Origin of the sequence: Entomohabitans teleogrylli (assembly GCF_001484765.1) — a bacterium.
Classification (GTDB): domain Bacteria; phylum Pseudomonadota; class Gammaproteobacteria; order Enterobacterales; family Enterobacteriaceae; genus Entomohabitans; species Entomohabitans teleogrylli.
Window position 1 is genome coordinate 171,874 of the sequence record NZ_LLXO01000007.1, and the last position, 115,343, is coordinate 287,216.

100 protein-coding genes (2 of these 100 only partly in view) are annotated in these 115,343 nt (G+C 56.1%); 60 read left to right on the forward strand and 40 right to left on the reverse strand.

Annotation, left to right across the window (positions count from 1 at the left end; translation table 11 throughout):
• The 8 genes from AQ981_RS13460 to mutT all read left to right on the forward strand — a co-directional run.
• Nucleotides 1-647: the 3' portion of a D-alanine--D-alanine ligase gene (locus tag AQ981_RS13460; RefSeq protein ID WP_058912253.1), read on the forward strand. It extends 268 nt beyond the left edge of the window; 647 of the gene's 915 nt are visible here — the last part of the coding sequence; its start codon lies off the left edge, out of view; it ends in the stop codon at nucleotides 645-647.
• Between the two features lies 1 nt (nucleotide 648).
• On the forward strand, nucleotides 649-1,479 hold the full coding sequence (gene ftsQ, locus AQ981_RS13465) for a cell division protein FtsQ (RefSeq protein ID WP_058912254.1): 831 nt from the start codon (nucleotides 649-651) through the stop codon (nucleotides 1,477-1,479).
• Nucleotides 1,476-2,732 (forward strand): cell division protein FtsA, encoded by a 1,257-nt coding sequence (gene ftsA / locus AQ981_RS13470; RefSeq protein WP_058912255.1) that lies wholly within the window; start codon nucleotides 1,476-1,478, stop codon nucleotides 2,730-2,732. The genes ftsQ and ftsA overlap by 4 nt, the downstream gene beginning before the upstream one ends.
• 189 nt (nucleotides 2,733-2,921) lie before the next feature.
• Nucleotides 2,922-4,073 carry a cell division protein FtsZ gene (gene ftsZ, locus AQ981_RS13475; protein ID WP_058912256.1) on the forward strand — a complete coding sequence of 384 codons (1,152 nt, stop codon included), beginning with the start codon at nucleotides 2,922-2,924 and terminating at the stop codon, nucleotides 4,071-4,073.
• Between the two features lie 101 nt (nucleotides 4,074-4,174).
• Entirely contained in the window at nucleotides 4,175-5,092 is a 918-nt protein-coding gene (lpxC, locus tag AQ981_RS13480; protein WP_058912257.1) for a UDP-3-O-acyl-N-acetylglucosamine deacetylase, read from the forward strand.
• 252 nt (nucleotides 5,093-5,344) lie between these two features.
• Nucleotides 5,345-5,854 (forward strand): secA translation cis-regulator SecM, encoded by a 510-nt coding sequence (gene secM, locus AQ981_RS13485; protein WP_058912258.1) that lies wholly within the window; start codon nucleotides 5,345-5,347, stop codon nucleotides 5,852-5,854.
• A 60-nt stretch (nucleotides 5,855-5,914) separates the two neighbouring features.
• Nucleotides 5,915-8,620: a preprotein translocase subunit SecA gene (secA, locus tag AQ981_RS13490; protein ID WP_058912259.1), complete on the forward strand. Its 2,706-nt coding sequence runs from the start codon at nucleotides 5,915-5,917 to the stop codon at nucleotides 8,618-8,620.
• 152 nt (nucleotides 8,621-8,772) lie between these two features.
• Nucleotides 8,773-9,168, forward strand: a complete 396-nt coding sequence (mutT, locus tag AQ981_RS13495) for an 8-oxo-dGTP diphosphatase MutT (protein ID WP_058912260.1) — start codon at nucleotides 8,773-8,775, stop codon at nucleotides 9,166-9,168.
• Nucleotides 9,169-9,192: 24 nt separating this feature from the next.
• Here mutT and yacG read toward each other — a convergent pair whose 3' ends face one another.
• From yacG to coaE, 3 genes are read right to left on the reverse strand one after another with little or no spacing between them, the layout of a single operon-like run.
• Nucleotides 9,193-9,387: a DNA gyrase inhibitor YacG gene (gene yacG, locus AQ981_RS13500; RefSeq protein ID WP_058912261.1), complete on the reverse strand. Its 195-nt coding sequence runs from the start codon at nucleotides 9,385-9,387 to the stop codon at nucleotides 9,193-9,195.
• A 9-nt stretch (nucleotides 9,388-9,396) separates the two neighbouring features.
• Entirely contained in the window at nucleotides 9,397-10,140 is a 744-nt protein-coding gene (gene zapD / locus AQ981_RS13505; protein WP_058912262.1) for a cell division protein ZapD, read from the reverse strand.
• Nucleotides 10,140-10,760: a dephospho-CoA kinase gene (gene coaE / locus AQ981_RS13510; RefSeq protein WP_058912263.1), complete on the reverse strand. Its 621-nt coding sequence runs from the start codon at nucleotides 10,758-10,760 to the stop codon at nucleotides 10,140-10,142. The genes zapD and coaE overlap by 1 nt, the downstream gene beginning before the upstream one ends.
• 272 nt (nucleotides 10,761-11,032) lie before the next feature.
• On the opposite strand from coaE, the gene AQ981_RS13515 reads away from it, so the two are divergent.
• Nucleotides 11,033-12,076, forward strand: a complete 1,044-nt coding sequence (locus AQ981_RS13515) for a GMP reductase (protein ID WP_058912264.1) — start codon at nucleotides 11,033-11,035, stop codon at nucleotides 12,074-12,076.
• 42 nt (nucleotides 12,077-12,118) lie between these two features.
• Here AQ981_RS13515 and hofC read toward each other — a convergent pair whose 3' ends face one another.
• The 4 genes from hofC to nadC all read right to left on the reverse strand — a co-directional run bounded on the left by hofC (nucleotide 12,119) and on the right by nadC (nucleotide 16,246).
• The gene (gene hofC, locus AQ981_RS13520; protein ID WP_058912265.1) at nucleotides 12,119-13,318 is read right to left on the reverse strand and encodes a protein transport protein HofC; all 1,200 of its coding nucleotides are present in this window, start codon (nucleotides 13,316-13,318) and stop codon (nucleotides 12,119-12,121) included.
• Nucleotides 13,319-13,358: 40 nt separating this feature from the next.
• Nucleotides 13,359-14,732: a type II secretion system protein GspE gene (gspE, locus tag AQ981_RS13525; protein WP_058912266.1), complete on the reverse strand. Its 1,374-nt coding sequence runs from the start codon at nucleotides 14,730-14,732 to the stop codon at nucleotides 13,359-13,361.
• A 9-nt stretch (nucleotides 14,733-14,741) separates the two neighbouring features.
• Nucleotides 14,742-15,176: a prepilin peptidase-dependent pilin gene (gene ppdD, locus AQ981_RS13530; RefSeq protein WP_058912267.1), complete on the reverse strand. Its 435-nt coding sequence runs from the start codon at nucleotides 15,174-15,176 to the stop codon at nucleotides 14,742-14,744.
• A gap of 179 nt (nucleotides 15,177-15,355) precedes the next feature.
• Nucleotides 15,356-16,246 (reverse strand): carboxylating nicotinate-nucleotide diphosphorylase, encoded by an 891-nt coding sequence (nadC, locus tag AQ981_RS13535; RefSeq protein WP_058912378.1) that lies wholly within the window; start codon nucleotides 16,244-16,246, stop codon nucleotides 15,356-15,358.
• 87 nt (nucleotides 16,247-16,333) lie between these two features.
• On the opposite strand from nadC, the gene ampD reads away from it, so the two are divergent.
• Nucleotides 16,334-16,897, forward strand: coding sequence for a 1,6-anhydro-N-acetylmuramyl-L-alanine amidase AmpD (gene ampD / locus AQ981_RS13540; RefSeq protein WP_058912268.1), 564 nt, complete (start codon nucleotides 16,334-16,336; stop codon nucleotides 16,895-16,897).
• Nucleotides 16,894-17,748 carry a beta-lactamase regulator AmpE gene (gene ampE / locus AQ981_RS13545; RefSeq protein ID WP_058912269.1) on the forward strand — a complete coding sequence of 285 codons (855 nt, stop codon included), beginning with the start codon at nucleotides 16,894-16,896 and terminating at the stop codon, nucleotides 17,746-17,748. Before ampD ends, ampE begins: the two co-directional genes overlap by 4 nt.
• Before the next feature lie 15 nt (nucleotides 17,749-17,763).
• On the opposite strand, the gene AQ981_RS13550 is transcribed toward ampE, so the two are convergent.
• The 3 genes from AQ981_RS13550 to aroP form a co-directional block, all read right to left on the reverse strand.
• Nucleotides 17,764-18,717 (reverse strand): glycoside hydrolase family 43 protein, encoded by a 954-nt coding sequence (locus tag AQ981_RS13550; RefSeq protein ID WP_058912270.1) that lies wholly within the window; start codon nucleotides 18,715-18,717, stop codon nucleotides 17,764-17,766.
• A 10-nt stretch (nucleotides 18,718-18,727) separates the two neighbouring features.
• Nucleotides 18,728-20,128, reverse strand: coding sequence for a glycoside-pentoside-hexuronide (GPH):cation symporter (locus tag AQ981_RS13555; protein WP_058912271.1), 1,401 nt, complete (start codon nucleotides 20,126-20,128; stop codon nucleotides 18,728-18,730).
• Nucleotides 20,129-20,291: 163 nt separating this feature from the next.
• Complete coding sequence (gene aroP / locus AQ981_RS13560; RefSeq protein WP_058912272.1) at nucleotides 20,292-21,662, reverse strand: aromatic amino acid transporter AroP; 1,371 nt, start codon at nucleotides 21,660-21,662, stop codon at nucleotides 20,292-20,294.
• 538 nt (nucleotides 21,663-22,200) lie between these two features.
• Here aroP and pdhR point away from each other — a divergent pair.
• The 5 genes from pdhR (at nucleotide 22,201) to caiF (ending at nucleotide 30,121) form a co-directional block, all read left to right on the forward strand.
• On the forward strand, nucleotides 22,201-22,965 hold the full coding sequence (gene pdhR, locus AQ981_RS13565; protein WP_058912273.1) for a pyruvate dehydrogenase complex transcriptional repressor PdhR: 765 nt from the start codon (nucleotides 22,201-22,203) through the stop codon (nucleotides 22,963-22,965).
• Nucleotides 22,966-23,144: 179 nt separating this feature from the next.
• On the forward strand, nucleotides 23,145-25,808 hold the full coding sequence (aceE, locus tag AQ981_RS13570) for a pyruvate dehydrogenase (acetyl-transferring), homodimeric type (protein ID WP_058912274.1): 2,664 nt from the start codon (nucleotides 23,145-23,147) through the stop codon (nucleotides 25,806-25,808).
• A 14-nt stretch (nucleotides 25,809-25,822) separates the two neighbouring features.
• Nucleotides 25,823-27,700: a pyruvate dehydrogenase complex dihydrolipoyllysine-residue acetyltransferase gene (gene aceF / locus AQ981_RS13575; protein ID WP_058912275.1), complete on the forward strand. Its 1,878-nt coding sequence runs from the start codon at nucleotides 25,823-25,825 to the stop codon at nucleotides 27,698-27,700.
• Between the two features lie 323 nt (nucleotides 27,701-28,023).
• A complete protein-coding gene (gene lpdA, locus AQ981_RS13580) occupies nucleotides 28,024-29,448 on the forward strand; it encodes a dihydrolipoyl dehydrogenase (protein WP_058912379.1) in 1,425 nt (474 codons plus the stop codon).
• A gap of 277 nt (nucleotides 29,449-29,725) precedes the next feature.
• Nucleotides 29,726-30,121: a carnitine metabolism transcriptional regulator CaiF gene (gene caiF / locus AQ981_RS13585; protein WP_058912380.1), complete on the forward strand. Its 396-nt coding sequence runs from the start codon at nucleotides 29,726-29,728 to the stop codon at nucleotides 30,119-30,121.
• A gap of 134 nt (nucleotides 30,122-30,255) precedes the next feature.
• Here the strand turns inward: caiF and caiE are convergent, their stop codons facing one another.
• From caiE to caiT, 6 genes are all read right to left on the reverse strand, one after another.
• The gene (gene caiE, locus AQ981_RS13590) at nucleotides 30,256-30,864 is read right to left on the reverse strand and encodes a carnitine operon protein CaiE (protein ID WP_058912276.1); all 609 of its coding nucleotides are present in this window, start codon (nucleotides 30,862-30,864) and stop codon (nucleotides 30,256-30,258) included.
• Between the two features lie 51 nt (nucleotides 30,865-30,915).
• Entirely contained in the window at nucleotides 30,916-31,701 is a 786-nt protein-coding gene (gene caiD, locus AQ981_RS13595) for a crotonobetainyl-CoA hydratase (protein WP_058912277.1), read from the reverse strand.
• A gap of 91 nt (nucleotides 31,702-31,792) precedes the next feature.
• Nucleotides 31,793-33,346, reverse strand: coding sequence for a crotonobetaine/carnitine-CoA ligase (caiC, locus tag AQ981_RS13600; protein WP_058912278.1), 1,554 nt, complete (start codon nucleotides 33,344-33,346; stop codon nucleotides 31,793-31,795).
• A 71-nt stretch (nucleotides 33,347-33,417) separates the two neighbouring features.
• Nucleotides 33,418-34,638, reverse strand: coding sequence for an L-carnitine CoA-transferase (gene caiB, locus AQ981_RS13605; protein ID WP_058912279.1), 1,221 nt, complete (start codon nucleotides 34,636-34,638; stop codon nucleotides 33,418-33,420).
• Between the two features lie 73 nt (nucleotides 34,639-34,711).
• On the reverse strand, nucleotides 34,712-35,854 hold the full coding sequence (gene caiA / locus AQ981_RS13610) for a crotonobetainyl-CoA dehydrogenase (protein WP_058912280.1): 1,143 nt from the start codon (nucleotides 35,852-35,854) through the stop codon (nucleotides 34,712-34,714).
• Between the two features lie 40 nt (nucleotides 35,855-35,894).
• Nucleotides 35,895-37,409, reverse strand: a complete 1,515-nt coding sequence (caiT, locus tag AQ981_RS13615) for an L-carnitine/gamma-butyrobetaine antiporter (RefSeq protein WP_058912281.1) — start codon at nucleotides 37,407-37,409, stop codon at nucleotides 35,895-35,897.
• A 511-nt stretch (nucleotides 37,410-37,920) separates the two neighbouring features.
• On the opposite strand from caiT, the gene AQ981_RS13620 reads away from it, so the two are divergent.
• The 11 genes from AQ981_RS13620 (at nucleotide 37,921) to AQ981_RS13670 (ending at nucleotide 50,381) form a co-directional block, all read left to right on the forward strand.
• A complete protein-coding gene (locus AQ981_RS13620; RefSeq protein WP_058912282.1) occupies nucleotides 37,921-38,694 on the forward strand; it encodes an electron transfer flavoprotein FixA in 774 nt (257 codons plus the stop codon).
• A 15-nt stretch (nucleotides 38,695-38,709) separates the two neighbouring features.
• Nucleotides 38,710-39,651, forward strand: a complete 942-nt coding sequence (locus tag AQ981_RS13625) for an FAD-binding protein (protein ID WP_058912283.1) — start codon at nucleotides 38,710-38,712, stop codon at nucleotides 39,649-39,651.
• 57 nt (nucleotides 39,652-39,708) lie between these two features.
• Nucleotides 39,709-40,995 carry an FAD-dependent oxidoreductase FixC gene (gene fixC, locus AQ981_RS13630; protein WP_058912284.1) on the forward strand — a complete coding sequence of 429 codons (1,287 nt, stop codon included), beginning with the start codon at nucleotides 39,709-39,711 and terminating at the stop codon, nucleotides 40,993-40,995.
• Entirely contained in the window at nucleotides 40,992-41,279 is a 288-nt protein-coding gene (gene fixX / locus AQ981_RS13635; protein WP_058912285.1) for a ferredoxin-like protein FixX, read from the forward strand. Before fixC ends, fixX begins: the two co-directional genes overlap by 4 nt.
• Before the next feature lie 68 nt (nucleotides 41,280-41,347).
• Entirely contained in the window at nucleotides 41,348-42,673 is a 1,326-nt protein-coding gene (locus AQ981_RS13640) for an MFS transporter (RefSeq protein WP_058912286.1), read from the forward strand.
• Nucleotides 42,674-42,990: 317 nt separating this feature from the next.
• Nucleotides 42,991-45,588, forward strand: coding sequence for a bifunctional aconitate hydratase 2/2-methylisocitrate dehydratase (gene acnB, locus AQ981_RS13645; RefSeq protein ID WP_121500661.1), 2,598 nt, complete (start codon nucleotides 42,991-42,993; stop codon nucleotides 45,586-45,588).
• 165 nt (nucleotides 45,589-45,753) lie between these two features.
• A complete protein-coding gene (yacL, locus tag AQ981_RS13650; protein WP_058912381.1) occupies nucleotides 45,754-46,116 on the forward strand; it encodes a protein YacL in 363 nt (120 codons plus the stop codon).
• Nucleotides 46,117-46,409: 293 nt separating this feature from the next.
• Nucleotides 46,410-47,363, forward strand: coding sequence for a 2-keto-3-deoxygluconate permease 1 (locus tag AQ981_RS13655; protein WP_058912288.1), 954 nt, complete (start codon nucleotides 46,410-46,412; stop codon nucleotides 47,361-47,363).
• A complete protein-coding gene (gene dtnK / locus AQ981_RS13660; RefSeq protein WP_058912289.1) occupies nucleotides 47,360-48,631 on the forward strand; it encodes a D-threonate kinase in 1,272 nt (423 codons plus the stop codon). Before AQ981_RS13655 ends, dtnK begins: the two co-directional genes overlap by 4 nt.
• Nucleotides 48,621-49,604, forward strand: coding sequence for a D-threonate 4-phosphate dehydrogenase (locus AQ981_RS13665; RefSeq protein ID WP_121500662.1), 984 nt, complete (start codon nucleotides 48,621-48,623; stop codon nucleotides 49,602-49,604). The genes dtnK and AQ981_RS13665 overlap by 11 nt, the downstream gene beginning before the upstream one ends.
• Nucleotides 49,605-49,613: 9 nt before the next feature.
• Nucleotides 49,614-50,381: a DeoR/GlpR family DNA-binding transcription regulator gene (locus tag AQ981_RS13670; RefSeq protein WP_058912290.1), complete on the forward strand. Its 768-nt coding sequence runs from the start codon at nucleotides 49,614-49,616 to the stop codon at nucleotides 50,379-50,381.
• A 32-nt stretch (nucleotides 50,382-50,413) separates the two neighbouring features.
• Here the strand turns inward: AQ981_RS13670 and speD are convergent, their stop codons facing one another.
• The 4 genes from speD to AQ981_RS13690 form a co-directional block, all read right to left on the reverse strand.
• Entirely contained in the window at nucleotides 50,414-51,208 is a 795-nt protein-coding gene (gene speD, locus AQ981_RS13675; RefSeq protein WP_058912291.1) for an adenosylmethionine decarboxylase, read from the reverse strand.
• Between the two features lie 14 nt (nucleotides 51,209-51,222).
• Nucleotides 51,223-52,089, reverse strand: coding sequence for a polyamine aminopropyltransferase (speE, locus tag AQ981_RS13680; protein WP_058912292.1), 867 nt, complete (start codon nucleotides 52,087-52,089; stop codon nucleotides 51,223-51,225).
• Nucleotides 52,090-52,196: 107 nt separating this feature from the next.
• A complete protein-coding gene (locus AQ981_RS13685; protein ID WP_058912383.1) occupies nucleotides 52,197-52,544 on the reverse strand; it encodes a YacC family pilotin-like protein in 348 nt (115 codons plus the stop codon).
• Nucleotides 52,545-52,664: 120 nt separating this feature from the next.
• Nucleotides 52,665-52,994, reverse strand: a complete 330-nt coding sequence (locus AQ981_RS13690) for a hypothetical protein (RefSeq protein WP_058912293.1) — start codon at nucleotides 52,992-52,994, stop codon at nucleotides 52,665-52,667.
• A 400-nt stretch (nucleotides 52,995-53,394) separates the two neighbouring features.
• Between AQ981_RS13690 and cueO the strand changes: the two genes are divergently transcribed.
• The 3 genes from cueO (at nucleotide 53,395) to AQ981_RS13705 (ending at nucleotide 56,071) form a co-directional block, all read left to right on the forward strand.
• Complete coding sequence (cueO, locus tag AQ981_RS13695; RefSeq protein WP_058912294.1) at nucleotides 53,395-54,984, forward strand: multicopper oxidase CueO; 1,590 nt, start codon at nucleotides 53,395-53,397, stop codon at nucleotides 54,982-54,984.
• A 474-nt stretch (nucleotides 54,985-55,458) separates the two neighbouring features.
• The gene (locus AQ981_RS13700) at nucleotides 55,459-55,677 is read left to right on the forward strand and encodes a hypothetical protein (RefSeq protein ID WP_058912295.1); all 219 of its coding nucleotides are present in this window, start codon (nucleotides 55,459-55,461) and stop codon (nucleotides 55,675-55,677) included.
• A 52-nt stretch (nucleotides 55,678-55,729) separates the two neighbouring features.
• A complete protein-coding gene (locus tag AQ981_RS13705) occupies nucleotides 55,730-56,071 on the forward strand; it encodes a hypothetical protein (RefSeq protein WP_058912296.1) in 342 nt (113 codons plus the stop codon).
• A 100-nt stretch (nucleotides 56,072-56,171) separates the two neighbouring features.
• On the opposite strand, the gene AQ981_RS13710 is transcribed toward AQ981_RS13705, so the two are convergent.
• A complete protein-coding gene (locus tag AQ981_RS13710; RefSeq protein ID WP_058912297.1) occupies nucleotides 56,172-58,565 on the reverse strand; it encodes a glucose/quinate/shikimate family membrane-bound PQQ-dependent dehydrogenase in 2,394 nt (797 codons plus the stop codon).
• A 197-nt stretch (nucleotides 58,566-58,762) separates the two neighbouring features.
• Here AQ981_RS13710 and hpt point away from each other — a divergent pair, with 197 nt between their 5' ends.
• Nucleotides 58,763-59,299: a hypoxanthine phosphoribosyltransferase gene (gene hpt / locus AQ981_RS13715; protein ID WP_058912298.1), complete on the forward strand. Its 537-nt coding sequence runs from the start codon at nucleotides 58,763-58,765 to the stop codon at nucleotides 59,297-59,299.
• An 88-nt stretch (nucleotides 59,300-59,387) separates the two neighbouring features.
• Here the strand turns inward: hpt and AQ981_RS13720 are convergent, their stop codons facing one another.
• Complete coding sequence (locus AQ981_RS13720; protein ID WP_058912299.1) at nucleotides 59,388-60,293, reverse strand: carbamate kinase; 906 nt, start codon at nucleotides 60,291-60,293, stop codon at nucleotides 59,388-59,390.
• 327 nt (nucleotides 60,294-60,620) lie between these two features.
• Between AQ981_RS13720 and AQ981_RS13725 the strand changes: the two genes are divergently transcribed.
• The 5 genes from AQ981_RS13725 to allS are packed head-to-tail and all read left to right on the forward strand — an operon-like array spanning nucleotide 60,621 to nucleotide 66,605.
• The gene (locus AQ981_RS13725) at nucleotides 60,621-61,847 is read left to right on the forward strand and encodes an MFS transporter (protein WP_058912300.1); all 1,227 of its coding nucleotides are present in this window, start codon (nucleotides 60,621-60,623) and stop codon (nucleotides 61,845-61,847) included.
• A gap of 17 nt (nucleotides 61,848-61,864) precedes the next feature.
• A complete protein-coding gene (locus AQ981_RS13730) occupies nucleotides 61,865-63,532 on the forward strand; it encodes an acyl-CoA synthetase FdrA (RefSeq protein ID WP_058912301.1) in 1,668 nt (555 codons plus the stop codon).
• A 17-nt stretch (nucleotides 63,533-63,549) separates the two neighbouring features.
• Nucleotides 63,550-64,812 (forward strand): YlbE family protein, encoded by a 1,263-nt coding sequence (locus AQ981_RS13735; protein ID WP_058912302.1) that lies wholly within the window; start codon nucleotides 63,550-63,552, stop codon nucleotides 64,810-64,812.
• Nucleotides 64,813-64,849: 37 nt separating this feature from the next.
• The gene (locus AQ981_RS13740) at nucleotides 64,850-65,647 is read left to right on the forward strand and encodes an oxamate carbamoyltransferase subunit AllH family protein (protein ID WP_058912303.1); all 798 of its coding nucleotides are present in this window, start codon (nucleotides 64,850-64,852) and stop codon (nucleotides 65,645-65,647) included.
• A gap of 13 nt (nucleotides 65,648-65,660) precedes the next feature.
• Nucleotides 65,661-66,605, forward strand: a complete 945-nt coding sequence (gene allS / locus AQ981_RS13745; protein ID WP_058912304.1) for an HTH-type transcriptional activator AllS — start codon at nucleotides 65,661-65,663, stop codon at nucleotides 66,603-66,605.
• Between the two features lie 29 nt (nucleotides 66,606-66,634).
• On the opposite strand, the gene can is transcribed toward allS, so the two are convergent.
• The gene (can, locus tag AQ981_RS13750) at nucleotides 66,635-67,297 is read right to left on the reverse strand and encodes a carbonate dehydratase (RefSeq protein ID WP_058912305.1); all 663 of its coding nucleotides are present in this window, start codon (nucleotides 67,295-67,297) and stop codon (nucleotides 66,635-66,637) included.
• A 109-nt stretch (nucleotides 67,298-67,406) separates the two neighbouring features.
• On the opposite strand from can, the gene AQ981_RS13755 reads away from it, so the two are divergent.
• From AQ981_RS13755 to AQ981_RS13770, 4 genes are all read left to right on the forward strand, one after another.
• Nucleotides 67,407-68,333 (forward strand): ABC transporter ATP-binding protein, encoded by a 927-nt coding sequence (locus AQ981_RS13755; protein WP_058912306.1) that lies wholly within the window; start codon nucleotides 67,407-67,409, stop codon nucleotides 68,331-68,333.
• Nucleotides 68,330-69,100, forward strand: a complete 771-nt coding sequence (locus tag AQ981_RS13760; RefSeq protein WP_058912307.1) for an ABC transporter permease — start codon at nucleotides 68,330-68,332, stop codon at nucleotides 69,098-69,100. The genes AQ981_RS13755 and AQ981_RS13760 overlap by 4 nt, the downstream gene beginning before the upstream one ends.
• Before the next feature lie 165 nt (nucleotides 69,101-69,265).
• The gene (locus AQ981_RS13765; RefSeq protein WP_058912308.1) at nucleotides 69,266-69,697 is read left to right on the forward strand and encodes a PTS sugar transporter subunit IIA; all 432 of its coding nucleotides are present in this window, start codon (nucleotides 69,266-69,268) and stop codon (nucleotides 69,695-69,697) included.
• A gap of 76 nt (nucleotides 69,698-69,773) precedes the next feature.
• Complete coding sequence (locus tag AQ981_RS13770; RefSeq protein WP_058912309.1) at nucleotides 69,774-71,009, forward strand: polysaccharide deacetylase family protein; 1,236 nt, start codon at nucleotides 69,774-69,776, stop codon at nucleotides 71,007-71,009.
• Between the two features lie 73 nt (nucleotides 71,010-71,082).
• Here the strand turns inward: AQ981_RS13770 and panD are convergent, their stop codons facing one another.
• The 9 genes from panD to thpR all read right to left on the reverse strand — a co-directional run bounded on the left by panD (nucleotide 71,083) and on the right by thpR (nucleotide 78,219).
• Nucleotides 71,083-71,463 carry an aspartate 1-decarboxylase gene (gene panD, locus AQ981_RS13775; protein WP_058912310.1) on the reverse strand — a complete coding sequence of 127 codons (381 nt, stop codon included), beginning with the start codon at nucleotides 71,461-71,463 and terminating at the stop codon, nucleotides 71,083-71,085.
• 96 nt (nucleotides 71,464-71,559) lie between these two features.
• Entirely contained in the window at nucleotides 71,560-72,414 is an 855-nt protein-coding gene (gene panC, locus AQ981_RS13780; RefSeq protein ID WP_058912311.1) for a pantoate--beta-alanine ligase, read from the reverse strand.
• Nucleotides 72,415-72,427: 13 nt separating this feature from the next.
• Nucleotides 72,428-73,222, reverse strand: a complete 795-nt coding sequence (gene panB / locus AQ981_RS13785; protein ID WP_058912312.1) for a 3-methyl-2-oxobutanoate hydroxymethyltransferase — start codon at nucleotides 73,220-73,222, stop codon at nucleotides 72,428-72,430.
• A 157-nt stretch (nucleotides 73,223-73,379) separates the two neighbouring features.
• The gene (gene folK / locus AQ981_RS13790; protein ID WP_058912313.1) at nucleotides 73,380-73,859 is read right to left on the reverse strand and encodes a 2-amino-4-hydroxy-6-hydroxymethyldihydropteridine diphosphokinase; all 480 of its coding nucleotides are present in this window, start codon (nucleotides 73,857-73,859) and stop codon (nucleotides 73,380-73,382) included.
• Nucleotides 73,856-75,253 carry a polynucleotide adenylyltransferase PcnB gene (pcnB, locus tag AQ981_RS13795; RefSeq protein WP_071608902.1) on the reverse strand — a complete coding sequence of 466 codons (1,398 nt, stop codon included), beginning with the start codon at nucleotides 75,251-75,253 and terminating at the stop codon, nucleotides 73,856-73,858. Before pcnB ends, folK begins: the two co-directional genes overlap by 4 nt.
• Before the next feature lie 58 nt (nucleotides 75,254-75,311).
• On the reverse strand, nucleotides 75,312-76,208 hold the full coding sequence (gene gluQRS, locus AQ981_RS13800; protein WP_058912315.1) for a tRNA glutamyl-Q(34) synthetase GluQRS: 897 nt from the start codon (nucleotides 76,206-76,208) through the stop codon (nucleotides 75,312-75,314).
• A gap of 135 nt (nucleotides 76,209-76,343) precedes the next feature.
• Nucleotides 76,344-76,799 (reverse strand): RNA polymerase-binding protein DksA, encoded by a 456-nt coding sequence (dksA, locus tag AQ981_RS13805; RefSeq protein ID WP_058912316.1) that lies wholly within the window; start codon nucleotides 76,797-76,799, stop codon nucleotides 76,344-76,346.
• A gap of 178 nt (nucleotides 76,800-76,977) precedes the next feature.
• Nucleotides 76,978-77,682, reverse strand: a complete 705-nt coding sequence (gene sfsA / locus AQ981_RS13810) for a DNA/RNA nuclease SfsA (protein ID WP_058912317.1) — start codon at nucleotides 77,680-77,682, stop codon at nucleotides 76,978-76,980.
• Between the two features lie 9 nt (nucleotides 77,683-77,691).
• Nucleotides 77,692-78,219 (reverse strand): RNA 2',3'-cyclic phosphodiesterase, encoded by a 528-nt coding sequence (gene thpR / locus AQ981_RS13815; protein ID WP_058912318.1) that lies wholly within the window; start codon nucleotides 78,217-78,219, stop codon nucleotides 77,692-77,694.
• Nucleotides 78,220-78,292: 73 nt separating this feature from the next.
• On the opposite strand from thpR, the gene hrpB reads away from it, so the two are divergent.
• The 6 genes from hrpB to fhuB all read left to right on the forward strand — a co-directional run bounded on the left by hrpB (nucleotide 78,293) and on the right by fhuB (nucleotide 89,640).
• Nucleotides 78,293-80,725 (forward strand): ATP-dependent helicase HrpB, encoded by a 2,433-nt coding sequence (gene hrpB / locus AQ981_RS13820; RefSeq protein WP_058912384.1) that lies wholly within the window; start codon nucleotides 78,293-78,295, stop codon nucleotides 80,723-80,725.
• 115 nt (nucleotides 80,726-80,840) lie between these two features.
• On the forward strand, nucleotides 80,841-83,342 hold the full coding sequence (gene mrcB / locus AQ981_RS13825; protein WP_058912319.1) for a bifunctional glycosyl transferase/transpeptidase: 2,502 nt from the start codon (nucleotides 80,841-80,843) through the stop codon (nucleotides 83,340-83,342).
• Between the two features lie 381 nt (nucleotides 83,343-83,723).
• Complete coding sequence (gene fhuA / locus AQ981_RS13830) at nucleotides 83,724-85,904, forward strand: ferrichrome porin FhuA (protein ID WP_058912320.1); 2,181 nt, start codon at nucleotides 83,724-83,726, stop codon at nucleotides 85,902-85,904.
• 60 nt (nucleotides 85,905-85,964) lie between these two features.
• Nucleotides 85,965-86,762, forward strand: coding sequence for a Fe3+-hydroxamate ABC transporter ATP-binding protein FhuC (gene fhuC, locus AQ981_RS13835; RefSeq protein ID WP_058912321.1), 798 nt, complete (start codon nucleotides 85,965-85,967; stop codon nucleotides 86,760-86,762).
• Nucleotides 86,762-87,658, forward strand: coding sequence for a Fe(3+)-hydroxamate ABC transporter substrate-binding protein FhuD (fhuD, locus tag AQ981_RS13840; RefSeq protein ID WP_058912322.1), 897 nt, complete (start codon nucleotides 86,762-86,764; stop codon nucleotides 87,656-87,658). The genes fhuC and fhuD overlap by 1 nt, the downstream gene beginning before the upstream one ends.
• The gene (gene fhuB, locus AQ981_RS13845) at nucleotides 87,655-89,640 is read left to right on the forward strand and encodes a Fe(3+)-hydroxamate ABC transporter permease FhuB (protein ID WP_058912323.1); all 1,986 of its coding nucleotides are present in this window, start codon (nucleotides 87,655-87,657) and stop codon (nucleotides 89,638-89,640) included. Before fhuD ends, fhuB begins: the two co-directional genes overlap by 4 nt.
• Nucleotides 89,641-89,680: 40 nt before the next feature.
• Here the strand turns inward: fhuB and hemL are convergent, their stop codons facing one another.
• Complete coding sequence (hemL, locus tag AQ981_RS13850; protein ID WP_058912324.1) at nucleotides 89,681-90,961, reverse strand: glutamate-1-semialdehyde 2,1-aminomutase; 1,281 nt, start codon at nucleotides 90,959-90,961, stop codon at nucleotides 89,681-89,683.
• Between the two features lie 196 nt (nucleotides 90,962-91,157).
• Between hemL and clcA the strand changes: the two genes are divergently transcribed.
• Nucleotides 91,158-92,567, forward strand: coding sequence for a H(+)/Cl(-) exchange transporter ClcA (clcA, locus tag AQ981_RS13855; protein ID WP_058912385.1), 1,410 nt, complete (start codon nucleotides 91,158-91,160; stop codon nucleotides 92,565-92,567).
• 130 nt (nucleotides 92,568-92,697) lie between these two features.
• A complete protein-coding gene (gene erpA / locus AQ981_RS13860) occupies nucleotides 92,698-93,042 on the forward strand; it encodes an iron-sulfur cluster insertion protein ErpA (protein ID WP_058912325.1) in 345 nt (114 codons plus the stop codon).
• A 54-nt stretch (nucleotides 93,043-93,096) separates the two neighbouring features.
• Here erpA and AQ981_RS13865 read toward each other — a convergent pair whose 3' ends face one another.
• The 3 genes from AQ981_RS13865 to mtnN are packed head-to-tail and all read right to left on the reverse strand — an operon-like array spanning nucleotide 93,097 to nucleotide 95,232.
• Nucleotides 93,097-93,720, reverse strand: a complete 624-nt coding sequence (locus tag AQ981_RS13865; RefSeq protein WP_058912326.1) for a TRIC cation channel family protein — start codon at nucleotides 93,718-93,720, stop codon at nucleotides 93,097-93,099.
• Nucleotides 93,721-93,737: 17 nt separating this feature from the next.
• Nucleotides 93,738-94,541, reverse strand: coding sequence for a vitamin B12 ABC transporter substrate-binding protein BtuF (gene btuF / locus AQ981_RS13870; protein WP_058912327.1), 804 nt, complete (start codon nucleotides 94,539-94,541; stop codon nucleotides 93,738-93,740).
• On the reverse strand, nucleotides 94,531-95,232 hold the full coding sequence (mtnN, locus tag AQ981_RS13875) for a 5'-methylthioadenosine/S-adenosylhomocysteine nucleosidase (RefSeq protein WP_058912328.1): 702 nt from the start codon (nucleotides 95,230-95,232) through the stop codon (nucleotides 94,531-94,533). The genes btuF and mtnN overlap by 11 nt, the downstream gene beginning before the upstream one ends.
• Nucleotides 95,233-95,449: 217 nt before the next feature.
• Between mtnN and dgt the strand changes: the two genes are divergently transcribed.
• The 3 genes from dgt (at nucleotide 95,450) to AQ981_RS13890 (ending at nucleotide 99,846) form a co-directional block, all read left to right on the forward strand.
• On the forward strand, nucleotides 95,450-96,964 hold the full coding sequence (gene dgt, locus AQ981_RS13880; RefSeq protein ID WP_058912329.1) for a dGTPase: 1,515 nt from the start codon (nucleotides 95,450-95,452) through the stop codon (nucleotides 96,962-96,964).
• 143 nt (nucleotides 96,965-97,107) lie between these two features.
• Nucleotides 97,108-98,532 (forward strand): serine endoprotease DegP, encoded by a 1,425-nt coding sequence (gene degP / locus AQ981_RS13885; RefSeq protein ID WP_058912330.1) that lies wholly within the window; start codon nucleotides 97,108-97,110, stop codon nucleotides 98,530-98,532.
• Between the two features lie 156 nt (nucleotides 98,533-98,688).
• Nucleotides 98,689-99,846, forward strand: a complete 1,158-nt coding sequence (locus AQ981_RS13890) for a CdaR family transcriptional regulator (protein ID WP_058912331.1) — start codon at nucleotides 98,689-98,691, stop codon at nucleotides 99,844-99,846.
• A 74-nt stretch (nucleotides 99,847-99,920) separates the two neighbouring features.
• Here AQ981_RS13890 and AQ981_RS13895 read toward each other — a convergent pair whose 3' ends face one another.
• The 4 genes from AQ981_RS13895 to map form a co-directional block, all read right to left on the reverse strand.
• Nucleotides 99,921-100,307, reverse strand: coding sequence for a DUF3461 family protein (locus tag AQ981_RS13895; RefSeq protein WP_058912332.1), 387 nt, complete (start codon nucleotides 100,305-100,307; stop codon nucleotides 99,921-99,923).
• Nucleotides 100,308-100,422: 115 nt separating this feature from the next.
• Nucleotides 100,423-101,247 carry a 2,3,4,5-tetrahydropyridine-2,6-dicarboxylate N-succinyltransferase gene (dapD, locus tag AQ981_RS13900; RefSeq protein ID WP_058912333.1) on the reverse strand — a complete coding sequence of 275 codons (825 nt, stop codon included), beginning with the start codon at nucleotides 101,245-101,247 and terminating at the stop codon, nucleotides 100,423-100,425.
• 42 nt (nucleotides 101,248-101,289) lie between these two features.
• On the reverse strand, nucleotides 101,290-103,965 hold the full coding sequence (gene glnD, locus AQ981_RS13905) for a bifunctional uridylyltransferase/uridylyl-removing protein GlnD (protein WP_058912334.1): 2,676 nt from the start codon (nucleotides 103,963-103,965) through the stop codon (nucleotides 101,290-101,292).
• Between the two features lie 205 nt (nucleotides 103,966-104,170).
• The gene (map, locus tag AQ981_RS13910; protein ID WP_058912335.1) at nucleotides 104,171-104,965 is read right to left on the reverse strand and encodes a type I methionyl aminopeptidase; all 795 of its coding nucleotides are present in this window, start codon (nucleotides 104,963-104,965) and stop codon (nucleotides 104,171-104,173) included.
• A 307-nt stretch (nucleotides 104,966-105,272) separates the two neighbouring features.
• Between map and rpsB the strand changes: the two genes are divergently transcribed.
• The 9 genes from rpsB to bamA form a co-directional block, all read left to right on the forward strand.
• Nucleotides 105,273-105,998 carry a 30S ribosomal protein S2 gene (rpsB, locus tag AQ981_RS13915; protein WP_058912336.1) on the forward strand — a complete coding sequence of 242 codons (726 nt, stop codon included), beginning with the start codon at nucleotides 105,273-105,275 and terminating at the stop codon, nucleotides 105,996-105,998.
• Nucleotides 105,999-106,357: 359 nt separating this feature from the next.
• The gene (gene tsf, locus AQ981_RS13920) at nucleotides 106,358-107,209 is read left to right on the forward strand and encodes a translation elongation factor Ts (protein WP_058912337.1); all 852 of its coding nucleotides are present in this window, start codon (nucleotides 106,358-106,360) and stop codon (nucleotides 107,207-107,209) included.
• A gap of 247 nt (nucleotides 107,210-107,456) precedes the next feature.
• Entirely contained in the window at nucleotides 107,457-108,182 is a 726-nt protein-coding gene (gene pyrH / locus AQ981_RS13925; protein ID WP_058912338.1) for a UMP kinase, read from the forward strand.
• Nucleotides 108,183-108,393: 211 nt separating this feature from the next.
• Complete coding sequence (gene frr, locus AQ981_RS13930; protein ID WP_058912339.1) at nucleotides 108,394-108,951, forward strand: ribosome recycling factor; 558 nt, start codon at nucleotides 108,394-108,396, stop codon at nucleotides 108,949-108,951.
• Nucleotides 108,952-109,079: 128 nt separating this feature from the next.
• Nucleotides 109,080-110,270: a 1-deoxy-D-xylulose-5-phosphate reductoisomerase gene (gene ispC / locus AQ981_RS13935; RefSeq protein ID WP_058912340.1), complete on the forward strand. Its 1,191-nt coding sequence runs from the start codon at nucleotides 109,080-109,082 to the stop codon at nucleotides 110,268-110,270.
• A 172-nt stretch (nucleotides 110,271-110,442) separates the two neighbouring features.
• Nucleotides 110,443-111,201, forward strand: a complete 759-nt coding sequence (gene ispU / locus AQ981_RS13940) for a (2E,6E)-farnesyl-diphosphate-specific ditrans,polycis-undecaprenyl-diphosphate synthase (protein WP_058912341.1) — start codon at nucleotides 110,443-110,445, stop codon at nucleotides 111,199-111,201.
• A 12-nt stretch (nucleotides 111,202-111,213) separates the two neighbouring features.
• Nucleotides 111,214-112,071, forward strand: a complete 858-nt coding sequence (cdsA, locus tag AQ981_RS13945) for a phosphatidate cytidylyltransferase (RefSeq protein WP_058912342.1) — start codon at nucleotides 111,214-111,216, stop codon at nucleotides 112,069-112,071.
• A gap of 11 nt (nucleotides 112,072-112,082) precedes the next feature.
• Nucleotides 112,083-113,435 carry a sigma E protease regulator RseP gene (gene rseP / locus AQ981_RS13950; RefSeq protein ID WP_058912343.1) on the forward strand — a complete coding sequence of 451 codons (1,353 nt, stop codon included), beginning with the start codon at nucleotides 112,083-112,085 and terminating at the stop codon, nucleotides 113,433-113,435.
• A gap of 33 nt (nucleotides 113,436-113,468) precedes the next feature.
• A protein-coding gene (gene bamA, locus AQ981_RS13955) for an outer membrane protein assembly factor BamA (protein WP_058912344.1) crosses the window boundary here: on the forward strand, nucleotides 113,469-115,343 show its 5' portion. It continues 543 nt past the right edge of the window; only the first 1,875 of its 2,418 coding nucleotides appear in the window; its start codon is at nucleotides 113,469-113,471; the stop codon falls past the right edge of the window.

A 115,343-nucleotide genomic window follows, 5' to 3' on the forward strand; every position in this document is an offset into this window, starting at 1 on the left:
CTTCCGCGATCACGATGGACAAGCTGCGCACCAAACTGCTCTGGCAGGGCGCAGGTTTGCCTGTCGCCCCCTGGGTGACGCTGCGGCGCAGCGATATGCCGCTGCCGGCGGCAATGGGCGAGCGGGTCGCCGCGCTGGGGATGCCGGTGATTGTTAAGCCGAGCCGTGAGGGATCGAGCGTTGGCATGTCGAAGGTCGACGATCTTGCCGCTCTGCCTGCCGCCCTTGAGCTGGCGTTTCGTCACGATGATGAAGTCCTGGTGGAAAAATGGCTCAGCGGCCCGGAATTTACCGTCGCGCTGTTGGGCGACGAGATCCTGCCGTCGATCCGCATTCAGCCTGCGGGGATCTTCTATGACTACGAGGCGAAATATCTCTCTGATGAGACACAGTATTTTTGCCCTTCCGGTCTGGAGGCTGAACGGGAGCAGGCTCTGAATGAACTGGTGCGCCAGGCGTGGCAGGTACTGGATTGTCGCGGCTGGGGACGGGTGGATGTGATGCTCGATGCCGACGGGCAGTTTTATCTACTGGAGGTGAACACTTCGCCGGGAATGACCAGCCATAGCCTGGTGCCGATGGCGGCCCGTCAGGCGGGGATGAGCTTTTCACAACTGGTAGTACGGATTCTGGAGCTGGCGAACTGATATGTCGCAGGCGGCACTGAATACACGGACGCGTCAGGACGAGGAACGCATCTCCCGGCGCAGTAACGGAACGCGCCTGGCCGGCATGCTGTTTCTGCTGATGGTGCTCCTGACCGTGTTTGTCAGCGGCTGGATGGTGGTGGGTTGGATGGAAGATGCGCAGCGCCTTCCACTATCGAAACTGGTGGTGACCGGGGAGCGTCATTACACGCGTAATGACGATATTCGCCAGGCGATAATGGCTCTGGGGCCACCGGGGACCTTTATGACCCAGGATGTGAACATCATCCAGCAGCAAATTGAGCGCCTGCCGTGGATCAAGCAGGCGAGTGTCAGAAAACAGTGGCCGGACGAATTGAAGATTCATCTGGTTGAATATGTCCCGGTGGCGCGCTGGAATGATCAGCACATGATGGACGCCGAGGGCAATTCGTTCAGCGCGCCGGCGGATCGGACCAGCAGGCAGATTCTGCCGCTACTTTCCGGTCCGGAAGGTAGCGAAAGCGAAGTGTTACAAGGTTTTCGCTCCATGAAGGATGTGCTGGCGAAGGACAAATTTACGCTGAAAGAGGCAGCGATGACCGCCCGGCGCTCCTGGGTGTTGACCCTGAATGACGATATCAGGCTTAACCTTGGGCGCGGCGATACGTTAAAGCGGCTGAATCGCTTTGTAGAACTGTGGCCGGTTCTGCAAAAGCAGGCGCAAACCGACAATAAACGGGTCAGCTACGTCGATTTACGCTATGACTCGGGGGCAGCGGTTGGCTGGGCTCCCCTCCCTGTCGAAGCAGTTAATCAGCAACAGAATCAGGCACAGGCAGAACAACAATGATCAAGGCGACGGACAGAAAACTGGTAGTTGGACTAGAGATTGGCACCGCCAAGGTAGCCGCTTTAGTAGGGGAAATTCTGCCCGACGGTATGGTGAATATCATTGGCGTCGGCAGCTGCCCGTCCCGCGGTATGGATAAAGGCGGAGTGAACGATCTGGAGTCGGTGGTGAAGTGCGTACAGCGCGCCATCGACCAGGCCGAACTGATGGCGGACTGCCAGATTTCGTCAGTCTATCTGGCGCTGTCGGGTAAGCATATCAGCTGTCAGAATGAAATCGGTATGGTGCCTATCTCTGAGGAGGAGGTCACTCAGGAAGATGTTGAAAACGTGGTGCATACCGCCAAGTCGGTACGCGTTCGCGATGAGCATCGCGTTTTGCACGTTATTCCGCAGGAATATGCCATTGATTACCAGGAAGGTATAAAAAATCCGGTAGGTCTGTCAGGTGTACGTATGCAGGCCAAGGTGCATTTGATCACCTGCCACAACGATATGGCAAAAAATATTGTCAAAGCGGTGGAACGTTGCGGTCTGAAGGTTGACCAACTTATTTTCGCCGGACTGGCATCCAGCTATTCGGTACTCACTGAAGACGAACGTGAACTGGGCGTCTGTGTCGTGGACATCGGCGGTGGTACTATGGATATTGCGGTATATACTGGCGGCGCCCTGCGCCACACCAAAGTTATCCCCTACGCCGGGAACGTGGTGACCAGCGATATCGCTTACGCGTTTGGTACGCCGCCCAGCGATGCCGAAGCCATTAAAGTGCGTCACGGTTGCGCGCTGGGATCGCTGGTGGGAAAAGATGAGAGTGTGGAGGTGCCGAGCGTCGGCGGGCGTCCTCCGCGCAGCCTGCAGCGTCAGACACTGGCGGAAGTGATTGAGCCGCGCTACACCGAGTTGCTCAATCTGGTGAATGAAGAAATTTTGCAGTTGCAGGAACAACTGCGTCAGCAGGGGGTGAAGCACCACCTGGCGGCCGGGATCGTGTTGACCGGCGGCGCGGCGCAAATCGAAGGTCTGGCGGCCTGCGCGCAGCGGGTGTTCCACACCCAGGTACGCATCGGGCAACCGCTGAATATTACCGGACTGACGGATTATGCCCAGGAGCCTTATTATTCAACGGCGGTAGGTCTGCTTCACTACGGCAAAGAGTCACATTTGAGCGGTGAGGCGGAAGTGGAAAAACACTCATCCGTCGGTTCCTGGATAAAACGAATTAACAGTTGGCTGAGAAAAGAGTTTTAATTTTTTAAAGAGGCCGAAGCAGGCTAACGGCCTCAGGCGACAGGCACATACACCAAATCATTCAGGGTGCGTTGAGGCGGCAACTGAGAGAATCACCGGGAACTTACATGAATAAGCGACCGGAGGGGACCGCAGCAGGCCAACAGCGAAGCAGTCTGAAGGATGAAGTGTATTAAACGGAGAGAAACTATGTTTGAACCTATGGAACTCACCAACGACGCGGTGATTAAAGTCATCGGCGTCGGTGGCGGCGGCGGTAATGCCGTAGAACACATGGTGCGCGAGCGCATCGAAGGCGTTGAATTCTTCGCGGTTAACACCGACGCCCAGGCGCTGCGTAAAACCGCGGTAGGGCAAACCATCCAGATTGGTAGCGGTATTACCAAAGGTCTGGGTGCCGGCGCTAACCCGGAAGTGGGCCGCAATGCGGCGGACGAAGACCGCGAAGCGCTGCGCGCCGCGCTGGATGGCGCCGATATGGTCTTTATCGCAGCCGGAATGGGCGGCGGTACCGGAACCGGGGCTGCGCCAGTGGTGGCTGAGGTCGCTAAAGATCTCGGTATCCTGACCGTTGCGGTGGTGACCAAACCGTTTAATTTTGAAGGCAAGAAGCGTATGGCCTTCGCGGAGCAGGGGATCGCCGAGCTGTCCAAGCATGTCGACTCGCTGATTACGATTCCTAATGACAAATTGCTGAAAGTCCTTGGCCGCGGTATTTCACTGCTCGATGCGTTCGGCGCTGCGAATGATGTGCTGAAAGGCGCAGTACAGGGTATCGCTGAGCTGATCACTCGTCCGGGCCTGATGAACGTCGACTTTGCGGACGTTCGTACCGTGATGTCTGAAATGGGCTATGCCATGATGGGCTCCGGCGTCGCCAGCGGTGAAGACCGTGCGGAAGAAGCGGCGGAAATGGCTATTTCTTCTCCGCTGCTGGAAGATATCGATCTGTCTGGCGCGCGCGGCGTGCTGGTTAACATCACCGCTGGCTTCGACCTGCGTCTGGATGAGTTCGAAACCGTCGGTAACACTATCCGCGCTTTTGCGTCCGATAACGCTACGGTGGTAATCGGTACTTCTCTGGACCCGGATATGAACGACGAGCTGCGCGTTACTGTGGTGGCGACCGGTATCGGTATGGACAAACGTCCGGAAATCACGCTGGTGACCAATAAGCAGACCCAGCAGCCGATGATGGATCGCTACCAGCAGCACGGCATGGCGCCGCTGCAGCAGGAGCAGAAAAACGTGGCGAAAGTGGTCAACGATAACGCACCGCAGACGGCGAAAGAGCCTGATTACCTGGATATTCCGGCGTTCCTGCGTAAACAGGCGGACTAAGAATACGCTGGAAGTTGGGAATGTGCGCTCTTTGTGCTAAACTGCCCTGCCGATTGTGATGTACACTTTCGGTTGCGTGAGAAATATGGCGAGATAATACGATGATCAAACAAAGGACACTTAAACGTATCGTTCAGGCGACTGGCGTCGGTTTACATACCGGCAAGAAAGTCTCGCTGACGTTGCGCCCTGCGCCGGCAAATACCGGGGTCATCTATCGTCGCACCGACTTGAATCCACCGGTTGATTTTCCGGCAGATGCCAAATCTGTGCGTGATACCATGCTCTGTACTTGCCTGGTTAACGAGCATGACGTGCGGATTTCGACCGTTGAGCACCTGAACGCAGCCCTGGCGGGTCTCGGCATTGATAACATTGTTATTGAAGTCGACGCGCCGGAAATCCCAATTATGGACGGCAGCGCAGCGCCTTTCGTTTATCTGCTGATGGATGCGGGTATTGACGAACTGAACGCCGCGAAGAAATTTGTTCGTATCAAAGAGACCGTACGCGTCGAAGATGGCGACAAGTGGGCTGAATTCAAACCGTACAATGGTTTTACGCTCGATTTTACTATCGACTTCAACCATCCGGCGATTGATGCCAGCAGCCAGCGCTATCGCATGAACTTCTCGGCGGACGCGTTTATGCGTCAGATCAGCCGGGCGCGTACCTTCGGTTTTATGCGCGATATCGAATATCTGCAGTCCCGTGGTCTGTGCCTGGGCGGCAGCTTCGATTGTGCCATCGTTGTTGACGATTATCGCGTACTGAACGAAGACGGTTTACGCTTTGAAGACGAATTTGTACGCCACAAAATGCTGGATGCTATCGGTGACCTGTTCATGTGTGGTCACAATATCATTGGCGCATTCACGGCTTATAAGTCCGGCCATGCCCTGAACAACAAGCTGTTGCAGGCGGTACTGGCAAAACAGGAAGCGTGGGAATATGTAACCTTCGAAGACGAAGCGGAAATGCCGCTGGCATTCAAAGCGCCGTCGATGGTTCTGGCCTGATCGTTTTCTGCTAATCATGACGACTGGTTAATCTGGCGCCTCTCTCCTGCCAGGTTGCCAGTCGTTTTTATTTTCTCTCTGGTTAACATTCTCCTGTGTCAGTCTGAGATTTTTCGCTGCTGGTTTATTATCCAGTTATACCTTTGCATGTATGCTTTCCTGGTGTGGGAAAAAGCGAATAGTGATAATATTCTGTGGCGAAATGGAGCGTGGTAATCAGGCTCCGCGAATTTTAATTATCGGGTAGCGTAAGTGATCGGTATTTTAGGGCGTTGGCGACAACTGGGTAGACGGTACTTCTGGCCGCATCTCCTGCTGGGGATGGTTGCAGCCAGTTTAGGGCTGCCCGTGCTCAATGCTAACGCTGAGACGCCACTCGCAGCGGCGGAAACCTCGGCAACTACCGCCAGTCGTGGTAACGCGGTTAACTTTGATAGTCTGGCGCTGCTTCAGGATTCCGCTCGCCGGACGTCGTTTAGTGTCGATTACTGGCACCAGCATGCGATCCGCACGGTTATCCGTCATCTCTCTTTTGTGCTGGCGCCGCAGGCTCTGCCGACGGCGGACGCCGGTGCTCCCCTGCAGGCTCAACAAGTTGCGTTGCTCGATACGCTGAGCGCGCTGTTGACGCAGGAAACCAAACCGCCGGTTATTGTGCGTTCTCTCAACGCCTTGCCGGCTCAGCCCCTTTCCGTATTCGGCGTCGCCGACTGGATCCGTCAGGTCCAGGGCATTCGCGCCGGTCCTCAGCGCCTCAGTTAATACTTCGGTCTTAAGTACAAACCTTTTAATTCCGCCTCTGAGGGCGTCTGAGATTTTATTATGCTAGTCAAATTATTAACGAAAGTTTTTGGTAGTCGTAACGATCGTACTTTGCGTCGCATGCGCAAAGCCGTCAATCTGATCAACAGCATGGAACCTGCGATGGAGAAGCTTTCAGACGATGAACTGAAAGCGAAAACCGTTGAATTCCGCGGCCGTCTGGAAAAAGGCGAAAGCCTGGAAAGTCTGATTCCGGAAGCCTTCGCCGTGGTGCGTGAGGCCAGTAAGCGTGTATTCGGCATGCGTCATTTCGATGTGCAGTTGCTGGGTGGGATGGTGCTTAACGATCGTTGCATCGCGGAAATGCGTACCGGTGAAGGTAAAACCCTGACCGCCACGCTGCCAGCGTACGTCAATGCCCTTACCGGCAAAGGAGTTCACGTGGTCACCGTGAACGACTATCTGGCGCAGCGCGATGCGGAAAACAACCGTCCGCTATTTGAGTTCCTTGGCCTGACGGTGGGAATCAACCTGCCGGGAATGCCGGCGCCGGCCAAACGTGAAGCCTATGCGGCTGATATCACCTATGGCACCAACAACGAATATGGTTTTGATTACCTGCGCGACAATATGGCGTTCAGCCCGGAAGAGCGCGTTCAGCGTAAGCTGCACTACGCATTAGTGGATGAAGTCGACTCCATTCTGATCGACGAAGCTCGTACTCCGCTGATTATTTCTGGCCCGGCGGAAGACAGCTCCGATCTTTATCGCCGTGTGGATAAGATCATCCCTAACCTGGTACGCCAGGAGAAAGAAGACTCTGATACCTTCCACGGTGAAGGGCATTTCTCGGTAGATGAAAAGGCGCGTCAGGTTAACCTGACTGAACGCGGTCTGGTGCTGGTGGAAGAGCTACTGGTCAAAGAGGGCATGATGGACGAAGGGGAGTCGCTCTACTCGCCGGGCAATATCATGCTGATGCACCATGTCACCGCAGCGCTGCGCGCTCACGCGCTGTTTACCCGCGATGTCGACTACATCGTCAAAGATGGCGAGGTTATCATCGTCGATGAACATACCGGCCGTACCATGCAGGGACGTCGCTGGTCGGATGGTCTGCACCAGGCGGTGGAAGCCAAAGAAGGCGTGGATATCCAGAACGAGAACCAGACGCTGGCCTCCATCACCTTCCAGAACTATTTCCGTCTTTATGAGAAGCTGGCCGGGATGACCGGTACCGCGGACACCGAAGCGTTTGAATTCAGCTCAATTTACAAGCTGGATACCATTGTGGTGCCGACCAACCGCCCGATGATTCGTAAGGATCTGCCGGATCTGGTGTATATGACGGAAGCGGAAAAAATTACCGCGATCATCGAAGACATTAAAGAGCGTACCGAGAATGGTCAGCCGGTGCTGGTGGGGACAATCTCCATCGAAAAATCAGAAGTAGTGTCTAATGAGCTGACTAAAGCCGGCATTAAGCATAACGTACTGAACGCTAAGTTCCACGCCAAAGAGGCGGATATTGTCGCCCAGGCAGGCTACCCGGCGGCGGTGACTATCGCGACCAACATGGCAGGTCGTGGTACCGATATTGTGCTGGGGGGCAGTTGGCAAACAGAAATCGCCGAGCTGGAAAACCCGACTCAGGAGCAAATCGATCAGATTAAAGCCGACTGGCAGGTGCGTCATGATGCGGTGCTGGCGTCTGGCGGTCTGCATATCATTGGTACTGAGCGTCATGAATCGCGGCGTATCGACAATCAGCTGCGCGGTCGTTCCGGTCGCCAGGGGGATCCGGGGTCTTCCCGCTTCTACCTTTCTATGGAAGATGCTCTGATGCGTATTTTCGCCTCCGATCGCGTCTCCGGGATGATGCGTAAACTGGGTATGAAGCCGGGCGAGGCGATTGAGCATCCGTGGGTAACCAAAGCGATTGCCAACGCGCAGCGTAAAGTGGAAAGCCGCAACTTCGATATTCGTAAGCAACTGCTGGAATATGATGATGTGGCTAACGATCAGCGCCGGGCGATCTACACTCAGCGTAATGAATTGCTGGATGTCAGCGATGTCAGTGAAACCATCAATAGCATTCGTGAAGATGTCTTCAAAGTGACTATCGACGCCCATATCCCGCCGCAGTCTCTGGAAGAGATGTGGGACGTGCCCGGGTTGCAGGAGCGCCTGAAGAATGACTTCGACCTCGATCTGCCGCTCACCGAATGGCTGGATAAAGAGCCTGAGCTGCATGAAGAGACGCTGCGCGAGCGTATTCTGCACAACGCAATTGAAGTGTATCAGCGTAAAGAAGAGATTGTCGGCGCTGAAATGATGCGCCATTTTGAGAAAGGCGTCATGCTCCAGACTCTGGATTCACTGTGGAAAGAGCATCTGGCGGCGATGGACTACCTGCGTCAGGGGATCCATCTGCGCGGTTATGCGCAAAAAGATCCGAAGCAGGAGTACAAGCGTGAGTCATTCTCAATGTTCGCCTCGATGCTGGAGTCGCTGAAATATGAAGTGATCAGCACGCTGAGTAAGGTGCAGGTCCGCCAGCCGGAAGAGGTGGAAGCCATGGAGCAGCAGCGCCGTCAGGAAGCAGAGCGTCTGGCGCAGATGCAACAGCTGAGTCATCAGACTGATGACGCGGAAGCGGCGGCGGCGATTGCCGCTCAGACCGGGGAGCGTAAAGTGGGGCGTAACGACCCGTGCCCTTGCGGTTCCGGGAAGAAATATAAGCAGTGTCATGGCCGTTTGAGCTGATTGACCCTGTCTGGTAAAAAGGCGCAGGTTACTGCGCCTTTTTTATTGCCTTCTGCACAGAGATAGCCTTAACCTGCGCAATCGCCGGGCGGATGTCAGGTACTGCCTGCCGTACGGCCATAACGGCGAATTTTGACGAGGAAAAACGTGTAATGAAAACGCTGAATATCGCCGTTGGGATCATTCGTAATCAGCAGGGCGAGATCTTTATTACGCGCCGCGCTGCGGATGCTCACATGGCGAATAAATGGGAATTTCCCGGCGGCAAGATTGAAGCCGGCGAAACGCCTGAGCAGGCGCTGGTGCGCGAGCTTGAAGAAGAGACAGGCATTCGGGCCACTCGCTTTACGCTATATGACCATCTGGAGCATCGCTTCAGCGATCGCCATGTGTCGCTGTGGTTTTTTCTGGTTGAGGAATGGCAGGGGCAACCCTGGGGAAAAGAAGGGCAGCCGGGCCATTGGGTTGAACAGCACCAATTGCGGGCCGATGCTTTTCCGCCGGCCAATGTCGCAGTCATTGAGCGCCTGCTGAATGATGTAAAATAAGTGCGCCGGCGGCGCACCGGGGGATCAGGACTGTTCTTCGCTCCAGCCGTCGCTGTCGGTCAGGTCGCCCTGGCTGGGGATGCGTTTCTCTTCGGTCGCCCACTCGCCGAGATCAATCAACTGGCAGCGCTTACTACAGAAGGGCCTGAAGGGACTTTCTTCGCCCCACACCACCGCTTTACCGCAGGTTGGGCAGTTTACCTGAGTGAGTTCCGTCATAATTACTCCTTAACAACAGGCCAGTTCAAAGTCGAGACGTTCCGGCACCATACCCTGTTCACTGTCAACCGGCATAAAACGAATGGCGAAGCGGCTTTTATGGCCGGAGACTTGCGGGTAGAGTTGCTCGCTCAGATCCAGCTTCAGACGCAGCAGGTCGGCATCTTCGCCGTTATCCTGATAAAAACCATTCAGGCTGGTTTGTTTGCGAAATTGAGCAGAATTACGAATCAACTCAAGGATTTGTGACAACGCCTGGCGCAGAGGGTCAAGGCTGCTCATCCACTGATTAACCGTCTCATTACGCTGCGCCTGGGGTAAATACAGCCAGATATGCAGGGTCGGTAAATCGAAACTGCAACAGCCGCCGGGGATACTCAGGCGCTGGCGCACCAGGCTGATGAGTTTGTCTTCCCGCAGCGTCTGGCCGAGGCGCGGAGCGGAAAACAGCACGCTACTGCGAGTTTTCAACTGATGACCAAGATCTTCAATGCGGCTGACGTCCACCCCGGGGACATCTGACCAGCTTTTTAATTTGCGCTGCTGGCGCTCCAGCTCTTTCAGAATCTCGGTACGCACTTCGCCACGTTCAAAAACATCCAGCAATTCCCCGACATTGTGAAAAAAGTGCAACGCTGTCGCGTGATCGTGTATCGGTTGCAGCGCTTCAAGCTGCTGAAGCAGAAATTCAATGCGCAGCCAGGTGCGCATTTTTTCATTAAGAGGATGTTCGAAAAGGATACCGGAACTCATTACGCTTTTTCCTGTAATACAGCCTGCGAGGCCAGTAGCAGGTAGTGCTGATGCAGGCGGGCGACATCCGGAATAATTGATTCCGGCGCGCCATCATTATTAATGACATCATCCGCTATGGACAGGCGCGCTTCCCTGGTTGCCTGCGCAGCAAGGATATTTAAGACCTGCTCGCGACTGACATTATCGCGAGCCATGGTGCGCTGGATTTGCGTCTGGAGAGAAACATCCACCACCAGAATGCGATTGGCTCGTTCCTGGAGCTGATTTTCCACTAATAACGGCACGACCCACAGTGCATAGGGAGAGCTGGCGCTTTCCAGTTCATGGCGGGTTTGCTGTTGAATCAGAGGGTGAAGCAGTTGATTTAGCCAGTTTTTTTCTTGAGGGCTGGAGAAGATAAGATCGCGCAACGCCCGGCGGTCAAGCGTGCCATCCTCATGCAGTATCTGCTGCCCAAAGTGCTGGACGATGGCGTCGAGGGCCGGCTGCCCGGGCTCGACAACCTGGCGCGCAATGACATCAGCATCAACCACGGTTATGCCTGACCGGGAAAATGCGTTGGCAACTGTAGTTTTGCCACTGCCGATTCCGCCAGTCAAAGCGACTGTATAAACCATAACCTATTGATCCTGAATCTATGTTTTATCTACAGAATAGCTGAAAACGCTATTAATAATAAAATAAATGGCTTCGCCTGCCGTATAACCCGGCGTGGCGATCAAGCCTGTTTCCTGATTTCCAGGTAAATTTATAGGATTGTAGCGTAAAAAAGGAGAGTTTCGCAGTCTTGCGGCGCCATTATTAGTGCGTATGATAGCTTCACTGGAGTTGGCAGTTGTACCGCCGATAACGTTTACGTGTCCATCGCCATTCGACCAGGAATTCGCTCATGCGTATTGAAGAAGATCTGAAGCTCGGTTTCAAAGATGTCCTTATTCGCCCGAAACGCTCCACCCTTAAAAGTCGCTCTGATGTTGAGTTAGACCGGCAGTTCACCTTTAAACACTCAGGTATTAACTGGTCCGGCGTTCCGGTGATTGCCGCGAACATGGATTCCGTAGGTACTTTCAACATGGCTACGGCGCTGGCTGCTTTTGATATTCTAACCGCAGTGCATAAACATTACAGCGTGGAACAGTGGCAGACATTTATTGTTTCGGCGCCGGCTCAGGTATTGCAGCATGTGATGGTGTCTACCGGCACGTCCGATGCCGACTTTGAAAAAACCAAACAGATTCTGGCGCTCTCCCCGGCGCTCAATTTTATCTGCATTGATGTGGCCAACGGCTACTCGGAACATTTTGTCCGGTTTGTCAGTAAGGCCCGCGAAGCGTGGCCGAACAAGGTCATTTGCGCCGGTAACGTCGTCACCGGTGAAATGTGTGAGGAACTGATCCTCTCCGGGGCCGATATTGTCAAAGTTGGCATTGGTCCGGGCTCAGTGTGTACCACGCGCGTGAAAACCGGGGTTGGCTATCCGCAGCTTTCCGCGGTGATTGAGTGCGCCGATGCGGCTCATGGACTGGGAGGGCAGATTGTCAGCGATGGTGGATGTACCGTACCGGGCGATGTGGCGAAAGCCTTCGGCGGCGGCGCGGATTTTGTCATGCTGGGCGGGATGCTGGCCGGTCATGATGAGAGCGGCGGTACCATTGTGGAGCAGAATGGCGAGAAATTTATGCTGTTCTACGGTATGAGCTCGGAATCCGCCATGACGCGCCATGTCGGCGGGGTCGCCGGTTACCGTGCCGCCGAAGGGAAAACCGTGAAGCTCCCCCTGCGCGGGCCGGTGGAGAATACCGCGCGTGATATTCTTGGCGGTTTACGCTCAGCCTGTACTTACGTTGGCGCATCGCGTCTGAAAGAGCTGACCAAGCGTACAACGTTTATCCGGGTGCAGGAGCAGGAAAACCGTATTTTTAATAGTCTGTAATACTCCCCGAGGGTGCGGCGGTTGCCGCACCTGACTTCCTGACTAGCCAATCGCGTTGCCTAACTGGAAAACCGGCAGGTACATAGCGATAACCAGCACACCAATGATTGCGCCGATCGTTACCATCATCAACGGTTCCAGCGTTGCGGCAAGGTTATCTGCCAGTTCATTGGCTTTTTCTCCATGCCAGTGGGCGAGCCGGTTGAGCATGGTATCCATCGCCCCGGTGGTTTCTCCGACCCGAATCAGCTGTATACAGAGCGGTGTAAAAATGGTTTCCGCCGTGATGGCATCGGAAAGAGGGGCGCCGGCGGTGATACGCTCCTTGACCCGGCGTATCGCGGCCTGCCACCACGGGTGATTCAGCGTTTGTTCCACGGCCTCCAGACCTTTTAACAGCGGCAGTCCTGAGGACTGGGTTAACGCCAGGGTGGTGAAGATCTGGTTAAGCCGCTGGCCGCGGATGAGCGGAGCCAGCAGAGGGAGTCGGAGTAGCAGGCGCTGCTCTTTTTCCCGCCAGTGTGGTTGTCCGCGCCGCAGGTGACTGTAGCCGCCTGCGAGCAATCCAGGAAGTAAGGCCAGATACGGTCCTGCCGCGATACACCATTCAGACAGGGCGATAACGCTGCGGGTCAGGGTTGGCAGCGGGGCGTTAAAAGTGCGGTAGATGGCGGCGAATTCCGGCAGGACAAAGCCGACCATACCTGTTGTCACCAGCAGCGCCACCGCCATAATAAATAGCGGATAGCGCAGGGCTTTCTTCACCTTGCGATATAACTGGTACTGCTGTTCCTGTTGGCTGGCCAGATGCTGACAGCAAAATTCCAGCTGACCAGTCAGCTCGCCGGTATGAATCAGAGCGATAAACAGCGGGGGAAAGATACCGTGGCTGTTGTTTAATGCCCCGGAAAAGCTGGCGCCGTGGGTTATCTGGTGCGTAATATCCTGCAGTAACGCCTGCCACGGGGCGACAGGATGCTGACGGGCAAGCAATTGCAGCCCTTCCGGTAGGGGAATACCGGCCTGTAATAACGCCGCCAGTTGGCGAATAAACTGGATAATCTGTAGCGGATGCCAGGGATGCTGAAAAGGCCGGCGCTGCTGTTTCAGAGAGAGAAGGTGCAGGCTGCTATTAGCGATCTTTTCTCTGGCGCTGGCTTTGTTTTTGGCCAGCAGAGTGCCTTTCTGGTACTGCCCAAGATTATCGATAGCGCTCCAGCGCCAGAGCGAAATATCTGACATGCTGCTTCTCCGTAGCGGGTGGTGAAAGAGCTGGCAGGCGCTAGTATCCGCCGCCGTACCCCAGTACCCTGAGCAATTCTTCCTGGGTTGTCAGCCCCTCCCCGACAGCGTGTGTCCCGCACTGGTGGAGCGTTTCCATTCCCTGTTCCTGAGCTAACAACTCGATAGCCGCCACGCCGGCATCGCTGGCGATGGCGCGCTTTAACGGACCGTCGATAATCAGGGTTTCAAACAGCGCAATACGGCCATAAAAGCCGGAGTAGCAATGTTCGCACCCTCCAGCCTGCCAGTGGTTCAGGTGTGCGCCTTCGCTGCTGCTTGTATTGTCTTCCTGCGCCGGGCATTGCCGGCGGCAGCGGGGGCACAGCCGGCGCGCCAGGCGCTGCGCCACGATAAGCCGCAGAGCGGAGGCAATCATCCAGCCGGAAATCCCCATCTGTTGCAGGCGGATCAGGGTTTCGGTGGTGGAGTTGGTATGCAGGGTGGCCAGTACCAGATGCCCGGTTTGCGCCGCTTTAACGGCAATCTCAGCCGTTTCACGATCGCGGATCTCGCCGATCATGATCACATCGGGATCCTGGCGCAGCAGGGCGCGCAATATTGTCTGGTAATCCAGACCGGCCCGCGGATTGACCCGGGTTTGATTAATGCCGGGCAGCGCAATCTCAACCGGGTCTTCCACACTGCTAATGTTGACCTGCGGGGTATTAAGGGCGTTCAGCCCGCTGTAAAGGGTGATGGTTTTGCCACTGCCCGTCGGGCCGGTGACCAGAATTAGCCCCTGCGGGCAGGCTAATGCCCGACGATAAGCCTCCAGAGCATGCGGAGGCATACCCAGCGCCGCGAGAGACAGCGGCCTGGCCTCCTGCTCCTGAAGACGCAGTACGATTTTCTCGCCATAACAGCAGGGCAGCGTGGAGATGCGAAACGTGACGGATTTTTCCGCCAGTTCGCGGCTGAACTGCCCGTCCTGGGGAAGGCGCCGCTCGGCGATATCCAGCTCGGCGGCGACCTTAAGGCGGGTGGCGATCCCTGCCGCCAGCTCGGCGGGCAGGGACAGCAGGGGTTGCAGTACACCGTCAATTCTCAGGCGTACGCTCAGGTTTTCGGCGCCGGGTTCAATATGGATATCCGAGGCCCGCCGTTGAACGGCCTGGGTCAGAATGTTATCCACCTGCCCGGTGACCGGAGCATCATCCCCGGCGGTCTGCGCGCTGTGCTGGTTGAAGGCTTTTTCCAGACGCTCTTCAGACCAGCACTCAATGTGGATACGCTTGTTAACCGTAAAGCGCAGGGCGTCCAGCAATGCCTCCTGCGGCGCACCGACGACCGCAATACTGATACTTTCCTCATCGCTGTGGATCAGCAGAGCGTGGTAGTGGCGGCAAAGCTGGTTCAGGGCAGGGATATCCATCATGGCTCCTTATTGCGCGAAGCGGAAGACGTCTTCACAGGCCTGTTTCAGCGCGCCATCGCTGCCGATCGCGCACTCGCGTTTCCAGCCCTGAATCCCGTCGGCATTACTCCACTGCGGGGTTAGCGTGATGGTGAGCCCGGCGAGGTTTTCCTGCCCGGTGAGGGTGACCACGCCTCTGGCGACCGTCATAGCAGACAGGTAGCGGGTGGTTTGTACCGCCGGGATCCCGTTACTACCGGCATCGCAGTTATCCAGCCCGCCGCGCTCCAGCGCGCACAGCTCTACGGCGGTACGGTAAGGTACAAACGTTTGCAGAACGTCGGTCAGCGCAGCTTTGCGCAGGTAATTCTGGTAGGCCGGTATACCGGTGGCGCTGAGGATCGCAACAATGCCAATGACGATCATCAGTTCGATTAAAGTAAATCCCTGTTGTTTATTCATAACGCTCTCCTTGTGGTTGGTGGCGGTACTCTGGCAAAGAAATACCCCGATAACGACAGGCAAAAAGAGAACGTGAAAGGCATCTTCCGGGATATTTACCGGTTTACATGACGGTCAGGGGAGCGATGCGACGGCGATCGCAAAGAGAAAGGGCAGCGGATGCGCTGCCCGGTAAGCTATTAACGAAAGCGCATCGACAGGTCGAGGGCGCGAATGTGTTTAGTCAGGGCGCCGACCGAAATATAGTCCACGCCGGTTTGCGCATACTCACGGATCGTTTCTTTAGTGACATTGCCGGACACTTCCAGGCGCGCTTTGCCATCGGTAACGCGCACGGCTTCACGCATCTGATCGACATCGAAATTATCCAGCATGATGATGTCGGCGCCGGCGCTCAGCGCTTCTTGCAGCTCGTCAAGCGATTCGACTTCCACCTCAACCGGCACCTCCGGATGTAACCAGAAGGCTTTTTCCACCGCCTGTTTGACCGACCCGGAAGCAATGATGTGATTCTCTTTAATCAGATAGGCGTCCGACAGGCCGAGGCGGTGATTACTGCCGCCGCCGCACAGCACCGCATATTTTAATGCGCTACGCAGTCCAGGCAGGGTTTTGCGGGTGTCCAGCAGCCGCGTTTTAGTGCCACTGAGAAGATCCACATAGGTGCGCACTTCGCTGGCCACGCCGGAGAGGGTTTGCACAAAGTTCAGGGCAGTGCGCTCGCCGGTGAGCAGGATACGCGACGGGCCGCGCAGCTCGAACAGGGGCTGGTTCGCTTTGATGGCGTCGCCGTCGTCAACCAGCCATTCAATGGCCACATCGCCGCCAAGCTGGATGAAGACCTCCTCGACCCAGCGTTTGCCACAAAAGACGCCGTCTTCGCGGGTGATGATAACGGCGTGCGACGCGCTGTCTTCGGGGAGAAGCTGCGCGGTAATGTCCTGCTTCGGATTGATGTCGCCGCCCAGGTCTTCCCGTAGCGCCTGGGATACGATGAGTGGAATGTCCAGGCTAATGCGTTCCAGTAATGCATCGCGTCTGCTGTCGGGGTTATAACGGCGGGGTTGCATAATAAAACTCCGAAATGACTGATAAGTATAGGGTTGAAACATGCTACTCTGAAGCAGCCCCAGGTTCCACAGAAAGGAGATGACCAGATGCAGCTCGAAGATGGTTGGCTGACGGGCGTTCGTCGGCAGCCCTCGCCTCATTGTGATGAACGTCCGCCGGGAGAAACACCGTCGCTGCTGGTGGTGCATAACATCAGCCTGCCTCCCGGCCAGTTCGGCGGCCCGTGGATTGATGCCCTGTTCAACGGTACGCTGGATCCACAGGCGCATCCTTTTTTTGCTGGTATAGCGCATCTGCGGGTTTCCGCCCACTGTTTGATTCGCCGCGATGGTGAGATTGTGCAGTATGTCCCCTTTAATCAGCGCGCCTGGCACGCCGGAATCTCCCGTTATCAGGGGCGTGAGCGCTGTAATGATTTCTCAATCGGTATTGAGCTGGAAGGCACGGATACGCTGGCCTACACCGACGCTCAGTATCAGCAACTGGCGAGGATTACCCGGTTGCTTATCTCTTTTTATCCCGCGATAGCCAGCCATATGACGGGCCACTGCGATATTGCGCCCGAGCGGAAAACCGATCCCGGGCCGGCGTTTGACTGGCCGCGGTTCCGCGCGCTGGTGGCGGGCCCGTCCGACAAGGAGAAAACATGACGCTATTTACGCTATTGCTGGTTTTGGCTTGTGAGCGGCTGTTTAAGCTCGGTGAACACTGGCAGATGGATCACCGCCTGGAGGGGATTTACCAGCGCGCCAGCCGTTTTTCCCTGTTGCGCACTCTGGTGATGGCCGTGCTCGCCATGGCGGTGGTTTACCTGTGCCAGCGGGCCCTGGAGGGGTTGTTTTTTAATCTCCCGCTGCTGGTGTTCTGGATTCTGGTCGGCGTGCTGTGTATTGGCGCCGGCGAAGTGCGCCTGCACTATCATGCGTACCTGAAAGCGGCGGCCCAGGATGATATTCACGCTTGTGACGCGATGTCTGGCGAGCTGACGTTGATTCACGGCGTACCGCCGGACTGCAACCAGCGGGCATTTCTGCGCGAGCTGCAGAATGCGCTGCTGTGGATTAACTTCCGCTTTTACCTGGCACCGCTGTTCTGGTTTATCGTCGGCGGAAGCTGGGGACCGGTGACTCTGGTGGGGTATGCGTTTCTGCGCGGCTGGCAGAGCTGGCTGGCTCGTCATGGGACGCCGCAACAGCGGCTGCACGCCGGGGTGGATGCGATTTTACATCTCCTGGACTGGATCCCGGTGCGTCTGGCTGGGGTGGTCTATGCGCTGCTCGGCCACGGCGAAAAAGCCCTGCCGGCGTGGTTTGCCTCGCTGGGAGATCGTCACACCGGCCAGTATCAGGTGTTGACCGGCCTGGCGCAATTTTCGCTGGAGCGGGATGTGCATGACGACAAGCTGGAGACCCCAAAAATCGCCGTGGCGCTGGCGAAGAAAGTGTCCATGGTGATGGTGGCGGTGGTCGCTGTACTGACGATTTACGGCGCCCTGCTGTAAACGGGCGCCGCGACATCAGGAGCGATCGGCGGGCGGTATACCAAAATCCGGCATACCGTCGCCATTCCAGGCGAGAGTTTTCACCCGGGTATGGCGGTTAGGATCGTAGAGCGGATCGCCGGTGATTTCGGTATAAGGACGGGCATGGTAGACCAGCACGTCCTGGCCGTCCGGGGTGGTGGTAAAGCTATTATGGCCGGGGCCAAACTGCTGGTTTTCATAGCTGGTGGTAAATACCGGATGCGGTGATTTGTGCCAGTTTTCGGCCACCCGCGGGTCTTTATCCAGATCGATCCACAGCAGCCCGAGGCAGTAGTTCTCGTCGGTGGCGCTGGCGGAGTAGCTGACAAACAGGCGGTTTCCGTGGCGGATAACCGCCGGGCCTTCATTTACCAGAAATCCCCGACATTCCCAGTCAAACTCTGGTTTACTCAGCATCACTGGTTCCCCTTTCAGGGTCCACGGATTTTCCATTTCCGCCAGGTACAGATTGGAGTTTCCGGGAATATCCGGCGCTTTCTGGGCCCACAGATACCAGCGTTTGCCCTGATGAGAGAACGTGGTGGCGTCCAGCGAGAAGGTATCAAACTGGCTGGTAATCCTCCCCCTGTCGCGCCAGACACCGGTCAGCGGGTCGGCGTCGGCGCACTCCAGCACGAACATCCGGTGCTGAAACATATTCTCTTTCAGCTCTTTGGTGTGTGTCGCCGCATAGTAGATATACCACTTGCCGTCGATATGGTGCAGCTCCGGCGCCCAGATAAGCTGGCTCTGCGGGCCGCTGTCTGGTTTACGCCACACGACCACTGGCGTTGCCCGTGGCAGCTCCGCGATTGTCGGCGCCCGGCGGATTTCCAGCCGGTCATATTCCGGCACGGAGGCGATAAAGTAGTACTGGTCGCCGTGGCGCAGAATGAAGGGATCAGCGCGCTGTTCGATTAACGGGTTTGGCCATTCGGGTTGCTGCATGGGGCGCTCCTTATGATTTCGCGTCTGCGGTTTTTTGTTCCTGATAGTCGTTCAGTTCCTGGTAATTGCTGCGCCGTTTTTCCAGGTCGGCCTGGATTTGCGTCATCAGTTCGCGGTCCACTTTCAACAGGCGCACTACGCCGGCGGTAATTAAATAGCCAATGCCGGGAATGACGGTAAACAGCAGCATGATGCCGTTAATCGCGCTGGCGCTTTGTTGTGGGGCGCTGGCGTCGTAGCCGTACCAGGAGAGCAGGAAACCGACCATCGCGCCAGCAACCGCCAGCCCGACTTTGAGGAAAAACAGATTGCCGGAAAAGCTGATGCCGGTAATCCGTTTGCCGGTCTTCCACTCGCCATAGTCGTCCACGTCCGCCATCAGCGACCAGTGCAGCGGCGAGGGGATCTGATGCAGAATGTTGAGCAGGAAATAGAGCGTCACGATCATCACCGTGGCGTGCGGGTCGAAGAAATAAAAGGCGCAGGAGAAGATCGCCAGTGCGATGTTGGTCCAGAAAAAGACTTTCAGCTTGCACCAGCGATCGGTCAGGACTTTCGCCAGCGTGCTGCCAATCATCATACCGACGACGCCAAGGCTGATAAACAGCGTGGCGAAGCTGGTGCTCTGTTGCATCACCCAGGTGACGTAGTACATGGTGGCCGCCATGCGGATAAACCCGGGGCACACGTTACACAAGGTCAGCAGCAGGATGCGCACCCACTGGTCGTTTTTCCAGACATCGCGCAGGTCGGCCTTCAGATCGTCGTGGCTCGGTACCGCCGGGCGGACGCGCTCACGCACCGTGGCGAAGCAGACCAGGAACATGCACATGCCGAGAAACGCCAGCACCATCATTGCCATCTGGTAGCCCTTCGCTTTGTCTTCACCGCCAAACCATTCGGCCATCGGCAGCAGGGTCAGGGAGAGGATCAGAGTGGCGATGCCTACCATTACAAAGCGGTAAGACTGGCAGGCGACCCGCTCTTTGGGATCGTTGGTGATAACGCTCCCCAGCGAACAGTAGGGAATGTTGATGGCGGTATAGGTGATGGAGAGTAAAAAGTAGGTGACGAAGGCATAGATAACTTTGCTGTCGTAGCTCCAGTTCGGGGTGGTAAACATCAGCACACTGAACAGGGCAAACGGGAAGGCTATCCACAACAACCATGGACGAAATCGCCCCCAGCGGGTTTGGGTGCGATCGGCAATAGCGCCCATTATCGGGTCGGTAACGGCGTCAATAACGCGCACCGAAAGCAATAAAACCCCGACCAGCGCCGGGGCCAGTCCAAAAATATCTGTATAAAAATAGTTAACAAACAACATGATGGCGCCGAAAATGATATTACATCCGGCGTCACCCAACCCATAGCCAATCTTCTCTTTTACCGATAGTTTATGGTTTTCCATCGACAGCTCTCCGCGTTACGGTATGGAGAGAATTATTGGCTGTTCAGACAATATATGCGTTGCAATATAAAGTCTCTGATATGGATAAAATGGCTGTTGGCGGGAAAATGTGAGACAGATAACATCGCTCTGTGTCCGCGAATATGGACACAGAGCGCAAGTATTAAGAGGCGCTGGCGGCTTTGGCGTTTTTCTCTTTCACCAGGTAACCAATACCGAGGATCACCAGCCAGACCGGGATCAGCCAGACGGAGATCGCCATACCAGGCGTCATCAGCATGATCACCAGTACCGCAGCCATAAACACCAGGCAGATCCAGTTGCCAATCGGGTAGAACAGCGCCGGGAAGCGCGTGGTAACCCCCTGCTGCTGTTTGGCGCGGCGGAACTTGATATGCGCAAGGCTAATCATCGCCCAGTTAATCACCAGCGCGGAGACCACCAGCGCCATCAACAGGCCAAACGCCGACTGCGGCGCCATATAGTTGATCAAAACGCACAGAGCGGTCACCAGCGCGGAAACCAGAATGGTATTTACCGGTACGCCGCGCTTATCGACAGACAACAGCGCTTTCGGCGCGTTGCCCTGCTGGGCGAGGCCGAACAGCATACGGCTGTTACAGTAAACACAGCTGTTATACACCGACAGCGCCGCCGTCAGTACCACGATATTCAGGGCATTGGCCACGAAAGTATCGCCCAGTTCGTGGAAGATCAACACAAACGGACTGGTATCAGGGGTCACGCGCGTCCAGGGCAGCAGGGAGAGCAGAACGGCCAGCGAACCGATATAGAAAATCAGGATACGGTAGATAACCTGATTGGTGGCTTTCGGGATGCTTTTTTCCGGGTTATCGGCTTCGGCGGCGGTGATCCCTACCAGCTCAAGGCCGCCGAACGAGAACATAATGATCGCCATCATCATTACCAGTCCGGTGATTCCGTGGGGCAGGAACCCGCCCTGTTCCCACAGGTTACGAACGGTCGCCTGCGGGCCGCCGTTACCGCTGAAAAGCAGCCAGCCGCCGAACAGGATCATCGCCACCACCGCGATAACTTTGATAATAGCGAACCAGAACTCCATCTCGCCAAACACTTTAACGTTGGTGAGGTTAATGGCGTTGATGATGACGAAGAAGGCTGCCGCAGAAAGCCATGTCGGGATCTCCGGATACCAGAACTGGATATATTTCCCCACTGCGGTGAGTTCCGCCATCGCCACCAGCACGTACAGCACCCAATAGTTCCAACCGGAAGCAAAACCAGCAAAGCCGTTCCAGTATTTATAAGCGAAGTGGCTGAATGAACCGGCAACCGGCTCTTCGACCACCATTTCGCCCAACTGGCGCATGATCATAAAAGCGATAAAGCCGGCGACAGCGTAACCGAGAAGGATCCCCGGCCCCGCGGACTGAATCACGGATGCGCTTCCCAGAAACAGGCCCGTACCTATTGCTCCACCCAGGGCAATCAACTGAATATGGCGGTTTTTAAGGCCGCGCTTCAGCATCTCACCGTGCTGTTGACCTTCCATTCTCAAACCTCGTATGTGGCAGACACTTACCCTGTACAGGTGTGTGTAAGATGGTTATTCCGTAATCTGTATAATTATGTTTACGATTTATTATGGTAAAATTGGCAGTGTGTACTACCGCTGGGAAGAGAATAGTGGTATGTGGCCTGCAATGCACCACATTTCTTGGTGTGAACAGCACACCTGAGTAAAAAGTCGTCACCCGTCAACATTTTCTCTGTGTCCTGATTTAATCCTCTTTTGTTTTTTATTCTTTTATTCTGAATTTATATTCACTTTGTCGGGTGGTGAATCGGTTCATATTGCAATAGCGATGGTTTAATAAACGTTAAATCGGGAATTGAGCAGGTAAATACAGCATTTGTGCAAAGTTACATTTTTGAAATGTTATTTCTGTAATGTTGTTAAAAAGTGCCCGCTTTAATGATTTCCGTCAAAACCAATATGGACAGGAGGTGAATACTTTGTTACTTTAGCGTCACGAACATGAAATTGGTATGACCAATTGACTCCGGATGAATGGCAGAGACAGGAATCCATGGCCTACAGCAAAATCCGCCAACCAAAACTATCCGATGCGATTGAGCAGCAGCTGGAGTTTCTTATCCTGGAAGGGACTCTCCACCCTGGTGAAAAATTGCCGCCGGAGCGTGAACTGGCAAAACAGTTTGACGTTTCGCGTCCCTCATTAAGAGAAGCTATCCAGCGTCTTGAGGCCAAAGGTCTATTATTACGTCGTCAGGGCGGCGGCACCTTCGTCCAGAACAACTTATGGCAGAGTCTCAGCGATCCGCTGGTGGAACTGCTGGCAGACCACCCCGAATCCCAGTTTGATCTGCTGGAAACCCGCCATGCGCTGGAGGGTATCGCCGCTTATTACGCCGCGTTGCGCGGCAATGAAGAAGATCGCGAGCGTATTCGTGAACTCCATCAGGCCATTGAAGTCGCCCAACAGTCCGGCGATCTGGATGCCGAATCGAACGCGGTACTGCAATACCAAATCGCCGTGACAGAAGCGGCCCACAACGTTGTGCTGTTGCATCTGTTGCGCTGCATGGAGCCGATGCTGGCCCAGAACGTTCGTCAGAATTTTGAATTGCTGTACGCACGCCGGGAAATGCTCCCGCTTGTGAGCAGCCATCGCTCCAGAATTTTTGAGGCGATTATTGCCGGGGAACCGGAAAAGGCGCGTCAGGCGTCTCACCGTCACCTGGCTTTTATAGAGGAAATATTGCTGGACCGCAGCCGTGAGCAGAGCCGTCGTGAGCGCTCGTTACGGCGCCTACAGCAACGCAAGGACTAAGCGCGTTTTCTGGTAATGATAATGCCGGAATCATGCGCTAAATGAAGCGCCCATTTCAGAGCGCGGCAACTAAACGTAGAACCTGTCTTATTGTGCTTTGGGTTCCACACCAGGGGCAAAAAGTACAATGGGACAGGTTCCAGATAAATCAACGAATTAGATAGATAAGGAATACCCCCATGTCAGAACGTTTCCAGAATGACGTGGATCCGATCGAAACTCGCGACTGGCTCCAGGCGATCGAATCGGTCATCCGTGAAGAAGGTGTTGAACGCGCCCAGTTCCTGATCGATCAGTTACTGAGCGAAGCCCGTAAAGGTGGCGTAAAAGTCGCTGCCGGCGCAGGCAGCAGTAACTACATCAACACGATTGCCGTTGAAGATGAACCGGAATACCCGGGTAACCTGGACCTCGAACGTCGAATTCGCTCTGCTATTCGCTGGAACGCCATCATGACCGTGCTGCGGGCGTCTAAAAAAGACCTCGAGCTCGGCGGCCACATGGCTTCCTTCCAGTCTTCCGCCACCATCTACGACGTGTGCTTTAACCATTTCTTCCGTGCGCGCAACGACAAAGACGGCGGCGATCTGGTGTATTTCCAGGGCCATATCTCCCCGGGCATCTACGCGCGCGCGTTCCTTGAAGGCCGTCTGACCGAAGAACAGATGAACAATTTCCGTCAGGAAGTTCACGGTAAAGGTCTGTCTTCTTATCCGCACCCGAAACTGATGCCGGAGTTCTGGCAGTTCCCGACCGTTTCTATGGGTCTTGGCCCGATTGGCGCTATCTACCAGGCTAAATTCCTGAAATATCTGGAACACCGTGGCCTGAAAGATACCTCTGAGCAGACCGTGTACGCGTTCCTCGGCGACGGCGAGATGGATGAGCCGGAATCCAAAGGCGCGATTACCATCGCCGCCCGTGAGAAACTGGACAACCTGGTCTTTATTATCAACTGTAACCTGCAGCGTCTGGATGGCCCGGTCACTGGTAACGGCAAGATCGTTAACGAACTGGAAGGCATCTTTGCCGGGGCTGGCTGGAACGTTATCAAGGTCATGTGGGGTTCCCGTTGGGACGAGCTGCTGCGTAAAGACACCAGCGGTAAGCTGATCCAGTTGATGAACGAAACCGTCGACGGCGACTATCAGACCTTCAAATCCAAAGACGGCGCTTACGTGCGTGAGCACTTCTTCGGTAAATATCCGGAAACCGCGGCCCTGGTTGCCGACTGGAGCGACGATCAGATCTGGGCGCTGAACCGCGGTGGTCACGATCCGAAGAAAGTCTACGCGGCCCTGAAAAAAGCGCAGGAAACCAAAGGTAAAGCGACCGTTATCCTGGCCCATACCATTAAAGGTTATGGCATGGGCGATACCGCTGAAGGTAAAAACATCGCTCACCAGGTGAAGAAAATGAACATGGACGGCGTGCGCTATATCCGCGACCGCTTCAATGTTCCGGTCAGCGACGAGCAGGTTGAAAACCTCTCTTACCTGACCTTCCCGGAAGGTTCTCCAGAGCATACGTATCTGCACGCACAGCGTCAGAAACTGCACGGTTACCTGCCGAGCCGTCAGACCCACTTCTCTGAGAAGCTGGAACTGCCGACCCTGGAAGATTTCGCACCGCTGCTGGAAGAGCAGAACAAAGAGATTTCTACCACCATCGCTTTCGTTCGTGCCCTGAACGTGATGCTGAAGAACAAGTCGATCAAAGACAGGCTGGTGCCGATCATCGCCGACGAAGCGCGTACCTTCGGTATGGAAGGTCTGTTCCGTCAGATTGGTATCTACAGCCCGAACGGCCAGCAGTACACCCCGCAGGACCGTGAGCAGGTTGCCTACTACAAAGAAGACGAGAAAGGCCAGATTCTGCAGGAAGGGATCAACGAACTGGGCGCCGGCGCGTCCTGGCTGGCTGCGGCGACCTCTTACAGCACCAACGACCTGCCGATGATCCCGTTCTACATCTACTACTCGATGTTCGGGTTCCAGCGTATTGGCGATCTGTGCTGGCAGGCTGGCGACCAGCAGGCGCGCGGCTTCCTGATTGGCGGTACTTCAGGTCGTACTACCCTGAACGGCGAAGGTCTGCAGCACGAAGATGGTCACAGCCATATTCAGTCGCTGACTATCCCGAACTGCATCTCTTACGATCCGTCTTATGCGTACGAAGTGGCGGTCATCATGCATGATGGTCTGGAGCGCATGTACGGTGAGAAACAAGAGAACGTTTACTACTACATCACCACCCTGAACGAAAACTACCACATGCCGGCAATGCCGGAAGGTGCCGAGGAAGGTATCCGTAAAGGTATCTACAAACTCGAAACCATTGAAGGTAGCAAAGGTAAAGTTCAGCTGCTGGGCTCCGGTTCTATCCTGCGTCACGTCCGTGAAGCGGCAGATATCCTAGCGAAAGACTACGGCGTAGGTTCTGACGTGTATAGCGTGACTTCCTTCACCGAGCTGGCGCGTGATGGCCAGGATTGCGAACGCTGGAACATGCTGCACCCGCTGGAAACCCCGCGCGTGCCGTACATCGCCCAGGTGATGAACGACGCTCCGGCAGTTGCATCTACTGACTATATGAAACTGTTCGCTGAGCAGGTTCGTACTTACGTACCGGCTGATGACTACCGCGTACTGGGTACTGATGGCTTCGGTCGTTCCGACAGCCGTGAAAACCTGCGTCACCACTTCGAAGTTGATGCTTCCTATGTGGTGGTAGCGGCGCTGGGCGAACTGGCTAAACGTGGTGAAATCGATAAGAAAGTGGTTGCGGATGCAATTACCAAATTCAACATCGATGCAGAAAAAGTTAACCCGCGTCTGGCGTAAGAGGTAAAAGAATAATGGCTATCGAAATCAAAGTACCGGACATCGGGGCTGATGAAGTTGAAATCACCGAGATCCTGGTCAAACCAGGCGACAAAGTTGAAGCTGAACAGTCGCTGATCACCGTAGAAGGCGATAAAGCCTCTATGGAAGTCCCGTCTCCTCAGGCTGGCATCGTTAAAGAGATCAAAGTCTCTGTTGGCGATAAAACCGAGACAGGCAAACTGATCATGATTTTCGATTCTGCCGATGGCGCAGCTGATGCTGCGCCTGCTAAGGCAGAAGAGAAGAAAGCAGCGGCTCCTGCGGCTGCAGCAGCGAAAGACGTTCACGTACCGGATATCGGCGGCGACGAAGTTGAAGTTACCGAAGTCATGGTCAAAGTGGGCGACACCGTGGCGGCTGAACAGTCGCTGATTACCGTAGAGGGCGACAAAGCCTCTATGGAAGTGCCGGCGCCGTTCGCCGGCACCGTGAAAGAGATCAAAGTGAACACCGGCGATAAAGTGTCTACCGGCTCGCTGATCATGGTCTTCGAAGTGGCGGGTGAAGCAGGCGCTGCGGCTCCGGCCAAAGCGGAAGCGGATCCGGCAGCAGCGGCTCCGGCAGCATCCGGCGCGAAAGACGTTAACGTACCGGACATCGGCGGCGATGAAGTTGAAGTGACCGAAGTGATGGTCAAAGTGGGTGACAACGTTGCTGCGGAGCAGTCGCTGATCACCGTGGAAGGCGACAAAGCCTCTATGGAAGTGCCGGCGCCGTTCGCGGGTACCGTGAAAGAGATCAAAATCAGCACTGGCGACAAAGTGAAAACCGGGTCGCTGATCATGGTCTTCGAAGTTGAAGGCGCAGCGCCTGCCGCGGCTCCCGCTAAGCAGGAAGCGGCAGCACCGGCTGCGAAAGCCGAGAAACCGGCTGCCGCCCCTGCCACTAAAGCGGAAGGCAAATCGGAGTTCGCGGAAAACGACGCTTATGTTCACGCCACCCCGCTGATCCGCCGCCTGGCGCGCGAGTTCGGCGTTAACCTGGCGAAAGTGAAAGGCAGCGGCCGTAAAGGTCGTATCCTGCGCGAAGACGTTCAGGCGTACGTGAAAGACGCCGTTAAGCGCGCCGAATCCGCACCTGCCGCAGGAGCGACCGGCGGTTCTCTGCCGGGTCTGCTGCCGTGGCCGAAAGTGGACTTCAGCAAGTTCGGCGAAATCGAAGAAGTGGAACTGGGGCGTATCCAGAAAATCTCTGGCGCTAACCTGAGCCGTAACTGGGTGATGATCCCGCACGTTACCCACTTCGACAAAACCGATATCACCGATCTGGAAGCGTTCCGCAAACAGCAGAACGCCGAAGCCGAGAAACGTAAGCTGGATGTGAAAATCACGCCAGTGGTCTTCATTATGAAAGCCGTTGCCGCGGCTCTGGAGCAGATGCCGCGCTTCAACAGTTCGCTGTCCGAAGACGGCCAGCGTCTGACGCTGAAAAAATACATCAATATCGGTGTGGCGGTGGATACCCCGAATGGTCTGGTGGTTCCGGTATTCAAAGATGTGAACAAGAAAGGCATCATTGAACTGTCCCGTGAGCTGATGACCATCTCCAAAAAAGCGCGTGATGGCAAGCTGACTGCCGGCGAAATGCAGGGTGGCTGTTTCACCATCTCCAGCATCGGCGGTCTGGGCACTACCCACTTTGCGCCGATTGTGAATGCGCCGGAAGTGGCGATTCTCGGGGTCTCCAAATCCTCTATGGAGCCGGTGTGGAATGGCAAAGAGTTCATGCCGCGTCTGATGATGCCTATCTCGCTGTCCTTTGACCACCGCGTGATTGACGGTGCTGATGGTGCGCGCTTTATCACCATTATCAACAACACACTGAGCGACATTCGCCGCCTGGTGATGTAAGTGAAAAAGCCGGCCTGACGGCCGGCTTTTTTCTGGTAATCTCATGCGGTCGGTGAGGTTGCGGGCGCCAAAGAGAAATCGTTGCCGTTTTGTTGTTTCAAAATTGTTAACAATTTTGTAAAATACGGGCGGATAAAACGACCCGGTGGATGAGGGGTATTAATGAAAATAATACCCTATGGATTTCTGGGTGCAGCAAGGCGGCAAACGCAGGAACCTCCTCGCTTACTGAAGTAAGCAACCGGGGAGAAGGCGTGAAGCCAACGCTGCTGCGGTCTGAAAGACGACGGGTATGGCCGCCGGAAAAAAATTAAGAGGTCATGATGAGTACTGAAATTAAAACTCAGGTCGTGGTACTTGGGGCAGGCCCGGCAGGTTATTCTGCTGCCTTCCGTTGCGCTGATTTAGGTCTGGAAACCGTCCTGGTAGAGCGTTACAACACCCTCGGCGGCGTTTGTCTGAACGTCGGCTGTATCCCTTCAAAAGCATTATTGCACGTTGCGAAAGTTATCGAAGAAGCCAAAGCGCTGGCAGAGCACGGTATCGTGTTCGGCGAGCCGAAAACCGACATCGATAAGATTCGTACCTGGAAAGAGAAAGTCATCACGCAACTGACCGGCGGTCTGGCGGGGATGGCGAAAGGCCGTAAAGTGAAAGTTGTTAACGGCTACGGCAAATTTACCGGCGCTAACACCATTGAAGTGGAAGGCGAAAACGGCAAAACCGTGATCAACTTTGATAACGCGATCATCGCGGCGGGTTCCCGTCCGATCCAGTTGCCGTTTATTCCGCACGAAGATCCGCGCGTCTGGGATTCTACCGATGCGCTGGAGCTGAAATCGGTTCCGAAACGCATGCTGGTGATGGGCGGCGGGATCATCGGTCTGGAAATGGGTACCGTATACCACGCGCTGGGTTCAGAGATCGATGTGGTGGAAATGTTCGACCAGGTGATCCCGGCTGCCGATAAAGATGTTGTGAAAGTCTTTACCAAGCGCATCAGCAAGAAATTCAACCTGATGCTGGAAACTAAAGTGACCGCCGTTGAAGCCAAAGAAGACGGTATCTATGTTTCCATGGAAGGCAAGAAGGCGCCTGCTGAAGCACAGCGTTACGACGCCGTGCTGGTGGCTATCGGCCGTGTGCCGAACGGTAAAAACCTCGACGCAGGTAAAGCGGGCGTAGAAGTTGATGACCGTGGCTTCATCCGTGTAGACAAACAGCTGCGCACCAACGTGCCGCACATCTTTGCTATCGGCGATATCGTCGGTCAGCCGATGCTGGCGCACAAAGGCGTGCACGAAGGTCACGTTGCCGCCGAAGTTATCGCCGGTATGAAACACTACTTCGACCCGAAAGTGATCCCGTCTATCGCCTACACCGAGCCGGAAGTGGCATGGGTAGGTCTGACTGAGAAAGAAGCGAAAGAGAAAGGCATTAGTTTTGAGACCGCCACCTTCCCGTGGGCGGCTTCCGGCCGCGCTATCGCTTCCGACTGCGCAGACGGTATGACCAAACTGATTTTCGACAAAGAGACTCACCGCGTAATCGGTGGTGCGATTGTCGGTACCAACGGCGGCGAGCTGCTGGGTGAAATCGGTCTGGCTATCGAAATGGGTTGCGACGCTGAAGACATCGCGCTGACCATCCACGCTCACCCGACCCTGCACGAGTCCGTGGGCCTGGCGGCGGAAGTGTTCGAAGGCAGCATCACCGACCTGCCGAACCCGAAAGCGAAGAAGAAGTAATTTTTCTCTGCATACTGAACGCCTCCCGCTGTGGAGGCGTTTTTTTATCACTGTCCGCAAACTACCCCGCCAGCCCGCTACAGCGGCGCCCGTGACATCTGGCTGCCCGCCAGTTATCCCGGATAAAGTTCTGTTCCCTTGACCAGATCGAGATATCTGAAACCTTGCCTGTCATAGTATGAGCGAGGTATTGGGGACGTTCATCATTTATCAGGCCACAGGGATTGACGTCAACAACACGGCTAAACAGCGGCTGACGGGTCAAAAAGAGGTAGCTATGAGCGACAACGATATTGATAAACCACAGTATTTGTTAATAGCGGAGTGGATTCTGGCGCAGAATCGCCAGGTGAGCGCAAAAGAGATCGCCGGGCAATTCGATATTCCCCACTGTAAGGCCATTAATACGGTCTCTTATATTCTCTCTGAGGTGGATGAAATCGAGTGTGAAACTCAAACGATTCCGAACCAACTGGCAGGGAGAGGGTGTCAGTGCCAGCGTCTGGTGCAGGTGAAGCATATCGATAAGCAGCTCTATTCCCGGCTAAAAGCCAGTAGCAAGGATAAAGAAAACCTGCGTGGGCACACTTCGCGTCTGGCGACGGTGCCGCCGGTTGAACTGGATCCGCAACAAAAATGGCAGTGGATGTTATCTAAAACCCAGCGGCGCTAATGCGCTCCTTGTCTCTGAGGTTGCCAGGCGAGGTTTTCAGGCTTTGCCGGTCACGGGGAAAATTAATGCGTTGATGTTCCAGCTCATGTTCTGATAAGTCGCACCGCCATACTGCCCTGAGGCTGCCTGGCGTATTACGGGTCTTTATTGCGTTGATTCTTCGGCCTGACATCGGTGGTTCCGCGCAAGCGGGGGCGGTTATCTTCAGGCTCCGCGAGCGGCGTTGTCTCGCGCAGTGAGCGCTGGCAGCGAATCGCCAGATCCTGATATTCCCGGGTATTCAGTTGTTTCCAGCCTAATTCTTCGTCAGAAACATCCCGTATATATCTGGCCGGAGAGCCGACCAACAGTTGTCTGCGGGTACCGGTAAATCCTGCTTTAATAAAACTCATGGCCGCGACAATACTTTCCTCGCCAATAACGGCGCCATCCATTATGACACTGTTCATACCGATGAGCGCGTCGCGCCCGATGATGCAGCCGTGCAAAATTGCGCCATGTCCGATATGTCCGGATTCACGCACGATGGTATCGATATCGCAGTAACCGTGCATAATGCAGCCGTCCTGAATATTTGCGCCGGCCTCGATAATCAGCCGGCCATAATCGCCGCGCAGCGACGCATGGGGGCCAATGTAAACACCGGGGCCAATAATGACATCCCCCGTTATTACCGCGCACGGATGCACCCAGGCATCCGGATGCACTACCGGCCTTAAACCTTCAAATGAATAGTAACTCACTACATACTCCTGCCAGTCATAACACTCCGGGCATGCCGGAGCTGACGGTGGTTATCGGCTCTTCCATTGCGGCTCGCGTTTACCGGCGAATGCCAGCGGCCCTTCTGTCGCATCTTCTGAGTGCAGGACGCCCGGATAGTGCCGCAGTACGCCGCTACGCATCAGCCGGTAGCCCTCTTCGATAGACAGTTCCGCGGTGGCGCGCACTATCTCTTTTAAGGCTGCCACGGCTAATGGCGCGCTAGTGATAATTTGTGTTGCCAGTTCCCGGGCTTTCTCCATGAGTGTGTCGGGGCTGACAATATCGTTAACTATCCCCCAGCGTAGCGCTTCCCTGGCGTCCATACGCCGCCCGGTCATCAGCATTTCGCTGGCGATCGCGGGCGGTAAGCGTTTGGGTAAACGTAAAACGCCGCCGCTGTCGGGGACAATGCCCAGTCGGGCTTCGGGAAGCGCGAAGCTGGCATTTTCAGCGCAAATCACCATATCAGCCGCCAGCGCCAGTTCGAAACCGCCGCCAAAGGCATAGCCGTTGACAGCGGCAATAACCGGTTTATCCAGAGTGAACATTTCGGTGAGTCCGGCAAATCCGCCAGGACCAAAATCGGCGTCCGGCGCTTCCCCTTGCGCAGCGGATTTCAGATCCCAGCCGGCAGAGAAAAAACGTTCGCCTGCTCCGGTAATAATGGCGACGCGCAGCGCCGGATCATCGCGAAATTGCAGGAAAATTTCTCCCATTTCATGGCTGGTAGCGGCGTCAATGGCATTGGCTTTCGGGCGATCGAGAACAATTTCCAGAATCGCGCCATTGCGGGTCAGATGTAATGATTCGCTCATCGTTTCATTCCTTTCGTAGGCGGAAAATTTGGCTGGCCATCTCCGTTGCAACAGCAGATACAGGCGCTGCGCCAGGCTGGCTCCTGTACATTTATTTCAGGTGTTTTTTGATGACTTTCCCCGAGCAATTACGCGGTAAATCCTGGCAAACCTCCATCCGCGCAGGGACTTTGAATTTCGCCATATTCTTTTCGCAGTAGTGGAAGAAGGCGCTTTCGCTCAGGGTTTCCCCTTCATTTAAGACAATGAAGGCCTTAATAGCCTGATCGCGAATAGCATCGGGAATACCAATAACGGCAACGTCCTGAATTTTGGGATGCGCCGCGATAATATTTTCAATTTCACTGCAGGAGACGTTTTCACCGCCGCGTTTGATCATGTTGCAATTGCGATCGACAAAATAAAAAAAGCCGTCCTGATCCTGGTAGCCGTAGTCACCGGTATGTAGCCAGCCGTTTTTATAGGCGCTGGCGGTGGCGTCCGGCAGGTTGTAATACTCTTTAAACAACGTCTTGCCCGGCTCGCCTTTCACGCAAATCTCGCCAATCTGACCACACGCCAGCGTGCGGTCCTGGCTGTCTCTGATTTGCGCCTGATAACAAAAACCGGGGCGACCAATCGAGGGCCAGCGCCGTTTGTCTCCGGGACGGTCGCCAATCAGGCCGACAATAGTTTCTGTCATACCATAAGAGGTTAATAGCCTGACGCCAAAGCGGGCGATAAACGCGTCTTTCTCTGCCACGGAAAGATTGAGATAAAAGAGTACCTCGCGTAATCGGTGCCGTTTTTCGTAGGGGGACGGGGGCTGCGCCATCAGCGTTCTTACCATCATCGGGATACATTCGGTGACGGTCGCCTGGTATTTGATAATTTGTCCCCAGAAGGCGCGGGCGCTGTATTTTTCAAGTAAAACAAAGGCGGCGCCGGCGGAAAAGGCCGCCATCGCCGCTGTACACTGGCAGTCGATATGGAATGCCGGCATGACGGTAAGGTAAGTATCGTCTTTGCGCAGGGCGCATTGCCAGGATGAGTAGTAGCCGGCAAAGCGCAAATTGTAATGGGTAATGACCACCCCTTTGGGCTGTGATGTGGTGCCGGAGGTGAACAGAATTTCCGCAGTGTCATCGGCGCTGAGCGCCGGCGCATGAAGGAGTTGCGCAGGCTGCTGGGTTTGTAATGCCAGAAAATTAAGCGTGTGGCAGGAAGGGGTCATCTCCTGTTCAGTGATGAGCAGAATATGCTCAAGCGAGGTGGTTTTTTCCTGAATCATCTCCTGATAAATAGGATAAAAATGTTCGGTCGTCACCACGATTCGCGCCTGGCAGTTGTGAATCAGCCAGCGGCACTCATCGCCTAAAAAACGCGCGTTGATGGGCACCATAATCGCGCCGATTTTTGCCAGCCCAAACCAGCAGAAAATAAATTCCGGGCAGTTGTCCAGATGCAGGGCAACTTTATCTCCCTTGTTGATTCCAAGGGTGTGAAAGAGATTTGCGGCGCGATTAATTTCATCATTCAGTCCGGCGTAACTGAATCGCCTGACTTCGCCCAGAGAAGACTCAAAAATCAGCGCCGTTTTATCGCCGTAAACGTCGGCCAGTTCATCCCACATCTGGCGCAAACTTTGTCCACCAATAGCATCCATAAAACCTATATCCACTGCGCTTTCGCCGAATATTCACACCACTCCCGGGAGCGGTGTGAATGTGTGTGAGATTACTCCGCGGTTTTGGCCAGACCTTTGGCGACTAACGCACGGATTTCAGTGTCGCTATAGCCAATGTTTTGCAGAATAGCGGCGGTATCCATGCCGTGAGACGGCATTCCGCGCCATATCTGGCCTGGATTATTCCTGAATTTCGGCATCACATTAGGACCCTTGCAGGTTCGCCCATCCAGGGTTTGCCACCGGGTAATGGATTCGCGGGCAATATACTGCGGGTTGTTTTCCAGTTCAGGAATGGTCAGCACTTTAGCGCTGGCAATATTGAGTTGCGCGAAACGTTGCAGTACCTGTTCGATGGTGTGCGCGGCAAGCCATTCATCCAGCTTCTCTTCAATCAGCGGTCCCCAGGGGCACTCGACGCGGTGAATTAATTGCGTGCCTTGTGGTATTTCCGGGGTACCAGGCAAATGTTCCAGACCAATGTCCTTAAGCATCTCCTGAATCTGGGTGATACCGACAAGTTCCATGACGATATAACCATCTTTACAGGTATACAGACCACAACCGGCGTAGTAGGGATCTTTCCCCTTCAGCATCCGTGGGCATATTTCGCCGCCGTTGAAGTAATCCATCATGAAGTACTGGCCCATGCGCAGCATCACTTCGTACATCGCGATATCAATGCTTTCGCCTTTGCCGGTTTCGCGTGCTTTATACAGTGCCGCCAGCGCAGAGGTCGTTGCCGTCATGCCGGAGAAATAGTCGGCGGTGTAGGGAAAAGCAGGCATCGGCTGGCTCTGGTCGCCGTTCTGTATCAGATAACCGCTGAAGGCCTGAGCTATCGTGTTGTAAGCCGGCAGGTTGGTGTATTGCGCATCGCCGTATTGCCCGAAACCGGATAAATGGGCGATAACCAGTTGTGGATTGCGTTGCCACAAAACCTCGTCGGTAATTCCTCTGCGGGCGAACGCCGGACCTTTGCTGGCTTCGATAAAAATATCGGTGGTTTCCATCAGTTTGAGAAATGCCTCACGGCCTTCCTCTTTGAAAATATTGAGTGAAAGGGCGCGCAGGTTGCGGCGCGAAAGTTGGGGATAATGGGGCTGGACGCGGATCGTGTCGGCCCAGGCGACATTCTCGATCCAGATGACTTCAGCCCCCCATTCGGCGAACATCTGCCCGGCAAATGGACCGGCAATCTCAATCCCGGAAAAAACCACGCGTAGCCCCGCAAGGGGGCCAAATGTTGGCATGGATAAATGCGCTGTCATACTTCACCTCGTCAGTGCTGTCCCGACTGCTTCCCGTAACGTAACGGGAGGCTGTCGGGCGAATCATCAATGTTCAGCGATATTGTTTTAGTACTGAGCGCCCCAGCGTCAGGATCTGCATTTCGTCAGACCCTCCCGAGACGCGATCCACGCGCAAGTCGCGCCAGAAGCGGGTAATACGATGGTTGCCTGCAATACCCACGCCACCCAGAACCTGCATCGCGGTATCGACGACTTCGAATGCCGCATTGGCGCAGAAGTATTTACACATTGCCGCATCGCCGGAAGTGATGAGGCCGTTGTCGCTTTTCCAGGCCGCTTCATAGAGCATGTTTTTCATCGCGTTGAGCTTGATAGCCATATGGGCGAATTTCTCCTGAATCAGCTGAAAGCGGCCAATGGCTTCGCCAAATTGCACGCGCTGGTTGGCATAGCGGGCCGCGTCTTCAAAAGCGCACATCGCGGTGCCGTAGTTCGTGAGCGCGACGAGGAAACGCTCGTGGTCAAACTCTTCTTTCACCCGGTTAAATCCGTTGCCTTCGCGGCCAAAACGATCTTTTTCGTCCAGTTCCACATTGTCGAAAACGATTTCACAACAGCTGTCCATACGCAGGCCCAGTTTTTCCAGCTTGTTCACTTTGATGCCGGGCTTACTCATATCAACAAACCATTCGGTGAAGACTGCTTTGTCCGGTGAGGCGGCGTCGCGCGCCATCACGACCAGCCAGGGGGTATAGGCGCTGCTGGTGATAAAACACTTACTGCCATTAAGATAAACCTTTCCATTCTTGCGGGTATAGGTGCTTTGCAGGCTGCCGACGTCAGAACCCGCGCCGGGTTCGGTGATCGCGGAATTCCACATCTGCTTGCCCGTGCCGCGGAATGCCATGATTTTGTCTATCTGTTCCCCGGTGCCTTCGCGCAGGAAAGTATTAAATCCCCCCGGTAACTGATAGAGCACATAGGTTGGCGCGCCCAGACGGCCAAGCTCCATCCATACCGCGGCGACGGTGACGAAACCCGCCGCCAACCCGCCGTGCTCTTCAGGAATCAGCAGGCTGTCAATGCCCATATCCGCCAGCGCCTTAACAAAACGTTGCGGATAGATGCTGTCGCGATCGCACTGTGCGAAATAAGCTTCCCAGTTTTCACTGGCCATCAATTCACGGATGCCGGCAACAAACAGTTCCTGTTCGTCGTTCAGTTTAAAATCCATCTCAATAACCTCTTATCGGTAGGTTTGTTACGTAAAATAATCAGTCTTTCCAGTGCGTTCTGGCATCCTTGATAAAGGAGAGCGTGACCAGAATGTTGACGAAGAAAAGGGGGCACCCTCCGGCGATGATGGCGGTCTGAATCGGTTTCAGGCCACCGAGCGCCAGCAGAATGATGCCAATGATCCCCACCAGAATGGACCAGCCGATCCGCACCAGTAGCGGTGGTTCATCTCCTTCTTTAACTGCCCGGCAGGTGGACATCGCCAGGGTATAGGAGCAGGCGTTAATCAGGGTAACGGTGGCGATAAAGCAGAGAATAAAGAATCCCCAGATGGTGGCGGTGCGCAGAGGCAGCGCGGCCCAGGTTTCGATAATGGCGCGCGGTACGCCGTACTGGTCGATAAGCTGTGGGATATTGAGAACGTTCTGGTCGATTAACTGTAGGGTGTGGCTGCCGAGAATGGTCCATAGCAGCCAGGTGGCGGCCGTCAGACCGGCCACCATGCCAAGGCACAGTTCCCGGACCGTACGGCCTTTGGAGATCCGCGCCAGAAAGATACTCATCTGGATGGCGTAGATAACCCACCATGCCCAATAGAAAACCGTCCAGGCCTGCGGGAAACCACTTTTGCCGATAGGGTCGGTGTAGAACAACATGCGCGGCAGGTACATCAACAGGCTACCGATAGAATCGGTAAAGTAGTTCATGATGAAACTGGCGCCGCCGACGAGGAATACCCAGCCCAGGATCAGAAAACTTAAATAGCTGCGTACATCGCTGGCGATTTTCACCCCTTTTTGCAGCCCGCAGGCGACACAAATGGCGTTAAGCACGATCCAGCAGGAGATAATAATGGCGTCAAGTTCGAGGGTGTGCGGAATGCCAAACAGGAATTGAATGCATTCGGTCACCAGTGGGGTTGCCAGTCCCAGACTGGTACCCATCGCGAAAATCAGCGCCACAAGATAGAAGTTATCGATGATGGTACCGAGCAGGCCGCTGGCGTGCTTTTCGCCTACCAGCGGTGTGAGCGTACTGCTGGGGCGAATCACCTCCATTTTGCGGACAAAAAAGAAATAGGCGAATGCCACTGAGAGAAAACTGTAAGTGGCCCACGGCAGTGGGCCCCAGTGTAATAGGCTGTAAGCCAGACCCAGTTCTTTGGCCTGAGTAGAGTAAGGCGCGAGGCCGAAGGGCGGGCTGGAGATGTAGTAATAAATCTCAATCGACCCCCAGAATAAGACGGCGGCGGAGGTGCAGGAAGCGAACATCATGAAAATCCAGCTGGCGGTGCTGAACTCAGGCGCTTCGTCGCCGAGGCGCCTTTTAGCGTAGGGGCCGAAGATAAGCCAGAACCATCCGCCAAACATTACGACCATGTACCATTCAAACGCCCAGCCCCAGACATTTGTGACATAGCTGAATACCGCGTTAATCACTTTATTTGCCGCATCCAGATCGCGAACTGTCAGCCAGCATAATATGCAAACAATAATGAGTGGTGGGTAAAATACCCTGGCTTCGATTCCTGTTTGCTTCTTTTCTTTGCTCATAGATAAATCCTGGTTTTATTCTGGCGGATGATATGAATAATGCGTAAAGCAACATCCTGTTGTGTCGATGTTAATTCTGGGATAACGGAATGTTGGTGATGCGCTTATCTTATCCACATAAAACAGGTGGTAATAATGGGTATTCACAATGGCTAATTCCGTTATGAGCGTCACATTATTATGTGCAGTGGTTTTTAGGTGTCTGGAATATTTTTATTTCTCTTAATTATTGCGTGTAATGTATTGATTTATATTTTTATTTTTGACTGGTGTGTGCTGTCCGTTTTTCAATATTGGTGAGTCGGATAACAATATTGAACGTTTTTCAGGAATATGGCTTGTTCAGCGACGTCGGGTGAGTTTTTATTTATCTGTTTTAATGCGTGATATTTTTATGCCCATCATTGTTAAAGTTGCAGGCCGGTTGACGATTGTCGGCATCATGAAATGTTGAGGGTATATATTCCATCATCGCAATGAGCGTCGTCTAATTAATGTCTCAGGAGATGTAATGAAGATTATTACATGCTACAAGTGCGTTCCGGATGAACAGGATATTACGGTTAACAGTGCGGACGGCTCGCTGGATTTGTCGCGGGCGGACACCAAAATTAGCCAGTATGATCTGAATGCGATAGAAGCGGCTAATCAGCTCAGGCAGCAGAGGGAAGATGTACATATCACTGCGCTGAGCGTTGGCGGTAAGGCGCTTAACCATGCCAAAGGGCGTAAGGATGTTTTATCCCGTGGGCCGGATGAACTCGTTGTGGTGATGGACGATCGGTTTGAACAGGCCCTGCCGCACCAGACGGCGATGGCGCTGAGCGCCGCGGTGGAAAAACTGGGCTTTGATCTGATCATTTGCGGCGATGGATCTGCCGATCTGTATGCTCAGCAGGTGGGGTTGCTGCTCGGCGAAGTTCTGCATATTCCGGCGCTTAATGGCATTAGTAAAATTGTGTCGCTGACTGATGATACGGTACGGGTTGAGCGTGAACTGGAAGATGAAACAGAAACGCTAACCATCCCGCTCCCGGTGGTGATTGCCGTCTCTACCGATATCAATATCCCACCCATTCCCTCGATGAAATCCATTCTTGGCGCGGCGAAGAAACCCGTGCAGGTCTGGAATATGACAGATATCGGCCTTGATCAAATTGAGGCTCTCTCTGAGCAGCGGGTTACTGCGCCGCAACAGAAAGTTCGCCAGCGCGTCATTATCGAAGGCGATGGCGATGAGCAGATTGCTGCGTTTGCTGAATATCTACGCAAAATCATTAAATAACAGGGAGAAGGGATTATGAGTAAGTTTTCATCTGTCTGGGTATTTAGTGATTCACTTACCCGTATGGCGGAATTGATGGGAGGCGCGCGCGTACTGGGGGAAAGCGTGCAGGTCTTTTCCCTCAATGATCAACAGAGCGCCGCCGCTTTCCGGATGGGCGCCAGTCAGGTCTGGCAACTGGAAGGAAAACCGGATGACCGCATCGTTGAAGATTATGCGGATACGCTGGTGGGGATCCTGAAACGCGCAGGGGACGGCGGATTAATTCTGCTACCCAATAATCGGCGCGGCAAACTGATGGCTGCCCGGCTGGGGGCGCGTCTTGGCGCCGCTGTCGCCAATGACGCAGCTACCTTGCGCATGGAAGGAAAAACAGTTATTGCCAGCCATATGGTCTACGGCGGCCTGGCATTTGGCGACGAAACGCTGCGCTCGCCTTTCTGCGTGGCGACGTTGAGCTGCGGAGCATTTGAACCCGCCCAGCCGGATGCTGCGCTGAGCGGTACGGCGCAAGCGGCGCCGTGGGTCATGCCGCAACAAACGGTGGTGCGTAATGCGGTTCAGGCGCGGGAAAGTAACGCTGTGGATCTCGACAAAGCGCGTCTGGTGGTTAGCGTAGGGCGCGGTATTGGCAGTAAAGAGAACATTGCTCTGGCCGGTGATCTGTGCGCTGCGATTGGCGCAGAGTTGGCATGTTCGCGTCCGGTCGCGGAAAACGAAAAATGGATGGCCCATGAGCGCTATGTCGGTATTTCCAATCTTATCCTCAGCCCTGATCTTTATCTGGCGGTGGGGATTTCCGGCCAGATTCAGCATATGGTGGGCGCCAACGGCGCGCAGACCATTGTCGCCATCAATAAAGATAAAAATGCGCCGATCTTCCAGTATGCGGATTACGGCATTGTCGGCGATCTGCTGCGGATCCTCCCGGCGTTAACCCGCCAACTGGCGAATTGATTGGTTACGGCAGCGGCGAAACTGCGCTGCCGTTTTACGGTAAAGACTGGAGTAGTTATGTCTGATGATATCTTCGACGCCATTATTGTGGGCGCAGGGCTGGCTGGCACCGTTGCGGCGCTGGTGCTCGCCAGAGAAGGAGCTCAGGTTCTGCTGATCGAACGCGGAAATAATGCCGGTGGGAAAAATGTCACCGGCGGGCGGATGTATGCACACAGCCTGGAACGGATTATTCCGGGATTCGCAGAGCAGGCGCCGGTTGAACGTGTCATTGCCCGGGAAAAGCTGTCGTTTCTCACTGAAACCGGCGCGGTCACTGTTGATTACCTCAACGGTGATAAGCCAGTCCCGGGGCAAGTCTCGTGGTCGGTTTTACGCGGCAAGCTTGATGCCTGGTTAATGGAACAGGCAGAAAATGCCGGAGCCCAGTGTATTACCGGCATTCGGGTTGACCGACTGGTGGTAGAGGACGGCAAAGTCGTTGGCGTTGAAGCGGACGGCGATGTTCTGGAGTCCCGGGTCGTCATTCTGGCGGATGGCGTCAATTCACTGCTGGCGGAACAACTGGGCATGACAAAACGGGTAGCGGCAGAAAATGTGGCGGTTGGCGTCAAGGAGTTGATCGCGCTCCCCGAAGAGATCCTGAAAAACCGTTTTAACCTGCAGGGCGATGAGGGGGTGGCATGGCTGTTCGCCGGTTCCCCCACCGACGGTCTGATGGGCGGCGGTTTCCTGTATACCAATAAATCGACGTTATCTCTCGGGCTGGTCTGCGGTCTGCACCATATCAAAGAGGCGCGAAAATCCGTTCCACAGATGCTGGAGGATTTTAAACAACACCCTGCCGTCGCGCCGCTGATTGAAGGGGGGCGGATGATTGAATATGCCGCACATGTGGTACCGGAAGCCGGTATGCGAATGCAGTCCGAGCTGATTCGTGATGGCGTGGTTATTGCCGGGGATGCTGCCGGTATGTGTATGAATCTTGGTTTTACTATCCGCGGTATGGACCTGGCTATCGCATCCGGCGAGGCGGCGGCAAAAACCGTCCTTTCGGCGATGCAGAGCAATGATTTCAGCCGACAGGGACTGAGCGATTATCTGCGCCTTCTTGAGAGCGGCCCGCTGCGGGATATAAAAATGTATCGGCGCATGCCGGCGTTTCTTGATAACCCGCGCATGTTCTCGCAATACCCGGAAATGGCGGTTGGTATTGCCAGAGATTTATTCACCATCACCGGCGAAGCGCCGATTCCTTTGCGTAAGACAATCCTGCGTCACGTTAAAGGCGTGGGGCTGCTCAACCTGGTGAAGGACGGCATAAAAGGAGCGACAGCGCTATGAGTACCCCTGTCAATGTGGATGTCAAACTGGGCATCAACAAATTTAATGTCGATGAAGAAAACCCGCACATTGTCGTGAAATCACAGCCGGATATACAGGTTATGGAGGTATTAATCCGGGCCTGTCCGGCGGGACTGTATAAAAAGCAGGATGATGGTTCGGTGCGTTTTGATTACGCCGGCTGCCTGGAGTGCGGCACTTGTCGGATCCTCGGTCTGGATAGTGTGCTGGAAAAGTGGCAATACCCGCGCGGCACATTTGGCGTGGAATATCGTTACGGCTAACCACGCCCTACCGGTTCCTGTCGTCATGCTGACCCGGGAGACGTTGTTCCGGGAGACAGGAGCGGCATATGCAGCCCAGGAATTTTGATGACATCCATTTTACGTCGGTACACCGGCGGATCATGTTGTGGGGAAGCGGCGGGCCGTTCCTCGACGGTTATGTGCTGGTCATGATTGGCGTGGCGCTGGAACAACTGGCGCCCATATTACAGCTCAGCGCCGAATGGATTGGCCTGCTTGGCGCGGCCACGCTGGTGGGGTTATTCATTGGCACGTCGCTCTTTGGTTATATTTCGGATCGCGTCGGGCGGCGCAAGATGTTCCTGATTGATATTGTTGCTATCGGCATTATCTCGCTGGGAACGATGTTTGTGTCAACACCCGTGGAGTTGCTGGTGATGCGGGTGCTGATGGGGATTGTTATCGGCGCGGATTATCCGATCGCCACATCCATGATCACTGAGTTTTCCAACACCCGGCAGCGTGCTTTTGCCGTTGGTTTCATTGCCGTGATGTGGTACGTCGGCGCGACCTGCGCCAACCTGGTGGGATTCTGGCTCTACGATGTTGAAGGCGGCTGGCGCTGGATGTTGGGCAGTGCGTTTATTCCCTGTGTGTTGATACTCATCGGGCGTTTTGATCTGCCAGAATCGCCGCGTTGGCTGTTGCGTAAAGGGCGGTTACGGGAGTGCGATGCGATGATGCTCAAACTGTTTGGTGAGCCGGTGATTTTTGATGAAGGTCCGCAGCAGGAAACGCGCTTCGTACAGTTATTCAGTAAACGCCACTTTTCGTTTGTGCTATTTATTGCCGCTATATGGACCTGCCAGGTGATCCCGATGTTCGCCATCTACACATTTGGCCCACAAATTGTCGGATTGCTCGGCTGGGATCAGGGCAAAAACGCCGTGCTGGGGAATGTAGTTATCAGTCTGTTCTTTATGCTGGGCTGTATTCCGGCTATGTACTGGTTGAATAAGATGGGGCGGCGTCCGCTATTGATCGGTAGCTTTGCGATGATGACGCTAGCGCTGGCGCTGCTGGGCGTGGTTGCCGCTCCGGGGATCGGTCTGGTGGTCGTGGCGTTTGCCGTATACGCCTTTTTTTCCGGCGGCCCGGGGATTTTGCAGTGGCTGTATCCGAATGAACTCTTTCCCACGGAAATTCGTGCCTCGGCGGTAGGGGTGATTATGTCGATCAGCAGGATTGGCACGGTCATTTCTACGCTGGTATTGCCGGTATTTATTACCCGTTACGGCATAAATACGCTGATGCTGGTTGGGGCGCTTATCTCTTTTGGCGGACTGGTCGTTTCCCTGCTGTTTGCCCCGGAAACGCGTGGATTGTCATTAACTGAAGCGGGCAGGATAACTATGGGGAGTAGCAAACGCTGATCCGCTGGCGCGCAGTGATATCGCCAGTTACCCGGTTAGCCGCCGGTTATCTACAGGAGGGGATGTTCGCAGGACTGGGGAAGCGAAAAATAGCCCTCGCCGTGGTCCGGATGCCCCTGTTCTGACGCAATATTTTGTTCTTAACGATTCAGCAAAGTTTTAATGTTGCTTTTTTGTAAACAGATTAACACTCCCCCAAAATCCTGCTATGCTGCCCGTCGCGGTCCCGGCCATTTACCCTACTAACTGCTTATTGCACAGGAGCGTGAAGAAAGTCACCGGGCACTGTATTGACAATGAGAGCGAGGAGAACCGTCGTGCCAGAACAATACCGTAAGCACGTAGCCGAACGTGCCGCCGAGGGGATTGTACCGAAACCTTTAGATGCATCCCAAATGGCCGCTCTGGTGGAGCTGCTGAAAAACCCGCCTGCTGGCGAAGAAGAATTCCTGATTGACCTACTGACCAACCGTGTCCCGCCGGGCGTTGATGAAGCCGCCTATGTTAAAGCCGGTTTCCTGGCCGCCGTCGCGAAAGGTGAAACAACCTCCCCGCTGGTCTCTCCTGAAAAAGCCATCGAACTGCTGGGCACTATGCAGGGAGGATACAACATCCACCCGCTGATCGACGCGCTGGATAACCAAAAACTGGCGCCGATTGCCGCAAAGGCGCTGTCTCACACCCTGTTGATGTTCGATAATTTCTACGATGTGGAAGAGAAGGCCAAAGCCGGCAATAGCTACGCGCAGCAGGTCATCAAATCCTGGGCTGATGCCGAATGGTTCCTCTCCCGCCCACCGCTGGCGGAAAAAATCACCGTGACGGTGTTTAAAGTCACCGGCGAAACCAACACGGACGATCTCTCTCCGGCACCGGATGCCTGGTCGCGTCCGGATATCCCGCTGCACGCTCTGGCAATGCTGAAAAACGCTCGTGAAGGCATCGATCCGGATCAGCCTGGCGTTGTCGGCCCGATCAAACAGATCGAAGCCCTGCAACAGAAAGGTTTCCCGCTGGCTTACGTAGGCGATGTAGTCGGTACCGGCTCTTCGCGTAAATCCGCCACCAACTCGGTGCTGTGGTTTATGGGCGAAGACATCCCTTACGTGCCGAACAAACGCGGCGGCGGCCTGGTGCTGGGCGGTAAAATCGCGCCAATCTTCTTTAACACTATGGAAGATGCCGGCGCACTGCCGGTGGAAGTGGACGTATCAAACCTGAACATGGGCGACGTGATTGACGTTTATCCGTATAAAGGCGAAGTGCGTAATCACGACACCAACGAACTGCTGGCGACTTTCGAACTCAAAACCGACGTGCTGATTGATGAAGTGCGCGCCGGCGGCCGTATTCCGCTGATTATCGGTCGCGGTCTGACGTCCAAAGCCCGTGAAGCGCTGAACCTGCCGCACAGCGAAGTGTTCCGCAAAGCCAAAGATGTCGCTGAAAGCAGCCGCGGCTTCTCGCTGGCGCAGAAGATGGTCGGTCGTGCCTGCGGCGTTGCCGGTATCCGTCCGGGCGCCTACTGCGAACCGAAAATGACCTCGGTCGGCTCTCAGGACACCACCGGGCCGATGACTCGCGATGAACTCAAAGATCTCGCCTGTCTGGGCTTCTCATCTGATCTGGTGATGCAGTCCTTCTGCCACACTGCGGCCTATCCGAAGCCGGTAGACGTCACCACACACCACACGCTGCCGGACTTCATTATGAACCGCGGCGGGGTTTCCCTGCGTCCGGGCGACGGGGTTATCCACTCGTGGCTGAACCGCATGCTGTTGCCGGATACCGTCGGTACTGGCGGTGATTCTCATACTCGCTTCCCGATCGGTATCTCTTTCCCCGCGGGCTCGGGCCTGGTGGCGTTCGCCGCTGCGACCGGGGTGATGCCGCTGGATATGCCGGAGTCGGTGCTGGTGCGTTTCTCCGGGAAAATGCAGCCGGGTATCACGCTGCGCGACCTGGTGCATGCGATTCCATACTATGCGATCCAGCAGGGCTTGTTGACCGTTGAGAAGAAAGGCAAGAAGAACATCTTCTCGGGCCGCATTCTGGAGATCGAAGGTCTGCCGGATCTGAAAGTCGAGCAGGCGTTTGAACTGACGGATGCCTCCGCGGAGCGTTCCGCTGCCGGCTGTACTATCAAGCTCAACAAAGAGCCGATCATTGAGTACCTGACCTCCAATATCGTGCTGCTGAAGTGGATGATTGCCGAAGGTTACGGCGACCGTCGTACTCTGGAGCGTCGCATTCAGGGTATGGAAAAATGGCTGGCGGATCCGCAACTGCTGGAAGGCGATGCCGATGCGGAGTACGCTGCGGTTATCGACATCAACCTGGATGAGATCAAAGAGCCGATTCTGTGTGCGCCGAACGATCCGGACGATGCGCGCCTGTTGTCTGATGTGCAGGGCGATAAGATCGATGAAGTGTTTATCGGTTCCTGTATGACCAACATCGGCCACTTCCGCGCCGCAGGCAAGCTGCTGGACAGCCATAAAGGCCAGTTGCCGACTCGTCTGTGGGTTGCGCCGCCGACCAAAATGGACGCGGCTCAGCTAACGGAAGAGGGCTATTACAGCGTCTTTGGTAAGAGCGGCGCGCGGATTGAAATTCCGGGCTGTTCGCTGTGCATGGGCAACCAGGCGCGGGTCGCGGATGGCGCGACGGTGGTATCCACCTCAACCCGTAACTTCCCGAACCGCCTGGGCACCGGCGCTAACGTTTACCTGGCGTCTGCGGAGCTGGCGGCGGTGGCGTCCCTGTTGGGTAAATTGCCGACCCCGGACGAGTACCAGCAGTTTATTGCTAAAGTGGACGAGACGGCGGCGGATACCTATCGCTACCTGAACTTCGACCAGTTGAACCAGTACACGGAAAAGGCGCAAGAGGTCATTTTCCAGACCGCGGTATAATGGTTTTGGTTGTCAGAAAAGGGGGAGACCATGGGTCTCCCCCTTTTTTTGCTCAATGATGCATTGCCTGCGGTGGCCGACGCTTTTTTTCTGACATTATGCTGCGATAATGATAGCGAGACGCACGGGGAGCTGTGTACCCGGCGTAAGGCGGAGGATAACACCATGGATTACGAATTTCTGCGCGATATTACCGGTACGGTAAAGGTACGCATGTCAATGGGCCATGAGGCGCTGGGCCACTGGTTCAATGAAGAGGTGAAAGGCGACCTCGCATTACTGGATCGGGTAGAGCTGGCGGCCAGGGAGGTCAGGGGCAGCGAGCGTCAGTGGCAACAGAGCGGCCATGAATACACGCTGTGGCTGGATGGTGAAGAAGTGATGGTTCGGGCCAATCAACTTGAGTTTTCCGGCGATGAAATGGAAGAGGGAATGAGTTACTACGACGAAGAGAGTCTTTCGCTGTGTGGGCTGGAGGATTTTTTACAGGTCGCCGCGGCTTATCGGCGCTTTCTGGCGGAGCAGTAATCTGCGGCGCGACTCTCAGGGATGGAACCCGGTGCGGGAGCGTTAGTGTAGTTTTCCAGCGCCTGCGGTGAACGGCGGCGAACAGTCATGGCGTTTTTCCCGGGCTGCCCCTGTGGCGCCCGGCGGGCATCGGGCCGGAGGATTCCTCCGGCTTTTTTATTGACTAAAAATGATCGGTTGATTTTTATTAGTCATTTTGAAACTGTGATCGGGGCAGATATTGTTTTAAATTTGATTGAATATAATCTTTATGATTTTATTTAATCAATTTGACAATCCACAGGCGGGAATCCATGAACATTAAAAAAGCGATAGAGAAGATACCCGGCGGCATGATGGTAGTACCTCTGGTCATCGGCGCTGTCATCAATACTTTTGCGCCCCAGGCTCTGGAAATCGGCGGTTTTACCACTGCACTGTTCAAAAACGGCGCCGCGCCGCTGATTGGCGCGTTTCTGTTATGTATGGGCGCCGGCATCAGCGTTAAAGCCGCTCCCCAGGCGCTGCTGCAGGGTGGCACTATCACCCTGACCAAGTTGTTGGTGGCCGTGGCGATTGGTCTGGGCGTGGAGCAACTCTTCGGCGCCGAAGGTATCTTCGGGCTGAGCGGGCTGGCGATTATCGCGGCCATGAGTAACTCCAACGGCGGCCTGTATGCGGCGCTGGTCGGGGAGTTTGGTAACGAACGCGATGTCGGGGCGATTTCGATTCTTTCTCTCAACGACGGTCCTTTCTTCACCATGATCGCTCTTGGCGCGGCGGGAATGGCCAATATCCCGATTATGGCGCTGGTGGCGGTACTGGTACCGCTAGTGGTGGGGATGATCCTCGGCAACCTCGATCCACAGATGCGTGACTTTCTGACCAAAGGCGGGCCGCTGCTGATCCCCTTCTTTGCCTTTGCGCTGGGGGCGGGGATTAACCTGGAGATGCTGTTGCAGGGTGGTATTGCCGGGATCCTGCTGGGGGTTCTGACCACTTTTATCGGCGGATTCTTCAATATTCGCGCCGATCGTCTGGTCGGGGGGAGCGGTATTGCTGGCGCCGCGGCCTCCAGTACCGCGGGTAACGCCGTCGCGACGCCGCTGGCGATTGGCCAGGCTGACCCGGCGCTCGCCGACGTCGCCGCTGCCGCCGCGCCGCTGATTGCCGCCTCGGTGATTACCACGGCGATTCTGACCCCGATCCTTACCTCCTGGGTAGCGAAAAGACAGGCGCGTCAGACTACGGCGGAGACCAAAGCATGAAAATGATTGTTATCGCGGATGATTTTACCGGCGCCAACGATACCGGCGTGCAACTGGCGAAAAAAGGCGCCCGCACTGAAGTGATGTTGACGCCGGCGCAGAAGCCATCCCGACGCGCTGATGTTCTGGTGATTAATACCGAAAGCCGGGCGATGGCGGCGCAACAGGCCGCAGACGCTGTCGCTTCCGCATTGGCCCCGTGGTGTGAGGCTGACGATGCGCCGCTGATTTATAAAAAGATTGATTCGACTTTTCGCGGCAACGTTGGCGCCGAGGTGGAAGCCGCCATGCGCGTCAGCAGTCGCTCACTGGCGCTGATTGCCGCGGCGATCCCCGCCGCCGGACGTACCACGCAGCATGGCGAATGTCGGGTTAATGATGTTCCGCTGCTGGACACCGAGTTCGCCAGCGATCCGAAAACGCCGATTGTCTCATCGCGTATCGCTACGCTGATTGGTCTGCAGAGCCAGCTCCCGGTGTATGAGGTGTCCCTGGAGCAGGTGCGGCATAACGAGCTGGCGGCTCTGCTGCGCCACTATGCCAGTCTCGGCCCGGCGATGGTGGTTGTCGATGCGCTCCAGGATCGCGATCTGGCGCTGATTGCCCAGGCCGCCTGCGAGCAGCCGACCATGCCTCTGCTGGTAGGCGCCGCCGGTCTGGCGAATGCTCTGCCGGTACACAGCTACCTGACCGAACAGCAGCAACTGCCGGTGCTGGTGGTGGCGGGCTCGATGAGTGAAGCCACCCGACGCCAGGTGGAGCAGGCGCTACGCCAGGGACGCGCCGGCGTGGTGGATATTGATGTCGTCCGGCTGCTGGCGGATAGCGCGGCGCAGGAACAGGCCGCCGTCGTGGAGCAGGCGTGTGGCCAGTTGGCGCACCAGCGGCACTGCATTCTGCGTACCAGCCGCAGCGCCGACGACCGCCATCAGATCGACGCATTATGTCAGCAGGCTGGTCTCAGCCGCCAGCAGACCGGCGAATTGCTGAGCCAGCGTATTGGTCAGGTGACGCTGGGCATTATTGAGCGGGCGCGTATCGGCGGTCTGTTTCTGACCGGCGGCGATATCGCCACTGCTGTTGCCGGCGCGCTGGGCGCCGAAGGTTACCGGATTCATAGTGAAGTCGCGCCCTGTATCCCCTGCGGGACATTTATCAACAGTGATATTGATGACCTGCCGGTGATCACCAAGGCCGGCGGTTTCGGCAGCGACAGCACCTTATGTGACGCGCTTTATTTTATTGAGGAGATGTACCGTGGCCATTAAGACTGTAGCCATTACGATGGGCGATCCGGCGGGAATCGGGCCGGAAATTATTGTGAAGTCGCTGTGCGAGGATGAGCTGAATGGCGCACCGGTGGTGGTGGTGGGCTGTCTGAGCACTCTGCGGCGCCTGCTGGAAAAAGGACTGGCGCCGCAGGTTGAACTACGCGCCATTCGCCAGGTCGCCGATGCGCGTTTTGCGCCCGGGGTTATCCATGTTATCGACGAACCGCTGGCGGACCCGCAGGCGCTGGAGCCGGGTAAAGTGCAGGCCCAGGCCGGCGATCTGGCTTACCGCTGCGTGAAACGCGCCACTGAACTGGCAATGAAAGGGGAAGTCCACGCCATTGCGACGGCCCCGCTTAACAAAGAGGCGCTGCATTTGGCCGGCCACAACTTTCCCGGTCACACTGAACTGCTGGCGACCTTGACCGAGAGCCGCGATTACGCGATGGTGCTCTACACCGATAAGCTGAAAGTCATTCATGTCTCGACCCATATCGCGCTGCGCAAATTCCTCGATACCCTCAACCAGACGCGGATTGAGACCGTGATTGGCCTGGCGGACAACTTCCTGAAACGCGTAGGTTTCGCCGCGCCGCGCATCGCGGTGGCGGGGGTCAATCCCCACGCCGGAGAAAACGGTCTGTTTGGCGATGAGGAGCAGCATATTGTCGCGCCGGCGATCGCCACGATGCGCGAGCAGGGGATCCGGGTTACCGGCCCGTGCCCGCCGGATACTGTGTTTCTGCAGGCCCATGAGGGGATGTATGACATGGTGGTGGCGATGTATCACGATCAGGGGCATATCCCGTTAAAATTGCTGGGATTTTATGACGGGGTGAATATCACCGCCGGTCTGCCGTTTATCCGCACCTCAGCGGATCATGGCACCGCGTTTGATATCGCCTGGACGGGAAAAGCGAAATCTGAGAGCATGGCCGTATCGATCAAACTGGCAATGCAACTGGCTTAATTTCCTGTTATGAAAGGACAACACCGCCTGGACAGTATCGTGGCGTATCTGAAGAACCATACGCTGGTGACCGTGGAACAACTGGTGGAGGCCGTGGACGCCTCGCCGGCGACGATCCGCCGCGATCTTATCAAGCTGGACGACCAGGGGGTGATTAGCCGTAGCCATGGCGGCGTAGCCCTGCGCCGTTTTGAACCGGCTCAGCCGACCACCAATGAAAAGCAACTGCGTCACCCGGCGGAGAAACAGGCGATAGCCCGCTTCGCCGCTTCACTGGTGCGCCCGGGAGACGCCGTAGTGCTGGATGCCGGGACTACCACGCTGGAGCTGGCGCGCTGTCTGACGCACCTTCCGCTGCGGGTCATCACCGTCGATCTGCACATCGCGCTGTTTCTCTCCGAGTTTCGCCAGATTGAGGTCACGATTGTTGGCGGGCGTATTGACGACAGTAGCCAGTCCTGTATTGGCGAGTATGGCCGTCGGATGCTGCGCGGCATCTACCCGGATATCGCTTTTATGAGTTGTAATTCCTGGAGCGCGGAAACTGGGGTGACGACCCCTACGGAAGAGAAGGCCGGCCTGAAGCAGGATATTATCGCCACTGCGCGACGTAAAGTATTGCTGGCGGACAGTAGTAAATATGGCGCGCGCTCGCTTTTTAATGTGGCGCCGCTGGGCGGTTTTAACGATGTGGTAACCGACATTCATCTGTCGGCGGAGGTGCAGTCGCAACTAAAAAACCAGCACTTTCAGTTGACGCTGGTGCAGCCCGGGTAAATGGCGCCCCGCGGGCGAAGCGCCGCAGGGGGTTAAACGCTCGGTATATTACGGCCGTAATAAATCTCGCGCATTTCTTTCCACAACTGATCGGTGATGACCTTGCGCTCCTGGGCCGTTAAATCCTCCGGCCGGGTATGGAACATGTAATGTTTAAGGTCAAACTCTTTGAGCAGCATTTTGGTGTGGAAGATATTTTCCTGATAGACGTTAACATCCACCATGTCATACAGCGCTTTCATATCTTCCGACATGAAGTTCTGGATCGAATTGATCTCATGATCGATAAAGTGCTTCAGACCGTTCACATCGCGGGTAAAACCTCTGACCCGGTAGTCAATGGTAACAATATCCGATTCCAGTTGGTGAATAAGGTAATTCAGCGCCTTCAGGGGAGAAATCACGCCGCAGGTTGAAACCTCGATGTCGGCGCGAAAGGTGCATAATCCCCCCTCCGGATGGCTTTCCGGATAGGTATGCACGCAAATGTGGCTTTTATCGAGGTGCGCCACTACGGCTTCCGGTAGCGGACCTGGGTGCTCGGTGTTGTCGATAAGCTGTGGATCGACAGGTTCTTCGCTGACCAGAATGGTGACGCTGGCGCCCTGTGGTTCATAGTCCTGGCGGGCGATATTGAGGATGTTGGCGCCGATGATGGAACAGGTTTCGGTCAGGATTTCGGTTAACCGGTTGGCGTTATAGAGTTCATCGATATAAGCGATGTAACCATCGCGCTCTGCAGCCGTTTTGGCGTAGCAAATATCGTAAATACAAAAACTCAGGCTTTTGGTCAGGTTATTAAAGCCATGCAGTTTGAGTTTCTTCAATTTGGTTCACCCCCTTAGGTTGCCTGGTGCGGCAGGGCATCATGTAAATACTGCGGCAGAGCGAATGCTGCCGTATGAATGGCCGGGTTGTAGTAACGACAGCGAATGCCGGCGCTGTGGAAACGGGCCTGAATAATCTCGGTCGAGAGATGGCGCAGCGCTTCGTTATCCGATGCCCAGGCAAAAGTCATCATCCCGCCGTAATAGGTCGGAACCGCAGCCTGGTAGAAACTGACATCGGCGAAATAGTGGCTCAGCTTACGGTGGCTGTCGATCGCTTCGTCCTGCTGCAGGAAACAGACGCCGTTCTGGGCGACAAAAATCCCGCCCGGGGTCAGGCAACGTTTGCAGCCCTGGTAAAACGCGGAAGTGAAAAGATTTTCTCCGGGGCCGATGGGATCGGTACAGTCGGAAATAATGATGTCAAACGTTTGCGTGGTTTGATTTACAAAATTGACGCCGTCATCAATCACCAGCGTAAAGCGCGGATCGTCATAAGCGCCGGCGCTGTGGTTGGGCAGATACTGGCGGCAGAAAGCCACGACGCCGGCATCGATTTCCACCATGGTAATGGATTCGACATTACGATGGCGGGACACTTCGCGCAGCATCGCGCCATCGCCGCCGCCGATGATCAACACCCGCTTCGCGTGGCCGTGGGCCAGCAGCGGCACGTGAGTCATCATTTCATGGTAGATAAATTCGTCGCGCTCGGTGGTTTGCACCACGCCATCCAGCGCCATTACCCGGCCAAATGCGGCGTTTTCGAAAATGATCAAATCCTGATGATCGGTTTTCTCATGGTAAAGCACGCGTTCAACGGTAAAGTACTGACCAAACTGGTCGTGTAGCGTTTCTTGCCACACTGTGTTATCGGCCATTGGCTGATACCTCCTTCGTTAACACCCGTAAAAAAAGGGCGCAACATGATATCTAACAATGACCGCAGATGCACGGTCATTATTTCACCAATGGCGACGCGGAGGGGTTATTTTACATAGGCAAGCAGGCTCAGCGAATCGCGGGCCAGCGCTTTACATTTCGTATTGGTGGGAATGGCGATGCCGCTCAGATCGCGATAGCTGTCTTCACCCAGCGCTTTCATATTAAAACTGTCGTAATTGCTGAGGTCCCAACGATTTTGCTGGGCAAAGAAAACCAGTGCCCGGCGAATTTGCCCGTTAGGGAGATTCTGATAGCCACAATCATTTTTAAGAAAAACAAATACCGCAGTGAGATCGGCCATATCCTCAGCTTCAGATTCACTTAACGCCAGACTGTTTGCGGAAAAACTTAATAGCCCTGCCAGTCCGATCGCCCTGACAAACTTCTTCATCACAATTACCACTGATTATTGAGGAATAGACGTTAGCATAATTCCTGGCGTTTGGCTGAGATTTATTATTGCGCCAGCCCCTTGATTTTCGCGGCGCGACAGGCCAGGAACAGGGCGTTTTCACCAGCGACCGTGCGGACTGGCGAACCACAGGCTTGAGGCGGGATACCAGCGTCCGGATTGCACCAGCCAGCGCTCACCGTTGACCTGTATTTTTTCAATCGTTGGGCAGAACAGCGCCGACAGCATAAACATCTGCGGACCATAGTCAAACAGATGTCGAACCCGGGTTTCCAGCGAGGTTCGGCAATAACCGTCGGGGACGACCGGGGCTGATAAACCGCCACCCAGACTGCCGCCAGGCCCTGGCGTGCTGTAGCGCAACGTCTCGCCGTGCGCGCAGGGAAGCATCAGTAATGCTGACAGTAACACGCTTGTTCTGACTTTCATGATGCCTCCCTGGGACCACACCTGATAACCATCATTAACATATGGCAAAAGCGCTGTCCGTAACGGTGAGTAAAACCCGATATCACGGCAATAAAAAGACTATTTATGGTGATAGCTTTGGTGAATCTCCAGCCGTTGAATATTAGCGTTCTGCCGTCGCTCTCTTTAGCAGAACGATTCACCGGGATATATCATTAGTCATTGGCGATCAATGTCGGCTTTTTCGCTATCGATAAATTACCTGCCTGTGAATTGCCGGGCATTAATTGCTACGGGGTTGTATTTTTTCCGACGCGATGCGGGATCCCGTTTTCCACGATGGGTTTGATCTTGACCTTCCGCTTAGGGGAGGGTTTATGCTGGCGACTGCGTTTGCCGACTGACTAAAGGAATCTTTGATATGCAACGTCGCGAATTCATCAAAATGTCCGCCGCGCTGGGGGCGCTCAGCGCGCTACCGCTCTGGAGCCGATCTCTGCTGGCCGCGGAGCGGCCGAGTCTGCCAATTCCGCAACTGCTGGCGCCGGATTCCCGCCAGCGTATCAGTCTGGCGGTGCAGGCCGGGCAGAGCGTATTTAACGGTAAAGCGGCGCGGACCTGGGGTTATAACGGCAATGTATTAGGGCCGGCGCTGAAGCTGCATCAGGGAAAGCCGGTTACCGTTGATATTCACAATACCCTCGCTGAAGAGACCACGGTGCACTGGCATGGTCTGGAAGTGCCGGGAGCCGTGGATGGCGGCCCGCAGGGGATTATCAAACCGGGGGAGACTCGCACGGTAACCTTTACTCCTGAACAGCGGGCGGCGACCTGCTGGTTCCATCCTCACCAGCACGGTAAAACCGGCCATCAGGTGGCGCAGGGGCTGTCGGGACTGGTGCTGCTGGAAGACAATGAAAGCCTGCAACTGATGCTGCCAAAGCAGTGGGGCGTGGATGACGTTCCGCTGATCATTCAGGATAAGCGTTTCACGGCGGACGGGCAGATTGATTATCAGCTTGATGTGATGAGCGCCGCCGTCGGCTGGTTTGGCGATACCTTACTGTGCAACGGCGTTTCCTGGCCGCAACACGCGGCGCCGCGCGGCTGGCTACGCCTGCGTCTGCTTAATGGCTGCAACGCCCGCTCACTGAATATTGCCACCAGCGATAAACGCCCGCTGTATGTGGTCGCCAGTGATGGCGGTCTGCTGGCGGAGCCGGTGAAAGTGGATACCCTGCCGCTGCTGATGGGTGAACGCTTCGACGTACTGGTGGATACCAGCGACGGCAAACCGTTTGACATTGTCACGCTCCCCGTCAGGCAAATGGGGATGACCGTGGCGCCGTTTAATGAACCGGTACCGGTGGCGCGTATCCAGCCGATCCTGATTCCTGCCTCCGGCCAGCTACCGGATACGCTGGTTAACATGCCGGCGCTACCGTCGCTGGAAGGGCTGACAACCCGCTGGCTGCAACTGATGATGGATCCGATGCTGGATATGCAGGGCATGCAGTTGCTGGTGGATAAATATGGTCAGCAGGCGATGGCGGGTATCGACCATGGTCAGATGAATATGGGGTCAGCCATGGACCATGGGAAAATGGCCATGGGGGGAGCAGGTCATATGGGCCACGGCATGTCCCATGGCGATGGGCAGCTCGATCTTTTTAATGCCAATAAGATCAACGGGAAAGCTTTTGATATGACTACGCCAGCCTTTGCCGTTCCGTTGGGGAAATACGAGCGCTGGACCATCTCCGGCGAAGGGGACATGATGCTGCATCCGTTCCATATTCACGGTACCCAGTTCCGTATTTTGACTGAAAACGGCCAGCCGGTGGCGCCGCATCGCGCAGGCTGGAAGGACACGGTGCGCGTCGAGGGCGGGCGCAGCGAAGTGCTGGTGAAATTCGATTACGTCGCCCCGGCCGAATATGCCTATATGGCTCACTGCCATCTGCTGGAACATGAGGATACCGGTATGATGCTTGGGTTTACGGTGGGTTAATACCAGGAAGCCTAAAGCAATAGGTGAGGTAACTACGTTGCCAGATGAAAACGGTCTGGCAGCGTGGATTGAGAAAGACTGCTGTGCAGAATTAATCTGTTCTGTCCGGTAATGGTTTGGTTAAAAACAGGCTTTTTATTGATGACATGTCGAATGACTATTAATATTTTTCCAATGAATGAATTTGTGGATTAAATATATTATTTCTATATTTATTATGAGTCTCTCTATTTGTTTTTGTCCTCTGGTTGTGGTCGTTGAAAAAATTAGATATAAGTGTAACTGAAAATATCATCGCTCTTAATTCATGTATGATGCCAGGATACTAAAGATTATGCTTTTGGGTAGTTTCCGGTTAGTACTTTACCTGTTCTGTACATATCAAATTTTATCATCAGTATGCGTTGTACAGGGTTTTGGATGATATAAGATTGGTGAATATTTTCTCTGGAATTTATTATAAGGAGATATATCATGCGGGAATTAACCAAACATGAAATTGCTACTGTCAGCGGTAGTGGTTTTGTTGCGGATTTTATTAATCAACGTTTAGACGCGCCAGCGCGGGATTTCGGAACTCAATTTGGCGAAAATCTGGGCCGCTTCGCGTTCCAGACGCTGACTGACGTTACGAGCAAAATTGAAAGCGGAATTCGCCAGTTGACCACCTTTTTCTCCGGTCTGTTTCGTTAATACGGCGAATCTGGCTGAGTAAAAAGACAGTGCTCATGGAAGGAGAATAAAGATGAAAGTATTAACTATTCAGGAACAGGCGCTGGTTAGCGGCGCGGGTGATATCCAGAATCAACTGATCAGCAGTTTTACCCAGTTTGGTCGTAATATCGGTAGTTCTGCCGGCGGCATGCTGGGCGGTGCGTTAACCGGGTTACTGGGAACGGCTGTGCCAGTACTGGGTACTCTGATCGGATCTCTGTTAGGAGCCAGCGGCGGCAGAGCGCTCGGCGGTGATATTGGCGCGGAAATTGGCAATGTACTGGGTTCTACGCTCGGTGCATTCGTTGAGGGGATTTCTTCCGGGATCACCGCTGGATGGGAAAAAGCGAGCCGGGGTACTTTTAACGTTTAATTCGGACTCAGGTCGCTGAAATGTACATCGGGCCACATGGTGGCCCGATTTTTTATCCTGAGTTTACCGGGAGCGATTAACATCCCGTAACGAAAGGAGATTATTGCGCCTGGTTGGCCTCATCCGGCAACGCGTAAGCGACAATATAGTCCCCCATTTTGGTGCCAAACGAGCCGTGACCGCCAGCGGCAATCAGCACATACTGTTTGCCGTTCACTTCATAGGTCATTGGGGTTGCCTGGCCGCCAGCCGGCAGACGCGCTTCCCACAGTTTATCGCCGTTCGTCATGTTATAGGCACGCAGATAGTTATCTGCCGTCGCGCCGATGAACAGGACGTTACCCGCCGTGGAGATAGGGCCACCGAGCATCGGCATACCCATACGGAACGGCAGGGGAACCGGCGCGCTGTCGCGAACGGTACCGATACGTTTCTTCCAGACCACTTGATTGGTTTTCAGATCCAGCGCGGAAATATATCCCCAGGCCGGCTGTTTGCACGGTAGCCCGAACGGCGACAGGAACGGATTCAGCGTCACACCGTAAGGCACACCATACTGGGGCTGAATACCGGATTCGGAGCCGGTGCCTTTAGCGTCTTTCGGCGGTTCCATCGGATTGCCGGGGCCGCGTGGAATCAGTTTCGAGACGAAAGGTAACGCCATCGGGTTGGCGATGGCTACCTGGCGCAGAGGATCCACGGACAGGCCGCCCCATTCAAACATGCCCAGGTTACCCGGGAACACCAGCGTACCCTGTTCGGAAGGCGGTGTGAAAATGCCTTCGTAACGCAGACTGTGGAACATTACCCGGCAGACCAGTTGGTCATACATGGTTGCCCCCCACATATCGGCGCCGCTCAGATCTTTCTTCGGTCGGAAGCTTAGCTCAGAGAAAGGCTGAGTCGGGGAAAGATGATCGCCTTTTGCGGCGCCCTGCGGTACTGGTTTTTCCGGTGCCGGCACCACCAGCTCGCCGTTACGGCGATCGAGTACAAAGATATTGCCGGTTTTTGCCGGGGCATACACTACCGGGATCGTCTGGCCGTTCTGGTTGGTAATGTTCGCCAGCGTCGGCTGAGCGGGCATATCCATATCCCACAGGTCGTGATGCACGGTCTGATAGGACCACGCCAGTTTACCGGTGGAGGCGTTGAGCGCCACGATACTGCTGGCAAAGCGTTCCTGTTCCGGCGTGCGATTGCCGCCCCAGATATCCGGCGTCGAGACGCCCATCGGCAGATAGACCAGGTCGAGCTGCGCATCGTAGGCGGCCGGCGCCCAGGAGTTCGGTGAATTGAAGCTGAAATGGTGCTCATCGCCCGGAATTGCATTCGGATCGACTGCGCCCGGATCAAAGGCCCACACCAGCTTACCGGTATTGACGTCAAAGCCGCGAATCACGCCGGACGGCTCGCGAGTGGAGAAGTTGTCGGTAACCGCCCCGGCAATGACGATCACTTTATCGGTGACAATCGGCGGCGAGGTGGGTTCGTACATACCCGGGGTGGTGACCGGCATATTGGTCTGTAGGTTGAGGATCCCTTTATTGGCGAAGGTTTCGCACAGTTTGCCGGTTTCGGCATTCAGGGCGAACAGGCGACCATCGTTGACCGGCAGGATAATCCGCCGCGGACAATCGGCGATGACGTCCGGGCTGGCGTTATTCGCTGTCGCTTCATGATAGGAGACACCGCGACAGGTGACGTGCTGGAAACTGGGGTCGGTGTTCAACTGTGGATCAAAATGCCATTTTTCTTTACCGGTGGCAGCATCCAGCGCAAAAACCTGCTGGTGTGGCGTACACAGATAAAGCATGTTGCCAATTTTAATCGGCGTGACTTCATCGGTGATTTCGCCCGGATCCGTGGGGCGTTTCAAATCGCCGGTACGGAAGGTCCAGGCCTCTTGCAATTGATGAACGTTTTTATCGTTAATCTGTTTCAGCGGCGAGTAGCGCTGACCTTCCTGAGTGCGTCCATAGGCCGGCCAGTCGCCGTCGGCGATCGCCGGTGCGCTATTACTGGCAGCGACGCTGGCATCGCTGCGCAGGGTACCGTTGATTTCCTGGGGATCGTTGAATATTGCCCAGCCGAGGATACCGGCGGCGATCAGCAGCACTACGGACAGCGTCGGCGCGGCAACAGCGGAAGCCGTGGTAAGACGGCGTCGTACCACAGGCAGTAGCAGCCAGATACCAAAGAACACCAGCACATCGCAGCGTGGAGTCAGCGCCCAGAAGTCAAAGCCGACTTCCCAGACTGCCCAGATCATTGTGCCCAGTAACAGCAGGGCGTAAAGCCACAGGGCGGAAGCACTGCGGCGCCACAGCAGCCAGGCGACGGCCAGCATTACAACCCCGGCAATGGGGTAATACCAGGAGCCGCCGATAGCGACCAGCCAGATACCGCCGAATAGCAGGTAAAGCCCTGTCAGTACGGCAAAGATTGCCGATAGTGTCACGAAAAGCCGTGACTGTTTTTGTTTTGTATTCACGGGAGCCACACTTGTAAAGTTTTGATAGCAATTAATTATAGTTATTAACAAGTGTGATCGTAATCACAAAACGAGCTATTTATCTGCATCGGTACGAGGCCCGGTTTTACTGCTATACTGCACGGCTTAAGAGATGCATCAGGCGAATATTTCGCCGGTTTGATGATGATTTATATATAAATCATATGGTTGACGGAATGAAACATATTGTTGAAGTGATGATCCCGGAAGCGGAGATCAAAGCCCGGATTGCGCAACTGGGGCAGCAGATTACCGAGCACTATCGCGATAGCGGCAGTGAAATGGTGCTGGTGGGGCTGCTGCGCGGTTCTTTTATCTTTATGGCCGATCTGTGCCGTGAAGTGCAGGTGAGTCATGAGGTCGATTTTATGACCGCGTCCAGTTACGGTAGCGGCATGTCCACCACCCGTGATGTGAAAATCCTCAAAGATCTGGATGAAGACATTCGCGGAAAAGATGTATTGATCGTCGAAGATATTATTGATTCCGGAAATACCCTGTCGAAAGTGCGCGAAATCCTCAGCCTGCGTGAACCGAAGTCGCTGGCTATTTGCACGCTGCTGGATAAACCGTCGCGCCGCGAAGTCAATGTTAACGTGGAGTATGTGGGTTTTTCGATCCCCGATGAGTTTGTGGTGGGATACGGCATTGACTATGCCCAGCGCTACCGCCATTTGCCGTACATTGGCAAAGTGACGCTGCTGGACGAATAACGCCTTGTATTCTCACTGAGATGACAAAACCCCATGTCCGGCATGGGGTTTTGTTTTTCAGGGCGCCAGGCGGATGGGCAATCGCATATCAGGCGGCAATCCGGGTGCCTTTTTCCCCAGCCAGAATGCGCGGCGCGTCCTGCAGTGCGCCGATGTAGGCCGTATTACCGGTCTGTTCAACGAAGCGGATCACCGCGGCCGCTTTCGGACCCATGGCGCCGTCCGGGGCGGCAAAGGGTTTGAGCTCCTGTGCTGTAGTGTGAGAGATGGCCTGCGCCTGCGGTGTGCCCCAGTCGCGGTATACCGCGTCGGCATCGGTGAGAATCAACAAGTGATCGGCATTCAGCGCGCTGGCCAGCACTGATGCGGTTAAATCTTTATCAATCACCGCTTCCACTCCCTGGAAACCCTGCTGACCGGCGATAACCGGAACACCGCCGCCTCCGCAACAGATCACCAGGTGGCCGGCGTCGAGCAGCGTAGTAATCGCGGCGCTGTCGACAATGCGCTGCGGCGTAGGGGACGGCACCACCCGACGCACATACTGCCCGTCGCGCTTCATCTCCCAGCCAAACTGTTGCTCGAGGCTTTGCTGCTGCTCCGGGCTGTAGACCGGGCCGATAAATTTACCGGGAACCGCAAACGCCTCGTCGTCGGGGCTGACCTCTACCCGGGTTAACAGGGTGGTGACCGGGGTGGCCTCCATGCTGCGCGTCAATTCCTGGACCAGGGTGTAACCGATCATCCCCTGGCTTTCCGCCACCAGAATATCTAATGGCCAGGACGGGGATTCCTGATAAGCCGCATTCTGTAGCGCCAACAGTCCGACCTGTGGACCATTACCGTGAACAATAACCAACTGATAATCCCGGGCCAGTTGCGGAATCATTTCGGAAAACAGGCGAATATTCCGTTGCTGATTTTCCGCACACAGTGTTTCTCCACGCTGTAATAATGCATTACCCCCCAGGGCAATAACCAGTTTCTTTTTCATTTGAACGTCTCTCCACCAGATATATTTACCCGCTAACGATAAATTTTTTTATTTTTAAATATGTGATGACGTCAGCAGCTCAATGACCTGAAAAAATAACTTGTCAATGATTCCGGAATTATCGGGTATTTTTAAAATTAAATTGAATATTGATTATTAGAGTTTTTTTAATAATCCATGGCTGAATTTCCAGAAATTTATAACAATCTATTTAGTGTGATTTTGTTCAAATGAAATGGCCCCGGGTACCGATAAGGTGAAGACAGTTAAAACATCCATCCTCATTTTCAGGGGACGTAAACGGTGAACACAACCGGGAGGTTGCTTATGTCTGATTCATGTGAAATTACCCCCGCCGCTAAAAAGCGCGGAATACCAGCCTGGTGGGTAACCATATTTTTGTTTTGGTTAGGCTGGATTTTTATGTATGCCGACCGCACGGTGCTCAACCCGGTAATGGGGGAGCTGGAACAGGAATTTGGTTTAACCGGCACGCAACTGGGTATTCTCAACTCGGTTTTCTATTTTGCTTATGCGCTGTTGCAGGTGCCAGCCGGGGTGCTGGGGGATAAAATCGGTAAGAAGAAGGTGCTGGTACCGGGCTTTATTCTGTTCGGCGTTTTCACCGCAGTGACCGGGTGGGCGAAAAACTGGTATACGCTGCTGTTTGCCCGCGTGGTAACCGGCGCCGGCGAAGGCACATATTATGGCCCGCAATATGGGCTGTCGTCTGAGCAGATTCCGAAAAAATATCGTTCGCTGGGCAGCGCGATTATTAACAGCGGGATGGCGTTTGGTATTGCGCTCGGGCTGATGACCTCCAGTTGGCTGGTATTTGATAAAGGTTATTCATGGCGGATGCCGTTTTATGCCATGGCGGTGCCGTCGGTACTGGTTGGGATCGCTATCTGGCTGTTCGTGAAAGAGAAGAAACGTAGCGCGCTGGAAGAGGGCGGCCAGCCGGTTAAGAAAGGGAAATTCAGCGACCTGCTGAAAAACCGTAACCTGATCATTACCTATATTATGGTGTTCTGCAGTCTGTTCGGTTTTTTCGTTATTCTTACCTGGTTGCCTTATTACCTGCAGAGCGAACGCGGTATTCCGGGCAGTGAAACCGGTTTTATCTCTTCTCTGGTGGCGTGGATCTCTATTCCCGGCGCGCTGCTGTTTTCCAGCCTGTCCGATCGGTTGGGTAAGCGTAAACCCCTGATTATGTTCCTGGTGCCGATTGCCATGATCAGCATGCTGTCGATTGTCTGGATGCCCAGTATGACAGGGGTTATCGTGGCGCTGTGCGTCTACGGTCTGGTTGGCAAACTGGCGCTGGACCCGGTGCTGGTGGCGCTGGTGGCTGATAGCGTTGATGAAAATAATTACAGCACCGCGTTTGGTTTATTTAATTTTATCGGTATGAGTTCTTCTATTCTGGCACCGATTATTGCCGGTGCGGCTCGCGATATTACCGGTAGCCTGGCATCGAGTTTCTACGTTTCGGCGGCGCTATTAGCGGTAGGGCTATTTAGCATGCTGTTCCTGAAAGAAAATCGCTCATAAATAAAGAGGTCGCGGCAATGATTTATGCCTTTATTAAAAAGGGAAGTTTTCAGGACTCCGTGAGCCTGATGATTATTTCCCGCAAATTAAGTGAACACCCTCAGGTCGAGCAGGTTTCGGTGATGATGGGAACCCCGGCGAATAAATCGATGCTCGAATCCACCGGTTTCTGGCACGACGATTTTACCGGTGCGACGCCAAATGATATTTGCGTTGCGGTACGTACCGATCACGCCGATCCAGCGATTGTCGAGCTGATCTGCGAGCAACTTGAGAAAGAGCTGAACGCCATTGCCAGCGCATCCGGCAACAGCCATCAGTTACCAAAAGCGCGGCGCTGGGAGAGCGCCTGCCAGAAACTGCCGCAGGCTAACCTGCTGCTGGTGTCGGTGGCCGGCGAGTATGCCGCCGATGTGGCGCGCCAGGGGCTTGAAGCGGGGAAAAACGTAATGATGTTTTCCGATAACGTGCCGCTGGAACAGGAAGTGGCGCTGAAAACTTTCGCCCGGGAACGAGGCCTGCTGGTGATGGGACCGGACTGTGGTACGGCGATGATTGCCGGAGCGCCGCTGGCGTTCGCCAACGTGTTGCCGTCCGGGGATATTGGCGTGATAGGCGCCTCGGGGACCGGGATTCAGGAAGTGACGTCGCAGATCGCCCTGCACGGCCAGGGCATCAGCCACGCTATCGGCCTCGGGGGCCGGGACTTAAGCGCCGAGGTCGGCGGTATCAGCGCTTTATCCGCGCTGGAAATGCTGGCGGCGGACGAGCAAACCCGGGCGATTGCCTTTGTCTCCAAACCGCCATCGCCGCTGGTACGCGAGCGTATTATTGGCGCTATGCAGCAGATTGATAAGCCGGTAGTGGCGCTGTTTCTTGGCAGCCGACCAGAGCACCGAAGGGAAGGTAACGTCTGGCTGGCCCATTCGCTGTCCGACGCCGCCGGTCTCGCGGTCCTGCTGGCGCGAGTCGCCGAACAGAAACGCACGCTGCCTGCGGTGGCGGGGAAAACGATTTGCGGCCTGTATGCCGGCGGAACGCTGGCAGCGGAAGCCGCCATGCTGCTGACCGACAGGCTGTCGCTAACGCTTAACCCCCATCATCCGGACGGTGTAATGCTGGAGAGCGGCGGCCATCGGGTTGTCGATCTGGGGGACGACAGCTACACCCTCGGGCGTCCGCACCCGATGATCGATCCCACCACCCGCAGTATTGAAATCGCAAAACTGGCGCAGCAGCCGGAGAGCGGCGTACTGCTGCTCGACGTGGTTCTCGGCTACGGCGCCTGCGCCGATCCTGCCGGCGCGGTGGCAGAAGCTGTTCGCCTGGTACAGCAGGCGCGCGGCGCGCAGTCGCCGCTGGCGGCAATCGCCACCCTGACCGGTACCGATGCCGATCCTCAGGGACGCGCCGCTCAGGCCGACATTCTTCGTGCTGCGGGTATTGCGGTGGCGGAAACGCTGGAGGAGGCCATCCAGCTAGCCGTCGAGCTGATTACGCCGCAGCCTGGCGGGGCGTCGGTTACGCATCCGGCGCTGCTGGACGGCGTTCAGGTGATTAATGCCGGGTTGCGCAGTTTCGCGCTGGATTTGCAGAGCAGCGGTACGCCGGTGGTGCACTACCAGTGGGCGCCGATTGCCGGCGGCAATGCGCATCTCGCCGGTTTACTTAAACAGTTACATTAAGATTCAGGGGTAGCGATATGTATTCATCAATTGCACAGGCCAACGAGGCCATCATTGAACGCATCAAAGCGGCGCGTCCTCACTGGATAGCGGTGCGTCCGGCCGCCGAAGCGGTTCCCGTACTGGCTCAGGGGCGCAAGTTACTGCATGCCGGGCCGCCGATTGCCTGGGCGCAGATGACCGGGCCGATGCGCGGCGCCTGTATCGGGGCATCGCTGTTTGAGGGATGGGCGGCGACGCAAGCCGATGCGCTGCGGCTACTGGAAGCGGGCGAAGTGGAGTTTATTCCCTGCCATCACGTGGGCGCCGTGGGACCGATGGGCGGTATCACTTCGGCGAATATGCCGGTGCTGGTGGTACGCGACACGGTTCACGGTAACCAGGCATGCTGTAACCTGAACGAAGGGATTGGTAAGGTAATGCGCTTTGGCGCCTACGGCGATGATGTACAGCAGCGTCTGTGCTGGATGCGCGACACTCTGGCGCCGGTGCTACAGGCGGCGCTGGAAACCCTCGATGGCGGCGTGGATCTGACCGCCCTGATGGCCCAGGCCATCACCATGGGCGATGAATTCCACCAGCGTAATATCGCCGCATCGGCGCTGCTGCTGCGGGTACTGGCGCCGGCGATTACCGCCCTCGACCGACCGAAAACCGAACTGGCCGCGGTGCTGCGTTTCCTGAGCGTCACCGATCAGTTCTTCCTCAATCTGGCGATGGCTTACAGTAAAGCGGTGATGGATGCGGCGGCGGAAATTAAAGCCGGGTCGATTGTCACCGCGATGACCCGTAATGGCCGCGAGTTCGGTATCCGGGTCAGCGGTCTCGGAGATCGCTGGTTTACCGCGCCGGTCAACACGCCTCAGGGGCTATTCTTTACCGGCTACAGCCAGGCCGACGCCAACCCGGATATTGGCGACAGCGCTATTACCGAAACGCTGGGGATCGGCGGCGCGGCGATGATTGCCGCTCCAGGCGTTACGCGCTTTGTCGGGGCTGGCGGTATGGGGGCGGCGCTGGAAACATCGGAAGAGATGGAGGAAATTTACCTCGATCACAATCCGTTGCTGCAAATCCCCTCCTGGGACTTTAAGGGCGCTTGTCTGGGACTGGATATTCGCCGGGTGGTGGAGACCGGGATTACCCCGCTGATCAATACCGGAATTGCCCACCGGGAAGCGGGTATTGGCCAGGTTGGGGCCGGCACCGTACGAGCGCCATTGCCGTGTTTCGAGCAGGCGCTGGAAGCGCTGGCGGAGGCTCAGGGTATAACGGCGTGACAGATAAGGGCGGCGTGATGCCGCCCGGAGGAGCGTAATGACGGTATTTCTGGCGCTGGCCTGCTGCGGTATGACGCAACTGAGTGATGGCGTCTGGCGGATGCACAGTCGCTTCAGACATGCCATTAACCTTGCGAATCAGGAGGGCGCGCTGCTAAGCTTTTACCGCGCCGGAAAAGGCATCGGCCCCGGGGGATTTCTCTTCGCCCGGGGCGATTTCGATCGGCTACTGGCGTTGCCGGACAGCGATTTTCAACTGCTGAAGCGGGGAAATCAGTTGCGCGGCGCGCGATTGCAGATTGCGGCCCGGCGTGAGCTGCTACTGACCATGGCGCCGGGAATGCCGTGTTTTCCCGATCTGGCGCCTTACGCCGTGCCAACCGGGCTGTGCGGGCCGCTGAATCAACGGCAAACAGACGCCGTGGCGGTTCATCTCCTGAAAGCCGGTCTGACTCGCTGGGCGAGCGGTGAAACGCCGGACTGGTGTGGTCTGGTCGGGCTCGGTCCCGGGTTGACGCCGAGCGGCGACGATATGTTGGTCGGCGCGCTGGCGGTGTTATACACCTCACACTTTCGCGACCTGATGCGCCGGCGCGATCTCTTGCCCCCGCCGGATCAACTCGCCCGCCTGACGACTTCAGTAAGCTGTAGTTACCTGAACAGTGCCCGAAACGGCTGTTTCTCCCTTCCCGTACTGCGTTTGATGCGTGATTTACAGCGCGGACGCCAGGCGACGCCGGCGATTTCGCGGCTGACGTCTTTCGGGCATACTTCCGGCGCAGATCTGCTGGCCGGCATTGTGACGGCACTATACTGGTTAACAGAGCGCGGCTGAGGATGAACACATTATGCTCGATCAGGAGACGATTCGGACCTTCATTATGGTGGCGGAAACCGGGAGTTTTTCCCGCGCCGCCGGGACATTGCACAAAACGCCCGCGGCGATTAGCTACCGTATTAAAACCCTTGAGGAACAGGTCGGCACTCAGTTATTTTTGCGCACTACCCGTTCGGTGAGCCTGACTCTGGCCGGAAGCCACCTGCTGGAGCATTGCCGTTCGTGGCTCAACTGGCTGGACGGGATGCCCGATGAATTGCAGCAAATTAACGCCGGCGTGGAGAGGCAGGTGAATATTGTCATTAACAATTTGTTGTATCATCCTCACAGCGCGGCCTCATTATTGACGTGGCTGCATCAGCGCTTTCCGTTCACCCGTTTTCAAATTTCTCGCCAGGTCTATATGGGGGTCTGGGACTCCCTGTTGTATGACGATTTCCAGATGGCGATTGGCGTGACGGGATCCGAATCGTTGTCGAACAGTATTTCGCTACTGCCGCTCGGTGAGGTGAGCTGGCGGTTTGTGATAGCCCCGGGCCATCCGCTGGCCAGCCATCCGCCAGGGGTACTGTCAGACGAACAGTTGCGGCGTTATCCGGCCATCAATATCGATGATACTTCGCGTAATTTAACCCGTCGCGTGGCGTGGCTGCTCAATGGTCAGAAAGAGATTAAAGTGCCGGATATGGGAACCAAACTGGCCTGTCATCTGAGCGGTCTGGGGGTCGGTTTTTTGCCGGAACGGTTGTGCCGGCCTTATATCGATTCCGGCGAACTGGTGGTCAGGGATGTGGTGAATGCACGCCAGCCCTCGCCGCTTTCTATCGCCTGGAAGGCGGACAGCAGCGGGAAAGTGGTGAGCGAAATCGTTGCGCTGTTTAAACAACAGGAAACGCTGGCGACCGGGTTCTTAAGCACCATCGATCGTCCGTTTAACGGCGGAACGGGAGAGTGATACGGCGCCCGCGAAGGCGCCGTTATTGATCACTTGTGGCTGTGATGGGTGAGCTTGAGGTTGGAAATCCCGTTGCGGTAGCGCTGCTCAAGAATTTCACGGCTGGTGGCCGTTACCTCCAGATCGCGCAGCAGGCCGTCGTGAATGCCGTAGGCCCAGCCGTGGATCGTCACTTTCTGACCGCGCTTCCACGCCGACTGCATGATGGTGGAGTGCCCCAGGTTATAGACCTGCTCCATCACATTCAGCTCGCACAGCGTGTCCATACGGCGCTCCGGCGGCAGTTCGCCGAGCAGAGAGCTATGTTTGAACCAGATGTCGCGGATGTGCAGCAGCCAGTTGTCGATAAGCCCCAGTTCCGGGTTTTCCACCGCCGCCTGCACGCCGCCGCAACCATAGTGACCGCAAATGATGATATGCTCTACTTCCAGAACATCCACCGCGTACTGCACCACCGAAAGGCAGTTCAGATCGGTGTGGATCACCAGGTTGGCCACATTACGGTGAACAAACAGTTCGCCAGGTTCAAGGCCGGTCAGCCGTTCGGCGGGGACACGACTGTCGGAGCAACCAATCCATAGAAAGCGCGGTTTTTGCGCCTGCGCCAGACTTTCAAAAAATCCGGGGTCCTCTTCCACCAGCATCTTTGACCACAGACGGTTGTTGCTGATGAGTGTATCAATGTCTTTCATGGTAGGTTAACGACCTGTAACCAGATTAGTGCGTTGAGGTAATATAGGGCAACTCAACTTTTTTTTAAACCACTTAACTTGTGCGACAAAACAAGGTGACAACAAATTTATGACCATTGCACTGGAACTGGAGCAACTGACCAAGACCTATGCCGGTGGGGTTCAGGCCCTGCGCGGCATCGATTTACAGGTCGAAGCCGGTGATTTTTATGCGCTTCTTGGCCCCAACGGCGCCGGGAAATCGACCACCATCGGTATCATCAGTTCTCTGGTGAATAAAACCTCGGGCCGGGTGCGCGTGTTTGGCTACGATCTGGAGCGGGATGTGGTGAACGCCAAGCGCCAGCTTGGGCTGGTGCCGCAGGAATTTAATTTTAACCCGTTCGAAACCGTTCAGCAGATTGTGGTTAATCAGGCCGGTTATTACGGCGTAGCGCGTAATGAGGCCGTTACGCGCAGTGAAAAATACCTCACCCAACTGGATTTATGGGAAAAACGCAACGAGCGGGCGCGGATGTTGTCCGGGGGGATGAAACGGCGCTTGATGATCGCCCGGGCGCTGATGCATGAGCCGAAGCTGTTGATTCTCGACGAACCTACCGCCGGGGTGGATATTGAACTGCGCCGCTCAATGTGGGGTTTCCTGAAGGATCTCAACGACGGCGGCACCACCATTATCCTGACTACCCACTATCTGGAAGAGGCGGAGATGCTGTGCCGCAATATCGGCATCATTCAGCGTGGCGAGCTGGTGGAAAATACCTCGATGAAGAACCTGCTGTCAAAGCTGAAGTCCGAAACCTTCATTCTCGATCTGGCGTCGAAAAGCCCGCTACCGAAACTGGAAGGTTATGAGTATCGGCTGGTGGACACTTCGACGCTGGAAGTTGAGGTGCTGCGCGAGCAGGGGATCAACAGCGTGTTCACCCAGCTCAGCGCCCAGGGGATCCAGGTATTAAGTATGCGTAACAAAGCCAACCGCCTTGAAGAGCTGTTTGTCACGCTGGTGCATGAGAAGAAAGGGGAATCCGCATGATGCAGCTTTACTGGGTGGCGCTGAAAAGTATCTGGACCAAAGAGATACACCGCTTTATGCGTATCTGGGTGCAGACCCTGGTGCCGCCGGTCATTACCATGACGCTCTATTTTATTATTTTCGGTAATCTGATCGGTTCGCGCATTGGCGAGATGCATGGCTTTACCTATATGCAGTTTATTGTACCGGGTCTGATCATGATGGCGGTCATTACCAACTCGTACGCCAACGTGGCTTCGTCGTTCTTCAGCGCCAAATTTCAGCGCAATATTGAAGAACTGCTGGTGGCCCCGGTTCCGACCCATATTATTATTGCCGGTTATGTGGGCGGCGGTGTGGCGCGCGGGCTGTGCGTTGGCGTACTGGTGACTGCGATATCGCTGTTTTTCGTGCCGTTTCAGGTCCATTCGTGGCTGTTTGTCGGCCTGACGCTGGTGTTGACCGCGGTGCTGTTTTCACTGGCCGGGCTGCTGAATGCGGTGTTTGCCAAAACGTTTGACGATATCAGTCTGATCCCGACTTTTGTGCTGACGCCGTTAACCTATCTGGGGGGCGTGTTCTACTCCCTGACGCTGCTGCCGCCGTTCTGGCAGGCGCTGTCGCAGTTGAACCCGATTGTGTATATGATCAGCGGCTTCCGCTTCGGCTTTCTGGGGATTTCTGATGTGCCGCTGCTGTTTTCGGTGGCGGTACTGGTGATTTTTATTCTGGCGTTTTATCTGTTGTGCTGGTATTTGATCCAGCGCGGTAGAGGACTGCGCAGTTAAATCATAAATATCAATGGATTGATATGTCGTGGCCTTCTGTTTCGGGTGACCCGTATCGACACTTATCTGGCGGCCTGCGGGCCGCTTTTCTGTTTTCAATTGATGGATATCACACTTTACTTTTGTCACTCTGGCAAACTATGTGTCGGTTAACAGGAGGGGCATATGCTGGGGTGGGTGATAGCCTGTCATAATAGCGATTCTCAGGTGCTGCTGGCGCAACTGGAAACGGCGTGCGGTCCGCTGATTCAGTGCCGGGCTGTGAGTTTCTGGAGCGGGCTTAGCTCCAATATGCTCAGCCGTATGATGTGCGACGCGCTGCATGAAACCGACAGCGGGGAAGGGGTTATCTTCCTGACCGATGTCGCTGGTGCGCCGCCGTACCGGGTCGCAGCGCTGTTGAGTCATAAACATCCCCATTGCGAAGTGATTGCCGGCGTCTCGCTGCCGTTGCTGGAGGCGTTGTATCCGCAGCGCGAGGCGCTCACCAGCGAGAGGTTTCGCGACCAGGCGATACGGCTGGGCGGCGCGGAGGTCACCAGTCTGTGGCATCAGCAGCAAAAGAATCCGCCATTTGTGTTGCATCATCACTACTGAGCCGTGAATTCGCCGGTGGTTTTGCTAAAATCATAACCCTGTTCCGCTTCGTTTCCCGATCTGTGGCGCCTGAATAATGGGTATACGCCTGATTGTCTGTCTGTTGCTTTTTTTCGCCGCCAGCGTTCACGCCAGCCTGCTCCGTGAACAGCGCGAGGCGCCTCGCTATATGCAAACCACGCAGACGTCTGTGCTGCTGGCCCAGGTGGGAAACCGGGTAATAACGGTTGGTACCATCAACGAAGGGCAAATTCTGGCGGTGACATCCGTCGCCTCAGACTATAGCGAGTTTAGTTTTGGCTTTGGTACCGGGTTTATTGAGAAAAACCACCTGCAGGCGGTACAGGGCAAACTGCGGGTGGAGGATCGGCTCGGGGATCTTAATAAACCGTTCAGTAACCGTAATCTGGTGACGTTTCGTGATGTGCCGCTGTACGAGGCGCCGGATGCCCGCAGCAATCGTTTCGGCACCCTGGCCGGCAACCTGCGTTATCCGGTCTTAAGCACTCTCAGGGATCGTTTGAACCAGACCTGGTTTCAGGTGCGGATAGGCGGCCGTCTGGCGTGGATCAGTAGCCTGGACGCCCGGGAGGACCAGGGGATCCCGGTACTCACCTACCACCATATTTTGCGCGATGAGGAAAACAGCCGTTTTCGCCAGACTTCCACCACTACCTCGGTGCGCGCTTTCAGCAATCAGATGACCTGGCTGCGCGACCAGGGCTACGCTACGCTGACCCTGTACCAACTGGAAGGCTACCTGCGTAACCAGATGAATTTACCCGCCCGGGCGGTGGTGATTACTTTTGATGATGGCCTGAAATCGGTCAGTCGCTATGCGTATCCGATCCTCAGGGATTACGGTTTTAACGCGACGGCATTCATTATTTCCTCACGCATTAAACGCCATCCGCAGAAGTGGGATCCGACCTCGCTGCAGTTTATGAGCATTGCGGAACTGAAAGCGATTCAGGACGTGTTTGATATCCAGTCGCACACCCATTTTTTACACCGCCTGGGCGCCGGACGGCATCCGGTGCTGCTGAGTCGCAGTTATCACAATATCCTGTTTGATTTCGAGCGCTCGCGGCGGGCGTTGGCCCAGTTCAACCCGCATGTGTGGTATCTTTCCTACCCCTTTGGCGGTTATGACGACAAGGCGCTACGGGCGGCCCGCGACGCTGGCTTTCGGATGGCGGTGACCACCGTGCGCGGTAAGGTGAAGCCGGGAGATAACCCGTTTTTACTGAAGCGGCTGTATATTCTGCGTACCGATTCACTGGAGACCATGGCCGGTCTGGTAAGCCATTAGCCGTGCAGGTAGATGCCGCTGGCTGGCAGAAAGGGGATATCTCCGGACGCCAGACGGCGCCCGGGGAAGATAATCAGGCTACCTGAACCGGTACCGCCTTCGCTTTACGCTTCATCTCATTGTCGCCGTCAAAATAGGCCACTTTCGGCTGCCAGGTGCGCGCCTCGGCGTCTGGCACGGTAACATAACTGGCGATGATCAGAATATCGCCAACGTCGGCGCAGTGGGCCGCCGCGCCGTTAACCGAGATAATGCGTGAACCACGCTCGCCAGCGATGGCGTAGGTGGAGAAACGCTTACCGTTGGTCACGTTATAAATATCAATCGCTTCATATTCCAGAATACCAGCCGCTTCAAGGAAATCCTGATCGATGGCGCAGGAGCCTTCATAATGCAGGTCCGCCTGAGTGACTTTAACGCGGTGCAGTTTGCCTTGCAGCATTGTGCGAATCATAAACTTAAACCTTTATCACCTGAGCTACTAACAGGGCGGGAGTTGACCCGCCCGGGAAAGGATGTCGGGCAGTATTGCCTGTTTTATAACCAATGTCTACGAATTGAGTTCTACCAGCGCGTTATCGATCAGGCGCGCTTCTCCGAGCCAGGCCGCGACCAGTACGACGGCGCGACGGCTCTCGTCGGTCAGGGCCTGTAACGTGTCGGCATCGCGGATTTGCAGATCGTCGGCGCGGAATCCTTTCTCATTAAGCTCCATGGAAGCGATGGTCAGCAGCTCATCGCTGTCGCGCTCGCCGGCGCGCAGCTTGTCCGCCACGCTGAACATCACCTTACTCAGCCCGGGGGCGATTTTGCGCTGTTCGCTGGTCAGGTAACCATTGCGCGAACTGAGGGCCAGGCCGTCTTTGGCGCGCATAATCGGCACCCCGACAATGTCGATGTCATAGCCCAGGTCGGCGACCATTTTGCGAATCAGGGCCAGTTGCTGAAAATCTTTTTCGCCAAAGCAGGCCAGGTCCGGCTGGATAAGGTTGAACAGCTTGCTGACAACGGTAGCGACGCCGCGGAAATGGCCGGGGCGGCTGGCGCCTTCCAGAATGGTCGACAGCACCGGCACTTCAACGAAGGTCTGCACATCCAGCCCTTTCGGGTAGATCTCCGTCGCCGAAGGGGCGAAGACCAGGTCCACGCCGCGGCGATTGAGTTTCTCACAGTCTTCCTGCAGCGTGCGCGGATAGCGCTCCAGATCGTCAGGGCGGTCAAACTGCATCGGGTTGACGAAAATACTCACTACCACCACGTCGGCCCGGGCTTTCGCCTCATCCACCAGCTTCATATGCCCGTCGTGCAGGTTGCCCATGGTCGGCACCAGCGCAACGCGTTTGCCCTCAAGACGCCAGCGACGGATTTGCTGACGCAATAGCGGCAGGGTTTCAATAATCAGCACAACCTTTCTCCTGTCAGTGGAAACTGTGTTCTTCCGCCGGATATGCCGCGGATTCTACCTCAGCGATATACTGGCGCACCGCGGCGCGCATATCGCCCGTCGCGGCAAGAAAGTTTTTGGCGAACTTAGGAATATGGCCGCCGGTAATCCCAAAAGCATCGTGCATTACCAGGATCTGGCCGTCCGTTACATTGCCTGCGCCGATACCGATAACCGGGATGGTCAGCGCATCGGTGATACGCTGCGCCAGCGCGACCGGAACGCACTCCAGCACCAGCAACTGGGCGCCGGCGGCTTCCAGCGCCAGCGCGTCGTCGAATAAGGCCTGAGCGGCGTCTTCGTCGCGGCCCTGGACTTTGTAGCCGCCGAAAATGTTGACCGACTGCGGCGTCAGACCGAGATGGCCGCAAACCGGAACGGCGCGTTCGGTCAGCATACGTACCGTTTCCGCCAGCCAGCGACCGCCTTCGATTTTGACCATATTGGCTCCGGCGCGCATCACGATAGCGGCATTCTCAAAGGCTTGCTGTGGGGTGGCATAGGCCATAAAAGGCAGGTCGGCGAGTAGCAGGCTGGCGGGAGCGCCGCGGCGCACTGCCCGGGTGTGGTAGGCAATCTCTTCCACGGTTACCGGCAGGGTTGAATCGTGGCCCTGGACCGTCATGCCGAGAGAGTCGCCGACCAGCAAAACGCCAATGCCTTCATCGGCGAAGAGTTTGGCGAAACTGTAATCGTAAGCGGTAATGGTTGCGAATTTCTTATGCTGTTGTTTCAGCTGGCGCAGTTGGGTGACAGTTGTCGGTTTCATAATCTCCCCAGGCAGCGTAGGTGGATGATTGAATGAATAGCGCATTCTGGAAGATGTCGGTTCAGAATGCTAATGTTTTGATGTTATTTCTTGGTTTATTTTAATTCTGGCGATATTTGCTGATTTTATGGAATTTATTAATACTAAATGCTGATAATTACCATAATGGCGGTATCTCATCGCGAAGATTCGCCAGTTGCGCCTTCAGGGATGGCCCTCCGGGCAGTACCAGGTCGGCGGCGATTTCATGCAGCGGCCACAGCATAAACATGCGATTGCGCATATCGTAATGGGGAATCGTCAGGCGCGGGGTGGTAATCACCTCATTGCCGAACAGCAGGATATCCAGATCCAGGGTTCGTGGTCCCCAGCGTTGCTCCTTGCGTACTCGCCCTTGTTCCAGTTCGATACGCTGGGTGTGATCCAGTAGCGCCTCGGGCGCCAGCGCGGTGTCCAGCGCCACAACGGCGTTCAGGTAGTCCGGCTGGTCCTGCGGCCCCAGCGGCGGGGTGCGGTAAAAAGAGGAGACGGCGGCAAGTGTGCTGTGCGGAATAGCCGCCAGTGCATCAAGGGCGGCGTGGACCTGATCGAGGGGCGACGCCAGATTACTACCGATAGCGATGTAGCAGCGCGTCATGCGCTACCCTCGCGGCGCGGCGCGCGTTTACGCGGACGCCGGCGATTGCGACGCGCGGCGGGATCGTCCCCCAGTTTGCCGACCATCTCTTTTTGCAACGGCGGCGGCGCCACCTGGAATTCGCCCCACCACTGGGTCAGGCGCTGCAGCTCGGCATTGCGCTCCACCTCGGCGCGCAGCGCCAGTAAATCCCACGCGGCGCGGAATTTAGGATGTTCCATCAGCTTCCAGGCGCGTTTACCCTGGCGGCGCGACAGGCGCAGTTGCAACTGCCAGATATCGCGAACCAGAGTGGTGATACGTTTCGGAATGGCCAGCGAGCGGCAGGCTTCATCCAGCACATCGTTCATCGACAGGGCGAAGGCGTCATGCCAGGTCAGCCCGCTCTCCTGGGCAATTTTCTGCGCGGTCTCCAGCGCCGGGTACCAGAGCATCGCGGCGAATAAAAACGCCGGATTGACGCGCATATCGTTATGGATACGGTTGTCGGTATTTTTCAGCACCTGGGCCACCATGCGCTCCATCGGGCTGTCGCCCTTGTCGGTGAAATAGCGCGTGATGGTGGGAAACAGCGGCTGAAGTAACTGGTATTCATGCAGCAGGCGCCAGGTGTCGTAGCCGTAACCGGCCTGCAGCAGTTTCAGGGATTCTTCATACAGACGCGCCGGCGGCACATCGTTAATCAGCACCGACAGGCGCGGAATCGGTTCGGCGGTTTCCGGGCTGATGGTCATGCCCAGTTTGGCGGCGAAACGCACGGCGCGCAGCATGCGTACCGGATCTTCCCGGTAGCGCTGTTCCGGCTCGCCAATCAGGCGAATTATCCCTTCCTGGAGATCGCGCAGGCCGCCAACGTAGTCGCGTACCGTAAAGTCCGCCACGCTGTAATACAGGCTGTTAATGGTGAAATCGCGCCGCTGAGCGTCTTCTTCAATGGAGCCAAAAATATTGTCGCGCAGCAACATACCGTTTTGCCCGCGCTGGGATTGCTGGCGATCGGCGGCCTGCTCTTCGTGGTGCCCGCGGAAGGTAGCGACTTCGATAATTTCCGGACCAAACATAATGTGCGCCAGACGGAAACGGCGCCCCACCAGACGGCAGTTGCGGAATAACTTACGTACCTGATCCGGCGTGGCATTGGTGGTGACGTCGAAATCTTTGGGCTTTTTCCCCAACAGCAGATCGCGCACGCCGCCGCCGACCAGATAGGCTTCATAACCGGCTTTATTCAGGCGATAGAGCACTTTGAGGGCATTTTCACTGATATCTTTGCGGGAAATGGTGTGCTGTTCGCGTGGAATAACGGTCATAGCGCGCTGCGCATCCTGTTGCGTAGCTCCGCTCTCCTCGCGGTTTAACACCTTGCGGCAAAAATTAGCGACTCGGGTAAAAATAGTGCACCTCGGTTGTGTAGTAGTCAGTGGCCAGAAAAAAACAGCGGGTAATCATAGCTCAGAGTGGCGCGTTTGAGAATGACGGATTGATGCGCGCCGTCAGTGGTACCTTTTCCAGGTTCCACTGGTCAACCGCCCGCGCCAGTAACGCGTCGCGGGTTAAATCACGCCACTCAGCGCCGCTTTGCTGGCCGAGAAAACTCAGCGCGGCGGCAAGCGCCGGACGCGGATCGCCGCCGGGAAGCGCCGGCGCGTGGTTTTGCTTGGAAAGTTTATTCCCCTGTTCGTTAAGGGCCAGCGGCAGGTGAATATAGTCGGGCGTCGGCCAGCCGAATTGCTGATACAGGGAAATTTGCCGGACAGTGGGTTCAACCAAATCGGCGCCGCGGACAATTTCCGTCACCCCTTGATAGTGGTCGTCTACCACCACCGCCAGATTGTAGGCAAACAGCCCGTCGCGGCGGTGAATAATGAAATCTTCCCGGGCCAGCGCCTCATTGGCGACCAGCGTACCGCGCAGGCGATCGGCAAACTGCAATACCGGATGGCGCTGTATCAGGCGCAGCGCGGCATTTTGCGAACCCAACCCCAGTGTGCGGCAGTGGCCGTCGTAGATCCCCCCAGCCTGTTGAATGCGCGCCCGGGTACAGGTGCAGTAATAACTCAGTCCCTGTTGATGAAGCCACTCCAGCGCCGCCCGGTAAGCATCGTGACGCTGCGACTGCCAGAGAACCTCGCCATCCCAGCCAAGACCATAATGTTCGAGCTGGCGCAGAATGGTATCCGCCGCGCCGGCAATTTCCCGGGGAGGATCGATGTCCTCGATGCGTACCCGCCAGATACCGCGCTGAGCGCGCGCCTGCAGGTAGCTGCCGAGGGCGGCTACCAGGGAGCCGAAATGGAGTTCGCCGGAAGGGGAGGGGGCAAAGCGGCCAGTATAGGGTCGATCGGACATGTCTGCGTGTCACACTTCAGGCTACGGGTGTACCGGTCGTTGGTCGTTCACCCCGGCCATGCGGAAAATGTTGAGGGATAAATTAATACGGCGGGAACAGGTCCCGCCGTTTCACTGTTGGTGCGCTGCCCGCCGTTAGCCAGCCATCTGTTTTTCGCGGATTTCGGCCAGTGTCTTACAGTCGATGCACAGATCGGCGGTAGGACGCGCTTCGAGGCGGCGAATACCGATTTCCACACCGCAGGATTCGCAGTAGCCGAAATCTTCTTCTTCCACTTTTTTCAGCGTTTTTTCGATCTTTTTGATCAGTTTACGTTCCCGATCGCGGTTACGCAGTTCAAGGCTGAACTCTTCTTCCTGGGCCGCACGGTCCACTGGATCCGGGAAGTTGGCAGCTTCGTCCTGCATATGCGTTACTGTGCGATCGACCTCATCCCGCAGCTGGTTACGCCAGGCTTCAAGGATTTGTCTGAAGTGCGCCAGCTGGGCTTCGTTCATATACTCTTCGCCCGGTTTCTCCTGATACGGCTCCACCCCAGCGATGGCGAGAATACTCAGGGACGATGTTTTACGGTTTTGCCCTTCTTGCATGTTGCTTCTCCTTAACACGCACTATCGGTCCCCATGTCGGGGGAAAATCAGGCCGCTATAAATAACAGATGCTTTTCCGGATGGCAATTATATAAGTTCACCTCTTGACAAGCCTGTGAGGAAAAGCGTATTTACGCCCGCGACCCGCGTATCAAACATACAATGTGCTTACAACCGCTTACAAAAAAACCGGCAGCGGCGCATTAAGAGTGATACCGCGGGAGGAAAGTTCTGCGCCATATGCCAGCACTTCCACCCCTTTTTGCTGCGCTTCGCTCAATAATTGCGCATATCTGGCGTCAATGTGCCGGGCAGGGGAAACCTGCCCGATCGCGGAATGCAATACTGCGAACAACAGCACTGCCCGCTCTCCGCCTTCCACAACGCTCATCAGTTCACGCAAATGCTTTTGCCCGCGCTCGGTGACGGCATCCGGAAAGAAGCCCTGTCCTGCTTCTGACAGGGTGACGGATTTGACTTCAATATAGCAGTTAACCCGGTCATCTGCCTGTAACATAAAGTCAATGCGGCTGCGTTCGGCGCCGTATTTGACCTCGCTACGCAGTCGGGGATAACCGGACAGTTCTGAAAGTCGCCCCGCGTCCAGCGCTTCGCGCACTACCGTGTTAGCGCGCAGCGTGTTTACGCAAATCAGCGCCCCCTGCGCGGTTTCCGTTAGTTCCCAGGTGTAGGGTAGTTTGCGCTTTGGATTGTCGGAGGTGGAATACCAGACGGTATCGCCGGGGGTGGCGCAGCCGGTCATGGCTCCGGTATTCGGACAGTGGAGCGTAATGGTTTCCCCCTGAGGGGTGACAGCATCCGCCAGAAAGCGCTTATAGCGTTTGATCAGCACGGCATGCCACAGGGCTGGGGTAAATTCCATGAAGTTTCCTTATGTTAGCGGCCAGCTTTCCAGCGTCTGGTAGCGGGTGCGTCCCTGGTCAAAGCAGGATTCAAATAACGTGAATTCAGTGATTTCGCATTGCCAGTTGAAGCCAGGCGCCGGCAGCGCGGCGTGCGAGACCGCCTGGCGCCAGAGCGTGATATGGGGATGAAACGGCTGCGGACTCTGATGGCAGCCGCTACGCGCCGCCTGAGAGCGCAGCAGATCGGCAAGTTGTAACAGGCCGCGCGGCGGCTGGCGGGTTCCCAGCCAGATGACCCGCGAGCGTAGCCAGTGCCCGGCGTCATCCAGTTGTAATGCAAAACGCGGCTGGCGAATGCGGCCAGCCAGGACGCTGAGCGCCTGCTGTTTTTCCGGACTGACGTCGCCGAGAAAGGCGAGGGTCATGTGTAGATTCGCGGCGGCTACCGGGCGCCCGGTGTATTCGGCAAAATGGTCGGCGCGCCAGCGTACCAACTGGCGCTGCAAACGGGTCGGCAGGGCGAGGCCAAAAAACAGACGACGGGTCGCGGACATGGTTCTCTCTCGGTAAAGGTAGCAGGGGATGCTACAATGGCGGCTTGCAGATGTTAACCCTCTGGAGCTGTTTGTGTCGTCACTTCCGGTCGCCGTTGTCCTCCCCGAACTCCTCGCCGCGCTGGCGGATGCCCCGCAAGTATTGCTCTGCGCCCCCACCGGGGCGGGGAAGTCCACCTGGCTACCGCTGCAATTGCTCCAGTCCGGGCTTTTCCCGGGGCGCATTGTGTTGCTGGAGCCGCGGCGTCTGGCGGCGCGCAACGTCGCCCAGCGGCTGGCGGAAACCCTCGGCGAGAAACCCGGCGAGACGGTAGGTTACCGGATGCGTTCGCAAAGCTGCATCGGGCCGCAAACCCGTCTGGAGGTGGTCACCGAAGGGATCCTCACTCGTATGCTACAGCGCGACCCGGAACTGAGCGGCGTTTCGCTGGTGATCCTTGATGAATTTCACGAGCGTAGTCTGCAGGCGGATTTAGCGCTGGCGCTGTTGCTGGACGTTCAGCAGGGGCTGCGCGACGATCTGCGGCTGCTGATTATGTCGGCGACCCTGGACAATACCCGCCTGCAGCAGTGCCTGCCGGAGGCGCCGGCGATTATCTCTGAGGGACGCAGCTACCCGGTCGAGCGGCGCTGGCAGGCGTTGCCGGCTCACCGGCGCTTCGACGAGAGCGTAGCGCAGGCCGCGGCGGCATTACTGCGCGAGGAGAGCGGCTCGCTGTTGCTGTTTTTGCCCGGCGTTGGGGAGATCCAGCGGGTGATGGCGCTGCTGGCGGAAAATGTCGCCGCGGATGTGCTTCTCTGTCCGTTATACGGCGCGCTGCCGCTGAGCGAGCAGCGTAAAGCGATCCTCCCGGCGCCGCCGGGCTTGCGCAAGGTGGTGCTGGCGACCAATATTGCCGAAACCAGCCTCACCATTGAAGGCATTCGGCTGGTGGTGGATAGCGCCCAGGAGCGGGTAGCGCGCTTTGATGCGCGCAGCGGGCTGACCCGGCTGGTCACCCAGCGCATCAGCCAGGCGTCAATGATTCAGCGCGCCGGTCGCGCCGGACGTCTGGAGCCGGGAATTTGTTTACATCTGTTGGCCTGGGAACAAGCCGAACGCGCCGCCGCCCAGAGCGATGCGGAGATTCTTCATAGCGATCTTTCCGGGCTGGTCATGGAACTACGCCAGTGGGGATGCCGGAATGCAGAACAGTTGTGCTGGCTGGATACGCCGCCGCCGGTGAACCTGCAGGCTGCGCAGGCGCTGCTGACCCAACTGGGGGCGCTGGATGAACAGGGGCGGCTAACGCCGGCCGGGCAGCAGATGGCGCAACGCGGCGTTGAGCCGCGGCTGGCCGCGCTGTTGGCGGCGGCGCAGGATAGCGATACGCAGGCCACCGCGGCGCTGCTGACGGCGATTCTGGAAGAGCCGCCGCGCGGCGACAATCACGATTTGCGCGATGCCCTGGCGCGAGCGCAGGGGCACTGGCAGCAGCGCGCCAGGCAGTTGTTAAAGCGGGGAGGATCAGGCGGCGGCGCCGTGGATCCGCAGCGGGCGGCGGAGTTGCTGGCGGCCGGGTTCGCCGATCGTATCGCTCGTCGGCGCGGACAGAGCGGCCGCTACCAGTTGGCCAACGGTATGGGGGCATTGCTGGAAGATGATGATGCGCTGACCCGCTATCAATGGCTGCTGGCTCCGCTACTGCTACAGGGCAATAACAGCCCGGATGCGCGTATTTTGCAGGCCCTGCCGCTGGATATTGAGGCGCTGCTCAAGCGCTGTCCGGCGCTGCTGACGCAGCGGGATGTGGTGGAGTGGGATATGGCTCAGGGTACTCTCCAGGCGCGGCGCCGCTGGCAGATAGGGCTGCTGGTCGTGAAAAGCCAGCCGCTGGCGAAACCGTCTGAAGAAGAGCTACACCAGGCGATGCTCAACGGCATCAGGGAGCAGGGGCTGGGAGTATTGAACTGGTCGGAAGCGGCGCAGCAGTTGCGCCTGCGTTTGTCCTGCGCCGCGCGCTGGATTTCAGAGGAATCCTGGCCGGACGTCAGCGATGAGGGATTGCTGGCGACGCTGGAGCGCTGGCTGCTGCCGCAGATGGGCGGCGTCCATTCGCTGCAGGCGCTGAAAAATATCGATCTGGCGGCGGCATTGATGAACCTGCTGGCGTGGCCGCAGCGTCAACGGCTGGATAGTGCTCTGCCAACTCATTACACTGTGCCCACCGGCAGCCGGATTGCGATCCGCTATGATGCGGATAATCCGCCGGCGCTGGCGGTGCGGATGCAGGAGATGTTTGGCGAAGCGCAAACCCCCTGTATCGCTGACGGGCGGATACCGCTAACCCTGGAACTGCTTTCGCCGGCCATGCGCCCGCTGCAAATTACCCGCGATTTGTCGGCGTTCTGGCAGGGGGCTTATCGCGAAGTACAAAAAGAGATGAAAGGGCGTTATCCAAAGCACGTCTGGCCTGACGATCCGGCCAGCGCGCAGCCGACCCGGCGCACGAAAAAGTACCAGTAATCCGGTCCGCCGCTGCGTTTCGGCAGCGCGGAGGATTTGAGAGATTTCTTGTTTCGCATTGCGCGAAAGACAGCACAATCGGGCCACGGCGCCTGAATTTTTGTGGAGAGTAAGCATGGCGGGGAATGACCGCGAACCGATCGGGCGCAAAGGGCGTCCGGGAAAAGACAAGGTGAGCCGTCGTCGCCTCAGGGAGGAGGAGTATGACGATGAATATGATGATGAGTATGACGACGAGGAACCTATGCCGCGCAAGGTAAAAAGGAAAGGCAAGCCGCCGCGTAAAAAACGTCGCCTGCTGTGGCTACTGGTGAAACTGCTGATTGTCGTGGTGGCGGTAATCGCCGTTTACGGTATTTACCTTGACCAGAAAATCCGCAGTCGTATTGACGGCAAAGTCTGGGAACTGCCGGCCGCGGTATACGGACGCATGGCCAGCCTTGAGCCGGATATGCCGACCAGCAAGGATGAGATGGTGCGTCTGCTGGAAGCCACCCAGTATCGTCAGGTGACGAAAATCACCCGTCCCGGCGAGTTTTCGGTAAAAGGCAATACCATCGAAATGCAGCGGCGGCCGTTCGATTTTCCGGACAGCAAAGAGGGGCAGATTCATGCCCTGCTGACCTTTGATGGCGATCGCCTGGAATCGATTAAAAATATGGCCACCGGCCGTGACTTTGGCTTCTTCCGCCTCGATCCGCGGCTGATCACCATGCTGTCGTCGCCGAATGGCGAACAGCGTTTGTTCGTCCAGCGTTCCGGTTTCCCTGACCTGCTGGTGGATACGCTGCTGGCTACTGAAGACCGTCATTTCTACGAGCATGACGGCATCAGCCTGTATTCTATTGGTCGCGCCGTGCTGGCTAACCTGACTGCCGGTCGCACGGTACAGGGCGCCAGTACGCTGACTCAACAACTGGTGAAAAACCTGTTCCTGTCCAGCGAGCGTTCTTACTGGCGTAAAGCCAACGAAGCCTATATGGCGCTGATTGTTGACGCCCGCTACAGTAAAGACCGCATTCTTGAGCTGTATATGAACGAGGTGTACCTCGGCCAGAGCGGCGATAACGAGATCCGCGGCTTCCCATTGGCGAGCCTGTATTACTTTGGTCGCCCGGTGGAAGAGCTGAGCCTCGATCAGCAGGCGCTGCTGGTGGGGATGGTCAAAGGGGCTTCTGTTTACAACCCATGGCGTAATCCGAAACTGGCGCTGGAGCGGCGTAATCTGGTGCTCAGGTTGTTGCAACAGCAGAAGATTATCGACCAGGAGCTATACGATATGCTCAGCGCCCGCCCGCTGGGCGTGCAGCCGCGCGGCGGGGTGATTTCGCCTCAGCCGGCCTTTATGCAGATGGTGCGCCAGGAGCTCCAGGCGAAGCTGGGGGATAAGGTAAAAGATCTCTCCGGCGTGAAGATCTTCACTACCTTTGATCCGGTTTCCCAGGACGCCGCCGAAAAAGCGGCCACTGAAGGGATTCCGGCGCTGATTAAGCAGCGTAAGCTGAGCGATCTGGAAACCGCGATGGTGGTGGTCGATCGCTTTACCGGCGAAGTCAGGGCGATGGTCGGCGGCGCGAATCCGCAGTTTGCCGGCTACAACCGCGCCATGCAGGCCCGGCGCTCCATCGGTTCGCTGGCTAAACCGGCCACCTATCTGACAGCCCTGAGCCAGCCGAATATCTATCGCCTGAATACCTGGATTGCCGATGCGCCGTTATCCTTGCGCCTGAGTAATGGCCAGGTGTGGTCGCCGCAGAACGATGACCGCCGTTTCAGCGGCCAGGTGATGCTGGTGGATGCCCTGACCCGTTCGATGAACGTACCGACTGTAAACCTGGGGATGTCGCTGGGGCTGCCGGCGGTGGTGGATACCTGGCAAAAACTGGGGGCGCCGAAGGACCAGCTTAACGCGGTGCCGTCGATGTTGCTCGGCGCGTTGAACCTGACGCCGGTTGAGGTCGCCCAGGCGTTCCAGACCATTGCCAGCGGCGGGAATCGGGCGCCGCTGTCAGTGTTACGCTCGGTGATTTCCGAAGACGGCAAAGTGCTGTATCAGAGCTTCCCACAGTCGGAACGCGCGGTGCCGGCGCAGGCGGCTTATCTGACCCTGTATACCATGCAGCAGGTTATGCAGCGCGGTACCGGGCGCGCGCTCGGCGCCCGCTTCCCGAAATTGCATCTGGCCGGGAAGACCGGTACCACCAATAACCAGGTGGATACCTGGTTTGCCGGCATCGATGGCAAAGAGGTAGTGATCACCTGGGTAGGGCGCGATAACAACCAGCCGACGAAGCTTTACGGCTCCAGCGGGGCGATGTCGATTTACCAGCGCTATCTGCAGAACCAGCCATCAACGCCGCTGGACCTGACGCCGCCGGAAGATATCGTCACCATGGGCGTGGATGATGGCGGTAACTTCGTGTGCGGCGGCGGTTCCCGTTCGCTGCCGGTGTGGACCCGCGATCCGGATACCCTGTGTCAGCAGAGCCAGCCGATTTCGCAGCCGCAAAATCCGTTCGATCAGTCCCGGCAGCAGCAGCCGGCTCAGCAACAACAGCCGCCGCAGGATAAAGAGAGCAGCGTGCCGGGCTGGATCAGAGATATGTTCGGCGATTAATCCATTGCGTCTGTCATTGGGAAGCAGAAAATCACCAGGTTGATTTCCCTGGTGATTTTCCGGGGTAGGAAATCTGGTGAATAAATCAGAATTTATCCCCGGTGTCTTTTTCCTTTCTTAATAACCCTCGCTATGGCGGGGGTTATTTTTTGTGGTTATTTGTTGCCACGAAGAGTCTGAATTACCCACCGGCAAAATGAACGTAGCGTCTTTTTAACCTCTGAATAACTCCGGCAATCTGAACTGGTGAAGAACTAAGCCATCAGGTTTTCCGGGGTTTTACGGCGCTTGCTATAGCGTAGCGAATGCGCATAAAATTTACGCTCATAATAATCATTATCGTTTTCTTTATCATTATTCCTTTAACTCAGAGAAATTATCATGGCGCGTCCAGTCAACACCTCGCTGCGTAAACTCGCAGTACTGATTGCGGCTGCGGTAAGCGGCACCTCCGCTTATGCCGCAGACGGTACCGGCAAGGAAGAAACGATGGTTGTTTCCGCTTCCTCCGCCGCGCAGGAAAGCGCATGGGGCCCGGCGCCGACCATCGCCGCGAAGCGCAGCGCGACGGCAACCAAAACCGACACGCCGATTGAAAAGACCCCGCAGTCTATTTCCGTGGTGACGCGTGATGAGATGGACATGAAGCAGCCGGCCACGGTCAAAGAGGCGCTGAGCTACACCCCGGGGGTTTTTTCCACTCGCGGCAGTTCCTCGACCTATGACGTGGTCTCCATTCGCGGCTTCACCACGTCAACGACGGTTAACACCAATCAGTATCTCGACGGCATCAAGCTACAGGGCGACAACTACTCTGAAGCGTCAATCGACCCGTATTTCCTTGAGCGCGTAGAGTTGATGCGCGGCCCGACATCGGTGCTGTACGGTAAAAGCAACCCCGGCGGTATTGTTGCGATGGTCAGCAAACGCCCGACCACCGAGCCGCTGCGTGAAATTCAGTTCAAAATGGGGACCAATAACCTGTGGCAGACCGGTTTCGACTTCAGCGATGCCATCGACGACAGCGGCGTGTGGTCTTATCGTCTGACCGGTCTTGGCCGCAGCGAGAATGCCCAGCAGGAGATGGTGAAATCGTCCCGCTATGCCATCGCCCCGTCTTTTAGCTGGCGCCCGGATGACAAAACCGATTTTACCTTCCTGAGCAACTTCCAGAGCGATCCCTATGCCGGCTATTACGGCTGGTTGCCGAGGGAAGGTACCGTTGTGCCTTACTATGACGCCAGCGGTAAAGCGCATAAGTTGCCGACCGATTTCAATGAAGGCGAAGCCGATAACAAAATGACCCGTCGTCAGCAGATGGTAGGTTACAGCTTCTCGCACGCTTTTGACGATACCTTTACCGTGCGCCAGAACCTGCGCTATGCCCAGGTGCACACCCTGTACCGCTCCGTTTACGGCAATGGTTACATCGCGCCGGGTCAGATTAATCGCGCCTACGTCCGTTCAGATGAATCGCTGAACACCTTTACCGTCGATACTCAATTGCAGTCCGATTTTGCTACTGGCGCCGTCAATCACAGCTTACTCACCGGGGTCGATTATCTGCGGATGCGTAACGATATTGACGCTGACTACGGCTCTGCGGATGGTATTAGCATGCAGAATCCGCAGTACGGTAACCCGAACGTCAATGTCTACTTCCCGTATGCGGTGATTAACCGCCAGGAACAGACCGGACTGTACGTGCAGGATCAGGCGGAGTGGAATAGCTGGGTGCTGACCCTCGGCGGCCGCTACGACTTTGCGAAGACCTCCACCTTCACCCGCGCGAGTGCCACGACGGCGGAAGTCAACGATCAGCAGTTCACCTGGCGCGGCGGGATCAACTATCTGTTCGACAACGGCATTTCCCCGTACTTTAGCTACAGCGAATCTTTCGAACCGGTATCCGGCTCTACCAGCCAGGGCAAACCGTTCGATCCATCCCGCGGCAAGCAGTATGAGGCGGGCGTGAAATACTTGCCGAAAGATATGCCAGTCTCGGTAACCGCGGCAGTATATCAACTGACCAAAAACAAAAACCTGACTCCGGATCCGTCTAACTCGTTGTTCAGCATTCAGAGCGGCGAGATCCGTTCCCGCGGTTTTGAGCTGGAGGCGAAAGCGGCGCTGACGGCTAACATTGACGTCACGGCGTCTTACACTTTCACCGATGCTGAATATACTCACGACACGGTGTATGGCGGCAAGCGTCCGGCGGAAATTCCGCGCAATATGGCTTCTGTGTGGGCGGATTATACTTTCCATGAAACGGCGCTGAGCGGGCTGACTGTGGGTGCCGGAGCGCGCTATGTCGGCTCTACCTCCAGCTTCTACACCACCGGGGATAAGAACAACGAAGCCTTTAATGTCGCGAGTTATACCGTGGCGGATGCCACTATCAAGTACGATCTGGCCCGCTTTGGCCTGCCCGGTTCGTCGGTGGGGGTGAACGTTAACAACCTGTTTGACCGCGAATACGTTGCCAGTTGCTACCGTGATTACGCGTGCTACTGGGGCGCCGAGCGTCAGGTGGTGGCGACCGCGACTTTCCGTTTCTAAGTCGTTTCTGATCAATACCGGGCACGGCCAGCCGTGCCCGTCTGACACGTTGGCTGGTTTATGCAGGATACTCAAACTCAAACCGGAACCACCTTTCATCTTACCGATGTGACCTTTCGCGTGCCTGGCCGTACGCTACTGCACCCGCTGACGCTGACCTTTCCGGCCGGAAAAGTGACCGGACTGATCGGCCATAATGGCTCCGGAAAATCCACGCTGTTGAAAATGTTGGGCCGTCATCAGGCGCCGTCAGGGGGACAGATTCTGTTAAACGACCAGCCGCTGAGCCGCTGGAGCAGTAAAGCCTTTGCCCGCCAGGTGGCCTATCTCCCCCAGCAGCTTCCGGCTGCGGAAGGGATGACGGTTAGTGAACTGGTGGCTATCGGCCGCTACCCGTGGCACGGCGCGCTGGGGCGTTTTGGCGCGGCGGATCGTGAAAAAGTGGCAGAGGCGATTGCGCTGGTAGGGCTAAAGCCTTATGCCCGGCGCCTGGTGGACAGTCTGTCCGGCGGCGAGCGACAGCGGGCGTGGATAGCCATGCTGGTCGCCCAGGACAGCCGCTGTCTGCTGCTGGATGAACCCACTTCGGCGCTGGATATCGCCCATCAGGTTGAAGTGCTGGCGCTGGTGCATCGTCTGAGCCAGCAGCGCGGTCTGACGGTGATTGCCGTCCTGCATGATATCAATATGGCGGCCCGCTACTGCGACCATCTGGTGGCGCTGCGCGGCGGGGAAATGATTGCCGAGGGTAGCCCGCAGGAACTGATGTCCAGCGCCACCCTTGAGCGTATTTACGGTATCCCGATGGGGATTCTGCCACACCCCGGCGGTACTGCGCCGGTAAGCTTTGTCTGGTAATGGGCGCTCCCTGGCAAATCTCGTTAAGCCGTCGCCGGATACTGGCGGCAATGGCGCTGTCGCCGCTACTATGGCACGGCGCAACGGCTCAGGCGGCCACCCCGGATGCGCGGCGCATTGTGGCGCTGGAGTGGCTGCCGGTGGAACTGCTGATGGCGCTGGGCGTGACGCCGTTGGCGGTCGCCGATATCGCCAACTACCGGATGTGGGTCGGTGAACCGCAACTGCCGGAAGCAGTGATTGATGTCGGGTTACGTACGGAACCGAATCTGGAACTGCTGACCCAGTTACGTCCCTCGCTGATCCTCTATTCTGTCGGCTACGGTCCGGCGCCGGAAAAAATTACCCGTATCGCCCCGGGAATGGGGGTGAACTTCAGCGACGGCGGCCACCCTCTGACGGTGGCGCGCCAGACGCTACAGGATCTTGGCCAGCGTCTTGGGCTGGAGTCCCGCGCTCGCCAACATCTGCTGGAATTCGACCAGTTTATGGCGCAGATGCAGCCGCGCTTTGTCCGACGCGGCAAACGTCCGCTGTTGCTGATATCGCTACTTGATACCCGCCACGTCCTGGCGATCGGTAAAAACAGCCTGTTCCAGCAGGTGCTGGATCAATTGGGGATCGTCAACGCCTGGCAGGGCGAAGTGAATTTCTGGGGTAGCGCGGTGGTAGGGATTGAACGGCTGGCGGCATTTCGCGATGTCGATGTCATCTGCTTCGATCACCACAACGCATCGACCATGGCGCAGGTAGCGGCGACCCCGCTGTGGCAGGCGATGCCCTTTGTGCGTCAGGGGCGGCTGCGCCAGGCGCCGCCGGTGTGGTTTTACGGCGCGACGCTGTCCGCGATGCATTTCTGCCGCATCCTCGATAATACGCTGGGGAATCCGGCATGACGCTGAAAAAAATCGCCCTGCCGGTTATCCTGCTGCTGACCCTGTTCTGCGGCGCGTTGGCGCTTTCGCTGTATAACTTACGTATGGTATTGCCGCCTGGCGACTGGCTTATGGCCTGGCGGCAGCCGAATGTTGATGTGGTGGAGCAGATGCTGTTTCACTACAGCGCGTTACCGCGTCTGGCGATCGCTCTGCTGGTCGGCTCCGGCCTCGGGCTGGCCGGGGTGCTGTTTCAACAGGTGCTGCGCAATCCGCTGGCGGAACCCACCACCCTGGGGGTGTCCACCGGCGCTCAGCTCGGCATCACCGTCGCCACTCTGTGGGCGCTACCGGGGGGCTGGGCTACTCAGCAGTTTGCCGCGCTGGCCGGTGCGGCCATGGTCGGGGTGCTGGTGTTTGGCGTGGCGTGGGGGAAACGGCTATCGCCGGTGACGCTGATCCTTGCCGGTCTGGTGCTCAGCCTGTACTGCGGAGCGGTAAACCAGTTACTGGCGATTTTTCATCACGATCAACTGCAGGCCACGTTCCTGTGGAGCACCGGGAGTCTGAATCAGAGCGACTGGAATGTGGTAGAGAGCGTCTGGCCGCGCCTGCTCGGCGGTGTACTGTTGACGCTGTTGTTGCTGCGTCCGCTGACGCTGATGGGGCTGGATGATGGCGTGGCGCGCAATCTTGGGCTGGCGCTGTCGGCGGCGCGCGTGGCCTCGCTGGCGCTGGCGATTTTTATCAGCGCCGTGCTGGTGAACGCGGTAGGGATTATCGGCTTTATTGGCCTGTTCGCGCCGCTGCTGGCGCGGATGCTTGGCGCGCGTCGACTACCGGCGCGCATGGCGCTGTCGGCCCTGCTCGGGGCGCTGATTCTGTGGTTTTCCGATCAGTGGGTTATCTGGCTGGCGGCGGTATGGCGCGAGATTTCTACCGGAACGGTCACGGCGCTGCTTGGCGCGCCGTTGCTGCTCTGGCTGCTGCCGCGTTTGCGCACCCTGAGCGCGCCGTCACTCAATGCCGGTGAAATGGTGCGCGCGGAGCGCCAGCGGGTGTTGCTCTGGGCGCTGCTCGGGCTGGGTATTTTGCTGCTGATTCTGGCTGGGGCGCTGATCTTCGGGCGCGATGCCGCTGGCTGGCGCTGGGCCGGCGGGACGATGCTCACTGAGCTGTGGCCCTTGCGCTGGCCGCGCGTGGCGGCGGCCCTCAGCGCCGGTATGATGCTGGCGGTAGCGGGATGCATTATCCAGCGTCTGACCGGCAATGGGATGGCCAGCCCGGAAGTTCTCGGGATCAGCTCTGGCGCGGCATTCGGCGTGGTGATTATGCTGTTTATTGTCCCGGGCGACGCGTTTGGCTGGCTGCTGCCCGCCGGCAGTCTCGGCGCTGCGCTGACGCTGTTGATGATTATGCTGGCCGCCGGTCGTGGCGGATTTTCTCCCCAGCGTATGCTGCTGGCCGGGATGGCGCTCAGCACGGCCTTCACAATGTTGTTGATGTTGCTGATGGCCAGCGGCGATCCGCGGATGGCGAAATTGCTGACCTGGATTTCCGGTTCAACCTATAACGTCAGTGCTCAGCAGGCCGTACGTACGCTGGCGTTAATGGTGGTGTTGCTGGCGGTAACGCCGCTGTTCCAGCGCTGGCTGGCGATTCTGCCGTTGGGCGGCGCCAGCGCGCGGGCGATCGGCATTCCGTTGAATACGGCGCGGCTGTCGCTGCTGGCGCTGGCATCGGTACTCACTGCGCTGGCGACCCTGACGGTAGGACCGCTCAGTTTTGTGGGGCTAATGGCGCCACATATCACCCGGATGCTCGGTTTCCGGCGCGCGCTGCCGCAACTGGTGATGGCGGCATTGATCGGCGGTATGTTGATGGTGGTCGCGGACTGGTGTGGTCGGATGGTGCTGTTTCCGTTCCAGATCCCGGCAGGGCTGCTGGCGACCTTTATCGGCGCGCCGTACTTCATCTTTTTACTGCGACGCCAGGGGCGCTGAGTGGAGAATCGCGCTCTCCGGGCGGAGAGCGCGTTACGGATTACAGCTGTGCGAAGGCCCGGCGGGCGGCGGCGATGGTGTTCTCGATGTCTTCTTCGCTGTGAGCGATAGACATAAAACCGGCCTCAAAAGCGGACGGCGCCAGGTATACGCCTTCTTTCAGCATCAGGTGGAAGAAACGCTTAAAGCGCTCCACATCGCAGGCCACCACGTCCTGATAACAGGTGACGCTGGCGGCGGCGGTAAAGAACAGACCAAACATACCGCCGACATGGTTGACCACCAGGGGAATCCCCGCCTGTTCTGCGGCTTCCAGTAGCCCGCTGGCCAGTTTATCCGTTAGTTCCGTCAGGGTTTCATGGACCCCGGGCTGCGCAACCTGAGTCAGGCAGGCGTAGCCGGCGGCCATGGCTATCGGGTTACCGGACAGCGTACCGGCCTGGTAGACCGGACCGGTGGGAGCCAGCGCTTCCATCACATCGCGACGGCCGCCAAACGCACCTACCGGCATCCCGCCACCAATGATTTTGCCCAGGCAGGTGAGATCCGGTGTTACGCCATACCAGGACTGGGCGCCAGCCAGCGCGACCCGGAAACCGGTCATCACCTCATCAATAATCAGCAGCGCGCCGAACTCATCGCACAGGGCGCGCAGGCCGGGCAGAAAGTCCGGCTGCGGTGGAACGCAGTTCATATTGCCAGCCACCGGCTCGACGATGATACAGGCGATGTCGGCGGGATATTGTTCAAATGCCGCGCGCACTGAAGCCAAATCGTTATAGGTACAGGTCAGAGTATGTCTGGCGAAATCCGCCGGTACCCCTGGAGAGTTGGGCTGACCAAGAGTTAGCGCTCCGGAACCGGCCTTAACCAGCAGGCAGTCGGCGTGGCCGTGGTAGCAGCCTTCGAATTTAATGATTTTGTCGCGGCCGGTGAAGCCGCGCGCCAGGCGGATGGCGCTCATGGTGGCTTCGGTACCGGAGTTTACCATTCGTACCATGTCCATGGTGGGCACCAGTTCGGTGACCAGTTCGGCCATTTTGACTTCCATTTCGGTCGGCGCGCCGAAGCTCAGGCCGCGCTCCGCGGCTTCAACCACCGCGCTGCGAATGGTGGGATTATTGTGGCCAAGTACCATCGGACCCCAGGAACCGACATAGTCGATATAGGCTTTCCCATCCACATCATAGAGGTAAGCGCCATCGGCACGCTCAATGAACAGCGGGACGCCGCCCACGCCGGTAAAAGCGCGTACCGGCGAATTAACGCCGCCAGGGATCAGTTCCCGGGCTGCCGCGTACAGATTTTCTGACTTACTCATGAATCGGCTCCTGATTCGTGGAATGAAACACAGCGGACTATTCTAAGTTATTCCTTCCGGGTTATGAAACTTTTGCCCGCCGACGCGCGCTTCGCGATGTTGCGGTATGAATAGGCGGCGGATTTTTCACGCGACGGATGGCGGCGTGGCGGGTAAAATGCCCGAACTATTTGTATGATTAATTAATGTTGAGATGATGAATTCAGGTTCTCCTTCATTTGAGGCCCGACAGGTTATCCGCTTGCGTCGCGGCGATGTGATTCGGCGTATTATCCGCCGCGATAAAACGCCGATAGCGATTCTGCTGATGGCGGCGCTGGTGGGTTCGGTGGCCGGTCTGGTCGGCGTGGCGTTCGAAAAGGCGGTAAACCAGGTCCAGTATCTGCGTATGGATGCGCTGGCCGGCGTCGCCAGTCACGGTTGGCTGCTCTGGCCGCTGGCCTTTCTGCTCTCCGCGGTGCTGGCCGCGCTGGGATATTTTCTGGTGCGCCGCTTTGCGCCTGAGGCTGGTGGGTCCGGTATCCCGGAGATTGAAGGCGCGCTGGAGGAGCTACGACCGGTGCGCTGGTGGCGGGTGATTCCGGTGAAATTTATTGGCGGCATGGGCACTCTCGGGGCCGGGATGGTGCTGGGGCGTGAAGGTCCGACGGTACAACTGGGTGGCAATATTGGCCGGATGATGCTTGATATTTTCCGGATGCGCGGCGCGGAGGCGCGTCATACTCTACTGGCAACCGGCGCGGCGGCGGGACTGTCGGCGGCGTTTAATGCGCCGCTGGCGGGAATTTTATTCATTATTGAAGAGATGCGTCCGCAGTTTCGCTACAACCTGATCTCCATTAAAGCGGTCTTTACCGGTGTGATCATGTCGAGCGTGGTATTTCGCATTTTCAATGGCGAAGGTGCGGTAATTGAGGTGGGGAAACTGGCGAATGCGCCGCTGGAAACCCTGTGGCTGTATCTGCTGCTCGGCATGATTTTCGGCATTGTCGGGCCGCTGTTTAATTTTCTGGTCCTGCGTACTCAGGATATGTTCGCCCGCCTGCACGGCGGCTCGCTCAAAAAATGGGTGTTGATCGGCGCGTTGCTGGGTGGGATGTGCGGGATACTGGCGTTAATTGAGCCCGCCGCCGCCGGGGGCGGCTTTGACCTGATCCCCATCGCCGCTGCCGGGAATTATACGGTCGGACTGCTGCTGTTTATTTTCATCGCCCGGGTGGTGACCACGCTACTGTGTTTTTCCTCCGGTGCGCCAGGGGGGATCTTTGCGCCGATGCTGGCGCTTGGCACCCTGCTGGGCACCGCCTTCGGCATGGCCTGCGCGGTCTGGTTTCCGGCGTATCATCTACAGGCCGGGACGTTTGCTATTGCCGGTATGGGGGCGCTGTTCGCCGCTTCAGTTCGCGCGCCGCTGACCGGTATCGTACTGGTGCTGGAGATGACCGACAATTACCAGCTCATTTTGCCAATGATCATTACTTGCCTGGGGGCGACACTACTGGCCCAGTTTTTGGGCGGAAAACCGCTTTATGCTTCGATACTTGCCCGCACGCTGGCGCAGCAGGAGGCGCAGGGGCGTCCGGCGGGGGAAGGGCAGAATACTTGAACGTTTTACCAGGGTATTAGATAATGACCCTAAATGTCGGGTTATACTCTCCATCTTCTCGTCTGCCTGTGGGCAGCCTGAAGGAGCCTGAGTTGCGGTTGACCCGCTGATTCATCGTTGGGAGCAAAAAATGAGTGATGATGTCGTGCTGCCGTTGCAGTTTACCGATGCGGCGGCCAGTAAAGTAAAAAGCCTGATCGCTGACGAAGAAAACCCTGATCTGAAGCTGCGCGTCTACATCACAGGGGGCGGTTGCAGCGGCTTCCAGTATGGTTTTACCTTTGACGATCAGATTAACGAAGGCGATATGACCATTGAGAAGCAAGGCGTCGCGCTGGTAGTCGATCCGATGAGCCTGCAGTATCTGGTGGGCGGCGCAGTGGATTACACCGAAGGGCTGGAAGGATCGCGCTTTGTGGTCAACAACCCTAACGCCAAAAGCACTTGCGGCTGCGGTTCGTCGTTCAGTATTTGAGTCTGTTTGCTATGCGGGAAAAGCCGTGCTCTGCCAGTACGGCTTTTTTGTTGGTTACTGCGAACGATCGTCGAGGGCGAAAGTCGGCAGTTTCAGGTGCCAGCGAATCGCCGCCAGGCGAATACCCAGCGTCACGAGCATCCCCATCATGCTGGCCTGTTCCAGCGGAATATGAAAGACCCACCACGCAGTGACGTGAATCGCGCCGCCGACAATGCAGGCCGTGGCGTAAATTTCGGTACGCAGAATCATCGGTACTTCCCGGGCCAGTACATCGCGAATAATACCGCCGCCAACGCCGGTGATGACCCCCATGCAGACCGCGACCAGCGGGCCGGTGCCAGCCAGAAAGGCTTTATTAACCCCGATGCCGACAAAGACCGCCAGCCCGACGGCATCCAGTACCGGCAGGATCCACTTCGGCAGCCGCCGCGGCTGGCGTACCAGCACAATGGTCAGCAGGCACGTCACCATGGCCACCACCAGGTCTGTCGGATCTTTCACCCAGAATACCGGACCGTTGGCCAGCGCCATGTCACGTATTGTACCGCCGCCGATGGCGGTAACGACGCCCAGCACCAGAACGCCGAACGGATCCATCCGCAGCTTTCCCGCCAGCAACACGCCGGAAATGGCAAATACCGCAGTACCAAGAATATCCAGCCAGTAAACCAGCATCAGTCCACCTCAACGGGCTAAGGGAGAGCCGCAAGGGATTCACACACCTGTTTTGCGGCGAGAATAATACGCGGGCTGGCGCGCTCAAACCAGTCGTCCTTGACCGCAATAACCGGAATATCAAGCTGATTATGCCAGAAGTTTTTCACTGCAGGTATTTTACTCACGTCACCGGGGAGGATGATCGCCTGAGGTTTGCGACTTAACACTTGTTCGCGGCTTACCTGAGGCCAGGGTACCGTGCTGTCAGCGAAAATATTCTGGCCGCCGCACAGGGCCAGCACCTCGTTTTGCAGCGATGCCCCGTTGGAGGTGAACATCGGACTCTGACCAAACTGGAGAAAGACGCGCCGCGCTGGTTGGTGGGGGGCGCGGGCTTTCAGGGCGAGATATTGCCGCTCCAGTTGAGCGGCCGAACGCTCCGCCTGCTGTGGATCCGGGCTCCAGGCCGCCAGTTGACGTATCGTGGCGATCACCTGCCCGATACTGTTCGGGTCCAGCCACAGGACCTGGATGCCCATGGCTTCCAACTGGCGAATCGGTCGTTCCGGATTGCCGCCGCGCCACGCCAGGATAACGTCAGGCTTCAGGGCGATAATGCGCTCCAGGTTCAGCCCCTGCCAGTTCGCTACCTGCTCAATCTGCTGCGCCTGTGGTGGGTAGTCGGAACGGCTACTGACCGCTATCGGAGTAATTCCGGCGGCGAACGCCAGTTCAGTATTGCCGGGAGAGAGGCTGATGACCCGCGGCGCGGCGCACAGCCAGGCCGGGATCAGGAGTAGCAGCGCGCAAAGCGCGCGCTGTAACAGGTTACGCGCCATGGGCCAGTTTCTGTACCAGCGCTTCCACCATCAGGGTGGACTGTTTCGCCGCTACGGCGAGAAATTCATCGAAGCTGATGTGAGATTGCTGGTCGGCGACATCGGAAATCGCCCGCACTACCACAAACGGCACCGCAAAGTTGTGGCAGACGTGGCCAACGGCGGTCGCTTCCATCTCAACGGCAATCGCATCCGGGAAATTGTGGCGAATTTTTTCCAGGCCGACAGCGCCATTGATAAAAGCGTCGCCGCTAACCACCAGACCGCGCACCGCGTGGAGGTTCAACTGGGTGATGCACTCCTGGGCTGCGGCGATCAGTTTTTCATCGGCGGCGAAACCCGCCGGGCAGCCTGGCAACTGGCCGTACTCATAGCCGAAGGCGGTAACGTCGGCATCGTGGTAGCGCACTTCGCTGGATACCACGATATCGCCGACTTTTAGCGATGGCGCCAGACCGCCAGCCGAGCCGGTATTGATGATAACATCAGGCTTACAGTGCTCCAGCAGCAGCGTGGCGCCCATGGCGGCGGCGACTTTGCCAATGCCGGATTTAAGCAGGGCTATTTCTACGCCGTTTAATGTCCCGGTATAGATTTCACACCCGGCGATTGTGAGGGTTTGACGGTTGGCGATTTTGTCACGCAGTAGCGTCACTTCTTCTTCCATTGCACCAATAATGCCTGCTTTCATAACCAGTTACTCGCTATTGTGTTAAGACGATATTCAGTTTCCCGGGCCGATCCCCGTCATACTTCAGGTTGCAGGTATCCCGCCAGGCTACCGTGTTTTTGCGTGGTTTCACGAACATCAGGCGCCTGGTCCTGCAACTCGAATTATTTTCGGTATAGTTTATCATGCACAAAGGCCGGGAAATAATTCGCGTGCATTCACCCGCACAGGAGTGCCCATGAGTGATATTGATTTTCGCAGGAAAATAAACTGGCACCGTCGCTTTCGCTCTCCGGAAGGAGAGAAAAACGAACATGAAATTCTGCGCATTTTTGAAAGCGATCGCGGGCGAATCGTTAATTCCCCGGCTATCCGGCGCCTGCAGCAGAAAACGCAGGTGTTTCCGCTGGAGCGCAACGCCGCGGTGCGTACCCGGTTGACCCACTCTCTGGAAGTGCAGCAGGTGGGGCGTTATATCGCCAGAGAAGTACTGACCCGACTGAAAGAGCAGGCGCTGCTGGAAGAGTACGGCCTGCTGGAGCTCACAGGTCCGTTTGAAAGCATTGTCGAGATGGCCTGCCTGATGCACGACATTGGCAATCCGCCGTTTGGTCATTTCGGCGAATCAGCGATCAATGACTGGTTCCGCCAGCGTCTGTTTCCCTCCGACGCCGGCTCCCAGCCGCGCAGCGACGATCGCTGCGTGATCGAGGCGCTGCGTCTGCGGGAAGGGGAGGATGAGCTCAATTGTCTGCGCCGCGATGTGCGCCAGGATTTGTGCCACTTTGAAGGCAATGCTCAGGGGGTGCGTCTGGTGCATACCCTGCTGCGCATGAACCTGACCTGGGCGCAGGTGGGCTGTATCCTGAAATACACCCGTCCGGCGTGGCTGGTCGGCGATCCTCCACAGCAATATTGCTATCTGATGAAAAAGCCCGGTTTCTATCTTTCCGAAGCGCAATATATTGCGCGTTTACGTCAGGAGCTGGCGCTGGGGGAATATTGTCGTTTCCCGCTCACCTGGATTATGGAGGCGGCGGACGATATCTCTTATTGCGTCGCCGATCTCGAAGATGCGGTGGAAAAAAATATCTTTAGCGTGGAGCGGTTGTATCAGCACCTTTATCAGGCGTGGGGAGAACACCGGGCCGGGGATTTATTCAGCGTGGTGGTGAATAATGCCTGGGAAAAGTCGCGCGCTAATCCGATGCAGCATACTGCCGAAGATCAATTCTTCATGTATTTACGGGTCAACACCCTCAATAAGCTGGTGCCCTACGCGGCTCAGCGCTTTATCGATAATATCGCCGATATTTTTCCCGGCTCATATAATCATGCGCTGCTCGAAGACGACAGTTCTTACAGCCGTTTACTGGATATTTATAAGCAAGTTGCTATAAATCATGTTTTTAGCCACCCGGAAGTGGAACAACTGGAACTACAGGGATATCGGGTGATTGGCGGTCTGCTGGATATTTACAGCCCGCTATTGCTGATGCCGCTGGCGGATTTTCGGCAACTGGTGGAGGAGGGGCGTATTCGACGCTACCCTATTGAAACCCGCCTGTATCATAAACTGTCTGGTAAACACTGCCTGGCGTATATAGAAGCCGTAGGGCGCCTGGATGAGCAGGCGGTAGACTTTGCGATTCACGAATTTTATTATCGCTGCCGGCTGATTCAGGACTATATCAGCGGGATGACCGATCTCTATGCCTGGGACGAGTACCGGCGTCTGATGGCGGTGGAATAATCTTAAAAGGAGTTTTGTAAAGATGGACAATAAATTTTTACTTTTTCCAGAAACTAATTGGCGGAACTTCGCGCTATAAATCCACTCTGATAGGTCACCTACACAGCATTTTTTAGTAATACCTGTAAATTGAGATTGAACAGATGAAAAAAACCACGTTAGCAATGAGTGCGCTTGCTCTGAGTCTGGGGCTGGCGTTGAGTCCGATGTCCGCCATTGCCGCGGAAACTGCTTCTGCATCCACATCCCAGCAGATGCCCAGTCTGGCGCCGATGCTGGAAAAAGTAATGCCATCAGTGGTTAGTATTAACGTTGAAGGGAGCACAACGGTTAATAGCAACGCGCGTATGCCGCGCAACTTCCAGCAGTTTTTTGGCGACGATTCACCGTTCTGCCAGGACGGTTCGCCATTCCAGAGCTCTCCCTTCTGTCAGGGCGGCCCTGGCGGTAACCAGCAGCAGAAATTCACCGCGCTGGGTTCCGGCGTGATTATTGATGCCGCCAAAGGTTACGCAGTGACTAATAATCACGTGGTGGATAACGCCACCGTCATTAAAGTTCAGTTGAGCGATGGCCGCCGTTTTGATGCCAAAGTGGTGGGTAAAGATCCGCGCTCCGATATCGCACTGATTCAGATTCAGGATCCGAAAAACCTGACGGCGATTAAGATTGCCGATTCCGATGCTCTGCGGGTGGGTGATTATACCGTGGCGATTGGCAACCCGTTTGGCCTGGGGGAAACGGTAACGTCCGGGATCGTCTCCGCGCTGGGCCGCAGCGGCCTTAACGCGCAGAACTATGAAAACTTTATCCAGACCGACGCGGCGATTAACCGCGGTAACTCCGGCGGTGCGCTGGTGAACCTTAACGGCGAGCTGATCGGTATTAATACGGCGATTCTCGCACCGGACGGCGGCAACATTGGTATCGGCTTTGCGATTCCGAGCAATATGGTTAAGAACCTGACCTCTCAGATGGTGGAGTTCGGCCAGGTACGCCGCGGCGAACTGGGGATCATGGGGACCGAGCTGAACTCTGAACTGGCTAAGGCCATGAAAGTGGACGCACAGCGCGGCGCCTTCGTCAGCCAGGTAATGCCGAATTCCTCCGCGGCGAAAGCCGGGATCAAGGCAGGCGATGTCATCGTTTCGATGAACAACAAGCCGATTAACAGCTTTGCCGCGCTGCGCGCTGAAGTCGGTTCTATGCCGGTGGGCAGCAAACTAACGCTGGGCCTGCTGCGCGACGGCAAACAGGTGTCTGTGAACCTGGAACTGCAACAGAGCAGCCAGAACCAGGTGGAATCGTCATCGATCTTCAACGGGATTGAAGGCGCGGAGATGAGTAACCGCAGCGGTAAAGATGAGAAGGGCGTGCTGGTCAACAGTGTGAAAGCCAACTCTCCGGCGGCGCGTATCGGTCTGAAGAAAGGCGATATCATCATTGGCGCGAATCAGCAGCCGGTAAACAACATTGCCGAACTGCGTAAGATCCTCGACAGCAAACCGTCTGTGCTGGCGTTGAACATTCAGCGCGGCGACAGTTCTATCTACCTGCTGATGCAGTAATTTGTCACTCTACCTGTCTGAGGGCCGCTTATGCGGCCCTTTTTTGTGACCTTCTCCACACTCCGGCTCTCTGCCTGGCGACTCTGTGCAAATGCACAATGTTAACCCTTTTGACGTGCTCTATGCTGGGTCATTGGCAGGACCAGGAGGGGTGATATGGCTGGCTGGCATCTGGATACTAAGATGGCGCAGGATATCGTGGCGCGTACTATGCGTATCATCGATACCAATATTAACGTAATGGATGCCCGTGGCCGTATTATTGGCAGTGGCGATCAGGAGCGCATTGGGGAATTGCACGAAGGCGCGCTGCTGGTGCTGTCCCAGGGGCGGGTGGTGGATATCGATAATGCCGTTGCCCGACATCTCCACGGTGTGCGTGAGGGGATCAACCTGCCGCTGCGCCTGGAAGGGGAGATAGTCGGCGTGATCGGGCTGACCGGCGAGCCGGAGTCGCTGCGCAAATACGGTGAACTGGTCTGCATGACTGCTGAAATGATGCTTGAGCAGTCCCGGCTGATGCATCTGCTGGCTCAGGACAGCCGGCTGCGCGAAGAGCTGGTGATGAACCTGATTCAGGCCGAGGAGCACACGCCTGCGCTGATGGAGTGGGCGCAGCGGCTGGGGATCGATCTTAATCAGCCGCGGGTGGCCGCGGTGGTTGAAGTGGATAGCGGGCAACTGGGTGTTGACAGCGCCATGTCTGAGCTACAGCAATTGCAGAGCGCCCTGACAACGCCGGAGCGCAATAACCTGGTGGCGATTGTTTCACTGACTGAAATGGTGGTACTGAAACCGGCTCTCAACTCGTTCGGGCGCTGGGATGCCGACGATCACCGGCGTCGGGTTGAGCAACTGATCAACCGTATGAAAGAAAACGGTCAGTTGCGCTTTCGGGTCGCGCTGGGCAATTACTTTACCGGCCCGGGCAGTATCGCCCGCTCTTACCGTACCGCCCGTACCACGATGCTGGTAGGAAAACAGCGTATGCCGGACAGCCGCAGCTATTTTTATCAGGATCTGATGTTGCCGGTGCTGCTTGATAGCCTGCGGGGCGGCTGGCAGGCCAATGAACTGGCGCGCCCGCTTTCGCGGTTGAAGTCTATGGATAATAACGGTCTGTTGCGGCGCACGCTGACCGCCTGGTTCCGCCATAACGTACAGCCTCTGGCAACGTCGAAAGCGCTGTTTATCCATCGTAATACCCTGGAATACCGTCTTAACCGTATCTCGGAACTGACCGGATTGGATCTGGGTAGTTTTGACGATCGGTTACTGCTGTATATTGCGCTACAGCTGGATGAACAACCTTAACAGCCATGGGGAATCACCCGGCTGAGCCGGCCAGAACGTCTGTTCTGGCCTTTACCCGGGTATTGCTGGCGGGATTATTTGCGGGTCAGCTTTTCCAGGTCAGCTTCAATCTCGGCGATTTTATTCGCCACCACGCTTTCCAGATGGTGCAGATCGTCGAGGATTTTACGCTTCAGATCCACTTCGCTGCGATCGCGCTGGCAGATCTGATCCAGCTCGTCGATCACGTAGCGCAGGTTGGGGCTGATCTCCTGCACTTCCCGGTACCCCTGACCGGCGCCGTCGGCGACCACGGTTTTGCGCTGGCGCGGATACTTAAATTTCACGCTCTTGGCAAAGAACTCGCCTTTATCCTTGCGAAAATAGATCTTGAGAATATCGTTATTGGCTTCCTGGCGGAGGCTGTAACGATCGATATCGTCGGGATTGGTAATGCCCAGACTCTTGAGATTATCGTACATAGCAGTGTCCTTGAGTGGTTCAATAACCCTTAGATAATTAACGGAATACGCCGTTTTCGCCAGTGCCGGATAGAAAAAAGGCGGGGGATCCCCGCCTTGATATGCCGCGCTACGCTTAGTCGATAGTGCGCAGCAGCTCGTTAATGCCCACTTTACCGCGGGTTTTGGCATCCACTTTTTTGACAATCACCGCGCAGTACAGGCTGTACTTGCCGTCTTTGGACGGCAGGTTGCCGGAGACCACCACGGAGCCCGCCGGTACGCGGCCATAGTGAACTTCACCGGTTTCGCGATCGTAAATTTTGGTGCTCTGACCAATATATACGCCCATAGAGATAACGGCGCCTTCTTCGACGATCACTCCTTCAACGATCTCAGAGCGAGCGCCGATAAAGCAGTTATCTTCGATAATTGTCGGGTTAGCCTGCAGCGGCTCCAGTACGCCGCCAATACCGACGCCGCCGGACAGATGGACATTTTTACCGATTTGCGCGCAGGACCCCACTGTCGCCCAGGTATCCACCATGGTGCCTTCATCGACATAGGCGCCGATGTTGACATAAGAAGGCATCAGTACGGTATTGCGGGCGATAAACGCGCCCTGACGTACCGCTGCCGGCGGAACTACGCGGAAACCCTCTTTCTGAAAGCGCGCTTCATCGTAATTAGCGAATTTCATCGGCACTTTATCAAAGTAGCGGCTTTCCGCGCCGTCCATCACCTGGTTGTCATTAATGCGGAAGGAGAGCAATACCGCTTTTTTCAGCCACTGATGGGTTACCCACTGGCCGTCAATTTTTTCAGCAACGCGCAGCGCGCCGCCGTCGAGCAGGGCGATAACCTGATTGACTGCTTCACGGGTAGCAGTATCAACGCTGGAAGGGGTAATCTCGGCACGGCGCTCGAAAGCGGTTTCAATAATGTTTTGTAGCTGCTGCATTGTTAGCTCTTTCCTGGTTCACTCTGTTAATAAAAAAATCCGTCAATCTTTATCGTTTGGATTCAGGGCTTCTGTCAACCGTTGTTGCACTTCCTTACGCAGTTTCTCATCCAGCCCGCGCCTTTCCGCCGTGGCGATAATGAATAAGTCTTCTACCCGTTCGCCAATGGTGGTAATGCGCGCGCCGTGCAGCGAAATCCCCAGATCGGCGAAAATTTGCCCGACACGCGCCAACAGGCCGGGCCGGTCGAGCGCGATAAGCTCAAGGAAAGTTTTGCGATCGGTATGGGTTGGCAGGAAGTTCACCTCGGTATCAACGGTAAAATGGCGCAGCTTCGCCGGCTGACGGCGCGGCTGAGGCGGTTGCCAGGCATGCTGGGTGATCGCCTGCTCCAGGCCGCGGCGGATAATTTCGTGGCGATCGGCGGATAACGGGCTGCCGTCCGGTTCCAGCACGATAAAGGTATCCATCGCCATACCGTCGCGAGTCGTGAAGATCTGCGCATCGTGGACGCTGAGGTTGCGCCGGTCCAGCTCAGCGCACACTGCGGCGAACAGGTACGGGCGGTCCGGGCTCCAGATAAAAATTTCAGTGCCGCCGCGGGTGGCCTGCGGGCTGAGCAGGATTAATGGCTTACTGAGATCGTGATTCAGCAGGTGCCTGGCGTGCCAGGCCAACTGGTTCGGGCTGTGGCGCACAAAGTAATTGGCCCGACAGCGGGCCCAGATATGGTGCAGCGCCACTTCGTCGATATTGTCCATCCGCAGCAGCGCCAGCGCCTGTAGCTGGTGGTGACGCACCCGTTCGCGCATATCCGGCGTGCTCTGTACCCCGCGGCGTAACTGTTTTTCAGTGGCGAAATAGAGCTCGCGCAGCAGGCTCTGTTTCCAGCTATTCCACAAGGATTCGTTGGTGGCGCAGATATCCGCTACCGTCAGGCACACCAGAAAACGCAGGCGATTTTCCGTCTGGACTTCAGCGGCAAACTGTTTGATCACTTCCGGGTCCTGGATGTCGCGGCGCTGGGCGGTGACGGACATCAGCAGATGCTGGCGTACCAGCCAGGCAACCAGTTGGGTTTCCCGGGAGTTGAGGCCGTGAAGCTCGGCAAACGTCAGTACATCCTGGGCGCCGAGCACTGAGTGATCGCCGCCGCGGCCTTTGGCAATATCGTGGAATAGCGCGGCGATCAGGATCAGCTCAGGATGGGTCAGCCGCGGCCAGAGCTCTACGCATAGCGGGTGCTGGGGGCGGGTTTCTTCACTGGCGAAGCTTTCCAGCTTTTGCATGACGCGGATGGTGTGTTCATCCACGGTATAAGCATGGAACAGATCGAACTGCATTTGGCCGACGATATGGCCCCACTGGGGCATATAGGCCCACAGTACGCTATGGCGATGCATCGGCACCAGGCCGCGATTGACTGCGCCGGGGTGGCGCAGCATCGACAAAAACAGCGTGCGGGCTTCCGGAATGTAACACAGCGGCTGGGTCAAATGACGCCGGGCGTGACGCAGATGGCGCAATGTGGTGGAGTAAATCCCGCTAATCTCGCGGTTGCGCACCATCATATAGAACATGCGCAGAATAGCCTGCGGTTCGCGGATAAACAGCGTGTCATCGCGTAAATCGATCAGTGTGCCGCGCAACTGGAAATCATCGTCCAGCGGCCGCGGCTTCTCGCTGGCATCGAGCGCCAGAATCGCTTCGTCGAACAGTTGCAGCAGCATCTGGTTCAGTTCAGTGACCCGGCGGGTGACGCGAAAGAAGTCTTTCATCATATGTTCGACCGGCTGATTACCTTCGCCCTGGTAATGCAGGCGCCGGGCAACGCTAAGCTGCCTGTCGAACAACAGACGATTATCGTAGCGGTTGAGCTCCAGATGCAGGGCGAAACGAATGCGCCACAGCAGGTGCTGGCACTCATTGAGTTCATTACGTTCCGCCTCGGTCAGAAAACCGAATCCCACCATTTCGTCCATCGACGTGGCGCCAAAATGGCGGCGGGCCACCCACTGCAGGGTATGGATATCGCGCAGTCCGCCAGGGCTGCTTTTAATGTCAGGCTCCAGGTTGTAGCTGGTGCCGTGGTAGCGCTGATGACGTTCATTCTGCTCTGTTACTTTGGCGGCAAAGAACTGTGCCGAAGGCCAGAAATCGTCACTAAAAACATGTTTCTGCAGTTCGAGGAACAGCGCGACATCGCCGATCAGCATGCGCGATTCGATCAGGTTAGTGGCGACCGTCAGATCCGCCAGCCCCTCCTGTAGACACTCTTCAAGGGTGCGTACGCTGTGGCCGACTTCCAGTTTGACATCCCAGAGGAGAGTTAACAGTTCGCCGACTTTGCCGGCTGCATTGTCCGGCAGGCGATGGCGGCTGAGAACCAGCAGGTCAATATCCGAAAGGGGATGCAGCTCACCGCGGCCATAACCCCCGACCGCCACCAGAGCCACCTCGGGCAGATGATGAAAACCAAAGGCAATCCACAGGCGCTGCAAAAGCTGGTCGATAAACTCAGTGCGGGCTTCAATCAGGCGTTCGGCGGAAATACCGCTGTCGAAGGCCTCTCCCAGCCAGTGCTGAAAGCGCTCAATATGCTGGCGGATGGGCTGGCATTGCAGGCTGGATTCCGGCCAACTGGAGGGGTTTTCAGGCTGCCCGGGGAGCAGAGGTAAAGCGGCATTAACATGCTGTTCAGATAAGCTGTTGCTCATTTACTGGCGCCCATAAAAAAGCCGGCGTTTGCCGGCTTGAGATTGATGACGAACCTCATCTCATTGCCGAACCTGCAGATATCACCCGCTAACCAACAAGGAAAATCAACACATTGATTTTGGGTTGATAACGACAAAAGAGGAAAAACCACGCTTTCTCCTCCTTATGTCAGTAACCGGAAGCCGGCATTTGCCGGCTTCCGGGTTAGTCATTGTGCGAGATGATCGCCGGAATGGTGTCATCCTTGCGCAGGGTGAGGATTTCACAGCCATCATCGGTTACCACAATAGTATGCTCATACTGCGCCGACAAGCTGCGATCTTTGGTTTTTACTGTCCAGCCGTCTTTCATGGTACGGATACGATAGTCACCGGCGTTAACCATCGGCTCAATCGTGAATGTCATGCCGGGCTGCAACACCACGCCGCCGTCGTCGGCATCATAGTGCAGCACCTGGGGGGCTTCATGGAAGCCTTTGCCGATACCGTGGCCGCAGTATTCGCGCACGACGGAAAAGCCCTCGGCTTCAACGAATTTCTGAATCGCGGCGCCGATAGTGCGCAGACGAATGCCCGGTTTTACCATGCGCAGCGCCAGGTAGAGGCTCTCCTGAGTCGTGCGGCACAGGCGTTCGCCGAGAATCGTCGGTTTACCCACGATAAACATCTTTGAAGTATCGCCGTGGTATTCATCTTTGATGACGGTAACGTCGATATTGACGATATCCCCATCCTTGAGGTGTTTTTCGTCATCCGGGATGCCGTGACACACCACCTCGTTAATCGAGATACACACCGATTTCGGGAACCCATGGTAGTTCAGGCAGGCGGAAACCGCGTGCTGGTGGTTGACGATATAATCATTACAGATGCGATCCAGTTCGCCGGTGGTGACACCGGGTTTAACATAAGGCTCAATCATTTCCAGCACATCGGCGGCCAGTCGGCCGGCAACGCGCATTTTTTCGATTTCTTCAGGCGTTTTAAGTGAAATAGTCATTATCAGGTCCACCAGGGTCGGGGTTACCGACGAGAATTGTGCAAGTAACAGCAATGTTATCAGGGCCGCCAGTGGGTGCCAAATCGGGAATGCCTGTGCTGAGCAACCATTAACAACTATTGGAGTCTGAGGCGCGTTTATGGTATAAAGCGCGCCGGACTTCTGTTCCTTAAGCGGAGCAGAACAGACGAAACTCACATTGTGTAATAACACACACGTATCGTCACATATTCCGGGGTGCCCTTTAGGGTCGGTAATATGGGATACGTGGAGGCATAACCCCAACTTATCATAGAGGTTTTAAAACATGGCAACTGTTTCCATGCGCGACATGCTCAAGGCTGGTGTTCACTTCGGTCACCAGACCCGTTACTGGAACCCGAAAATGAAGCCGTTCATCTTCGGTGCGCGTAACAAAGTTCACATCATCAACCTTGAGAAAACGGTACCGATGTTCAACGACGCTCTGGCGGAACTGAACAAAATTGCTTCCCGTAAAGGTAAGATTCTGTTTGTTGGTACCAAGCGCGCTGCAAGCGAAGCGGTAAAAGACGCTGCTCTGAGCTGCGATCAGTTCTTCGTGAACCATCGCTGGCTGGGCGGTATGCTGACTAACTGGAAAACCGTTCGTCAGTCCATCAAACGCCTGAAAGATCTGGAAACTCAGTCTCAGGACGGTACTTTCGAAAAGCTGACCAAAAAAGAAGCGCTGATGCGTTCCCGTGAACTGGACAAGCTGGAAAACAGCCTGGGCGGTATCAAGGATATGGGCGGCCTGCCGGACGCACTGTTTGTTATCGATGCCGATCACGAGCACATCGCTATCAAAGAAGCAAATAACCTGGGTATCCCGGTATTTGCTATTGTTGATACTAACTCCGATCCGGACGGTGTTGACTTTGTTATCCCGGGTAACGATGACGCAATCCGCGCTGTTAGCCTGTATCTGGGTGCCGTTGCTGCGACCGTTCGCGAAGGCCGCTCTCAGGATCTGGCTTCTCAGGCGGAAGAAAGCTTTGTAGAAGCTGAATAATAAGGCTTGTTTGCTCCCCCCGAGATAGTTCGAGTTGCGAAGCAGCGGCAGACTCGATAATTCCCGGGAACTTACTTCAGTAAGCGACCGGGATGAGCGAGTGAAGGCAGCGCAATAGCGGCTCGAAGTATACAGGGGGAGAGCCCCCTTATTAACCAGGTAGTAACGAGTTTGGTTAGGGGGCCTGTCTCAGGCCCCCTTTTTGTTTGAGTCTGGTTTGTCAGACTATCCGTCCGGCGAGCCGATGTTATACCCGCGATGTTCAGATGGCGGCGATGGCCGAATCTCTACGCCAGCGTACGGCGCTCTGAACGATAAAGGGTATACCTCCCCGCATGAGATAACCGAGGATTTATAGAATGGCTGAAATTACCGCTGCTCTGGTAAAAGAACTGCGTGAGCGTACTGGCGCAGGCATGATGGAATGTAAAAAAGCGCTGGTTGAAGCTAACGGCGACATCGAGCTGGCAATTGATAATATGCGTAAGTCTGGCCAGGCGAAAGCTGCCAAGAAAGCTGGCCGCGTTGCTGCAGAAGGTATCATCCTGACCGCCATTGATTACAAATTCGGCGTGATCGTTGAACTGAACTGCGAAACTGACTTCGTTGCTAAAGATGCCGGCTTTAAAGCGTTTGGTGATGAAGTGATCGCCGCCGCTCTGGAAGGCCGTATCTCTGATGTTGAAGTACTGAAAGCCCAGTTCGAAGAACAGCGTACTGCGCTGGTGGCGAAAATCGGTGAAAACATCAACATTCGCCGCGTTCAGACTATCGAAGGCGAAGTACTGGGTTCTTACCTGCACGGCGCGCGCATCGGCGTTATGGTCGCCGCTACCGGTGCTGATGATGAGCTGGTTAAGCACATCGCAATGCATATTGCTGCGTCCAAGCCGGAATATGTAAAGCCGGAAGATGTACCGGCTGACGTGGTGGAACACGAGCGCAAAATCCAGCTGGATATCGCCATGCAGTCCGGCAAGCCGCAGGAAATCGCAGAGAAAATGGTTGAAGGCCGCATGAAGAAATTCACCGGTGAAGTTTCTCTGACTGGTCAGGCTTTTGTTATGGATCCGAACAAAACCGTGGGTCAGTTGCTCAAAGAGCATAACGCCGACGTAACCGGTTTCATCCGCTTTGAAGTGGGTGAGGGGATCGAAAAAGTTGAGACTGACTTCGCAGCAGAAGTTGCTGCAATGTCTAAGCAGTCTTAATGAAGAAAAGGAGCCGCCTGAGGGCGGCTCCTTTTTATCTATACACATCATCGTTCGGGCTGCCCGTCGGTTAGCGGTGTTGGTTTAACGCCCTGGCGCATCCGCAATGATTTTGTGCAGCAGTAAACCTGTACCGGCGATTACCTGCCGGCGCGGCGGGGGAATCCGCGGCGTAAAAAGGTAGAGTGCGGTGTTCGTCGTCGCCACAATTCATCATCCCAATCGTTGACTGTTCCAGGAAAGAAACATGGCTACCAATGCAAAACCTGTCTATAAACGCATTCTGCTCAAACTGAGCGGCGAGGCACTGCAAGGCGCGGAGGGCTTCGGTATTGATGCGAGCATACTGGATCGTATGGCTCAGGAAATTAAAGAACTGGTTGAACTGGGCATTCAGGTCGGGGTGGTTATTGGCGGCGGTAACCTGTTCCGCGGCGCGGGTCTGGCGCAGGCGGGCATGAACCGCGTAGTCGGCGACCATATGGGGATGCTGGCGACGGTGATGAACGGCCTGGCGATGCGTGACGCGTTGCACCGAGCCTATGTTAATGCGCGCCTGATGTCCGCCATCCCTCTGAACGGCGTGTGCGATAACTACAGCTGGGCTGAGGCTATCAGCCTGCTGCGCAATAACCGCGTGGTGATCCTCTCCGCGGGGACCGGCAACCCGTTCTTTACCACCGATTCCGCAGCCTGCCTGCGCGGTATTGAGATCGAGGCCGACGTGGTGTTGAAAGCCACCAAAGTAGACGGTGTTTATTCCGCCGATCCGATGAAGGATCCGGCCGCGACGCTGTATGAACAGCTGACCTACCAGGATGTGCTTGAAAAAGAGCTCAAGGTGATGGATCTGGCCGCTTTTACGTTGGCCCGCGACCATAAATTGCCGATTCGCGTATTCAATATGAATAAGCCGGGCGCGCTGCGTCGGGTCGTGATGGGCGAAAAAGAAGGTACTTTGATCACGGAATAATTTTCCTGGGCCGTGAATCAGGGTAAGATTCTGCTTTAAACCGTTTCTGTGACCAGGCAGCCATCGTGGGTGCCAGAAGATAAACGGGCTATACTTTACCCGGCCGGACAAGCGATGTCGGGTTCATTCATTGCGTTCAGGGCCTCGGCGCTCAGAGCGCAATGCAACACGGTGTGGTCTGCCTGATAACCTGTTTTCAAGGATTCGTAACGTGATTAGCGATATCAGAAAAGATGCCGAAGTGCGTATGGAAAAGTGCGTAGAGGCTTTTAAAAATCAAATCAGCAAAGTACGCACCGGGCGCGCTTCTCCCAGCCTGCTGGACGGTATTGTGGTGGAATACTACGGTACTCCGACGCCGCTGCGTCAGTTGGCTAACGTGACGGTAGAAGACACCCGTACGCTGAAAATCAACGTCTTCGATCGTTCTCTTGGTCCGGCGGTCGAAAAAGCGATCATGGCTTCCGATCTCGGCCTCAACCCCAGCTCCGCGGGTACCGATATTCGCGTTCCGCTGCCGCCGCTGACGGAAGAGCGCCGTAAAGATCTGATCAAAGTCGTGCGCGGCGAAGCCGAGCAGGCGCGCGTGGCGGTACGTAACGTACGTCGTGACGCTAATGATAAAGTCAAAGCGCTGCTCAAAGATAAAGAGATCAGCGAAGACGACGATCGCCGTTCTCAGGACGATATTCAGAAGGTGACCGATGCCGCCATCAAGAAAGTGGATGCGGCGCTGGCAGATAAAGAAGCGGAACTGATGCAGTTCTGATCCTTCTGGCTTAATTATCATCTGAACGCCGTACAGGAAAGCAGTTAAGTGCTTTTTCTGGCGGCGTTTTTGCTTTCAGCCGCTGGACATTCTGGCTCCACGGCGGACTGACCTTTTCAGAGTACCTCATGAAGCAATTAACCATTCTTGGCTCGACGGGTTCTATTGGCTGCAGCACGCTGGATGTGGTGCGTCGTAATCCCGAGCACTTTGCTATTACCGCGCTGGTCGCCGGGAAAAATGTCCCCCGTATGGCGCAACAGTGCCTTGAGTTCAGGCCGCGCTATGCGGTGATGGATGATGAAGCCTGCGCCCGGGAGCTGAGAGTGGCGTTGCAGGAAGCGCAATGCGCTACCGAGGTGCTGGCGGGCCAGCAGGCGGCCTGCGACATGGCGGCGCTGGACGACGTAGACCAGGTGATGGCGGCGATTGTCGGCGCCGCTGGTTTACTTCCCACTCTGGCGGGGATTCGCGCCGGGAAAGAGATTTTACTGGCTAATAAAGAGTCTCTGGTGACTTGCGGCCGGCTGTTTATGGAGGCGGTTCAGCGCCACGGCGCGCGCCTGCTGCCTATCGACAGTGAACATAATGCAATTTTTCAGAGTTTGCCGGACTCGGTACAACAAAACCTGGGATACGCTTCTCTGGAAGAGAATGGTATTTCAGCCATTATTCTTACTGGTTCGGGAGGCCCCTTCCGTGAAACGCCGCTGGCGGAACTGGCGACAGTGACGCCGGATCAGGCATGTCGCCATCCAAACTGGTCAATGGGGCGCAAGATTTCCGTCGATTCGGCGACGATGATGAATAAAGGGCTGGAATATATTGAGGCCCGCTGGCTGTTTAACGCTTCCGCCAGGCAAATGGAGGTGTTGCTGCACCCGCAGTCAGTGATTCACTCGATGGTACGCTATACCGACGGTAGCGTCATGGCGCAACTGGGAGCGCCGGATATGAGAACGCCGATCGCCCATGCGATGGCATGGCCGGCGCGTATTACCTCAGGTGTGCCGGCGCTGGATTTTTGTACCCTGGGTACGCTGAGCTTTGCCAGGCCGGATCTGCAGCGTTATCCCTGCCTGGGACTGGCGATTCAGGCCTCGCTGAGCGGCCAGGCGGCGACGACTGCGCTGAACGCCGCCAATGAAGTGGCGGTAGCGGCATTTTTGGACGGTATGATTCGTTTTACTGATATTGCTGTAGTGAATGAAACGACGCTCAGCAAACTGCCTTTGACTGAACCGGTTTCGGTGGACGATGTGCTGGAGATTGACGCGCGTGCGCGCGCAATGGCGATAGTGTTGGCTAAAAGTGTCTGATTGTTTCCTGGGGCCGTTTCTCGCTATTTGTGAGCCCAGGGCTTCGGTGATATAGTCTGCGCCACCTGAATGATGCAACTTGTGTCTTTCGGTGGTTAAGCCGTGGCCAACACGGCTTTTTTACGTAAAGGCTTTAGTTATCGTTTGTCCTTTTTTGGGGAAAAAACGCGTTATGTTGTCAGCTAACCCGCCAGCAGGCGAGAATTCATCCGCACATGGTGCGCGCCACGTCGCCATCATCATGGACGGGAATGGCCGTTGGGCGAAACGACAGGGAAAAATGAGAGTTTTTGGCCATAAAGCCGGGGCCAAAGCTGTACGTCGTGTGGTCAGCTATGCGGCAAACCACGGTATTGAAGCATTAACGCTTTATGCCTTCAGTAGTGAAAACTGGAATCGTCCGGCCCAGGAAGTGAGCGCGCTGATGGAACTTTTCGTCTGGGCGCTGGATAGCGAAGTAAAAAGTCTTCATCGTCATAACGTCAGGTTGCGTATAATTGGCGATACGTCCCGATTTAATGCGCGCCTGCAGGAACGAATTCATAAGGCCGAGACGCTGACCGGTAATAATACCGGGTTAACGCTGAACATTGCGGCTAATTACGGCGGCCGGTGGGATATCATTCAGGGCGTCAAACGCCTGGCGACGCAAGTACAGGAAGGTCTGCTGCGCCCCGACCAGATTACCGAGGAGGATCTCAGCAATCTGGTGTGTATGAATGAGCTGGCGCCGGTGGATTTAGTAATTAGGACAGGAGGGGAGCACCGTATCAGTAATTTCCTGCTCTGGCAGATTGCTTATGCCGAGTTGTGGTTTACCGATGTGCTCTGGCCTGATTTCGATGAACAACACTTTGAAGAGGCGTTGAATGCCTTTGCAACACGCGAGCGCCGTTTTGGCGGCACAACTCCCGGCAGCGAACCGGTCTGACGGGGGGTGCCCTTGCTGAAGTATCGCCTGATTTCTGCATTCATATTAATACCTGTCGTTATTGCGGCGCTTTTCTGGCTCCCCCCGGTAGGTTTCGCCATCGCGACCCTGGTGGTTTGTATGCTGGCCGCCTGGGAATGGGGCCAACTGAGCGGGTTTACCTCCCGTACTCAGCGGGTGTGGTTGGCCGTCTTATGCGGTCTGCTGTTGGCCGCGATGATGCTGGCTATTCCTGAATATCACCACAGTGTTCATCTGCCAATGGTCGCCGGCGCTTTATGGATAGCGCTGGGCTGGTGGCTGGTAGCATTACTGCTGGTGCTGACCTACCCGGCCAGTGCGAGCGCCTGGCGACATTCAAAAGTGCTGCGCTTGATTTTCGGTATTTGTACCATCGTCCCTTTCTTCTGGGGGATGGTGGTGCTGCGCAGCTGGCATTATGATGCTAACCACTATATCGGCGCCCAGTGGTTGCTCTATATTATGGTGCTGGTGTGGGGCGCTGATTCCGGCGCTTACATTTTCGGAAAAATGTTCGGCAAGCATAAGCTGGCGCCGAAGGTTTCCCCGGGTAAGACCTGGCAGGGGTTCTTCGGCGGTCTGGCGACTTCGGCGGTCATCTCCTGGGCATTTGGCGCGCTGGCTAATTTGAATGTCGCGGTGGGCGTATTATTGGTTTGTTCTCTGGTCGCCGCGCTGGCGTCAGTGCTTGGCGATCTCACCGAGAGTATGTTTAAGCGCGAAGCCGGGATTAAAGACAGCGGTCATCTGATCCCCGGGCATGGCGGTATTTTGGATCGCATTGACAGTCTGACGGCAGCCGTTCCGGTGTTCGTCTGCCTGCTGTTGTTAGTATTTGGTACCCTTTAACGGAAGGTATTATGCTGAGCGTACTCTGGAGTCTGGCGGCGTTTATAGTTGCACTGGGGGTGTTAATCACCGTGCACGAGTTCGGCCATTTCTGGGTTGCCCGGCGCTGTGGTATTTATGTTGAGCGTTTTTCTATTGGTTTTGGCAAGGCGCTCTGGCGGCGTACCGATCGTCACGGTACTGAATTTGTTATCGCCCTGATACCGCTGGGCGGCTATGTCAAAATGCTCGACGAGCGCGTGGCGCCGGTCGCTCCGGAGATGCGCCGCCATGCTTTCAATACTAAAACCGTCTCTCAGCGCGCCGCGGTTATCGCTGCCGGCCCGATCGCGAATTTTATCTTTGCTATTTTTGCCTACTGGCTGGTGTTTATCATCGGCATCCCTACTGTGCGTCCGGTTATTGGTGAAATAACGCCCGATTCGGTGGCCGCTCAGGCACAAATTGAGCCAGGAACGGAACTAAAAGCCGTAGATGGTATCGAAACGCCAGACTGGGATGCGGTTCGACTGGCGCTGGTGGCCCGGATTGGCGACCCCAGTACCACGCTGACGCTGGCGCCGTTTGGCGAAAATCGCGAAACGGTGAAGACATTGGATCTGCGCGGCTGGCAGTTCGAGCCGGATAAACAGGATCCGATCATTGCGCTGGGCTTGCGCCCGGTGGCGCCGAAGATTGAACCGGTGTTGGCTGAGATCCAAAAAGACTCCGCCGCCAGTAAGGCCGGTTTGCAACCAGGCGACAGGATCGTTAAAGTCAATGGTCAGTCGCTGGAGCAGTGGGGAACGTTTGTTAACCTGGTGCGCGACAATCCGGGTAATGCGTTGTCCGTTGATATTGAAAGACAGGGAGAACCCTTGTCTTTGACGCTGATACCGGATACAAAACCGGGTAAAGCGAAAGCGGAAGGGTTTGCCGGGGTAGTGCCGAAGGTTATCCCGCTGCCTGATGAATACAGAACAATACGCCAGTATGGGCCTTTTACCGCCATTGCGCAGGCCACGGAGAAGACGTGGCAGTTGATGGCGCTGACAGTGCGCATGCTGGGGAAATTGATAACCGGTGACGTCAAGCTGAATAACCTCAGCGGGCCTATCTCCATTGCCCAGGGGGCAGGAATGTCAGCGGAATACGGGTTGGTGTACTACCTTATGTTTCTGGCGCTAATCAGCGTCAATCTGGGGATCATCAATCTGTTTCCTCTCCCGGTACTGGACGGGGGGCATTTGCTCTTTCTGGCGATTGAGAAGCTGAAGGGCGGGCCGGTTTCCGAGCGGGTTCAAGACTTTAGTTACCGCATTGGCGCAATGTTGCTGGTGCTGTTAATGGGGCTTGCACTTTTCAATGATTTCTCTCGGCTTTAGCGAGAGTCAGGTTAGGAAGAACGCATAACAACGATGGCGATGAAAAAGTTGCTCATAGCGTCGCTGCTGTTCAGCAGCGCCACCGTATACGGTGCAGACGGGTTCGTAGTGAAGGACATTCATTTCGAAGGCCTGCAGCGAGTCGCCGTTGGTGCGGCCCTTCTCAGTATGCCTGTACGCCCCGGCGATACAGTCACTGATGAAGATATCAGTAATACCATTCGCGCCCTGTTCGCGACCGGGAACTTCGAGGACGTACGCGTCCTGCGCGATGGCGATACGCTGTTGGTGCAGGTTAAAGAGCGTCCAACGATCGCGAGCATTACTTTCTCCGGCAACAAGGCGGTGAAAGACGACATGCTGAAGCAGAACCTTGAAGCTTCCGGCGTGCGGGTTGGCGAATCCCTTGACCGTACTACGCTCTCGGATATTGAGAAGGGGCTGGAAGATTTCTACTACAGCGTCGGTAAATACAGCGCCAGCGTGAAGGCGGTCGTAACGCCGCTGCCGCGTAACCGTGTGGACCTGAAACTGGTGTTCCAGGAAGGGGTCTCCGCGAAAATTCAGCAAATCAATATAGTCGGCAACCACGCTTTCAGTACCGAAGAGCTGATTTCCCACTTCCAGTTGCGCGATGAAGTGCCGTGGTGGAACGTGGTGGGCGATCGTAAATACCAGAAGCAGAAACTGGCCGGCGATCTGGAAACGCTGCGTAGCTACTATCTCGATCGCGGTTATGCGCGTTTTAATATCGATTCGACCCAGGTGAGCCTGACGCCTGATAAAAAAGGTATCTATATCACCATCAACGTGACGGAAGGCGATCAGTACAAGCTGGCGAGCGTGGTGGTGAACGGTAATCTGGCGGGGCATTCCGCTGAGATCGAAAGCCTGACCAAAATCGAACCCGGTGAGCTGTACAACGGCACCAAAGTGACCAAAATGGAAGACGAAATTAAAAAGCTTCTCGGTCGCTATGGTTACGCCTATCCGCGGGTACAGACTCAGCCAGAAATTAACGATGCTGATAAGACCGTTAAACTCCACGTTAACGTAGACGCGGGGAACCGCTACTACGTGCGTAAAATTCGCTTTGAAGGCAACGACACCAGTAAAGATTCCGTTCTGCGCCGCGAAATGCGCCAGATGGAAGGAGCGTGGTTGGGTAGCGATCTGGTCGATCAGGGCAAAGAACGTCTGAACCGTCTGGGTTATTTTGATACCGTGGATGTGGACACCCAGCGTGTGTCCGGCAGTCCGGACCAGGTGGATGTAGTATACCGCGTGAAAGAGCGTAACACCGGTAGCTTCAACTTTGGTGTCGGCTACGGTACTGAAAGCGGCGTAAGCTTCCAGGTTGGCGTTCAGCAGGATAACTGGCTGGGTACTGGTTACTCGGTCGGGATCAGCGGTACCAAGAACGACTACCAGACCTATACCGAATTGTCGGTCACTAACCCGTACTTTACGGTAGATGGCGTCAGCCTCGGCGGTCGTATCTTCTACAACGACTTTAAAGCCGATGATGCGGATCTGTCCGACTATACCAACAAGAGTTATGGTGTAGATGGCACGCTGGGCTTCCCGATCAATGAATACAACACGCTGCGCGCGGGTCTGGGCTATGTCCATAATGACCTGTCCAACATGCAGCCGCAGATCGCCATGTGGCGTTATCTGGATTCAATGGGGCAGAGTGCCAACCAGGGATCGGATAACAACGATTTCTCCGCTGACGATTTCACCTTTAACTACGGCTGGACCTACAATAATCTGGACCGCGGTTTCTTCCCGACCCAGGGTTCGCGGGTTAACCTGAACGGTAAAATCACGATTCCGGGCTCGGATAACGAGTTCTATAAAATGACGCTGGATACCGCCACCTATGTTCCGATCAACGAAGATCGC

Coding starts and splice junctions, on each gene's coding strand:
- ftsQ (WP_058912254.1), top strand. CDS start 649: ATGTCGCAGGCGGCACTGAATACACGGACGCGTCAGGACGAGGAACGC.
- ftsA (WP_058912255.1), top strand. CDS start 1,476: ATGATCAAGGCGACGGACAGAAAACTGGTAGTTGGACTAGAGATTGGC.
- ftsZ (WP_058912256.1), top strand. CDS start 2,922: ATGTTTGAACCTATGGAACTCACCAACGACGCGGTGATTAAAGTCATC.
- lpxC (WP_058912257.1), top strand. CDS start 4,175: ATGATCAAACAAAGGACACTTAAACGTATCGTTCAGGCGACTGGCGTC.
- secA (WP_058912259.1), top strand. CDS start 5,915: ATGCTAGTCAAATTATTAACGAAAGTTTTTGGTAGTCGTAACGATCGT.
- mutT (WP_058912260.1), top strand. CDS start 8,773: ATGAAAACGCTGAATATCGCCGTTGGGATCATTCGTAATCAGCAGGGC.
- yacG (WP_058912261.1), bottom strand. CDS start 9,387: ATGACGGAACTCACTCAGGTAAACTGCCCAACCTGCGGTAAAGCGGTG.
- zapD (WP_058912262.1), bottom strand. CDS start 10,140: ATGAGTTCCGGTATCCTTTTCGAACATCCTCTTAATGAAAAAATGCGC.
- coaE (WP_058912263.1), bottom strand. CDS start 10,760: ATGGTTTATACAGTCGCTTTGACTGGCGGAATCGGCAGTGGCAAAACT.
- AQ981_RS13515 (WP_058912264.1), top strand. CDS start 11,033: ATGCGTATTGAAGAAGATCTGAAGCTCGGTTTCAAAGATGTCCTTATT.
- hofC (WP_058912265.1), bottom strand. CDS start 13,318: ATGTCAGATATTTCGCTCTGGCGCTGGAGCGCTATCGATAATCTTGGG.
- gspE (WP_058912266.1), bottom strand. CDS start 14,732: ATGGATATCCCTGCCCTGAACCAGCTTTGCCGCCACTACCACGCTCTG.
- ppdD (WP_058912267.1), bottom strand. CDS start 15,176: ATGAATAAACAACAGGGATTTACTTTAATCGAACTGATGATCGTCATT.
- nadC (WP_058912378.1), bottom strand. CDS start 16,246: ATGCAACCCCGCCGTTATAACCCCGACAGCAGACGCGATGCATTACTG.
- ampD (WP_058912268.1), top strand. CDS start 16,334: ATGCAGCTCGAAGATGGTTGGCTGACGGGCGTTCGTCGGCAGCCCTCG.
- ampE (WP_058912269.1), top strand. CDS start 16,894: ATGACGCTATTTACGCTATTGCTGGTTTTGGCTTGTGAGCGGCTGTTT.
- AQ981_RS13550 (WP_058912270.1), bottom strand. CDS start 18,717: ATGCAGCAACCCGAATGGCCAAACCCGTTAATCGAACAGCGCGCTGAT.
- AQ981_RS13555 (WP_058912271.1), bottom strand. CDS start 20,128: ATGGAAAACCATAAACTATCGGTAAAAGAGAAGATTGGCTATGGGTTG.
- aroP (WP_058912272.1), bottom strand. CDS start 21,662: ATGGAAGGTCAACAGCACGGTGAGATGCTGAAGCGCGGCCTTAAAAAC.
- pdhR (WP_058912273.1), top strand. CDS start 22,201: ATGGCCTACAGCAAAATCCGCCAACCAAAACTATCCGATGCGATTGAG.
- aceE (WP_058912274.1), top strand. CDS start 23,145: ATGTCAGAACGTTTCCAGAATGACGTGGATCCGATCGAAACTCGCGAC.
- aceF (WP_058912275.1), top strand. CDS start 25,823: ATGGCTATCGAAATCAAAGTACCGGACATCGGGGCTGATGAAGTTGAA.
- lpdA (WP_058912379.1), top strand. CDS start 28,024: ATGAGTACTGAAATTAAAACTCAGGTCGTGGTACTTGGGGCAGGCCCG.
- caiF (WP_058912380.1), top strand. CDS start 29,726: ATGAGCGACAACGATATTGATAAACCACAGTATTTGTTAATAGCGGAG.
- caiD (WP_058912277.1), bottom strand. CDS start 31,701: ATGAGCGAATCATTACATCTGACCCGCAATGGCGCGATTCTGGAAATT.
- caiC (WP_058912278.1), bottom strand. CDS start 33,346: ATGGATGCTATTGGTGGACAAAGTTTGCGCCAGATGTGGGATGAACTG.
- caiB (WP_058912279.1), bottom strand. CDS start 34,638: ATGACAGCGCATTTATCCATGCCAACATTTGGCCCCCTTGCGGGGCTA.
- caiA (WP_058912280.1), bottom strand. CDS start 35,854: ATGGATTTTAAACTGAACGACGAACAGGAACTGTTTGTTGCCGGCATC.
- caiT (WP_058912281.1), bottom strand. CDS start 37,409: ATGAGCAAAGAAAAGAAGCAAACAGGAATCGAAGCCAGGGTATTTTAC.
- AQ981_RS13620 (WP_058912282.1), top strand. CDS start 37,921: ATGAAGATTATTACATGCTACAAGTGCGTTCCGGATGAACAGGATATT.
- AQ981_RS13625 (WP_058912283.1), top strand. CDS start 38,710: ATGAGTAAGTTTTCATCTGTCTGGGTATTTAGTGATTCACTTACCCGT.
- fixC (WP_058912284.1), top strand. CDS start 39,709: ATGTCTGATGATATCTTCGACGCCATTATTGTGGGCGCAGGGCTGGCT.
- fixX (WP_058912285.1), top strand. CDS start 40,992: ATGAGTACCCCTGTCAATGTGGATGTCAAACTGGGCATCAACAAATTT.
- AQ981_RS13640 (WP_058912286.1), top strand. CDS start 41,348: ATGCAGCCCAGGAATTTTGATGACATCCATTTTACGTCGGTACACCGG.
- yacL (WP_058912381.1), top strand. CDS start 45,754: ATGGATTACGAATTTCTGCGCGATATTACCGGTACGGTAAAGGTACGC.
- AQ981_RS13655 (WP_058912288.1), top strand. CDS start 46,410: ATGAACATTAAAAAAGCGATAGAGAAGATACCCGGCGGCATGATGGTA.
- dtnK (WP_058912289.1), top strand. CDS start 47,360: ATGAAAATGATTGTTATCGCGGATGATTTTACCGGCGCCAACGATACC.
- AQ981_RS13670 (WP_058912290.1), top strand. CDS start 49,614: ATGAAAGGACAACACCGCCTGGACAGTATCGTGGCGTATCTGAAGAAC.
- speE (WP_058912292.1), bottom strand. CDS start 52,089: ATGGCCGATAACACAGTGTGGCAAGAAACGCTACACGACCAGTTTGGT.
- AQ981_RS13685 (WP_058912383.1), bottom strand. CDS start 52,544: ATGAAGAAGTTTGTCAGGGCGATCGGACTGGCAGGGCTATTAAGTTTT.
- AQ981_RS13690 (WP_058912293.1), bottom strand. CDS start 52,994: ATGAAAGTCAGAACAAGCGTGTTACTGTCAGCATTACTGATGCTTCCC.
- cueO (WP_058912294.1), top strand. CDS start 53,395: ATGCAACGTCGCGAATTCATCAAAATGTCCGCCGCGCTGGGGGCGCTC.
- AQ981_RS13700 (WP_058912295.1), top strand. CDS start 55,459: ATGCGGGAATTAACCAAACATGAAATTGCTACTGTCAGCGGTAGTGGT.
- AQ981_RS13705 (WP_058912296.1), top strand. CDS start 55,730: ATGAAAGTATTAACTATTCAGGAACAGGCGCTGGTTAGCGGCGCGGGT.
- hpt (WP_058912298.1), top strand. CDS start 58,763: ATGAAACATATTGTTGAAGTGATGATCCCGGAAGCGGAGATCAAAGCC.
- AQ981_RS13720 (WP_058912299.1), bottom strand. CDS start 60,293: ATGAAAAAGAAACTGGTTATTGCCCTGGGGGGTAATGCATTATTACAG.
- AQ981_RS13725 (WP_058912300.1), top strand. CDS start 60,621: ATGTCTGATTCATGTGAAATTACCCCCGCCGCTAAAAAGCGCGGAATA.
- AQ981_RS13730 (WP_058912301.1), top strand. CDS start 61,865: ATGATTTATGCCTTTATTAAAAAGGGAAGTTTTCAGGACTCCGTGAGC.
- AQ981_RS13735 (WP_058912302.1), top strand. CDS start 63,550: ATGTATTCATCAATTGCACAGGCCAACGAGGCCATCATTGAACGCATC.
- AQ981_RS13740 (WP_058912303.1), top strand. CDS start 64,850: ATGACGGTATTTCTGGCGCTGGCCTGCTGCGGTATGACGCAACTGAGT.
- allS (WP_058912304.1), top strand. CDS start 65,661: ATGCTCGATCAGGAGACGATTCGGACCTTCATTATGGTGGCGGAAACC.
- can (WP_058912305.1), bottom strand. CDS start 67,297: ATGAAAGACATTGATACACTCATCAGCAACAACCGTCTGTGGTCAAAG.
- AQ981_RS13755 (WP_058912306.1), top strand. CDS start 67,407: ATGACCATTGCACTGGAACTGGAGCAACTGACCAAGACCTATGCCGGT.
- AQ981_RS13760 (WP_058912307.1), top strand. CDS start 68,330: ATGATGCAGCTTTACTGGGTGGCGCTGAAAAGTATCTGGACCAAAGAG.
- AQ981_RS13765 (WP_058912308.1), top strand. CDS start 69,266: ATGCTGGGGTGGGTGATAGCCTGTCATAATAGCGATTCTCAGGTGCTG.
- AQ981_RS13770 (WP_058912309.1), top strand. CDS start 69,774: ATGGGTATACGCCTGATTGTCTGTCTGTTGCTTTTTTTCGCCGCCAGC.
- panD (WP_058912310.1), bottom strand. CDS start 71,463: ATGATTCGCACAATGCTGCAAGGCAAACTGCACCGCGTTAAAGTCACT.
- panB (WP_058912312.1), bottom strand. CDS start 73,222: ATGAAACCGACAACTGTCACCCAACTGCGCCAGCTGAAACAACAGCAT.
- folK (WP_058912313.1), bottom strand. CDS start 73,859: ATGACGCGCTGCTACATCGCTATCGGTAGTAATCTGGCGTCGCCCCTC.
- gluQRS (WP_058912315.1), bottom strand. CDS start 76,208: ATGTCCGATCGACCCTATACTGGCCGCTTTGCCCCCTCCCCTTCCGGC.
- dksA (WP_058912316.1), bottom strand. CDS start 76,799: ATGCAAGAAGGGCAAAACCGTAAAACATCGTCCCTGAGTATTCTCGCC.
- sfsA (WP_058912317.1), bottom strand. CDS start 77,682: ATGGAATTTACCCCAGCCCTGTGGCATGCCGTGCTGATCAAACGCTAT.
- thpR (WP_058912318.1), bottom strand. CDS start 78,219: ATGTCCGCGACCCGTCGTCTGTTTTTTGGCCTCGCCCTGCCGACCCGT.
- mrcB (WP_058912319.1), top strand. CDS start 80,841: ATGGCGGGGAATGACCGCGAACCGATCGGGCGCAAAGGGCGTCCGGGA.
- fhuA (WP_058912320.1), top strand. CDS start 83,724: ATGGCGCGTCCAGTCAACACCTCGCTGCGTAAACTCGCAGTACTGATT.
- fhuC (WP_058912321.1), top strand. CDS start 85,965: ATGCAGGATACTCAAACTCAAACCGGAACCACCTTTCATCTTACCGAT.
- fhuD (WP_058912322.1), top strand. CDS start 86,762: ATGGGCGCTCCCTGGCAAATCTCGTTAAGCCGTCGCCGGATACTGGCG.
- fhuB (WP_058912323.1), top strand. CDS start 87,655: ATGACGCTGAAAAAAATCGCCCTGCCGGTTATCCTGCTGCTGACCCTG.
- hemL (WP_058912324.1), bottom strand. CDS start 90,961: ATGAGTAAGTCAGAAAATCTGTACGCGGCAGCCCGGGAACTGATCCCT.
- clcA (WP_058912385.1), top strand. CDS start 91,158: ATGAATTCAGGTTCTCCTTCATTTGAGGCCCGACAGGTTATCCGCTTG.
- erpA (WP_058912325.1), top strand. CDS start 92,698: ATGAGTGATGATGTCGTGCTGCCGTTGCAGTTTACCGATGCGGCGGCC.
- AQ981_RS13865 (WP_058912326.1), bottom strand. CDS start 93,720: ATGCTGGTTTACTGGCTGGATATTCTTGGTACTGCGGTATTTGCCATT.
- btuF (WP_058912327.1), bottom strand. CDS start 94,541: ATGGCGCGTAACCTGTTACAGCGCGCGCTTTGCGCGCTGCTACTCCTG.
- mtnN (WP_058912328.1), bottom strand. CDS start 95,232: ATGAAAGCAGGCATTATTGGTGCAATGGAAGAAGAAGTGACGCTACTG.
- dgt (WP_058912329.1), top strand. CDS start 95,450: ATGAGTGATATTGATTTTCGCAGGAAAATAAACTGGCACCGTCGCTTT.
- degP (WP_058912330.1), top strand. CDS start 97,108: ATGAAAAAAACCACGTTAGCAATGAGTGCGCTTGCTCTGAGTCTGGGG.
- AQ981_RS13890 (WP_058912331.1), top strand. CDS start 98,689: ATGGCTGGCTGGCATCTGGATACTAAGATGGCGCAGGATATCGTGGCG.
- AQ981_RS13895 (WP_058912332.1), bottom strand. CDS start 100,307: ATGTACGATAATCTCAAGAGTCTGGGCATTACCAATCCCGACGATATC.
- dapD (WP_058912333.1), bottom strand. CDS start 101,247: ATGCAGCAGCTACAAAACATTATTGAAACCGCTTTCGAGCGCCGTGCC.
- glnD (WP_058912334.1), bottom strand. CDS start 103,965: ATGAGCAACAGCTTATCTGAACAGCATGTTAATGCCGCTTTACCTCTG.
- map (WP_058912335.1), bottom strand. CDS start 104,965: ATGACTATTTCACTTAAAACGCCTGAAGAAATCGAAAAAATGCGCGTT.
- rpsB (WP_058912336.1), top strand. CDS start 105,273: ATGGCAACTGTTTCCATGCGCGACATGCTCAAGGCTGGTGTTCACTTC.
- tsf (WP_058912337.1), top strand. CDS start 106,358: ATGGCTGAAATTACCGCTGCTCTGGTAAAAGAACTGCGTGAGCGTACT.
- pyrH (WP_058912338.1), top strand. CDS start 107,457: ATGGCTACCAATGCAAAACCTGTCTATAAACGCATTCTGCTCAAACTG.
- ispC (WP_058912340.1), top strand. CDS start 109,080: ATGAAGCAATTAACCATTCTTGGCTCGACGGGTTCTATTGGCTGCAGC.
- ispU (WP_058912341.1), top strand. CDS start 110,443: ATGTTGTCAGCTAACCCGCCAGCAGGCGAGAATTCATCCGCACATGGT.
- rseP (WP_058912343.1), top strand. CDS start 112,083: ATGCTGAGCGTACTCTGGAGTCTGGCGGCGTTTATAGTTGCACTGGGG.